Here is a 94,791-nt window from a genome sequence, read left to right on the forward strand (position 1 = left end):
GCATAGAGCGTTGGTCGGGTTTTTCACCACAGTGGTAAGCCTGTGTTCCTGCTGAATCTACGATCAAATCGAACCCTTTCTGGCGAGATTTCGCTTTTAAAACCGCTTCCCCAGTGGGAGAGCGGCAAATGTTCCCTAAACAAACCACGAGTACTTTTGAAATCTTGTTTGCCATCCTCATTCCTTATGGTTTTTACCTGGCGTTTGTTACGTTATGATACCCGCATTCAGATCCAGTAAGAAAGGGAAAACCATGTCAGCAGAAGACAGGAAAGAAGAAAGGCACAAAGCACGTCAGCAACGCGTTAAAGAAAAAGTTGACGAGCGTATTGCTGCTGCACAGGATGTCAAAGGCATTATGCTGGTCATCACAGGAAACGGTAAGGGGAAATCGACCTCTGGGTTTGGCACCATCTGTCGAGCAGTAGGACATGGGCTAACGTGCTCTGTAGCACAGTTTATAAAAGGTACTTGGGATAACGGTGAACGCAACTTGTTGGAAAAGCTTGGCGTTGATTTTCACGTCATGGGTACAGGCTTTACTTGGGAAACGCAGAGCCGTGACAAAGACACTCAAGCCGCCCAGCAAATATGGCAAGAATGCAAGCGGATGCTTCAAGATGAATCCATCGATGTCGTGCTATTCGATGAAATTACCTACATGGTTAACTACGGCTACATTGAGTTAGAAGAAATACTGGACGCGCTGAAAAATCGCCCTTTCATGCAATCAGTGGTGATCACTGGTCGTGGCGCTCACAGAGAGCTCATTGAACTTGCTGATACGGTTTCCGAAGTTCGCAACGTGAAGCATGCGTTTGAGAATGGCGTCAAAGCATTGAAAGGGGTCGACTGGTAAAACAACAGCATTGGATGATCAGAACATCACATTGCCTGCCAATCGTATTGCATGTATCCAGAGAGAAGAGCGACCCAAGGTATAACGGGTCGTTCTTGCTCATTTAGCGTTCTCAAACTTTTTCCCAAATGCAACGGTCTTATCTCGATACATCGTTAACAAAGCGTCGGTATTCACTTTAGCGGCTACTTTATGAATGACCTTACCATGACTGGATTCTCCTTTTAGAAGAGTTGTCATACCTTGCTGTTCGCCCTCTGTTGTCACCTCTATCGCTCCCACTTCAAATTCAAACAATTCAGGCTGAACCACGCAAGCTATCGCCGAAGGATCGTGAACATGGCAGCCATTGAACCCGATAAGCGAGGAATAGAATTTCAAATAAAATCGGCTTACATCCCATATTAATTCACCCACTTGCCCTGCTTCTTCTTTCAATGACCTGAAATAGCAGTCATCGAATACACTGGATTCTGTCACGTCTAGCCCGATGACTGAAATAGGCCATGAGGCAGAAAAAACCTTTTGTGCCGCATGGGGGTCATCGTGAATATTGGCTTCGGCATGAGGTGTGATATTGCCTCTCCTGTTGTTTAACCCAAACGCGCCCCCCATAACAACCACTTCTTTGACCAAAGATGTAATGCTTTCATCCTCTTCCAACGCAAGCGCAAGGTTGGTTAGAGGTCCAACCGCCACAAGGGTGATTTCATCAGGATTTTCTCTAAGTGTATCTATAATGTATCGGTAAGCGGGTTTGTCACTGAGTCCAGTCATATCCACGCAAGAGACATCGACATCGCCAAAACCACCTTCACCATGCACATGCGAGGAAGGCCCGACAGGCTCTCTTTCTAAAGGTGCTTCCGCTCCTTTTGCAATGTCACAAGTGAATTGAAATTTGTCTTTTAAGAATTGGGCATTACGAGTGCTATTTTCTACGGTGGCATTCCCAAACACAGTCGTTATACCAATTAACTCAATGTCGGGATGCGCTTCTGCAAATAACAGAGCCATGGCATCATCGATACCAGGATCGGTATCTAGAATGATTTTTTCAACCATACAATTCATCCCTTTATCGCATTCTTAGAGCCATCATAAACCGAATCTTTCACGTCAACTGAATCTTTCACATCACTCGTGATGAAATTCACGCTCCACAGAATAGAGCCTTGTTGCAATAAAAAAGCGCACTGCCCTACGAGTCAGTGCGCCTTTTATAAAGCCAATTACTGGTTAATTAAATATTACTGGTTAATTGAATAAACCTTTAAGAAGCTTATCTGCAATATCTTTCGATTGATCAGGCTTTACCTTATCTCCCAATAGCTTATTGAGACCACGCTCCGCTTCTTTCTTCGCTTTTTGCTTCAAGATATCATCGAAAACCAATTTGAACTTAGGATCAGCCCATGCACCTGAGATCTGAACAGGAATCGTCACATCTTTCAAATCGTCGATGGTTTCCCCTCCCTGACCTTTTAGAGAACCAACAACCGATGTGCGAATCAGCATGTCCACATTTTGCTGGATATAGTTGGCGTTTCCTTTACCTGTAATACGCAGCAGCGGGGATTGCATGTTGAGATTGTCTGTCGACACAACGCCTTTATTCAGTTTCAACGTTGCTGTCATTGCAGAAAAATCGGTTTTCTCTACGTTGTCGGCAGCAGAGACATCTTGACCTTTAAACTTCGCATAATTCGTGCGAATCAGGTGAGGTAAGTTAACACCGTACACCGCGCCGTCGGCAAAGTTGATATTTACTGTCCCTTTTAGATTCTCTTGCAGAGCCGTCGGTTTTAGGCTCTGCCCCGTTAACGCCATATCAATATTGCCCGTGCCCTCTAATAAATTGTTATCAATAACATCGATCATTAGAGGCTGCACTTTCACACCTTTCACAGCGCCATTAATGCTGTATGAAGGCGTGGGTTTTCGTGCATCCAATTTTGCTTTTGTTGAGATGCTTCCTTCGTATAAATTGGCACTAAAGCGCGAGAGGTCGAGAACACCATTTTTTAACGTAAATTGAGTCGTGACTTTTTGCAATTTCGCATTGTTCGCCTTGAACTTGTCAATCACCAACTTTCCTTCAGCATTAACAAGCTTTAAAGCACTCAAATCCGGTTCAACCTCCGGTGCTTTAGGCGCTTCTTTACTCGCAGGCGCATCCTTACCTTCACCCGAGCTTGACTCTTTTGATTGTGTATTCAAACCAAGAAACGCATCCAAATCGATGTTCGGGCTGTACAAATTGAAATTGACCTGTGGGATCGCAGACAACGTCACACTGGCATCCCCATCGAGCTTGATGTCATTTGCTGTCAGCTTACTTAACACCAATGCAAGGTGGCTTTTCTTAACGTCAAATGTAACACCTGCATCTAAGTCCACTTTCATGGGTGATTGAGGAAGCGCACTGCCTTCTAAGGTATTTGATAACTTAATGTTTTGGACTTTAATCTTTGAAATCGCTTTATCGACAACTAGGCTTAATGCGCCCTGTGAATCCACTTTCATTCCTGCTAAATGACCAGCAAGTTTGTAAGACAGATCATTGGATTGATCAAAAGCGAAAGCAGGGAGAGAAAGTGTGACTTTCGCATTTAGCCCTGAAGATTTGTCTTCTACACTCGCATCCAGATCGACATTGCGTAATTCGTACTGCTTCAGGTCTTGAGAGAGTTTGAACTCCCCTTGACCTTCAGCAGAGAAATGCTGTTGATTCTGTGATCCCGTTACATCAAAGGTCAGTTGACTCCACTGACCAAATTCAAACTCTGATAACGAAGCATTCGCATCGCTGAGCGTTAGCAAACTGCCGGCCTGCTTGTCGGATACCGTTACTTTGGCATTAGAAATAGTGATACCAGCAACCGTGACTTGCCATTGTTCTAGTGCAGAAGACTCTGCGTTTGCCTCGGTGCCTTCTGGGGCTTGCGCGGTATCCGCTTGTGGCTGACTTTCTTCTTGAGAGGCATCAGATTGACCCGATTGAGTGAGCGAGTCTAGATTGGAGCGCCCATCTTCTAAGGTTTCTAACGATACTTCGGCACCATCTAGCAGAATGTTGCCAATAATGAGTTGGTTACTCAAGAGGGGCGTCACTTCAATAGCCAGCCCAACTTGTTCAACTTTGAGCAAATTAGGTAATGAAAATCCTTCTGGGTTTCTTAATTCGGTTTGTCCAATACTGAAACCTAAACTTGGAAAAAATTGCCAACCAATGTCTCCTTCAATGACCAGTGTCATACCAGTGTTCTTTTGAACCTGTTCAACAATCATGGGTTTGAATTGGTTTGGGTTAACGAAAATAATGAGGGCAAGTAGAGCAACAACAATCAAAGTGATTGGTACTGCAATGAAAAGAAGTAGCTTCTTCATCCTGGATTCCTTGAATCTGCGATCAGAGAGATATACTCAAATTACCTCAAACATACAAAAGTGGCGCATGATGCGCCACTTTTTGTTATGCATTTTTGCCGATTTATCAGAACTTTGACAATTCTGAGCGATCGCACTGCTTAACTTTTTAGCAATTTCGCGATATGCGCTTTCAAAACGTCAATCGCAATTCGATTCTTACCACCACGAGGAACAATAATGTCGGCATATTGCTTAGAAGGTTCAATAAATTGCATGAACATAGGACGCACGGTGTCTTGGTACTGCTTAAGCACGGATTCCATAGAACGTCCTCGATCTTCTACATCACGTTTGACGCGGCGAAGTAAACAGATATCCAATGGTGTATCCATGAAAACAGTCGCGTGCATTAAATCACGTAAACGTGGATCAGTAAGAAGAAGAATGCCTTCTAAAATGATCACTTTCTTCGGTGTTAATGTCGTTGTGGTGTCGGTGCGTGTATGCTTTGGGTAACTGTACTCGGGCACTTCCACTGCATTCCCTTGAATCAATTGCTCTAGGTGCTTACAAAGCAAATCGTGATCAAGTGCATTTGGGTGGTCATAATTGGTTTTTTCGCGCTCTTCCATGCTCAGATGGCTTTGATCTTTGTAGTAGCAATCTTCCGTAATCACACCAATATGGTCGTCACCGACTTTCGCAAGAAGCTCGTTGTAAATGGTACTTGCGATTAAGCTCTTTCCTGAGGCAGAAGCGCCAGCAATTCCCACGATGACGCATTGATTGTTATTAGACATGTATAGCACCTGATACTAATTTGGTAGCTGGGGTTGGGTTAAACCGCCCGATTATAGGGAGATACAATACTTAATACCAGTATGGAGTGTGGAATTTATCATTAATATCGATTTGCAATAAGCATAAACACGCATTGCTGTTTGCTTTTTAAGCAGAGTATTCTAAGGCGGGGAGCTCTTTCAGTAAAAAGGATGGTATTGATAACGCATTAGCCGAAGCAGTTTAAACTCTTCGGCTAACGTTTCATTTTGAGACAAGGTTCGAAAAGTTGTTACGAATTCGCTGTAGTGAAGACGTCGCGGTTTCCCCCATCAACGCGGTAATCCGGAAATACAGAATATCGAATATCATCATTTGAGAAAGTTGAGGTGTAATCATCCCCAATTCATGATGACGCTCCTCATAAGCAAAGGACAGTACCAGATCCGCCAGCTTTGACGTTGGGGTTTTACCATACCGTGTGATAGCAGAAATCTGACTGCCGCCCGCCTGAGCGATCTCCAATGACTGAATCACCTCTTTCGTTTGCCCCCGCGTTGTAAACGCTAACGCAAGATCGTGCTCAGTCAACATGCTTGCGTAGGCACGCTGCACATGTGTATCGGAATTAAACAGAACATTTTTATTAATTCGGATAAGCTTTTGGTATGCGTCAGACGCCACTACACCCGATGATCCCACACCAAACAATGCGATTTTTTCAGCTTTCATCATAACGCTAGCTAAGCGTTCAAGAGCCTCTGGATCAACCACTTTGATTGAGTTCTCAACGTTCTTGCGAAAAAGATACCCCGCTTTCTGGATAATCTCTGAAGGAGAGTCGTCAGAGCGAACATCATTGTAGAGCACCTCGCCGACACTGCGTTTTTGAGTGGCTAAATACTCAAGTTTGAACTCGGAATACCCTTTGTATCCTAAACTCTGAGCGAATCGGATAACTGAAGCATTACTGACATCACATTGATTGCCTAGCGCGACAGCACTCAGAGTTGATATGTTGTTTTTTTTGTCGCTGAGCAAGTATCCAGAAATTTTCTTTTCTGCATCACTGCCATGTACGAAAAGCATTTCTAATCTTGGAATAAGATCTGACATAAAGACGCCTAAGATAATACCTGAGCCTAAAACATATTGGTTAACATCATAATCAATATACTCACACATATCACGCTTAGCGTGACCAAATACACCGTGGTTTCAGAGAATTGTTTAAGTAACGTGGTGGCAATCGGAACACCAATCAGAGAGCCTAAAACAAGCATCAAAGCCGTTGGGATATCACTTTGCCCGCCTTGAGCGTAAATAAATGAAGTACTAGCGGACAACACCAAAGCGATCACGATCGAGGAGCCGACAGATTTTTTAATGCCAATACCTAGGTGGCTATTTAAGATTGGAAGCAATAAAACACCGCCCCCAATACCTGTCGTTCCTATTATCAACCCGCAAAACCCTCCTGATAAAACCGCTTGATGTAACGTCTGGTGTTTCACTTTTGTAGGGGCAACCGTGTGAACCGGCTTCTTACTCAGCACATACTTTTTTGCCAATAAATAGAGCGCAAAAAACATCACGGCTATGATCAACACTTGAACACTATTTGAAATCCATTGGTTGTACTCTGATTGGCGACTGAGATAGACCACCCCAAAAGCGCTGGCAATGCCAACGGGGACTGCGCCAAGCAACACGCCTTTTACACTGCGCCAATCAACGTTAGCGGCCTTAATATGAAAAATACTGGCATTGACCTTAACTAACGAAGCAATCAAGCTCGCCGTTCCGACGGCTAATACGGGCTCCATACCAAAGACAAACTGAAGGAGGGGAATGATAAGAATGCCTCCTCCAACCCCTGTTAGCCCCATCGCAATACCAAGCAGCAAACCGATAGCAAGCTTGAGAAAAGCCGAATAAAACGTAGCATCTCCAGCCAAAAATAGGAAAAATTCCATTCATGAAAGCCCTGAAGGTAAGTATCGTTACTGAATTTATGCAAAAGAACTTTGCACGTCCGAATGAGCGACTTTCAATTAAGCTGTAGACTCTGTATCTACAGCTCTTAGTTGAATCATTGGATCCTAGAAAAAGTAGGCGCTATATGCCTCCATCTTCATCTGTTATTTGTCTTTCTTTCTCGAGTTCATCTGCCAGCCGCGTCAGACCGTTGTGACCACAAGTCAGCGCTGTTTGAGCAAATTCCGTTAACCCCATGCCCTCTCGCTCCAATAACATCTCGACACAAAGCTGAAGATTGGTTCCCGAGATAACTTCAATATTGCCTCTTTCAAGCGCAATCTGTGACGCTACTCGGAAGGGGCTCCCCCCCAACAGATCCGTCAAAAACACCACACCGTCATTTGTTTCCAATCTGTCTAACTCATTCAGCATTAATGACTCCAGTTCAGGCACTGAAATGCCTTCTACAAAATCGATGAACGAGAAATTTTCCGGTAATCCAATGATTTGATTCACTGCTTGCCCCAAACCCGATCCAAAACAACCATGACCTACCAGTATGACCGCTATCATTTTTTACCCTTTTGAAATTCAAATCGACAATGCGGGATTCCCCGCATTGGTTTCAACAAAGTTCGCTATAGAACGCCAATGTAATGACCGCCGATACCGAACAAAATCATTAGGAAAATGATCTTTGTCGGTGAAAGCCCTTTCATTAACAATCGATAGGTCAGAAGTACAAATAATACTGGAAGAATGTTTGGAACAATTTTGTCCAATAGATCCGTCTGGATACTGAAAGTTGTATCGGCGTAACCTATTGTTGCCGTAGTTTTAAGCTTTACGAATTGTGCAGACATGGCACCAATAACCATAATCCCAACGATGGTTGCAGAACGCGCCATCGCAACGGTATGATCTTTCAGCTTATCCAGTGCTTTTAACCCAGATTTGTATCCATAATTGAACAGAGGAATTTGAATACTCAGCCGCGTAACATTTAATAACAATAAGAAAAAGATTGGAGCCAGATAAACATTGTCCAGCGCCAACGACGCCGCAATAGCCGCACTAATCGGTTTCAATGTAAGGTTGAATAAGGCATCACCCACACCAGCAATCGGCCCCATCGCCGCCACTTTAAAGGCACGGATGGTTTCCACTTTTTGCTTGCTTTGCTCCATCGCCAACACCAAACCCAAAATGAAAGTCACTAGATAGGTATGGGAGTTGAAAAAATCCATATGAGCACGCATGGATTCACCTAAACGATCTTTTTGCTTGTGAATGTGCTTTAACCCTGGGGATATCGCCCAAAGAAATCCACACGCTTGCATACGTTCGTAGTTAAAAGAGGCTTGAATAAAGAGCTGACGCCACAGAATTTTTCTTACAACCTTTTTTGGTAAATCACTTACGATGTCTTCATTTGATAATGGTGAGTCTGGAGAAATCTGATTCGTCATTTTATATACCTCCGCCTTGATTTTGGTTTTGCACCACAGCAGGTTTGCTCTCTTCGATTCTTTGACGCGTCATGTAATCAATAACCGCAATACAAGTTGCGAAAATAGCGATAGCTAACACAGGAAGGTTCAGATAAGTCATTGCGGCAAAACCAGCAATGAAGTATGGAATAAACGCTTTCTTAAACATGATCTTCAGCAGCATCGCAAATCCGAGTGCAGGCATCAGACCACCCGCGATTTTAAGACCCTCAATGATCCCTTCTGGGACATACGCGATGATCGCATTCGCCACTTCTTCACCGAAGTAAACCGGAAGCACGGCAGTGATAAAATAGAGGGTTCCCAAAGACAGCATGCCCAAATGATTTATGCGAGCTATCCCTTTATCATCACCTTGTGAGGCCAAGTTATCCGCTTTATGCATCAAACCTGAAAACACCGTAAACTGAAGGACAATCAACTGCTGCATCAAGATGGCGAAAGGCAGAGCTATCCCCACAACAACCTCGGGTGCAAAGCTTCCTTTTATCGCAAAAGCGGTTCCAACTATGGCACCAATTGTCACGTTAGGTGGCTGGGCACCTGCAATCGGTACAAGCCCTAGCCATGCAAGCTCTAAGGCTGCGCCAACGGCAAGTCCAGTTTGGTAATCCCCAAGAATAAGACCCACCACAGGTCCCGTTACAATTGGGCGACCAAAATAGAATTGTCCACTGTAAAAGTCGACACCAGCAAAGGCTGCCCATAATCCTATTAATATGATTTCAAACATATCTATCCCTTATATGCTTCGTAAAGATCAAATATGTCCAACTTGTCCTCGTGAGGCATTCGTTGGACGGCAAAACGTACACCTAGCTCTTGCAGCCGTTTAAAAGCCGCCATATCATCGTCATCCACTGAAACAGTGACATGAATTTGTTTTTTACCTTCGGCATAATGCATGTTGCCGATATTGATATCGTTCAGAGGTACCCCGCCCTCTGCCAAGCGGACAACATCTTGTGGTGTTCTCACGACAAGAATGATGTGTTGCTCTGGAGAGGCTTTGTGAATCACATCGATTGTTTTTTGTATTGAAAAAAAGCGCACACCCATGTTTCCTGCAGACATGGTCATTAGGTCCTGTTGTACGCTATCTGCTGAAACATCATCGTTTGCAATTACAATCAGGTTGGCGTTAGCGTGATGACTCCAAGCAACTGCCACTTGACCATGCAGTAACCGGTTGTCGATTCGTGTTAAATTGATACCCATTAGATGTTCTCTCTTCCTTAATTATGTCTTTTAATTATTGGTATGGCTTTGTTTGGCAATCAGCAACTGCTCTTCTAAGGTCTGAAATTCATTCTCTATACATGCGAGTGCTTGCTGGTAAGTCATATCTCCTAAGCACATCAATACAGCAGCACGAGGGTGATACTCCGCTTTTTCTAAGAATGCTTTTGCTTTCGCTAGAGATACGTGACAAATAGACGATACGATATTCTCTGCTCGATAAATCAACTTTTCGTTGCTCGCAATTAAATCGATCATTTGGTTGTTATACACTTTACCAAGACGGATCATTACGGTCGTACTGATCATCCCCAACAACATTTTTTGCGCAGTACCACTCTTCATACGAGATGATCCGTTCAATACTTCCGGACCCACATCCGGAGCAATCGCAATGCGCGCTTCTTTCTCCATAGGGCTAGGTCCACGCGTGCAAATAGCAATCGTTAGACACCCAAGCTGATTAGCATATTCCAATGCTGATAACGTAAAAGGCGTCCGACCACTCGCTGAAATACCAATCACGACATCTTTCGATTCAAGGTTTCGCTCTTTTAGCGCAGCGATAGATAACACTTTGTTATCTTCCACTTCTTCCACTGCTGCCAACATCGCGTCTAACCCTCCAGCGATGATCGACTGAACCAGCTCTGGATTAATACCAAAAGTAGGGGGACATTCAGCACTATCCAGAACGGCCAGACGACCACTCGTACCGGCACCAACATAAAATATTCGACCACCATTAAGTAGCTGCGTACAAATCGCATCGACGGCTTTTTCTACAGAAGAAAGGTGTTGCTCTATGGAGTCAGCAACCGTTTTGTCATAAGCGTTAATCGTTTTGAGAACTTCCATTGTGCTTTTCTTGGAGAGATCAACCGTGAGTGAGTTCGCTTCTCTTTCTATTAGTGCGTCGATATTGGTATCTCGCATAGAGACTTTTCCTTACTGATAAAATAAACCCTTAATGTAATAAAAGTATATTTACAGATATTAATTATGTAACGAAAGGACATTATATGTTTTATTGATATAAATGTGATTGGCGTCATAAAAGTACATCTTGGATTGGTTTTTGTGTAATTCGAGTACATAAGAAGAAAATGACTGCCTTTCTCCATTACACGATGAGCAGTCACAAAACAGACTCGAACTCATCTTATCGTTGCGATGTATTCGATGGATCAGGTGAGACATTACTCAAGTACTTTGGGCTACAGAAAACGACTCAAATTGAAGGGAAAGTGAGATAATTGACAACCACTTAAACAGAGATAAACCGGAACTGGTGGCAACAAATAGGCGACGTTCCACAGTAGAGAGGGCGCTTTTAAACCGCCGAAGCTAATCACCTCAAGCGACGAAATCCCCCCTAATCATTCTCTGATTGGGGGGGCTTTCCATCAAAGCTTGTGTTGACTGAGATTGGAAGACGTAATACGTGACGTTACCCTGTGCAATTACACCGCGACAAAGCGACAACACAAAAAGCTACACCGCCACAAAGCTTATTGCGTCTGGCTTGGCTTTACCTTGCCAATACAAACGGCTTACGACGGTTTCGGCTAACGCTCGGTAAAGGTCGGAGTGAGGTGAATTAGGGCGAGAAACGACCGTCGGAGCACCATTGTCAAGATCTTCTCTCACTGAGATATGCAGTGGAATTTGTGTCAACAGCGCCAATCCAAACTCTTGAGCCATTTGACTTGCTCCACCAGCACCGAAGATGTGCTCTTTCTCGCCGCAATGACTGCAAATGTGGTAACTCATATTTTCGACCATGCCTAAAACAGGTACATTGACCTTTTCAAACATCGCGGCACCTTTACGGGCATCGGCTAAAGCCAGATCTTGAGGAGTCGTGACGATCAAAGAACCCGTTACTGGAATCTGTTGCGATAACGTAAGCTGAATATCACCGGTTCCTGGCGGCATATCGATGACAAGATAATCCAAATCCGGCCATTCGGTTTCATTAAGCAACTGCGCCAACGCTTTAGACGCCATAGGACCTCGCCAAATAGCGGCATCGGCGTCATCAACAAGATAGCCAATTGAATTAGTGTAAATGCCATGCGCTTTGATCGGCTGCATCCATTTGTGATCCCGAACGTCTGGCTTTTGCCCTTGAGTGCCCAGCATAATGGGAATGGAAGGACCATAAATATCGGCATCCAACATTCCAACCTTAGCACCCGAAACACTGAGCGCCATCGCCAAGTTCACCGCTGTCGTTGACTTACCCACACCTCCTTTTGCAGACGTCACCGCGATAACATTCTTAACGCCTTTGACTTCGGCTAACACGGTGGTTTGCATGGCTTTCACCTTACCCACAATATGATATTCAAAGGAAGGAATGGTCTTGGAAGCCATCTGGTCTTCAATCCAATTTTTCAGGCTCTGCTGCAAGTTATGGTTGATAAACGGAATCTCAATCTTAATCACACCACTCGCTAAGACGGATACGATACCAGGAGTCTGGCTCCATCCATCGATCAGCATTGGATGTTGGTATTGCCCTAGCCACTGGCACAGCGCATCTTTTGATTGAAATTGTTCCATATTGCCTCCCATTATTTCTGTCCATCCTATCACTACATTCTTTCGCAAAGAACCCTGAAAAAACTAGGTGATACGCCGAGTCTTCGGGTTGGAGTACGCTGCCGCTTAAGGTACTATTAGCGGCTATCACATTAATACCTATCTAAAGCGAATAACAAGTATGGCAACCGATCCAAACAACCTTTCTACAAGGAAAATACTGGTAACTTGTGCCCTACCGTATGCAAACGGTTCTATCCACCTTGGTCATATGCTTGAGCATATCCAAGCGGATATCTGGGTTCGTTATCAGCGCCTTCGTGGCAACACTGTTAATTTCATCTGTGCAGACGATGCTCACGGCACGCCAATTATGCTTAAAGCACAACAGATGGGTATTACACCAGAAGAGATGATTGCTGCTGTAAGTGAAGAGCATCAGAAAGATTTCGCTGGTTTTGATATCAGCTTTGACAACTACCACAGCACGCATTCTGAAGAAAACCGCGAGCTGGCTTCTCACATTTACCTGCAGCTCAAGAAAAATGGTTTTATTTCCAGTCGCACAATTTCTCAGCTCTTCGACCCTGAGAAAGAAATGTTCCTACCAGACCGTTTCGTAAAAGGCACCTGCCCGAAATGTAAATCCGATGACCAATACGGCGACAACTGTGATAACTGTGGTGAAACCTACAGCCCAACAGAACTTATCAATCCGAAATCTGCGGTATCGGGTTCAACCCCAGTTATGAAAGACTCTGAGCACTTTTTCTTCGACCTGCCTCAATTTGAGAGCATGTTGAAAGAGTGGACTCGCTCTGGCTCGCTGCAGTCGGAAACCGCCAATAAGATGCAAGAGTGGTTTGAGTCTGGATTGCAACAATGGGATATTTCCCGCGATGCACCGTATTTTGGCTTCGAAATTCCAGGCGAAAAAAACAAATTCTTCTACGTTTGGCTAGATGCTCCGATTGGCTACATGGGTTCATTTAAAAATCTATGTGACAAGCGTGATGACTTAGATTTCGACGAATACTGGAAAAAAGACAGCAACGCAGAGCTTTACCACTTTATCGGTAAAGACATCGTGTATTTCCACAGCCTGTTCTGGCCTGCCATGTTAGAAGGCTCCGGGTTCAGAAAGCCAAACAACGTATTCGTGCATGGCTACGTTACAGTGAACGGCGCGAAAATGTCTAAGTCAAAAGGAACGTTTGTCAAGGCGAGCACTTACCTCGACCATTTAGATCCTGAATGCCTGCGCTACTACTATGCCGCGAAACTAAATAGCCGCATCGACGACTTAGATCTCAACCTTGAAGACTTCACGCAACGTGTAAATGCAGACGTTGTTAATAAGATCGTAAACCTTGCGTCTCGTAACGCTGGCTTCATTACCAAACGTTTTGAAGGTAAGCTTTCAGAGACTTTCGCAGAACCAGAACTTTACAATGAGTTCGCCTCAGCAGCAGAACGCATCGCGGAGCTGTATGAATCCCGCGAATTTAGCCGCGCGATTCGTGAAGTCACAGCACTCGCCGACAAAGCTAACCAATACGTCGACGAGAAAGCACCTTGGGTCGTGGCCAAGCAAGAAGGCAAAGACAAAGAACTTCAAGATATCTGCTCCGTGGGTATTAACTTGTTCCGTGTTCTCATGACTTACTTGAAACCCGTGATGCCGGCGCTAGCAGCACGCACAGAAGGTTTCTTGAATGAAGAGCTCACTTGGGAAGGTATTGCTCGTCCGTTAACGGGTCATGAGATCACAACGTTCAAAGCCCTATTCAATCGCATCGACCCAAAGAAGGTGGAAGCGATGGTTGAAGCGTCGAAAGAAGAAGCCGCAGCAGAGAAAGCCGTTGCCGAAAAAGCGCAGAAAGCACAAACGGAAACAGAGCTGAGTAAAGACCCCATTGCCGATGAAATCGAGTTCGATGATTTCGCCAAAGTGGATCTGCGTATCGCGAAAATCGTTGAGTGTGAAGAAGTGCCAAAAGCGAATAAGCTGCTTAAGCTAACGCTTGATATCGGTGGTGAAACACGCCAGGTCTTTGCTGGTATCAAATCCGCCTACAAGCCAGAGGAGCTCGTGGGTAAGCACACCGTTATGGTCGCCAACTTAAAACCTCGTAAGATGAAGTTTGGTATGTCTGAAGGAATGGTGCTTGCAGCCGGTCCTGGAGGCAGCGACTTGTGGATACTTGAACCGCACGAAGGCGCTAAACCAGGCATGCGTGTGATGTAAATGGCATTTTGTAAGTAACTGAATACTAAAATAAGTCACTGCATACAAAAACTAAAACCGCCGACGTTACAGGCGGTTTTTCTCTCTCTCATCCCCGCAACGTTCTCAAAATCGAATGTCGATAAAGGTCGCCTTCCCCTAATTAGGGCTGCTCCCCTCTTCCAGCACCTCTCTTAAAAAGCAAAATACTGAGTACGGCAAGTTAATCTTATCCTGAGCCAAGGCTCTCACAGATAAGTTACCGAGCAATACCACTAACTTTAGGATGACGCTATCGTTACTTGATTGTGAAACACATCGCGACGACATGACAGAGCAGTACCATCATGGCTGGCAATGATCTTCGAGGTAATGGAATGTTTAACGCCACTGAGAGTAGGATTCAAAGCTACAGCATCAGCGTTGGAAAACCCACCCAAGGCGGGTTATAAGAAACCTTAGGTCTTACATGAAAGAAATTAGCTATCGTCTTCAGTAAAGTTTGTCGGTAACGTTACCTTCATCTTGTTCCAGATGTGCGCACTTTCCAACCCGTAATGGCGAATAACATTAGGCAACTGTTCACGAGAACCGGATTCACACACTTCACCCAATTGTTTGTAAAACTGTAACGCAAGGTCTCGTGCTTCAGGATTGGAAAAGTAATAGCTGCCAACACGATCATACAGCTTCTTCAGCCCATTGAAGATAAGCCCGTAGATCTGGTTTCCAGAATGGAAAGCGAGGCGTTGGAATAACATGTAATCGTAAAAATTAAACGTTTTGGCCATCAAAATAGCTTGACGTTTTCCCTCATCTTTCTCGTTATCATCTTTAACGTTTGCACGGATTTTTTCAGCGTAAGGCGACGCTTCAACAAACGCATCCCAATTGTCCGATTCTAATAGCTGTTCACAAGAATCAATCACCCCTTGAATGGTCTTCAGCGATGTTTCTTTATTGGTTTTAAAAGCATAACGCATAAAGATTGGGCTGATGTTGGTGCGTGCCGCAAGAAGATCTTCAACAATGCTGGTTGCGTTATCCGCATCCAAAGTCATTAGCGTATCAAGGATATGCAGACCGGAGGTTTCCATAAATTGATTCACTTTGGTCGGTTTACCATGCTGAATGGTTAGCCATCCATCACGAGCAAGCCGCTGCAACACTTCCCTTAACGTCGTTCTTGTTACACCAATCAATTCAGAAAGCTCTCGCTCCGCTGGTAGGATAGAGCCAGGAGGGAAGCGACCCTTCCAAATACTTTCAATAATGTACTTCTCAGCAAAACCTGCTGGGCTTTTTGCCTTTATAACCATGAATTCGGGTTTCCGGTGCATTTATAACGTAAAATTGTACTCATCATACCACTACTTGCACAATTCAGAAAATACGCATGTGTATTACTGCGTTGTTTGTGAGATTACGCGTTAGATTTTTTTATTCTCAGAGAGATTAGCGCACTCATTGTGAGTCAAATCTCACTTTTCAATAATTTTAACAAACGAGTAACGGGGAAAATTACTTATCAAAAGCACAACTCTGACTTAATTTCACATTGAAAATTAGCCTAATTTCGGCAAAAAAACCTGCATTTTATAGCTAACGTGCTATATTTTGATGAATAATCTAGGCAAGAATAAAAGTGTAAGCAAAAGTTAAATCTCGTAGTATTCTATGAATCGATGTCTCGAGTTCTTGATAAAAAAGCCTGTCAATTTGGCGATTTTAAACATTTTTAGGTTGACTAAATATTACGTAAGAGTAGAGTTGCGGTCGAAAGTATAGGAGTGCTTGTCTTTCTCAAGGAGTGACTTGGCAAGGCTACAAAGACTTCCATCGAAGTTGTCTTCCTAAGTCACTGTTTAAGATATGATTTTTTATGAAATTCTGTATTTCATAGTCAGGGATCAAGACACACTCTCAGTGTCGAATTTACAATAAAAGAGTCTTATCATGCCGATGTCACTCGGAAACGCGTTCATTAAGAACTTTCTTGGCAAAGCACCAGATTGGTACAAACTTGCCATTATTGCCTTTCTTATTATCAACCCAATCGTATTTTATTTTGTCGACCCATTCATTGCTGGTTGGATGCTCATCGTTGAGTTTATCTTTACGTTGGCTATGGCTCTAAAATGCTACCCACTCCAACCCGGCGGCCTTTTAGCTATTCAAGCGGTAGCAATAGGTATGACAAGTCCAAATCAAGTTTATCATGAGTTAGAAACTAACCTTCCAGTTCTTCTATTACTGGTATTCATGGTGGCTGGTATCTACTTCATGAAAGAGCTGCTGCTTTTCATCTTTACGAAGATATTGCTTGGTGTACGCTCGAAGATGATGCTATCCGTTGCTTTTTGCTTCGTTTCTGCATTCCTCTCGGCATTTCTGGATGCGCTCACAGTTATCGCAGTGGTTATTTCTGTTGCGGTTGGCTTCTATTCTATTTATCACAAGGTCGCATCAGGAAAAGGATCTCAAGCTAACCACGATCACACCAGTGATGATGGCTTGTGTGAAGTAACTCGCGATGACTTAGAAAACTACCGTTCTTTCTTACGCTCGCTGCTTATGCATGCGGGTGTGGGTACTGCGCTGGGCGGGGTAATGACCATGGTAGGCGAACCTCAAAACCTGATCATTGCAGACCAAGCAAGTTGGCAGTTTGGTGAGTTCATGATCCGCATGTTACCAGTGACGCTACCAGTGTTCATCTGCGGTCTGATTACTTGTGCTTTAGTTGAAAAATTTAAAATCTGTGGTTACGGTACCGACTTGCCTGCTAGTGTTAGAAAGATCCTTGTCGATTTTGACACCGAGCAACGTAAACGTAGAAATAAACAGGATATTGCGAAACTGGTTATCCAAGGCTTGATCGCAGTATGGCTTATCATTGGTTTGATGTTCCATCTAGCAGAAGTCGGGTTAATTGGCTTAAGTGTCATCATCCTTGCAACGGCTTTTACTGGTGTTATTGAAGAACATTCATTAGGCAAAGCATTTGAAGAAGCACTACCGTTTACCGCCCTTCTTGCTGTCTTCTTTGCCGTTGTTGCCGTTATCATCGATCAAGAGCTGTTCAAACCGGTTATCGATGCGGTACTCGCACTGGAAGGTGGTCAACAAATGATCATGTTCTATATTGCGAATGGTCTACTTTCTATGGTGTCCGATAATGTCTTCGTTGGTACGGTTTACATCAACGAAGTCAAATCAGCTCTCGTTGAAGGCGTGATTACTCGTGATCAATTCGATTTGCTTGCCGTCGCCATCAACACAGGCACCAATCTCCCTTCAGTCGCTACACCAAACGGTCAAGCCGCGTTCTTATTCTTACTGACTTCAGCATTGGCTCCGCTTATTCGTTTGTCATACGGTCGCATGGTCATCATGGCTCTGCCTTACACATGTGTGCTTGCCATCGTAGGTCTGCTTGGTATCGCATTCTTGCTTGAACCACTAACAGCGAGTTTCTATGAGATGGGATTGATCTCTCATCACGTAAGCGAAACCGTAGGTGCGTCGCAAGGGCATTAATTTTTTTGTTGAATAGAGAACTTATTCAAGATAAAAAGCTCTGAGTTGTCAGGGCTTTTTTATAAGGATACATTACTTTGAACGCTTTATATGCAATCAAACAATTTTCAGAGAGCCGCCTTTCATGGCTGATTCTGCTTATTTCTATCGTTGCACTGGAAGCCACGGCTTTGTACTTTCAGCATGTGATGATGTTGGCTCCATGTGTAATGTGTATTTACGAACGTATTGCGATGATGGGTGTCGGCTTCGCTGCTATTTTAGGCATGTTAAACCCTAAAAACGTGATCATTCGTTGGCTCGGATTCTTCGGGTGGGGCGCAAGTGCCTATAAGGGCTTAATGCTTTCGCTACAGCATGTCGATTATCAGTTTAACCCTTCCCCTTTTGCAACATGCGATATTTTCGTCTCTTTCCCAGACTGGGCACCTCTTAATAAATGGATGCCATCGGTATTTGAAGCGTATGGAGATTGCAGCAAGGTGGTATGGCAATTCTTAACCCTATCCATGCCTCAGTGGTTAGTCGTCATCTTCGCAGGTATGTTGGTTGCGTTAGCGATTGTGATTATTTCTCAGTTTTCTAGAAAGCCGAAAACCTTTTTTTAAAGGTAATGTCCTTAAGATATTGTTATAAGAAATAAAGCTCCTATAAGGAGCTTTATTTCTTGATACGGGAAATACGATGGAAGTTTTGAAACTAGCAACCACAACATTGCTTAAATTTCTTACCACTTTCACATGGGCATAAATCATTGCGACCAATGGTTTTATATGGGTTCACACTTTGTGATTTGGCACCTGTCATAAGTTCATCGGCTGCCATCGCCACTTCGGAAATCATGATATCCAACTGTGGCAATAGCGATTCTAAGCGTGGCGGATTCTCTATACCTGCCTGTTTCATTTGCGCGTGGGTTTGCTCCTCGTCAATACCCAACATAAATGTAGTGAGTAGTGCTTGTAACATCCTTGCTGTACCGTCCGACACTTTTGACTCAAGCCACTGCTCCTCAACAATCGGCCAAACCGACATAAAACCTTCTGAGAAATCCGCAAAGGCTTCTTTTTCATGCGTCCATTCAGAAGGTCTATATGTGCTCGACTTAATGGCAGCGTACTGGTTGTTTATTTGATCAACGACCTGTTTCTCTATCTCTTCAGCTTGTATTTTAGGTAGCCATTTTTTAGGCTCCAGCGGTTGGGTCACAAAGTTAGCAGCCAACACGGCGCCTTCGTAAAAATGAATGGTTTCGCCATCAAAGCCATTCGGTAGAGAAATCAGTTGGTACATTGTGTTTATCTTATTTCGGTATGTTGGCGCGAATTATACCCAAGTCCATTAAAGAAACCAGATATCGCTATTTGGCTTTTGGGTTCGCCCTCCGTTTTGCATTCAATAGGCTTCTCGCATACAATCGCGCAGCCCTAAAACAAGGTAAAAACTATGCGCGTAATACTTGGACCAATGGAAGGCGTATTAGATCATCTAATGCGTGAAATTCTGACCAACATAAACGATTACGATCTGTGCGTAACAGAATTCGTGCGAGTGATTGATCAGCTATTACCAGAGCATGTTTTTACCCGTATCTGCCCAGAATTACACACTGGTAGCAAAACAAAGTCGGGCACCCCTGTACGCACACAGCTACTCGGTCAAGAACCCAATTGGATGGCGGAAAATGCGGTGAGAGCCGTTAACCTAGGTTCCGATGGTATTGACCTGAACTTTGGCTGCCCAGCTAAAATGGTCAACAAGAGCAAAGGTGGTGCCGCGTTATTGCAGCATCCTGAACTGATTTATCAAGTGGTCAAGGCATGCCGTGAAGCCATAGATCCCTCCGTCCCTGTAACGGCTAAAATTCGACTAGGTTGGGAAGACCCGAACGATTGTTTTGAAATCGTCGATGCGATTACGCAAGCTGGTGCCAGTGAAATTACGGTACATGCTCGAACGAAGTCAGGTGGATACAAAGCCAGCGAAATTAAATGGGAATACTTAGCGAAGCTAAAGCAAAGAACCCGTATTCCTTTGATCGCCAATGGCGAGATATGGAATTACGCAGATGGACAACGCTGTATGGAGATGTCAGGAATAGACTCACTCATGGTCTGTCGAGGTGCATTCAATGTCCCCAATCTCGGTAATATGGTTAAGTACAATCACCACCCCATGCCTTGGCATGACGTAGTCGACTTGCTGCTTCAGTATTCCGAATATGAAATCCAAGGTGATAAAGGATTGTACTACCCTAATCGAGTAAAACAGTGGTTTTCGTATCTGAGACAAGAATACCCAGAAGCGGCAGCCTTATTTCGTGATATTCGCACATTTAATAAAGCGGCACCAATTGTAGAGCATATACAGCGATACCGTGACCAATTGATCACCGAATCGATTGGCTAACTGACTCCAATACAAACTCTCATGGTCAAAAAGAAAAAACCCTCTTCATACTAAAGAGGGTTTAAGTTTCTTACGTTGAGCGCCTTATCTTTTAAGAAAAGCATTAGTTCAGCAATAAACTGTCATCGGTCAGCTCTTCTCCGCGTACTTTAGAGAACATTTCGAGGAGATCAGGAACCGACATATTTGCCCGTTCATCTCCGGCAACATCCAAAACGACTTCACCTTGGTGAAGCATGACCGTTCTGTCTCCACACGCTAGCGCGTCTTTCATAGAATGCGTAACCATCATAACCGTAAGGTTAAACTCATTTACAATGCGCTTCGTCAAGTCAATAATGAACGCCGCCATACGAGGATCCAGCGCTGCGGTATGTTCATCCAAAAGCAAAAGTTTACTCTCAGATAATGTCGCCATGACAAGACTGACTGCTTGACGCTGTCCACCCGATAGCAGACCTATATTATCCCCTAACCGATCTTCTAATCCTAAACCTAAAATGCTGATGCGCTCTTGAAAGAGTTTTCTCCGTTTTGAAGACAGTGAAAAGCTCCACCCGCGACGCTTCCCTCGCATATAGGCTAATGCCATATTTTCTTCAATGGTAAGAGCACCGCACGTCCCTGCAAGGGGATCTTGAAACACCCGCGCACACTGGCTTGCTCGTTGATCAACGGTTTGGCGAGTCACATCAGCATGATCAATAATGACGCTCCCCCCCGCCATAGGCGTTTCACCAGTAACAGCCCCCAGTAAAGTTGACTTACCTGCCCCATTGGAACCAATAACCGTCAGGAATTCATGTTCTGGAACAGTAAGAGAAACGCCTCTTAAGGCTCTGTTTTCTAGAATAGTCCCTGCGTTAAAGGTAACTTGAATATTGTCGAGCTGGATCATGCTACCCCCTTAGATTCCGGTTTTGCAGGCTTACCGCCCTTTTTTACCTTAAAGTTTCCTTTCAGTTTCGGTGCAATAAGCGCCAAAGCAACCAGCACAGCCGTCACAAGGTTCAAGTCTGAGGCTTGGAGTCCAAACATGCCTGTGCTTAACGCAAATGCAACCGCCAATCTGTAGAGCACCGAACCAACGATAACCGCTAAAACCGCCACCCATATTTTCCGACCCGGGATTAACGTCTGTCCAAGAATGACGGCCGCTAATCCGACAACGATGGTACCGACTCCCGATGTCACATCCGCGAAACTGTTTGTTTGCGCAAACAAAGCGCCCGCAAACCCAACAAAGCCATTCGACAACGCCAACCCAAAGTAGGTGTAAAACGCCGTGCTTGCACCTTGCGACGCTACCATTCTGGCATTGACACCTGTAGCTCGGAGACCGAGACCGAAATCACTATTTAAAAGGCGCACGACAAAGTTTGCCGACAGTAATACCAATACTCCGACCACAATCGGGCGCACATACATAGAATCACCCAAGGCTTCAAATGGCGTTAGGATGGTATTCTCACCTATCAATGCCATATTGGGTCGCCCCATAATGCGAATATTGATAGAAAAAGCCGCGATCATGGTTAAAATCGAGGCTAGGAGATGCAATATTCCGCACTTCACCGCCAAAAATGCGGTAACCCAACCGGTTGCGGCACCCGCAATAATCGCCATGCCAGTTGCGATCCATGGGTCGATACCCGCCACAATAGCGGTAGCAGCGACGGCCGCCCCCATTGGGAAGCTGCCGTCCACACTCAAATCTGGAAAATCCAGAACCCTAAACGTTAAATAGACACCCAGTGCAACCAATCCATAAACGAGCCCAATTTCAAGAGCGCCAAAAAATGCAAAAGCAGACATAACAACTCCCTTTCTGCTTGATATAAAAAGCCCGAACAGCGAACGCTATTCGGGCTTAGTCGTGTTATTTTATGCTAGTTGCACGATCCAGAACGGATTTTGGAATGGTGACACCAATTTTTTCTGCCGCCGTTTTATTCACAACAAGGTCGGAACCTTTTGCCACGTTCACATCTAAGCTACCAGGTTCTGCGCCTTCTAAAATAGCCGCTACGTAATCGGCTGTTTGAACACCTACTTGGTAATAATCAAACCCTAGGCTTGCCACAGCACCTTTCTCAACATAGGAAGTCGCACCGCCAAGGACGGGGATTTTCGCTTGATTCGCCGCAACGATCATACCTTCAATCGCACTCGCCACCGTATTATCCGTTGGCGCGTAAATCACGTCAGACTTAGCAGAAATGGCTTGAGTTGCCGACTGAACATCTGCGCTCTTTAGCGCCGTCGCTTCAATCACTTTCAAACCTTTTGCCTCAGCCGCCTCTTTCAAAAGATCAACCAAAGTCACCGCATTCGCTTCACCTGGGTTATAAACCACACCGATAGATTTGACGTTTGGTAGGATTTCTTGAATCAAGTCAACGTGTTGAGCAACAGGTGACAAATCCGACAAACCAGTCACATTTTTTCCTGGCTGTTTCATGCTGCCCACCAGTTTCGCCCCAACAGGATCGGTCACCGCCGTGAAAACCACTGGAATAGAACGAGTTGAGGAAACCAACGCTTGCGCGGTAGGCGTCGCAATGCCAACCAATACATCTGGGTTTTCGCCAACAAATTGACGCGCTATCTGTACGGCAATAGCAGGATTGCCTTGCGCAGTACGATATTCAAATTCTAGATTTTTCCCTTCTATGTAGCCCTTTTCTTTTAGACCATCAAGCAAGCCCTGACGTGTCGCGTCCAGAGCGGGATGCTCTACGATTTGTGATACGGCAACTTTGGCCGTTTTAGCAATAACACCGGTTGAGGAAAGTAACGCTGCACCGGCAATACACGCGGTAACAATGATTTGACTTGCTTTCATCTTGACTCCTTGATTCAGCAGTAAAGTTGTTGTGATGTTGTGGCTGCCAAGCTCCTGGCGGCTTACTTGTTTTATTTCTTTGATTCCAAACACTCATAATAAAGCGCCTAGTCTTAAGTCTAGGAAATCTGAAACAAACAGCTACTAAAAATAGTTTCTTTATTTTGTACGCGCTGATTTACGCATATGTACACATTTTTACCAGCAAGGCTCAGTAAAGGGAAGAAAGGATTAACAACAAAGTAACAAAACGTGAAATTTGCGTTAAACAGCACACAAAACCACTGTGTTTGACAGTTAGTAAACTAATATTCTTGTCATTTAAGCAAAAAATAGATGATGTTTTTTCGAGCAAAATGGAAAGTCAATTATTGTCAGAACATTTGACTTTCATCGATAATAATGGATTGGAGGTCGTTGATTCACATGCCGAATTGGGAACAAAAAGGAGGCTAGGATCGAATGACCCTAGCCTCCTTTTTTGAGAAGTTAACTTGTAATAAATAGCTCAGTCTGAAATTGGGTTCACTTTAAAACCAACGCTCCAACGCAGACTTATCGAGCTGTCTAAACGCTCGATTGAGTGTGACCGCCAATTCTTTGTATCGTGGCTTGCTTTTGATCGGCTCAAGCGCACCGCCCGCGTCGATAATTTTTTGATGAATTTCTCGGTACCAACTTGCAAGTGCTGGCGGAAGTTGGGTGTTAGAACGGTTACCTAACCACCACATCCCCTGTAGCGGAAGGCTAATCGCAAATAAAGCCATCACTATAGCTTGCGGCATGGCTTGCTGGTTGTCGAACACCATTTGCATAAGCACACTAATCGCAGCAACAGCTGGCATCACTTTGACTCCAAATTTTGTCGCCTTGATGATGCGTTGTTCTGGAAAAAGAGGGGTCAGCTCCTTTCGCACAGGCCAAGTATCCATGTATTTTTGACCGTCTTTCAAACTGTGGATGAGCCCGACTTTATTGTTCATACCAACCTCTCACTAAAATAAATTGACAACCTTTAAAAAAAAGCTGCAAAAAAATTGATTCTAGTTAAAATGCATTCAAATTTTTTTGTTATCTTGGGTCATTATCGCTATCCTTAGCAAACCCTCAATCTCATTGTTGCCGTTATTTACAATTTAGGCAACCGTGAGTGTTATTTGCAAGGAAGCGTATTCGCATTGAGTAAAGTATCAATGCGTCCAACGATACGGAATTTCAAGTATTTTTTGACCAAGCGTAATTTGTCTTTTCAAAAAGGCATTTACGCTTGCGATTGATTTTCATCCTTAACTGATTCTTTTATCAGACGAATAACAGGTAGTCACTCATGTCTAAGCTAGTTTTAGTTTTAAACTGCGGTAGTTCTTCACTTAAGTTTGCCATTGTTGATGCAGCAAACGGCGACGAGCACCTTACAGGTCTTGCTGAATGTCTTCATCTTCCAGAAGCTCGCATCAAGTGGAAACTTGACGGAAAGCACGAAGCACAGCTAGGTAATGGTGCTGCACACGATGAAGCGCTGTCTTTCATTGTTGAAACTATTCTTGCTTCAAAACCTGAGCTAGCAGATCAATTACAAGCAATTGGTCATCGTGTCGTGCACGGCGGTGAACAATTTACGCAATCAGCATTGATTGATGAAACTGTACTTAAAGGGATTGAAGATTGCGCAGCACTTGCGCCTCTTCACAACCCAGCAGCAATCATCGGTATTAAGGCAGCACAAAAAGCCTTCCCAAGCCTACCAATGACGGCCGTATTCGATACCGCATTCCACCAAACCATGCCAGAAGAAGCTTACCTATACGCACTGCCGTACAACTTGTACAAAGAGCACGGTATCCGCCGTTACGGCATGCACGGTACATCTCATCTATTTATCGCTCGTGAAACAGCAGAGCGCCTAGGTAAACCAGCGGATGAATTGAACATCATTAACTGCCACTTAGGTAACGGTGCATCAGTTTGTGCAATCAAGAATGGGCAATCTGTTGATACTTCAATGGGGCTGACTCCGCTTGAAGGTTTGGTCATGGGGACTCGTTGTGGTGATATCGACCCAGCCATCATCTTCCATCTTCACGATGCACTTGGTTACTCAGTAGAGCAAATCAACACCATGCTAACGAAAGAGTCTGGTCTTGCCGGTCTTACAGAAGTGACTTCAGACTGTCGTTTTGTTGAAGACAACTACGGCGAAAAAGAAGAAGCAACGCGTGCTATGGACGTGTTCTGTCATCGCTTAGCGAAATACGTTGCAGGTTATACTGCAACGCTTGACGGTCGTCTAGATGCCATCGTATTTACGGGCGGTATTGGTGAAAACTCGGGTCCAATCCGTGAAATGGTTCTAAACCGTCTTGGTATCTTCGGCATCGAAGTTGACGAAGCAGCAAACTTAACAGCGCGTTTCGGCAACGAAGGGACGATCACTACGGCGGAAAGCCGCATCCCTGCAATGGTTATCTCGACAAATGAAGAGCTTGTTATTGCTGAAGACACTGCACGTTTAGCGGGTCTATAATACACTGACTTTGACTGGCTAACGTGCCAATAGGTGCGTTTAGCCAGTTCTTATTTTCAGCTTTGGGAACATTGCAGCTTCGCAAAGCATTTACCTGATAGTGATAGGAATCCCCTATGTCACGTACTATTATGCTTATCCCCACTAGCGCAGGTGTTGGTCTTACCAGTGTTAGCATGGGCGTTTTGCGCGCTATGGAACGTAAAGGCGTTAAAGTTTCATTCTATAAGCCAATCGCACAACCTCGCAGTGGTGGCGACCAGCCCGATCTGACATCAACCATCGTGAGCTTCAACAGCGACATGAAAATTGGCGACCCAACGCCAATGTCTCAAGCAGAGGCACTTATCGGTGCTGAAAAAATGGACGAACTGCTTGAAACGGTGGTTGAGCGTTACAACCAAATCAATAAGGATTCCGACGTTACACTGATCGAAGGTTTGGTGCCCACTCGTAAACACCCGTTTGCTAACCAAGTGAATGCAGAGATTGCGAAAACGCTGGGAGCTGAAATCGTATTTGTCGCGACACCAGGCACAGACAATCCAACCCAGTTGAAAGAGCGCATCGAAGTCGCTTGTTCTAACTTTGGTGGAACAAAAAATAAGAGCATCTCAGGTGTTATCATTAACAAACTGAATGCGCCTGTCGATGACGCTGGCCGTACTCGCCCTGATCTATCTGAAATCTTCGACGATGCAGACAGCGCACATCAAGCGAACCTAGAAGTGATGCACATCTTCAATTCTAGCCCTATTCGCGTACTAGGTTGTGTGCCTTGGAGCATCGACCTGATTGCCACTCGTGCTATCGATATGGCAAAACACCTGAAAGCAGAAATCATCAATGAAGGTGATATCGCGAGCCGACGTATCAAGAGCATCACATTCTGTGCACGTTCACTTCCAAACATGATCGAGCACTTCCGTCCTGGCTCTCTGCTGGTTACGTCGGCTGATCGCCCAGACGTTATCGTAGCTGCTGCTTTGGCTTCTATGAATGGTGTTGAAATCGGTGCGATTTTGTTGACAGGTGGCTACGATATCCCAACTGAAATCGTTGACCTATGTAAGCCTGCCTTTGACACAGGATTGCCGATCTTCAAGGCACAAGGCAACACTTGGCAGACGTCTTTGAACCTACAAAGCTTTAGCCTAGAAGTGCCAGCAGACGACCGTGAACGTATTGAGTTCGTTAACGATCACGTTGCCAGCCATATCGACGGCCCTTGGATAGACACCTTAACGGAAGGCTCGGCTACCGTTCGTCGTCTGAGCCCTCCAGCGTTCCGTTACCAACTCACCGAATTTGCTCGTCGCGCAGCAAAACGCATTGTTCTTCCTGAAGGCGATGAGCCTCGCACCGTAAAAGCGGCGGCTATCTGTGCCGAACGCGGTATCGCAGAATGTGTGCTTTTGGGTAATCCAGAAGAAATCAAGCGTATCGCTGAGCAACAAGGCGTGGTTTTAGGCAATGGCGTAGAAATCATTGACCCAACAGTGGTACGTGAAAAATACGTCGCTCGCTTGGTTGAACTGCGCAAGAATAAAGGCATGACGGAAGTGGTTGCTCGTGAGCAACTTGAAGATACCGTTGTTCTCGGCACCATGATGCTAGAGCGCGAAGAAGTCGACGGCTTGGTTTCTGGTGCGGTTCACACTACGGCTAACACCATTCGTCCACCACTTCAGCTTATCAAGACTGCGCCGAGTGCTTCTCTTGTTTCGTCTGTGTTCTTTATGCTTTTGCCTGATCAAGTACTGGTTTACGGCGACTGTGCGATCAACCCAGATCCAAACGCAGAGCAATTGGCAGAAATTGCCATTCAGTCAGCGGATTCAGCAGCGGCATTTGGTATTGACCCACGCGTTGCAATGATCTCATACTCGACGGGGACATCCGGTCAAGGTGCAGACGTTGAAAAAGTCCGTGAAGCCACCAAAATTGCTCAAGAAAAGCGTCCTGATTTGGTGATTGATGGTCCACTTCAATACGATGCCGCCATCATGGAAAACGTGGCGGCTTCTAAAGCGCCTAATTCTCCAGTAGCAGGCAAAGCAACCGTATTTGTATTCCCCGACCTCAACACAGGCAACACAACCTACAAAGCGGTTCAGCGTAGTGCCGATCTTGTTTCAATCGGTCCAATGCTTCAGGGCATGCGTAAGCCAGTTAACGATTTGTCTCGTGGTGCTTTGGTGGACGACATTGTTTACACCGTCGCGCTCACCGCCATTCAGGCAAAACAAGCGGAAGAAGCCGACGCTTAATTCTGTTCTGTTTAAAAAAAACCGCCAATTGGCGGTTTTTTTATACTAAGTGGTTCTTCTAGTTGTTTAACCCATAAGCTAATTAACAAGCCCAGCTTGGTATTAATTTAACGTTGCGGAATAAAACCTATCGAGCGCCTGAATAGCTTGATTTACATATTGCTCTTGGTCATAAAGATCAAAATGCGTTGCTCCTTGGATTTTCACCAACTCCGCATTCCCACCTTTTTCTTTACTCCTTTTAACAGCAACCTCACTAAAGTAGGCGGACAAAGCTTCTGTACCAATTATCGCCATATAAGGAGTATTTGACAGTAATTCCATATGCTCCGAAGGATTAAAAGCATACCTAGTATCAAGCGACATGGCAGCACGCATTGGTGTGTAGTTTACTGCTCCTCCACCCCTTTCAGGGTTGCGATAGTAATCTGCCGCTCTCACCCAAAATTCATTCATACCCTTAGCACTTTCCTGACTTGGAATACCATCCACTAAGACAACCTCTCCGGTGTCAAAATATTTTTGGCGAGCTTCACTGGCAATATTTATTTGTTGTCGATATTGCTCAACGGGTGTTCCTTTTATTACATCCATATATTGAGTAGCCCCTCCCATTGCATAATCGGTAAAGTCTACAAACCCGCTCACGGTCGCAACGGAATCAATACGCGTATCTTGCATCGCTGTTTGGAGACTGTAGCCTGCACCAGAACATAATCCCAATTCACCTACTCTGTTACTATCAACACCAGGGAAACGACGAATAAAGCTTATGGCACTTTTTATATCTTCAACTTTCATTGGCGCATTTTCCATTCCTCGGGGATACCCACCACTTTCACCGTAGGTACGATGATCGAATGCCATTGTGATGTATCCTTTGAGAGCCAACTTCTCAGCGTATATTCCAGCAGTTTGTTCTTTCACACCACTCGCAGGAGTAATAACAACAATGGCTGGATAGCTCTTTGATGGCGTGTAATCAGGCGGCAGAAATACGTGCCCTGCGATGTGAGTATTTTCACTTAGGAATGATACTTTGTTCTTCCCGCTTTTCAGGTCTGCCCCTAAAAAATCATCATTAGCCATTACTAATGACGAGCCAAGAATTGCAGATGTTAATAACGATAAACTAAGCAGCTTGACGCTTTTCATAAAGAACTCCTTCTGTGTTAACTGCCCACCTATCTTACGAAGTCGTTATTTCATGATATATACACTTAGAGGCACATCACTGTTCACTCATATTCACTAATCACAACAAACGATCTTTATTCCATGTACTGTTGGAAATTAGAAACCACAAACTCGGAAAATGTCCTAAGCCTTATGGGTTGATGCTTATCTCGCGCATACAGAACATAGAATGGAATAGAATCGATATACCAATCCTCAAATAAAGCGACGAGCAGCCCCTCCTCCAACTCTTGTCGGCAATAACATTCGGGTACTCGAATAATACCGTTTCCGGCACATGCTGATCTCACCATGACTCTGCCATTTTTACAGGCAAGGTGACCTTTTATCTGAACCTCTTTTTTTTCCTTAGTGACTTTATGCCTGAATACCCAATGATTAACGGTTCCTGATACACACCGATGCGTGGCAAGATCACTTGGTAAAGTGGGTTTACCATACTTGATTAAATATTCTGGGCTAACGTAAGTTCCAATTGTAATGTTAGTCAGTTTCCTTGCTATCAAAGAAGAGTCTTCCAAGCTACCCATACGGAAAATAAAGTCATACTTCCCAGAAATAATATTGACACGATCACTCGAAAAATCTAATTCGATATAAATATCAGGGTATAAGGTCATAAAGTCGTTAATCAAAAGAGCAACAATGTCTTCGGCAAGGTGTCCACCTACACAATTGATTTTTATAGCCCCTGTTAAAGAATCCGAACTCTCTAAAACATTTTCAATTGCATGGGATATAGCACGAAGAGAGTCCTTGCAACGATGGAAAAATGCTTCACCTTGTTGGGTAAGACATTGTGTTCGAGTTGTTCTTAAAAGTAACGTAACACCTAGCGCGGTTTCCAACTGCACCAATTGTTTAGATACATTTGAACGAGAACACATCAGTCTCTCACTCGCTTTTGTAAAGCTTCCCTCTTCAACAAGCACCACAAATGTTCTGATATCGGAAAGACTTGGATGATTTTTCATAGCAAACAGCGCGTCTTAAGGTCGGCTGACCTGAGTAAATAAGAATTGTCATGTAAGAGCGCTAACTAATACTGAAATCATTGGTTAAATGTCAATCACCTAGATTGAATATCAACCTATTGAAAGAAGGTAATCGTTCAAGCTGAGACACGTTTGCCAAATTTGAGAGAGTGGAATGAAAGAAAAACCCCTTCCTCAGTAAGGAAGGGGTTAGCTGTAAAGACCAAATTGAGCTTAAGCTTGAATACCCACGATCAACCACGGTGCATTAGGTTGTGTTAGGTCACGCTCTAAATGCCATACATCGGTGATGTCTTCTTCTACGCCTTCCGCTGTGTCACGGTAGCGACCACTGAATTGAAGGCTTAACTGTGCAGACGTTGCGTTGTGGTCCGCGCGAACAATTTCAGCGTCAACATACATGACATCCGTATGCTGTTCGCCTTCCAGTTTTGCACGTTCTGCCGATAAATCATCGAACAAACCCGGAGAAACGTACTCACGAATGGTTTCTAATTCGTTGTAGTTCCATGCACCTTGCAGTTTACGATAGTGATCACGAGAGCCATTCACAAATGCAGCGTGGTCAAAACCCAGCGGGTAATTATGAGGGACATCACTGTCACTGGCTGCACCGAACCCACCAGACAACGGCTGAGTTTGCTCGAAGTTATGAACGTTCGGTTGCTGTTGTGGTTCAAACGTATTGCGGTTTGCGCCAGAATAAGCGGGTTGCTGTTGATTCATACTTCCCTGTTTAGACGCAAGCAAACCTTTCATTAGTTTGAAAATAACAAAGGCAATCAATCCCATGATAAGGATATCCATAAACTGGATACCTTCAAACGCACCGCCAAAGAATGCCGCTAATAAGCCGCCCGCAAGGAGACCTCCTAGCAAACCACCCATTAGGCCTTTTTTACCGCTGGTTTGTTTACCCTGATCGTTACCGATGGTGTTTGTGTTCTGTTGTTGCTGTTTTGGAGCCGGTGCCGTTTTGTAGCTTTTACCAAATGATTTACCACCACCGAATTTCTTTGCTTCAGCAATCGGTGCAGCGGTGACAGAAATCATCAATAAAGCGACAAACGCAAATAATCGTTTCATCGTTATTTTCTCTTAATTCTGGTTTTAACAGGTATGTACATATGGGCACTCAAGTGAAAATCAAGGTGGCACAGGTACTTTAAGAATCATAGCCGCAAGTTACTAACAATAAAATACGTGCAACACAAATGTGTGTGTCAGGATATTGCTAACATCAGGATACGTATCTCATTGGGAAACGGCATGACTGCACATGCATACTCTTCGACACCGCCCAGATTACAGTAATTTGAGCTAACAGGTGTTTATCGTCTTGACCCCTATATAAGCGACACTTAAAATAATGAACATTGTTCATTTTAACACACTCAATCATGGCCAGACGTAACGATCATACACGTGAAGAATTGATAGCACTTACCCTCGATAACGTGAAATCTTTCCTTGAAGAAAAACCCCACCATGAACTCAGCCTCCGAAAGATTGCCAATATGATTGGTTATGTCCCTAGCACTCTCGTGAATGTATTTGGTAATTACAATTTGGTACTTTTACAAGCCGTTGCACAAACTTTGGATGAGCTATCGCAGCAAGCAGAAAAAGCCGTCGAAGATGCTCAACATCCCATTGATGCCCTACATAAGCTGGCATATTGTTATCACGATTTTGCTTTGGCGCATCCATATCGTTGGCAACTGATCTTTCAACACACGATGAACGGAGAAGAATTACCCACTTGGCAGTCCGAACGAATCGATAAAATGACGGGCATGCTTGAAAGCTTGATTCAAATGATCACCCCTGAAGGGTCTGAGCAGAACGTGGTTGAAGCCAGTCGAGTTCTTTGGGCTGGGGTACACGGAATTACCTTGCTTAGCGTCGATGATAAGTTCTTTTCCGCGTCTCCAGTCGATGGCAAAATTTTGATCGATAACTTACTGTCCAACTATTTAGCTAACTGGCAAGCATAAGGATTTTGAATGCCTAAACAGCACCCGTCTTTAATGACACAAAAGCGCTTCCTCCCGTATTTTATCACTCAATTTTTTGGCGCATTTAACGACAACATCTTTAAAAATGTTCTGTTGTTATTTGTTGCTTTCGCCGGAGCCGAAGCCCTTCCTGTATCAAGTAACTTGTTCATTAATCTTGCGGCTGGTTTGTTCATTCTGCCTTTCTTTTTGTTTTCCGCTTCCGCAGGGGTCTTAGCCGATAAATACGAAAAAAGCGCCTATATACGGAAAGTGAAGTTAGCCGAAATTACCATCATGATACTGGGCGCTATTGCCTTTGTGGCAGAAAGCTACTTGATATTACTGATTTTACTCTTCTTGATGGGCACACAATCTGCTTTTTTCGGCCCTGTTAAATACGCATTGCTCCCTCAGCACCTCAAACGTAATGAGCTCGTTCCAGGTAATGCCTTGGTAGAGACAGGGACTTTTCTCGCCATTCTACTGGGTACCTTAGGAGCAGGCATAATTGCGTCGGTTGATCATGCCACCACAGTAGCCGCCCTATGTGTTGTCGGGTTTGCGTGTTGTGGTTACGTCGCGAGCCGTTCCATTCCGGAAGCCGCCCCCAACGCACCGGATGTCGAGTTTAAGTGGCGTCCAGTATCACAAACCAAAAACACATTAGCGATAGCAAAGCGTGATCGCGTCGTTTTCCAAGCCATTATGGCTATTAGCTGGTTCTGGTTCCTTGGCGCAAGTTACCTCACCCAGTTTCCCAATTACACTAAGCTGCATTTAAATGGCAACGAAAGTGCAGTATCGCTCTTGCTTGCGCTGTTTTCAGTGGGTATCGCCATTGGTTCAATGGCCTGCGACCGAATATCCAAGCATAAATTGGAACCTGGTATCGTACCTGTTGGTAGCTTTGGTATCAGCGTTTTTGGGGTTATGCTAGCGTCATTTACACCGGAATCTTTGCCGATATTCACCGATTTTATGAGCTTCCTTACCTACCCTGAACTTTGGCCGGTGTTCTTTAGCTTACTGATGCTGGGTGCGTCAGGGGGCTTATTTATTGTTCCGCTGTATACATTGATGCAAACACAAGCTCGCGAAAGTGAACGAGCCCAAATCATTGCCGCAAACAACATTTATAATTCCATTTACATGGTCGGAAGCGCAGTGTTGGGTATTGTGTGTCTTAGCGTGCTCGAACTTTCTATTCCAACATTATTTCTGCTTTTAGCCATATTGAATGTATTTGTCGCCACATACGTATACTGGCAAGTGCCGATGTTCTTGTCGCGATTGGTGTTATGGATGTTTACCCACACCATGTACCGGGTTAAGCACAAGAACCTGACAAACATCCCCAAAGAAGGGGGAGCATTAATTGTCTGCAACCACGTAAGCTATATGGATGCCCTGCTGATGATTGGCGCGTGCAAACGCCAAATACGGTTTGTTATGGAAGAGGAATACGCGCATTTCCCTCCCATCAAAACACTATTAGAAAATGGCGGCGTCATTGCGATAGATGGCACCAACAGCCGCTCTGTTCGCCAAGCGTTTAATGAAGTTAAAGAAGCATTAAATAATGGCGACGTCGTTTGCATTTTCCCAGAAGGTCGATTGACCAATGATGGCAACATGAACCCATTTATGCGGGGGATGGACTTGATCCTAAGACGCTCGCCAGTGCCTGTTATTCCAATGGCTCTTAAAGGGCTATGGGGCAGCTACTTTAGCCGTTCTAAAGATGGCCGAGCCTGCCATGGCTTCCCACGGCGCTTTTGGTCTAAGGTTGAGATTGAAGCGGGGCAACCAGTTCAACCAAAAGATGCCACCACTGACTACATGTTTGAAAAAGTGTCGGAACTTCGCGGTGACTGGCGCTGATCGACATTACGCTTACAATCAAGACGCTTACAATCAACTCTTCTGGTATTAACATTCAAAAGAGCGGCTTGACCGCTCTTTTTAGCTTCGATTATCAAGCCACCTTGCCAACCATCGCCTAGAGACTTTGACCCCATTAGCTTTAGCACCGCTTGGCATCAAATAATATTCAATCGGCCACTTGAATTTCTCCAACTTACTTGCCAGTGTGTGTTCATAGTATTCATTAGGCTGTAGAACATCCGTATCCAATACAGCGACTGGTCTGAAACCGTATATTTCATCTTTTACTGGGATGACGGCGGCGGCTCGGACATCAAAACAAGCGGTAAGAACCACTTCAATTTCTTCGCAATGGATATTCTCACCTCCCGAGATAAAGCGGTTATCTTTGCGCCCAACGACGATCAGTTCATCTTCTTCGACGTAGCCTAAGTCTCCAGTTGGATACCATCCATTCTCGTTTTGTAGGTTCACAATCTTCCCGTGTCGATAATATCCCATGGACATCGTATCCCCTCTCAACCAGATCTCTCCGTCGACACATTGTAGTTCTCGGTGCGGCAAAACCCTACCTGATGAAGACCATTGATTGGTGCGTTTTGCGGTCACTGTTGAGGCGGCTTCGGTCAGACCATACCCTATCCAAGTGTCGATGCCCTGCCTCTGTGCTTCGTCAATTAATGCCTTGGGTATATGGCTTCCCCCTAGAAGCACCCTTTTCAGTACACCCATATCTTCGCTTTCGAGAAGCCGGTTTAACTGAGTAGACACCAGCGATGCGTGAGTGACCAACCGCAAATCATGAAGCCAGCCTTTTGTGGTGGGAACGACCAACGTGGCACCGGCGATCAACCAACGCCAAACAATAGCGAGCCCTGATACGTGATAGAGCGGTAAGCTGAGTAACCATGAGTCACCGGATTTAAATTCAAACTGACTCAACAGCCCTGTGGCGGATAAAATGTGATTGGATTCAGTATGGGCGACCGCTTTTGGATCGCCCGTGGTTCCAGAGGTGAAAATCAAACTCGACAAAGCAGGTATTGCCTTTGTGGGAACAAAATTATCCGATTTTAAGCGCTCCCATTCTCCAGAGGGGTTTTGCTCAAACACCAATGCGGGAGCAACGGATGCCAATTTTTTCTTGATGATCTCTTCGGGAGAGGGCGCGATAGGAACAAAGGTAGCCCCCACTTCTTGGCAGCTCAGCGCAGTTTCGACAAGAAAGCCATCATTTTTCCCAATACACGCTATCACATCCCCAGCAGTGGCCCCCTGCTCAATCAAAGATTCGCTACGAACAATCACCTTATTCAGTAGTGCTGCCCACGTTATATTTTCATCGTCATTTACCAGTGCGATGTCATTAGAGCGCGTTTTCGCCCATTGACGCAGTAAAGACCCGTGTTTCAGTAGCGCGTTCTGTGGCAATGATATGTCCTGTTAAAATAAAGTGTCTTGTAACGATATAACGTCTTTTGGCAATATAACGTCTTTTGACAGTAAAAAGCCTTTGGCAATAAAGAGCCTTCTAGCACTGAAATACGAGTTCTTGGGAGTCAAGCGATGTAATGGGTAAAGACGACCCAGGCCAAGGCACTTCGAGTTGTGACGCAAATAAGCTCAGTGTGTCCAACCCCGGTACACTTCTCGGTGTTAGCCAGTGCGCCAAACGAGCGAGTTGATTGAGCCCTAAACTGGATTCCAACGATGAACTAATGACACTGGATATGCCCAGTTTTTCTGCTTGTTTCACCAACGCGGCACAACGCTCAATCGAACCAATCAAACTGGGCTTAATCACCACACTTTTCACCCCTGTCAGCTCAGATAATTTGAAGCCTTTCTCTTTCACCGCATGTTGAAGTGTTTCATCCCACGCAATAGCAATGCCTGTATCCATAGCGAATGCGAGACTGTCCCCCGGTTTCTTACAGGGCTCTTCTAAAAAGGCGATGCGCTGCCTGTATGAAGGGTTTACATGACTCGCGAACTTACGCGCTTCTTCTGGCGACCACGATCGATTGGCATCCAGACGAAGCGATAAATCGGGGATGGACTCTAGAAACAGGTTCACCAACATGCCATCGCGAATGGGCTCATAAAGCCCGACTTTGATTTTGGCCACTTTTTCACCCTGTATTTGGCTAAGAATAAGCAGCAACTCGTCAGGGTCCCCCGTACAAAGCGGTGCCACACTGTAATTGCCGTTTTCGGGCAACCCACCAGCCAACTCCATTTGAGCAATAGATAATCCAAAAGCAACCGATGGGAACAGGTCATCTAATTTCAATGCCCTCTCTTTTGCCCAAAGTTCGAGTGCTTGTTGTAATTGCTCTCCTGCTTCATCAACACTTTCTTGGCTCACACCCGGAAGAGGCGCGACTTCGCCGTATCCAGTTTTCCCATCTTCGGAGAGCTCGATAATCCAGCCGTCTCGTTGCGGAAGCTTTAGATTGCGTAATATCACTCCGCTATCCATAGCCAGTTGATACCTATAAAGCTTTACATTTCGCATTGCGCTGTCCCTTTCCTACCTAACTGCGTGGCAAATTACTTTCAAATAACTTGATTTTATTGGGCATAATTTGCCATTGACGTTGTTATACCTATTATGGATTGCGAGGAAACTTATCAAAATCTGGGCGGCGTTTCTCATTGAACGCATTTCTCCCTTCTTGCCCTTCATCCGTCATGTAAAACATCATAGTTGCGTTGCCCGCGAGCTCTTGAAGACCAGCTTGCCCATCGCAATCCGCATTTAGTGCAGCTTTCAAACAGCGCAGTGCCATGGGGCTATGTTGCAATGTTTCTCGACACCAACGCACCGTTTCCTTTTCTAGGTTTTCAATGGGGACTACGGTATTCACTAACCCCATATCCAGTGCTTCTTGAGCATCGTAGAATCGGCACAAAAACCATATCTCACGAGCCTTTTTCTGCCCCACAATTCGCGCCATGTAAGATGCGCCCCAACCGCCATCAAACGACCCCACTTTGGGTCCAGTTTGGCCAAACTGCGCATTCTCGGCGGCAATGGTCAAGTCGCACATCATATGGAGTACATGCCCCCCTCCTACCGCGTAACCTGCTACCGAAGCAATCACGGGTTTGGGGCATGTTCTTATCTGGCGCTGGAAGTCGAGTACATTCAAATGATGCGTACCGTCATCATCTTGATAGCCCCCATAGTCACCCCGAATTTTCTGATCGCCACCACTGCAAAAAGCGTCGTCACCCAGCCCAGTTAGGATGATTGCGCCTACTTTACTGTCGTACCGAGCATCCGCCAGAGCGTGAATCATTTCGGTCACCGTTTGCGGTCTAAACGCATTTCGTACTTGGGGGCGAGCGATGGTAATTTTGGCGATGCCGTCCGATGACTTATCGTAATAAATATCTTCATAACCATTGTTCGAGTTCACCCACTCGACAGGAGCGTATAGCTCCTCTTCTGTAATACCGACCGTTCTTGCCATGGTTTTCTCCGGAAGTGATGATTGAAGTTTGTACTCCATCACACATTGATTAATGATTCGGGCGAAGGCAGCAGGTTGCTCCTGATGCACGTTATGCCCAGCATTTTTCACTAGACTGAATGTCAATCCACTCGATTCCGCTAGCGCCTTGAACTTTTCGTCTTTGTCACCGCAAACGTATTGGACACAATCGAGACGTAACATTTCATTCAACAAATAAGGTTGCTTCGCGAGCGACGTCGCACGCAACATTTGCGACACACCGACGGTATTATTATTCCGCCTTTGGCTGATAACACGTTGTCTTTGCTCATCATTTAGAGAGCTAAACACAGGTTGTTGATACCAATCCTGTAATACAGGATCGATATTTTCATTGGCAAAGCGTTTTGACCATTTAACGTCGCTCTTCCATCTGGCGCGTTTTTCCATTTCACTTTGCAAACCAAAATGCCCACCTTCTAATATGACTTTGACAATATTGGCTCGCTTCCAATGACCGTTCACTAAACCTGACATCACAATCCGAGCCCCCATAGAGTACCCAACCAAAATAACGGGGGGAGCTTGCGGTAGTCTCATTTTCAGGGTGTCTTTTACTTGTTCGCACACCTCAAAAAAGTTGGCGGCTGTCATACCGGCGCTTTTGCCATGCCCGGCTAAATCAATACCCAAACAGTTGTTTTTATTTAAATACTTAGACGTGGTTTGCCAATCACTGGCACTGCCTAGAAAACCATGAAGAAACACCACGACAGGCTGCTGCCTATGATCTTCTCGGTAAGACAACCATTGACTACCTAAGTACATATTGGCTACCTAAGCTCATTGCAGACCTTTTCCGTAATGGGTTTTAATTCGAAGGAGGTTTGCTCTGGGGGAGTAATGAGTTCTACCAACAACGTGCCTTTCCCCGAGGCTAGGTGGCTCACAACCTCTTGTATGCAGCTCGTGGTATCGTCTGGTGCTGCGTAATTCAAACCAAATTGCCTAGCCGCATGTTTGAATTGATATCCATGCGGCATTTGATAGAGGGTTCTTTTTTTCTCTTGGGGTACGGGCAATAAATCAAAAATAGCACCACCATCGTTATTGGACACTAGAATCACCGAAGCATATTCATTGGCATGAGTCCAAAGGGAAAGGGAGTTAAGATCGTGCAAGAGAGACGTATCTCCAATCAGAACTAGGGATGTGTTTTTGCTGGCTAAATGAACCCCTGCCGCTGTTGCAACCAAACCATCAATGCCTGATGCACCACGATTTGAGTAAACGTCCAATTCGGGCATTTTCGCCAACATATCCACCAATCGAACCAATAAGCTGTTACCGAGAAATACCGTCGGTTCTTCCAAAACGTGATCGAACAGTCGCGTCACTAAATCCGTTTCAGAACAACCTACGTATTCATGTGAACGAATAACCTGATGAGTGATGTCCGACACTTTTTTTAGGTCATCACCCCAACTATGGAAGTGGACTTCAGATGAGCTTATTCGACTCAAGGCGTTTTCACACCAATAACCAACATTCGCAATAATTCTATGTTGTACTTTATGGCTTGGATTCAGCCGTTGCGGATAAGGCTGAACGATGTGATATTCACAATGGTCACCACGCGTTTCTATCCAATTTAATAGGCGTTTTGAAACGAGCCTCGCCCCAAACTGAAGAATAAAATTGCACTCATCCAACACCTTTACAGCCTTAGCACTCCTTAACCAAAGGTCAAAATGCGCAAACTCGCTGCTCACCCCGCTCTGCGGATCGCAAAACACCGGCCATCCTAAGTGGTTCGCAAGTTCAAGTGCCTTTTGAGATTCTGGTAAATTCAATGAACCCAGTATCACTACCCCTTTCTTGCTTTCTATTGCGCTAACTGAGTTTATTGAACTGAAAGAATCCGATGAAAGCGGCGATTGAGACTGACAAGAAAACACTCTGGTGAAAGGGGAAGCAGACTCATACCAAGGTTTTACCTTAAGCAGGTAGGGGTCATCGAAATGGGCTTCTTCTCCACCATAAAGTGGCTCTGGGTACGGGCAATTAAAATGAACCACACCGCCATGTTCTACTTGAAAGTGCATTGCCTCATCGACAGTGGATAGCAGCCAATTCGGTGGTATTCGCGTATTTGGGCTAGGAAGGTTTACGGCTTTGCCTACATGTGAGGAAAAAATACCTACTTGGTCAATGGCTTGATTCGCACCACAATCGATCAGCTCCACAGGGCGATCCGCAGTGAGTACAACAAGCTTTTCCCCCGTCAGGTTGGCTTCACATATTGCGGGCAGCAAATTGGCCACCGCAGTACCCGACGTCACCACAATCGCGACAGGTTTACGGGATGCTTTTGCCACACCTAGGGCGTAAAACGCCAAACCACGTTCATCATAGTGGCAATGAAGGTTAAGCCCTACATTGGCATCCGCTTCAAGGGTTAACGGTGTTGAACGCGAACCCGGTGCGATACAAATATCTTCAACCCCAAATCGGGTCAATTCTTCCAAAATCAACATCGCCCAAACGCGGTTCAAACTCGCTTGCCCAATCATGATGCGGCCTCCACTTCTGGCAGCGTGCTAAATAGGCTCAGCAACGTCGACATTTTTTTGTCTAATTCTTGCCACTCTTTATCCGATTCCGAGCCGAGTACGATTCCCGCTCCGGCATAAAAGTGAATATGCTCAGGCGTAATTTTCGCACTACGGATAGCCACACAAAACTCCGCTTCTTCTCGGTTAAAAAAACCGACATTGCCGCTATACCATTCTCGAACAATGGGTTCATTCTCTCGGATAAAGTCAAGCGCCTCTTCTCTTGGTAACCCCGCAATAGCGGCGGTTGGTTGGAGTGCCGAAAGAATGATTTCCCCCTCCGTTCTTTTCGTTATTTCCGCTTTGATCACCCGACGCAGATGCTGAATTTTGGACAACTTCTTGATGCTAGGAGAGTGCTGAATTTGAATTTGAGTACATAGGGGATCTAAACGCCCAACAATGTCATCCACAACGAGCTGGTTCTCTCGCTGATTTTTTGGATCGTTCAGCAGCCAAGAAGAAAGCGCTAAATCGCGTTCAGAGCTGCTTCCTCTCTCTACCGTTCCCGCCAACGCTTCCGTTTCTATATTTAACCCAACACGTTTGTATAAGCGTTCTGGGGTCGAGCCTACAAATGCGCTCTCTTTATCGTAAGCAAAAGCAAAATGATAACTAGCGTCGTTCCTTTTCTGGCTGGATTGAATAAAGGCAAAAGGAGAGATTGAATGAGCAGGTTGAAATGTGGTTTGACGAGCCAACACCACCTTCTTTAGGGCGCTGTTTTGAAATTGTGTTAACGCGTGCTCGATCAATCCATCCCATATCGGCTTCGTAGGTTGATGCTGGACAAAAGTAAGTGCAGGTAATGAATCCGAATGGGAACAGCTTGAGCAATTCGTCACCAACGACGCCAATGCATGGAGATCTTCACGTTTGTCCCCCTTGAGATTTACGCTAAGCGTCCACACATTGCCATTTCGAATCAATTCAATTTGGGGAAGAAAACAATAGGGTTTGGGGTTGTTGTTATGTTGCTTAGGGCTGGGGCTAAGCGGTTCATGCTCACCGAAACAAGAGACAACCCATATATTTTGTTTCGATTTAAGCCCGGCTTGCGCATCAGCCGTCGTTCTGAAATGGGAGACCAGCCCTAGTGTGACGGCTTCAACATTCTCGCATCTCGATTTCCAATACAGTTTAGGAAAATGAGGCTGACATTCTAACCAGTCAAGCAAAGAAAAACTCGATTCAAGTTCAATAGACAAACTGATTCGATGCTGTCTATCCCTTCCCTGGTTTACACGTTCCATCAGATCGTTAATTTTTGCTTGTAGAGGCAACAAGGCAATCTCACTCTTCTTAAACCTGAGATCATCTTATCTTAAGTGGGCTATTCTATTTGTTGATATCAAACAAACCTAGGCGAGTTTAGGGAAAAATTCGGGCTACACAGAAAGCCCGTATTCTCGAAACCCAAACTACTGAAATCATGCACCTTCAGGTAATTTGGGCACAGATGTCAGAACAAAATAGAAATCCGAACTTTAAAATAGATTTTTATTCTATTAAGAATGTAAATGGTGTACTTTTAGAAATTAAAATAAAACAAATATGGACTTACTCAATGCAAAATATCGGGATGTCATCAAAACTCGACAATGTCTGCTACGACATTCGAGGGCCTGTACTCAAACATGCTAAACGCATGGAAGAAGAAGGGCATAAAATACTAAAATTGAATATAGGCAACCCTGCCCCATTTGGTTTTGACGCCCCCGACGAAATTCTGGTTGATGTAATCCGTAACTTACCCACTTCACAAGGGTATTGTGATTCAAAAGGCATTTACTCTGCGAGAAAAGCAGTGGTTCAGCATTACCAACGTAAGGGGCTTTTGAATCTTGATGTTGAAGATGTCTACATTGGCAATGGCGTATCTGAGTTGATCGTCATGGCCATGCAAGCATTACTCAATAACGGCGACGAAATGCTGGTTCCAGCCCCCGATTACCCATTGTGGACCGCTGCCATTTCTTTATCCGGCGGTAAAGCGGTGCATTACCTGTGTGACGAAGAGTCTGACTGGTATCCTGATCTGGAAGATATGAAGGCGAAAATCACGCCCAAAACACGTGGTTTGGTGCTGATTAACCCCAATAATCCAACAGGTGCTGTGTATAGCCGAGATTTTCTACTGAAAGTGATTGAGATTGCTAGGCAACACAAGTTGATCATTTTTGCGGACGAAATCTACGACAAAGTCTTATATGACGGAGCCACCCATACTTCTATTTCGACTTTGGCAGACGATGTTTTGATGGTCACATTCAATGGTTTGTCTAAAGCCTACCGTGTGTGTGGTTTTCGCGGCGGCTGGATGTTTTTGACGGGCCCTAAAGGCATCGCTAGCGGCTACGTTGATGGCTTGGATATGCTTTCATCCATGCGTTTGTGTGCCAACGTCCCCATGCAACATGCCATTCAAACGGCGCTGGGGGGCTACCAAAGCATCAACGAATTACTTTTGCCTGGTGGGCGCTTACTAGAACAGCGTGACCGTGCTTATGAATTGATTACTCAAATTCCTGGGATTACCTGCATCAAACCTAAAGGAGCCATGTATTTATTTCCCAAAATTGATGTGAAAAAATTCAACATTACGAATGATCAAAAATTTGTTCAGGATTTCTTGATTCAAGAAAAGGTGCTTTTGGTACAAGGTTCTGGTTTCAATTGGCCAAAGCCTGATCATTTCAGAATCGTCACCCTACCGCATATAGAAGACTTGGAAACCGCTATTGGCAGGCTAGATCGTTTCCTAAGCACTTACAAACAATAAGTGTTTCTTTAAGGCGTGCAGCCATAGAAACGCCTCAATATTCGTTGAGGCGTTTTTTCTTCGACAAGTGATGCCTTTCAGATCAATCTCTTACCCTTTATACTCAAACAAGCACTTTGACGTTGTTTGAGTGTACATTTCCATACGAAAAGAAGGATCCATTCATGGCACGCAGTCATTTTTTTGCTCATTTGGCCCGAATGAAGCTTATCCAGCGTTGGCCTCTCATGCGCTCCGTTTCAACAGAAAATATCTCTGAGCACAGCCTACAAGTCGCGTTTGTTGCCCATGCGCTAGCCATCATCAAGAATAAGAAATTTGGCGGCAATGTTAACCCTGAGCGAATCGCCTTGTTGGGCATGTACCATGATACCAGCGAAGTCCTTACTGGCGATTTACCTACCCCTGTAAAGTACTATAATCCTGATATCGCTAAGGAATACAAAAAAATAGAAGCCGCTGCTGAAGAGAAGCTGGTCTCTATGCTACCGGAAGAATTTCGCGAGGATTTTGCTCCTTTTCTGATCTCGAAAAATGCGCATAAGGATGATCAAAATATCGTAAAGCAAGCTGACAGCTTGTGTGCATATTTGAAGTGTTTAGAGGAGCTATCGGCAGGCAATCACGAATACGCACAAGCCAAAAAAAGGCTTGATAAAACATTAAAAGACCGAGAATCGCCAGAGATGACCTATTTTTTAGACACGTTTGCAAAGAGCTTTGAACTGTCTCTTGATGAAATAAGCTAACAGTAGGGCAATGTGGTTTACGTTGATGGTATTACTTAAGTTTATGATATGAATTACGTTTGTGGTATAAGCTAGGTTTGTGATGTGAATCAGGCTTGTAGAGTGTCATGAAAGACACCAGTGAGGAATCAATGACCCAAAATGCTCATAACGCATGGCAAACCCGCATGAATGCGGAACAAAAGATGCGAAGAGACGATCATCGAGATCCATATCAAAGAGATCGTGCCCGCATCCTCCACTCTGCTGCATTTCGTCGACTGCAAGCCAAAACTCAAGTGCATTGTACTGGCGTCAATGATTTTCACCGAACTCGATTAACCCACTCTTTAGAAGCGGCTCAGCTTGGCTCTGGAATTCGTGCTCAAGTGAAACGCAAACAACCTGAACTGGCAGACTTATTACCCACCTCGAGCCTAATGGAAGCCTTGTGTTTGGCTCATGATATTGGTCACCCGCCTTTTGGGCACGGTGGTGAGATCGCCTTAAACTACATGATGCGAGAATATGGGGGCTTCGAAGGTAACGCCCAAACGTTTAGGATTGTCACTCAGCTCGAACCCTATACTGAAAGCCATGGTATGAATCTGACTCGTAGAACACTTTTAGGTCTAATTAAATACCCCGCTCTCATTAGCCAACTGCGTTCCTCAGCCATTCCAGAATCCGTATCTAATCAGCGCAAACTCAAAGCCAGTGATTGGCATCCAGCAAAAGGCATATATGACGATGATCAGTCTTTGTTTGACTGGGTGTTAGAGCCTTTGAGCGACAATGATAAAACGCTTTTTTCTACGCTGAGGACTCGTGAGCACACACCATTTGAGCATAAAAAAACGCAGTACAAATCTTTGGACTGCTCGATCATGGAACTGGCTGACGATATTGCTTATGGCATTCACGATCTAGAAGATGCGATCGTATTAGGTCTCGTTCATCGCTCTCAGTGGCAAGAAGTCGCTGCGAGCCAATTAGCAGAATGTGGCGACAAATGGTTTGAAGAAAATATTCAACTAATCAGTGAGAAATTATTTTCTGGGGTCCATTACCAAAGAAAAGACGCCATTGGTGGCATTGTCAACGCTCTGCTGACCAGTATCAGCGTGAAAGAGTTCGCGTCATCTAGGTTTGATGAACCTTTGTTAAGCTGGAATGCAACGTTAGAAAAACCAGCAGAACAAGCACTGGATATCTTTAAGCAGTTTGTAAGCCAACACGTTATTCAAATCCCTGAAGTTCAGGTTGTTGAATACAAAGGTCAGCAAATCATTATTGATATTTTTGAAGCGCTTAGTGGTGACCCTAATAGGCTCTTGCCAGAAAACATTCGCCAAGATTGGCTGAAAGCAACTGAATCTGACCGCGGTGGAATGCGCGTGATAACCGACTATATTTCATCGTTAACCGATGGTTCCGCGCAAAGATTGCATCAGCAGCTATTTTGCTCTTAATTAACTGGCTCAATCAACCCTAGCGTTTCACACTAGTAATTTTGGGTACGGATATGTGAGGGTATGTGTTTAAACTGCCTATCCACCATCTGATTAAAGCTCTCTATCAATGGGGTAAAGTCCTGTGATGGCTCTAAAATGTTCAATAAATGAAAGCCAGCTTCTACCGTAGATAAACTATTACTTGATGGTGCCTTTCTAATTCTATAATTCCCTTTGAGGCTGTCTGGTAAAGCCACGCTCAATAAACAATGCAGGTTTTCACTAAGACGCCATATTTTATACGCTTTCTTCCACGTTCCATCTATTAATAGAACTCGGATCTTTTTCATTTCACTTCTGCTACCTAGGGTATTACCTAGGTGAGCGCTACTTAGCTGAGTGACTGGGACACTCTTTTCGTTTGGGAAAAGCACCCAGTGAATATAGCTATCGTCTTGAAGCAGGGTATTTAGTTCAGCATTTTCTGTGAAATTTTCTCCCACCAGAATACGGCATGAATCTAGAGATAAGTTCAAAATCCTTGCTGTCCCCATCGCACGATGCACTTCATCAGGATGTTGAAGAATAATGAGTTCTACCTCAGAATGGAGGTTTTGTATGGTATGGCATATACACATTTTTTTGGCTTTGCCACAATGTTGGCAATACCGGTATGTGGAAGCAGATTGATGATCAGACATAAAGCAGAACTCGTTCCCGTTGTAACCCTATTCCTAATCGCCATGGTTGTTGCAGAATACCCTGCATTCCAACCTTGGCTACCTTGGAATACTGACCTGATACTGGATGGTCAGTGGTGGCGAATCGTAACAGGAAACTTCACACACACCAATCTCAATCATCTCATGCTTAATGCTGCAAGCTTTGCCGTAATAGTCTTTTTCTTCCGAAATACCGCTTCTTGGCTTTCTCTGCTTATTATTGTTCCCCTCATATCCACACTGATAGGCATTGGATTGTTAGCCAGTAACATGTATCAATATGCTGGCTTTTCTGGCGTCCTGCATGGCATTTTCGCGTTCTACGCGATCACCGAAACCATTCAAGGAAGAAAGTACAGCAGTTTACTGATTTTAGGTATCTTGATAAAAATTGGATGGGAAACTTGGGTGGGCCCTTCAGCAGACACTGAAGCGCTCATTGAAGCAAAAATTGCAACGGAAGCTCATATCGCTGGGACTATCATTGGGTTAATACTCGGCAGCCTACAACCAAAAGGATGGGTAAAATAGAATTTGTAAATGCGAGTTAAGATATAACGACTCAACTCGCAAGAAAGCATCACTTAGAGAAGGATACGGTCTTTATTTTTTTCAATGGTAGACTTACCTATTCCTTTGATTTTCATCAAATCTTCAGCCTTTTCAAACAAGCCGTTTTCTTGACGAAATTGAATGATATCTTTGGCTTTCTTCTCACCTATACCAATCAATAACGTTTCAAGCTCTTCAGCGGTCGCTGTATTAATGTTTACGGTAATTTCTATGCCATCATGCTTATCCGCTTTCTTTGAGCTTGTAGGTGGTGTAGTGGTACCTTCAGATAAGACGGGCAGTGACATACCGAAAGACAGTGTCGCGATTAGAGCTAGTTTGATGAACTTCATTTTACGTTCCTTACTTAAAAAAACGTATTTTGAATTGGTGGAGAAGGTTAGAAAACAGTCAATACTAAAAATAGAACAGGTCGCATAAAGCGACCTGTTTGACAAACAAATTAGTTACACACTTTTACGGCTGAGTACTCTCTATTGCATAGAACTCTACATCCGCACTTTCACGCAGTGCTTTGCTCAATGCAATAGCACCTTGTTCACCGTTAGAACGCACTAACTGCATACCAATTTGAGCAGAGAAAGCAGGTTGCTCTTCAGCAGCGACACCTGTGAGCTCAACAACAACGATATTACCCAAAGAGTCTTTAGACTGTCCGTAAACTTTCTTACCCTCTTCTGGCTTAGTTAGAGCATATACTGTGTTCGCAAGTGGGTTACCACGGTTAATAGTTTCTTGCTCATCAAACGCTAAACCTTCTTGCTCTAGAACACTTGTGTCATCGTTAGACAGGGTTTCGATAAGCTGGTCTGCAAGTTCAACAGCTTTTTGTTCGCCTTTTATGGCAGACAACTGCTGCACAACTTGATCTTTCACGTCTTCAAACGGCAGAACCGTTTCTTCGCGCACTTCATCAACACGAACTACCACTACGTGCTCGGGAGCAATCTCAACAGGCGTAGAGTTTTCGCCATTTTCTTTCACTTCCACGCTGTAGATAGCTTCTTGAACTTCTGGGCTGCTCAGAATCTCTGGCGCATTAAAGCGCGAGACAAAATCCGTTGTTTGTACTGTACTTCCAATCAGCTCAGCTAATGGCTCTAGTGAATTAGGTGCTTCAAACGCAACACGCTCTAGGTCTTTGTAAAGATCATGGAAGCGGTCAGCGGCTTTTTGATTCACGATGTCTTGCTTGATTTCTTCTTTAACGTCACTTAATGGTTTGGTTTCAGAGGCTTTCAAGTCATCCAATTTGATAATATGGTACCCAAAATCAGATTTGACCAATCCCGTTGTATCGCCAATGGCAGTCAAAGCAAACGCGGCTTCTTCAAATGCGGGCTCCATTACATCGCGTTCAATCCAACCTACAGAACCGCCCATTTCAGCACTACCGATGTCTTCGGAACGCGTTTTTGCTAACTCAGAGAAATCCGCACCCGCATTGAGTTCATCTAAAATCGCTTGCGCTTTTGTTTCTTCATCACCTTGAACCAGAATATGGCTCACACTGCGCTGTTCAGCCGTAGAATACTGATCTAAGCTTTCTTGATAGTAAGCTTCAATCTCCTCGTCAGTAACGTCAACACTCGCCTTAAGCGCATCACCAGAAAGCTCTAGGTAAGAAATTTTTACCTGCTCTGGACGCGTAAATTTAACGGCATTCGATGAATAATACTCTTGTAGTTCTTCATCTGACGGATTTGCAGATTTTGCGAACTCTTCAACGTTAAGCTCAAGAATTCGGATATCACGAGTCTGTGTAATCAATTTGGACTGATCGGCAACTTCACCTGGAAGGCTAAATTCACTTCCACTTAATGCTTGAAGAAGCTGATTACGTACTTCACTTCGGCGAATGACTTCACCAAAGGATTCTGGTGTGTAACCAGCACGGCGAAGAGATGACTCATAGATGTCTTGATTAAACTTGCCTTCCAATTGGAACTCTGGCATTTGCAGTATCATACCAAGCACTTGCTCATCGCTAATTCGCAGACCAAGTGATTTAGCGTGATTCTCAAGCAGTACTTCATTCACCATCTTATCTAAAACTGACAGGCGCAGCCTTTGGACAAAATCAGGATCAGAAAGGAGGTTAGCGTATTGCTCACCATATTGCGCTTGAAGCATGTTGCGTTCATTTTGATACGCTTGCTCAAAAGCTCCGCGGCTAATCTCAACGCCATCGACTTTAGCAGCAACGTTGCTACCACTGCCGATATAGCCACTGACACCAGTGAAGACAAAGGACAGAATAATAAGTCCCAGAATAATTTTAACTGCGATGCTGTTTACGCCTTCGCGCAATCGTTCCATCATAATGTAACAACTCTCCAAAATTGAGCCCGAGCTCTGACTAAGCGTTTAAATCTACACAGTAGCGAATCCACTTATCCAGCTCACTGATAAATATGTGTGATTTAGATCTGTAGCCCACAAAAAAGTTCATTAAAGAAATGAGTACATTTCCAATTTTCCAGACCACAACTTACTCAGAAGGGAGCAGGCATTTCGCTCTATAGCGCTGAATGGTAAAGATGATATCAGAAAAAGAAATGCGCACCAGTTTGATGCGCATATTTCAGGACTTTTTGGCGTTTTTGAGCGCCATTCCCAGTAATTAACCTTTAGTAGGTCAATTCAAATTTAGTTACACGCGTCTTTAAGCGCTTTACCCGCTTTAAATGCTGGTACTTTAGCTTCAGCGATTTGGATCTCTTCACCCGTCTTAGGGTTACGACCTGTACGAGCCGCACGAGTACGTACACTGAACGTACCAAAGCCTACTAATGCAACTTGCTCGTCAGACTGTAGAGTTTCACTCACTGCTTCAATGAATGCGTCTAGGGCACGACCCGCTGATGCTTTAGAAATGTCAGCGTTCTCTGCGATTTTTTCTACTAATTGTGTTTTATTCACGTGATGTTCCCCTTTAGTACTACCGATTCCAAAATGGCAGTATTCGTTCCGTTAAAAAATTTAGTTATTTTTAAACCACACCTTATGGATAAAGGCGTTGTCCTTGGTGGATAAACTTAGCGTTCAAAAAAAACGCTGACAAGCCTTTTCAAGCAAGTCAGCGTGTTTTGTTTAGTTATTTTTGCTGCACGTCACTATTTTACAGACTCCAGAGTGACTCCTAATGGCTCTTTCTCTAATGCAATCGTTAACACATCGTCAATCCATCGAACTGGTTTAACCACCAGATCTGCAATAACATTGTCTGGAATCTCTTCCAAATCACGTTCATTGTCTTTTGGAATGACCACCGTTTTAATGCCACCACGGTGAGCAGCCAACAGCTTTTCTTTGAGTCCACCGATCGGAAGCACTTCCCCGCGCAATGTAATTTCACCGGTCATTGCCACATCGGCTTTTACAGGGTTACCTGTTAGACTTGATACCAGTGCTGTGCACATTGCGATACCCGCACTTGGACCATCTTTTGGCGTCGCCCCCTCTGGTACGTGTACGTGAATATCACGTTTTTCGTAAAAATCAGAATTGATGCCTAATCTTTCCGCACGAGAACGAACAACCGTCATTGCAGCTTGAATAGACTCTTGCATCACATCACCAAGGGAGCCCGTTTGTGACAGCTTGCCTTTACCTGGCATGGATTCTGTTTCAATCGTTAACAGATCCCCACCCACTTCAGTCCAAGCCAATCCGACAACTTGTCCAATGCGGTTACTGTCGTCAGCTTTACCAAAATCATGACGCTGCACACCAAGGAAATCTTTCAGATTTTCAATACTTACGCTGACTTTCTTAAGTTCAGAATCCAGCAGAATATTTTTCACGGCTTTACGACAGATCTTTGAAATCTCACGTTCTAAGTTACGTACACCCGCTTCACGCGTGTAATAACGAATAATGCCGATAATGGCAGAATCTTCGATTTCAATTTCGTGTTCTTTCAATCCATTACGTTTGATTTGCTTACTAACCAAATGGCGTTTAGCAATGTTCAGTTTTTCATCTTCTGTATAACCAGACAGACGAATCACTTCCATGCGGTCAAGCAATGGACCAGGAATATTCATCGAGTTAGACGTCGCAACAAACATAACGTCAGACAAGTCGTAGTCTACTTCGAGGTAGTGGTCATTGAATGAGTTGTTTTGTTCTGGATCGAGCACTTCAAGTAACGCTGATGCAGGATCACCGCGCATGTCAGAAGACATTTTGTCGATTTCATCCAACAAGAACAGTGGGTTTTTCACTTCCACTTTCGACATTTTCTGGATCAGCTTACCTGGCATGGAACCGATGTAAGTACGGCGGTGACCACGGATTTCCGCTTCATCTCGAACACCACCCAAAGCCATACGAACATACTTACGACCTGTTGCAGCCGCAATCGAACGACCAAGAGAGGTTTTACCTACACCCGGAGGACCAACTAAGCAAAGAATGGGACCTTTCAGCTTATTGATACGGTTTTGTACCGCTAAGTACTCTAGAATGCGTTCTTTCACGCGCTCTAGACCATAATGGTCTTCGTTGAGCACTTCTTCTGCTTTAGACAGATTCTTCTTCACTTTAGAGCGCTTAGCCCAAGGAACACCAACCATCCAGTCTATGTAGCTACGCACAACCGTTGCCTCAGCAGACATTGGCGACATCATCTTAAGCTTTTGTAGCTCTTGCTCTGTCTTATCACGTGCTTCTTTAGGCATTTTCGACTCTTCGATCTTCATCTTCAGAGTTTCAAATTCATCTGGTGCATCATCCATCTCACCAAGCTCTTTCTGAATGGCTTTCATTTGCTCATTCAGATAGTACTCGCGCTGAGATTTTTCCATTTGCTTCTTAACACGACCACGAATGCGTTTTTCAACTTGAAGCAAATCGATTTCCGATTCCATTTGCCCCATCAAGAATTCTAGACGCTCATTGACGTCAATAATTTCAAGAACTTGCTGCTTATCATTAAGCTTTAGAGGCATGTGAGCTGCGATGGTATCGGCAAGGCGTGCGGCTTCATCAATTCCGTTCAAAGAAGTTAACACTTCCGGTGGAATTTTTTTGTTTAGCTTGATGAAACCTTCAAATTGATTGATGGCACTACGAACCACAACTTCTTGCTCGCGCTCATCCAACTCTGGAGTCGGTAGGTATTCAGCGTCTGCAAGGAAAAAATCATTTTCTTTAAACTGATGAATTTGAGCGCGCTGTTGACCTTCAACCAACACCTTTACAGTACCATCGGGCAATTTCAGCAACTGTAGGATTGTGGCTACGGTACCAATGGAAAACAGGTCATCGATAGACGGCTCATCTGTGTCTGCTTGCTTTTGCGCAACAAGTAGAACTTGCTTACTGGCATCCATCGCAGATTCCAGGCAACGGATTGATTTCTCTCGGCCAACAAACAAAGGGATAACCATGTGTGGGTATACCACCACATCTCTCAAGGGTAATACGGGGATCTCGATACGCTCGGAACGTTCCAAGTTCATACTATTCTCTCTTCCGTTTCTGCTTATGTGCAGTATATGGGGGCAAATGGCTTAGATTCAACGAGATAATAAAAAAAAGGAGGCAAAAGCCTCCTTTCGTATTTAAAAGTGTTTTATTCCGCGCCAGCGACCTGATTGTCATTGCCTTCATAAATCAACAATGGTTCAGATTCGCCTTGAATAACTGCTTCATCTATAACGACTTTACTCACATCTTCTGATGATGGCAATTCGTACATTGTCTCAAGCAGAACGGCTTCCAGAATAGAGCGTAAACCACGAGCACCTGTCTTGCGATCCATTGCTTTCTTAGCAATAGCTCTTAGTGCATCTTCACGGAATTCAAGCTCTACATCTTCAATGGCGAATAACGCAGCGTACTGCTTGGTCAGCGCATTCTTAGGTTCACAAAGAATTTGAATGAGCGCCTCTTCATCGAGCTCTGTCAGAGTCGTTGTCACTGGTAGACGACCAATAAATTCTGGAATCAATCCGTACTTCACCAGATCTTCTGGCTCAACTTGAGTGAACAATTCACCCACTGTACGAGTTTCATCTTTAGAACGAATCTCTGCGCCAAAACCAATACCCGTGCCAGTGGCTGTACGCTGTTCGATGACTTTATCCAAGCCAGCAAACGCACCGCCGCAGATAAACAGGATCTTAGAAGTATCTACTTGCAGAAACTCTTGCTGAGGGTGCTTTCTGCCACCTTGAGGCGGAACAGAAGCAACGGTACCTTCAACCAATTTCAATAGCGCTTGCTGAACACCTTCACCCGACACGTCACGAGTAATTGAAGGGTTCTCAGCCTTACGAGAAATTTTGTCGATTTCATCAATGTAGACAATACCACGCTCTGCTTTAGCAACATCGTAATCGCATTTCTGCAGAAGCTTCTGAATGATGTTCTCGACGTCCTCACCCACATAGCCTGCTTCCGTCAATGTGGTCGCATCAGCCATTGTGAAAGGAACATCAAGGAAACGAGCCAAGGTTTCGGCCAGCAGTGTTTTACCGCTCCCTGTTGGACCAATCAGCAAAATGTTACTCTTGCCCAGTTCAACGCCTTCACTCGTTGTATCACCATTACGCAAACGCTTGTAGTGGTTGTATACTGCAACCGCTAGCACTTTCTTTGCGTAATCTTGGCCAATCACATAGTCATCGAGGTGTTCGCGAATTTCGCGAGGAGTAGGAAGCGCACTCGACTCTTTCTTAGGGAGTACGTCTTTTATTTCCTCGCGAATAATATCGTTACATAAGTCGACACATTCGTCACAAATGTACACTGATGGGCCTGCGATTAGCTTGCGAACTTCGTGCTGGCTTTTGCCGCAGAAAGAGCAATAAAGTAACTTACCGCTACCGCCCTCTTTGCTTTTATCTGTCATTCGCTAACCTCTTAGCCTTAAATGTCTTGTTTTGAGTTTATATCAATTTTCACCAAATTTCGCCTGCATCTTTCGGCGAAGCGTCACTACGCTTTATTGTGCGTCAAAACTGAATCAACCAAACCGTATTCTACTGCTTGATCTGCTGACATAAAGTTGTCGCGATCCGTATCCGCCTCAATCACTTCAAGAGGCTGACCAGTATGCTCTGAAAGCAACGTGTTTAACTTAGATTTGATCGTCAAGATTTCTTGAGCGTGAATTTGAATATCAGATGCCTGTCCTTGGAACCCCCCAAGAGGTTGGTGGATCATAACGCGCGAGTTTGGCAATACATGACGCTTACCTTTCGCACCACCCGCCAACAAGAATGCACCCATGGAACATGCTTGCCCCATACATACCGTGCTCACATTCGGTTTGATGTACTGCATCGTATCATAAATCGACATACCTGCGGTGACGCTGCCACCAGGAGAGTTGATATAGAGGAAGATGTCTTTGTCTGGGTTTTCTGATTCAAGAAAAAGCAATTGCGCAACCACAAGGTTCGCCATTTGGTCTTCAACTTGACCAGTAAGAAAAATGATACGCTCTTTGAGAAGACGAGAATAGATATCGTAAGAACGTTCACCACGGGAAGTTTGTTCTACCACCATGGGTACGAGTGCATCAATGATTGGAGACATTGCATTTTTTTCTTGGTAGCTCATATTCTTATATCCCTAAATAAAATGGCCCGGATGATAGACTCATACGGACCATTGTTAGCAGAAGAGTTAAAACAAAGTCAACTTTCTACGCACTGAGACCTGATTCTATGCAGGTTATTATTGCGCGTTCATAAGCTCGTTGAAGCTTACTTCTTTGTCTGAAACTTGTGCTTTAGCGATGATAGCGTCGATCGCTTGCTCTTCTAACGCAACATTGCGCATGTTATTCATCATTTGTTCGTTTTGCTCGTAGTAAGCAATAACTTCCGCTGGATCTTCGTAAGCAGTAGCCATCTCTTCAATAATAGCCTTAACTCTCTCATCGTCAGCTTTTAATTCTTCAGATTTGATCACTTCGCCCAGCAGTAGACCGACAACAACACGACGTTTCGCTTGCTCTTCAAACAACTCACGTGGAAGTTGCTCAGCCGCTTCAGGGTTTCCACCGAAACGTTGTGCAGCTTGCTGACGTAGCGCACCGATTTCTTGATCGATAAGTGCAGCAGGAACATCGATGTTGTTTTCGTTAACAAGACCGTCAAGCGCTTGCTCTTTAATGCGGTTCTTAACCGCTTGCTTAAGCTCGCGTTCCATGTTCTTACGTACTTCGGTTTTAAGACCGTCAATACCACCTTCAGCGCCGAACTTAGCAACGAATTCGTCGTTCAGTTCAGGAAGCTCACGCTCTTCAACTTTGCTCACTTTAATAGCGAACTTCGCTGCTTTACCTTTTAGGTTTTCAGCGTGGTAATCTTCTGGGAAGTTTACATCGATTTCGAATTCCATGCCCGCAGACTTACCTACGATACCGTCTTCAAAACCAGGAATCATGCGACCAGCGCCCATTTCTAGCGGGAAGTTCTCAGCTTTACCACCTTCGAACTCTTCGCCGTCGATAGAGCCAACGAAGTCGATGGTTGCACGAGAGTTTTCTGACGCTGCGCCTTCAACTTCTGTCCAAGTTGCTTGCTGCTTGCGAAGCGTTTCGATCATCTCTGCAACGTCTTCTTCTTTCACTTCAACTGCTGGTTTTTCAACAGTAATGTTTTCTAGACCTTTCAGTTCAACTTCTGGGTAAACTTCAAAAGTTGCGTTAAATACTAAGTCTTTACCAGCTTCAGTTTCAACTGGAGCGAAAGTAGGTGCACCTGCTGGGTTGATTTTTTCTTTCACGATCGCTTCGATGAAGTGACGCTGCATAACCTCACCCATCACATCTTGACGTACTGCTTTGCCGTACATTTGCGCAACCATTTTCAAAGGTACTTTACCTTTACGGAAACCATCGAAACGACGATTCTTAGCGATGTTGCGTAGTTCAGCTGTTACTGCGTCTTCGATGTTTGCAGCAGGAACGGTAATAGTAAGACGGCGCTCTAGGCCTTCTAGAGTTTCAACAGTAGCTTGCATTATAAATAAACCTCAAAACTGGCTCAGTATTACCTGAGCTTGGGAGCCAGCGCCTTAGCGGTGACTTCATCCTTAAGTTGCATTCTGTCTGAATGCATAAAATGAAATTCTAAGACCCACAAACCATTCAATTCGTAGTTCATGAACTATTCAGTGACCTCTTCCATATCAACTTCGCAGAAAGAACGTCTCCAATTAGCCTCAGGACAGAAATTTTAGACGCGACATTCTAGCGATATGCGTGGCGACTGTCGAGCCAAGTCCTGATTTCTCGAATATTTGGCGAAAGTTTTCTGAGAAATGGGGACAATACATCGCTTTTCAAGGGAAATAATCTGTTTTTTTCATGAAAAGATAAAAAAGAGATCCGAGTCTTGTTTTAACACACCAAAGATTTCTCTTTTTTGTTACTTTTACGTTACCAGTTATTGACGAAGTTTACCGCTATGATTCTGCGGCGTATTCCTATTATATTGATGTTTTCCTACGCAGTCTCTAGCTTGATCTTAGGCTTGTGGGGCTGGCGATTGGGTTATCAAAATCAATTGGAACAGGCAAATTTACACGCCGATCAACTTAGCAATCATCTATCGACGCAACTCGAAAAATACGCCTATATCCCTCAGCTAATGTCGAAGGATAATGAGCTTGTCGATGCGCTTCTTTCCCCCACGAACAGTGCACAACTTGACATCACAAATCGCTACTTAGAAGAAGTTAACAATGTAGTCGGTGCTGCAGACACGTATTTGCTCAACCGTATCGGTACAACGATAGCGGCGAGCAATTGGAAGAATACCAAAACATTTGTTGGAAAAAACTTCGCGTTTCGCCCCTACTTTCAACAGGCCATCAACGGAGAGCGAGGCGAATATTTTGCGCTAGGCAGCACTTCTGGCAGACGCGGCTACTTTTATTCTTACCCTGTTAAACATGCAGGCAGTAACATCGGTGTCTTGGTGGTCAAAAAAGATTTGTCGACCATTGAAGATGACTGGACAAACCAAAATAACTTTTTCGTAGTAACCGATGCAGACGACATTGTCTTTATGTCCAATCGTGTCAACTGGTGGTATCACAGCCTTTATCCTTTAGAACAAGACAAAATTACGGAAATCAGACAAAGCCGCCGCTATTCAGAACGAGACATTCTTGCGCTGTCATTTACCGGAGATTTCGAGGCAACGGAAACGGAGCTCAAATTGCAAAGAGGCAATGCTTTCTTTAACCAATACTTCAGTGTTAACCAATATCTCAGCGTGGTGCGTCCACTTAAAGGAAGCTCGCTTACCGTTCGTGTACTTAGCCCAAAATTGAACCTAGTTTGGAAAGTATCAGCATTGATTGCCCTAAATACCTTAGTTTTCGTTTTATTGTATTTGGCGAGTATTATCATCCGCCAACAAAAGTCCAAGCAGCGCCAAATTGAACGGATTCAAGCAGAATCCAAACAAAAGCTGGAATTCCAAGTGATGGTGCGTACCGCCGAGCTTCAGGAAGAGATCAAAGTCCGAGCGGAGACTGAATCAGCACTTAGGCAAACTCAGGAAGAATTGATTCAAGCAGCAAAACTGGCGGTGCTTGGGCAAATATCCACCAGTATCAGCCATGAACTCAACAATCCATTAGCCGCTATTCGCAGCTACGCCGATAACGCATTGCTATTTATGGAAAAATCCAGACACGATAAAGTCGACCAAAATCTTAATAGAATCTCGGCGTTAACGGAACGCATGGCTAAGATAAGCCGGCAACTCAAAGCGTTTGCAAAAAAAAGTGATGCCAGTGACAGAGTGGTCACTCAAGTCGCCCCAGTCATTATTGCCGCTCGGGAACTGCTCAAACCGCAATTAAAAGACACCCACACCCAATTAGATTGCTCTGGGTTGGAACAGGCGCTCAACGCGAAAATTAACCCCATTCAGCTAGAGCAAGTGCTAGTGAATTTATTGACTAATGCCATTCAAGCGATGGACATGCAGCCACAAAAGTACATTCAACTTACGCTGCATACAACGTCGGACCACGTCGTCATTGATATTGAAGATACGGGTCCTGGTATTGCACAAGACGCGCTCAATCAACTGTTTGAGCCTTTTTATACCACGAAGCAAAACGGCTTGGGATTAGGTTTGTCTATATCTCAGCAAATCATGCAAAGCATGGATGGCGAACTGCAAGCGAGTAACCATGAACACTCGGGTGCCTGTTTCCGGCTTCTGCTGCCCAAAATGTAGGAACAAATATGCCTCATATACACTTTGTCGACGATGAAGAAGATCTTCGAATCGCCATGGAACAAACATTCGAACTCGCGGAAATTCAAGCCACTGGGTTTCCTGATGCCGAGTCGGCATTGCTCGCGTTCGATGCAGACAATCCGCCATATGTTGTCGTGACCGACATTCGCTTACCCGGTATTAATGGGCAACAATTACTGAATTCCATCAAAGCGAAAGACGAAGACTTGCCTGTGATTTTAATTACGGGTCATGGTGACATTTCCATGGCAGTGCAATCAATGCATGACGGGGCATACGATTTTATTGAAAAACCATTTTCGAACGACAGGCTCATCGACACGGTTAAGCGTGCTATTGAACGAAGAAAGCTCACACTGGAAAACCAAAAGCTAAAGCGAGCCTTAAAAGCGAATCAAGCGCTTGGTCCAAGGATTATTGGGAACACTGCCAGCATTCAAGATCTTCGTGACACCATCACTCATATCGCGGATACGAACGCCGATATTTTATTGTTTGGAGAAACCGGTACAGGGAAAGAGCTGGTTGCCCGTTCACTGCATGAGCAAAGCAGCCGTCGAGAGCAGAACTTTGTCGCCGTGAACTGCGGAGCGGTACCCGAAAACTTAATTGAAAGTGAGCTTTATGGTCACGAGAAAGGCGCCTATACAGGGGCAGATAGCCTTCGAGTCGGTAAGTTCGAATACGCCCAAGGCGGCACACTCTTTTTGGATGAAATTGAATCCATGCCCATGCAAGCCCAAATTCGACTTTTGCGGGTGCTGCAAGAAAGGCAGATCGAACGAATCGGATCCAACCAGAGTATTGCCTTAGATATCCGCGTTATTGCGGCAACAAAAACCGATTTGAAAGCAATGGCAACAGAAGGTGCCTTTCGGCAAGATCTCTACTATCGCTTAAACGTTGTGACTCTGGATTTGCCGCCTCTTCGAGAGAGAAAAGAAGACATCCCAGCCTTATTCCATCATTTTTTGCTTGTTGCTGCTGCTCGTTATGGCAAAGCGGCTACATCTCTGCCATCGACAGATTTACAGGCATTACTTGCGCATGATTGGCCTGGTAACGTCCGAGAATTAAGAAATGCCGCAGAACGGTTTGTCTTGCTTGGCAAGTTAACCCAACTTGGGGAGGTCACAAAGCCCAAATCACAATTGGGGTTGGCTGAACAAGTGGCCGATTTTGAAAAAGCCCTGATAGAACAAGCGTTGTCTTGTCATGATGGTAGCATCAAAGACACGATGTCTGCCCTAAATCTCCCCAGAAAAACCTTGTACGACAAAATGCAAAAATTTGGCATAAACAAAGATAGCTTCAAGAATTAGGGTCGATTGCTCTTTCCATTACAGCCGACCTTCATATCCATATCCATACCCCACTCAATCAATCGGTGAGTGGGATATGAAATAAAGTTTTTATCCATTTTGTGGTTTCACCGCCAATCGTCACACTTTTGATATTACCTCACACCGACTTGGTTGTTTTTTAATCACGCAAACGATAACGTAAATCCATATATAAAATTTTATTTTATATATGGATTTAAACCGAATGTATAACTGAGATTCGATCTTGTTCCTTCTGTACCCAGAGACACCGCTCACACGGAAACAGTGATGTATCGGGGCAAGCCAGTACCGCCAAATGCTCAGGTTGTATTTTATGTAAGAGCTATTCAGTAGCATGCGGATACTGTCGCTACGCAATTTCAGTTTTATTAAATAATCAGGAGTAACACATGGAACGTTTTCTCACATCTATAATGGCATTGATGATACTGGTCTCTACGTCCGTATTCTCTGCCGAATATGAACTTAAATTGGCTCACGTCACCTCTAACCAAGAACCCTTGCATCAAGCTTTAACATTTTACGCCGCGAACGTAGAAAAGCGCTCAGGCGGCAAAATAAGAATCACCATTCACCCAAATGGCGAACTAGGCACAAACCTAGAAGTGTATGAGCAGGTTAAGTTAGGTCTTCCTGTCATCCAAACCGCCGACCCGGGTTATCTATCCGACTACGCGCCAGATTTTGGTGTGCTGAATGGTCCGTATTTATTGGAAGATCCGAAAGATTTTAAAAAGCTATTAAATTCGTCGCTGTACCAATCTATGAAGAGTACGGTTAAGAAGAACGGTAATTTTGAAGTGCTTGCCATGAATTGGTTGTTTGGTGAAAGACACATCATCTCAGATAAGCCCATTCTTTCCCCTGCCGATTTAAAAGGGGTCTCTATGCGAGTTCCACCCAATGTAATGTGGATCGAAACCGTCAAAGCTATGGGCGCTCGTGCGACGCAATTGGCTTGGTCTGAAGTGTATACAGGGCTCTCTTCAGGGGTTGTGGATGCCGCCGAAGCGCCATTGGGTTCGTTGTACGCCGCTAAGTTATACGAAAGCAAAAAACACGTTTCGCTAACGAGCCACTTTAAGGCCTTTGTTGGGCTCGTTATTAATGCAGACTACTTCGCTAACTTACCGAAAGACATTCAAACCATTCTTGCCGAAGAAGCCGTAATAGCAGGCGATTACATGACGGAACTTTCCATCAGTACGACTGAAACGCTCCTCGATAAACTGCGCGCTGAAGGTGTAACCGTACACAAGAACGTGGACATCAAGGCATTCCAAAAAGCCACGATGCCAGTCTACAGTAAGTTTCCCAAATGGTCGGATGGGCTTTACGCCAAAGTCCGTGAAATTTTGGATAACTAACTTATATCCCCGATAGACCAAGCAACCCATAACGCTAGGTAAGGCGAATATTGGTTAGCTTTTACGATATGAAGATACAGGTATTGGATTGCAAGGAGACGGTTCATGGCAGCAAAAAGAGTATCAAAGGTACTGGGTCACATTGAAACCACACTCGCTTTGGTTGCCATGAGCTTAGTGCTAGGTTCGGTCGTATGGGGCGTGGTCACTCGATACATTACAGAGCAACCCGCGACATGGACGACCGAACTGTCAGGCATTGCCTTTACTTGGTTAGTTTTTATGGGGGCATCCGTTTGCTACCGAAAAAGTTTGCACATTGGTGTCCCTGTTTTTGTAGACGCGTTACCACAAAATGTTCGAAGAAAATTAGCGTTTGTCACAACCACTTTGATCATGGTTTTTCTTGCGTACAGTTTTTATCTCGCCTTGCTGCTTGCGGTGCAATCATGGAATCGCCCATCCCCAGTTTTACGGCTCCCGTTTTCGTTTGTTTATCTCGCCACCTGCTTGTCTTTCCTTTTCATGTTTATCCACGCCATCTGTCATATTCTCATCAAACCCGATGTGACCGATTCTGATCATAAAGTGGAGGCAAAATAATGGATTTACTCCCCGTTTTTATCCTGTTTCTGCTGTTTGCAGTCAATGTGCCTGTTGCCTTCGCTTTGGCCATTGCTGGACTTTCATTTTTCATGATGACCAATGGCATTCAGCACCAGATTTTCATTCAACGCTTTGTCGCCGTCACTCACTCTTTTCCTCTTTTGGCTATCCCTTTTTTCATCATGACTGGTGTCATCATGAACCATTCGGGCATCACTGATAGGTTGATGAAATTGGCGGATAGCCTCACTGGGCATCGAATTGGAGGCTTAGCTCAGGTCAACATTTTGCTCAGCACACTGATGGGCGGCATGTCCGGTAGCGCCAATGCCGATACCGCCATGCAGAGCAAAATTATGGTTCCGCAAATGAATCAGCGGGGTTATCACACCGCATTCTCGGCGGCAGTCACGGCTTGTTCTTCCATTATCAGTGTAATTATTCCCCCTGGTATCGGGCTGATTCTTTACGGATACATGGGAGACGTGTCGATTGGCAAGCTGTTTTTGGCCGGCATTATCCCCGGTATTGTGCTCTGTATTGCTTTAATGATCGTTGCGCATCGTATATCAATCATTCGCCAATACGCCCCTTCTCAGCCCCAAAAATCGTCGCTGACCGATCGCTTTATCGCCCTTAAAAATGCCTCGTGGTCGCTCATGGTTCCTATCGGTATAATCGGCGGAATTCGGTTTGGCATCTTCACGCCCACTGAAGCAGGTGCAATGGCGGTGATCTATGCGATTATCGTCGGCTATATTCACCGTCAGTTTTCAGTGAAAGCATTGCCTGAGATTATGAAAGAAACGGTGATTGCAACGTCCACCGTAATGTTCATCATCTGCGCAGCCTCTACCTTTAGTTTTTATCTCTCTTGGGAACGGCTCCCTGTTCAAGTGGCCAATGCCATGCTGGCCATAACGGATAACCCTTATTTGCTCCTCCTTCTCATCAACCTTTTATTGGTGCTGGTTGGCATGTTCATAGAAGGTGGTGCGGCTCTGATTATTCTAACGCCTATCTTGGTTCCTATTATCACCAAAGTTGGTATTGACCCCGTTCATTTTGGTATCGTGATGGTCCTTAACCTCACGATAGCTGGTGTCACTCCCCCTCTAGGCACGTTAATGTTCACCGCTTGCAGCATCAGTAAGGTTTCCGTAAAAGAGTTTGTGAAAGAAGTCTTACCGTTTCTTGCCATGCTGATTACCGTACTATTGCTCCTGACTTTTGTTCCACAAATTTCATTGTGGCTCCCGAGTACAATGGACTAGAAAAACGCGAAAAAAAGCCCTGCTGGGGAAAGCAGGGCAAATGGGGTTCGTGTGCTTAGGGTCTGTTGACCTAGCATTGAGCGATAGCGTTTGAGTATTAGGTATCTCAGCGTTTCGCTTCTATTTCGTTATTATTTCGGGTCCCATAAGGGTCGTCGGTAACCAAGTCGATACCCATGGAACATAGGTAACAATAACCAAGAAGAGGAACATCACGCCCACCCATGGTAGAGCCGCTTTGACCACATTCATCATCGACATTTTCGCCACCCCTGCCGTCACAAACAAATTGAGCCCGACGGGCGGGGTTATCATCCCGATTTCCATGTTCACGACCATCATAATCCCAAGGTGAATTGGGTCGATGCCCAACGCGATAGCAATCGGAAAAACCAATGGAGCAACGATGATCAATAAGCCCGATGGTTCCATAAACTGGCCACCAATAAGCAACAGAACATTCACAACAATCAAGAAAGTGATGGGCCCCAACCCCGCCGACAGCATCGACTCGGTGATCATTTGAGGGATACGCTCCTCCGTTAGAACATGCTTTAAAATTAATGCATTAGCGATAATAAACAGCAGCATAATGGTTAATTTGCCAGCATCGAATAACGTGTTCTTCGTGTCTTTGTGAACAAACGTTTGGCACACTTTCACCAGCCATGGTTTGGTGTTTTCTTTATCCGCAAATGGCCCCATATCTTTGTAGATGAAATTTGCGATAAAGAAAGAATAGACAGCCGCGACCGCTGCCGCTTCTGTGGGGGTAAATACCCCTCCGTAGATACCACCAAGAATGATGACAATAAGCAACAACCCCCAGCTTGCATCTTTAGCAGCAGCAAAGGCTTCCCCCCACCCTACAAAAGGCTGCGCAGGAAGGTTTTTTACTCTTGCCGCAATGTAAATCGCAATCATCAACATCACACCAGCGAGCAAACCAGGAATTACACCACCTAAGAACATGCGGCCAACAGACACATCCGTTGCCGCCGCGTACACCACCATCACGATGGAGGGAGGGATGAGAATCCCCAACGTACCTGCATTACAAATCACACCTGCCGCAAACTCTTTGGAATATCCATTCTTCACCATACCGACAATGACAATGCTACCGATCGCCACAACCGTTGCAGGAGATGAGCCAGATAACGCAGCAAACATCATACATGCCACTACCGACGCCATCGCCAAACCGCCTCGGAACCAGCCCACCATCGCAATCGCGAAACGAATGATCCTACGGGCCACGCCACCTGTAGACATAAAGCTAGAAGCGAGGATAAAGAATGGTATTGCCAATAGGGTGTAATGACCCGCAAAAGCGTTGAACAAAGTTTGCGCAACAGACGCCAACGAAGCATCGGAATTCATCAATAAAAATAGAATACTGGCAAGGCCAAGGGATACGGCAATCGGCACACCAATCAACATAAAGCCGATGACCATCATAAACAGCAATAAAATGTCCATGGCTTAGCTCTCCTTACTTTCCGATTTCAGTGCTTCAAGATCTTCTTCCGCTTCGTGGCTGGAAATCAGGCGATCGATTTTTCCTGTTGCGATTTGCCATGCACATTGAGCAAAACGAAAGGTCAGTAACGCCATACCAATGGGAAGCGCTGCATAAGGAATAAAGCGAGGCATTTTCTCGTAACGCTCACCTTCATTCATCCAATCGGATAAGAATTGCAGTATTTCTGGCATCGGAATATCGTCGGTTTCGTACCACGCACGCTCCGTCGCAAATGGATACCAATAGTTCCAAGAGCCGATAAACAACAAAATAGAAAAAAGTAAGCACAGCGCAACGGCGACGAATGCGTACCCCTTTCGGCCGCTCTCAGGAGCGAGGTTAATGATGACATCCACACCAATGTGAAAATGTTTTTTCACGCCATAAGAAGCACCGACAAGTACCATCCAAGCAAAGAGAAAAACGGTCAGTTCCAGTGCCCACAGGATGTTGTCGTTAAACACATAGCGAAACACCACATTGGCAAACGTAAGTAGGGTCATACCGCCAAGAAACAAGGCAATCAGTGTTTCCTCAATTTGATCCGTTACCTTACCGACTCGAGAAAATAAGGGCTGTACCATACAGATACTCCACTGTATTGGGAATAATTGAAAAGGAAAGGCGCAGCGTCACCCTGCGCCATTATTTTTATTATTGATTGGAAGCTAAGGCCGCTTCGATCAGATCGGCACCGATGTCTTTTTCGAATTTCTTCCAAACGGGTTGAAGTGCGGTCACCCATTCTTGGCGTTGATCGGGTGTGAGCGTTCTCACTACGCCACCTGCTGCAATAATGTTTTGCTTGTTGATTTCGTTTACTTCACTGGACGCAGCATTACGTGCAGTGGTGACGTCAACAAGAATGGCATTAAACTGTTCACGCACATCCTGAGGCAGTTCCTTCCACCAAGTATTCGACGTCACCACTAGGTAGTCCAAAATGCCATGATTGGTTTCTGTGATGCCATCTTGCACCTCAAAAAACTTCTTGCCATAAATGTTCGACCACGTGTTTTCCTGACCATCGATCACTTTCGTTTGAAGACCTCCATAGACTTCTTTGAACGACATCTTTTGTGGGTTAGCACCCAACTGCTCAAACTGCGCAACCAATACGTCTGAAGCTTGCACACGGAACTTTAACCCTTTTGCATCACTAGGTGACATCAGCGGTTTGTTCGCAGACATTTGCTTCATGCCGTTGTGCCAAAATGCCAACCCTTTCACCCCACGACGTTTCATTGCGTTTTTCAGCTTGTCACCCGCCTCGGAGTTTTGGAAGCGATCGACGGCATCCACATCTTCAAACAGAAATGGCAAATCGAAAATGCGGAATTTTTTCGTGAACTTTTCAAACTTAGACAGCGAGGGCGCGGCTAATTGCACGTCACCATTGAGCAGTGCTTCCAATACTTTGTCATCATCGTACAGTGTTGAATTGGGGAACACCTGCATACAGGCTTTACCGTTCATCTCTTCGTTCACACGCTTCTCCAGCAACGTTGCAGCGATGCCTTTAGGGTGTTTGTCTGTATTGGTTACGTGGCTAAATTTAATCACAATCTCGCCAGGGTCACAGTTAGCAGCCGCTTGGAAACTGGTCAGCGCCAAGATAGAGGCAGAAAGTAGGGTAAGTGGCTTTAACATTTTTTATTCTCCTTGTTTAACACTTGGTCGTCATCACTGATGACCATGTGCCCGACTTAAAGCAAAACCCAGACCAATTTAATACATTTCATTAACAACCCTTTAACCACAAAGGTTGGAGAAAGTCGCCTCGATAAGCATCAGAAAAATTGGAATGTATTTAGGCGGAATTCCACCCATTGAAAACCCTTAGATGGGTGGAAAATGAAACATGGATTAACGAGTAGGAGATTTATTCCACACCTCTCATTTTGATACGGAACCGGATTCATGTATCGATATCACTGTCGTTGTTTTTACGAGCCACTGATATCTAAATGATCATTCAGAAAACAATAACAGGAAAAACATCATGAGTGTTCTATGTAAGCCCTCCGTCTATTTTCCCGAGTATGTGGTGACTCAAAACGACATTATTGAATGCCTACGCTCGCTGCATAGCGATCAACCTCACGCCGAAAACGCGTTTGATATGATCCGAAACTCTAACATTGATAAACGTCACCTCATTACCCCATTAGACAACGTTGTTTCACTGGAGAATTTTGATGAACGAAGCGCCATTTACGATAAGCAGGCTCGGTTTATGTCAGAGATCACCGCTCTTCAAGCCATCAAGAATGCAGACCTACACATTCAAGACATCACAATGGTCATCGTAACCTCGTGCACAGGTTTTATGATGCCGTCACTTACCGCTCATTTGATCAATGTACTCAAGCTCAATAATTCAACCATTCAGCTCCCCATAGCCCAAATGGGTTGCGTAGCAGGAGCAAGCGCCGTGAATCGAGCCTTCGATCACTGCCAACTGTCGCCAAACAATAACGTCCTCATTGTGAGCTTGGAAACCTCATCCTTATGTTTTGATAAATACGCAAATCGTATTCAAGACTTTGTAACGAATTCATTGTTTGGTGATGCGTGTGCAGCGGTCGTCCTGCGGGGTGACGATCAAACCAACGGAATGAAACTCACGCACTCTGCCAGTCACTTTTTGCAAGACAGCGAAGCGTTTATTCGCTACGACATGACTCCAAGAGGCTTCAAATTCTCATTAGACAAAGAGGTGATGTACTCCATTGAACGCGTCGCTCCGGTTATTGAGCTGTTTGTTCAGTCACGACAGGATAAACGCCCCAAAGATCTGGATTTCTATTTATTCCATACAGGGGGTCGACGCATTCAGGATGAAGTCGAACGCACGTTGGAGTTAACATCGGATGCACTAGACCATTCCCGAGCGTGCTTGCGTGAAACAGGCAATACCTCAAGCGTGGCGGTTATTGATGTACTCAGAAGAAGTTTTGAGCATCGAAAAGCTGGAGAGCAAGGCGTTTTGGCGGCTTTCGGCCCCGGCTTTACCACTGAGATGGCTTTGGGGACTTGGCAGTAAAAATAAAGCGGGCGTCTGAATTCAAGTTCAGACGCCCGTAGTTAGTCTTTATATGTAGTTAGTCTTTATATAATGAACACATGTGTTCAGTTCTAGTCCAACGCGAGCTTGGTCACTTTAAAATCTAGGGTTTGTCCCAGAAGAATTCTCTAATCTTTCCATCAGAATCCGTCAAGATGTAAAAATAGTTACCCAGCACTAAATCGGAAAAGTACTGCCTAAAATCCTGTTCCTTTGCTGTCTCGGAATAGTACATGACATAAAATCTCTGCCCGTCTTCTATATCCGTATCCTCAACTGGCGTGATTTGTATATCTTGGTTCTCTTTTAAGAGCACACTCTGGTTAAGGTAACCATCACTACTAATCGTAATCTGTTTCCACAGCTCCAGACTTCTAGCTACATTCGCAACTCTGGCTTTTTCAGTTGTCACTTGTTTAGTAAGCTGATTGATCGTTAAGAGAGACCAGAAAAAGTATGCAAGAATAATGATGCCAGATAGATATAATAGTCCGTGCTTTCTATTTGCGATCATCATTTATAATCAACCTCTATCGGAACACTTTTCTGTCCCTTCTTCTGTGCCTTCTGGAGAAGACCTTTTAACTGTCTAATATCTTTGGCATTTTTCAGGCCAATGCAACCCGCAGTACCTCTCGAACCGCCGTCATGATGTAAAAAGAACCCAAACCTTCCTCCAAAAAAATTACCCAGTTTACCAATGAAACTTTCTGTCAATATCCAGCCACCTTCTCCCCAGCCAGCCCCATCACCAGCAGAGTTAGACTTGTCATATGGCATATTAGAACGTAGAGGAAGCAAATAGGTATCCTCTTGAATAGGACCAGCATCTTTGATGTTTTGATATTTTGACTGAGTGTAGTCTGTATCTAAATTAAGCTCTTCACGCCCCTGTTTGATTAGTTGGGCTAAATAGGGAGCATTTGGTGGCAGTCCAGATATTGCGGGGTAAGAAGCCACAAGTCTATTTTTTTCTATTGAATACACATTGAACTTTTTCCCGTTAAATGTCATTTTTGAAATCCGAGGATCTTGAGTTTTTAGACCTTTTACAACTATGGCCATTCCTGGGTAAATTTTATTGGGGTGCCCCCTGAGAGATGGGTTTAACTCAATTATTTTGCTTATATCCACTCCATGCTTTTTTGCTATAGAGGTTAAGGTATCCCCTTTTGCTACAATATAAACACCATCCGTCATTGATTATTCCTTTACTTTAATTACTAGATTCACATTGTGTAAATAGGCAGAATTGCGAAGGAAAGTTCAAGAGTCGGAAAAGCATCTATCTATATGTTCAAACTCTTTTGAAATTTGAAAATCAGAAGAACTATTTTACGGAATTAATTCCTCCCCTTCGTAAGCACATATATTCATTCATATGAAAATGATTGCAACCACCCGATACGTGATTTCCATCGAGAAACAAAAAAAGCGCCCTCTATGGAGCGCAAAGATAACAAAGGGAGCGCAAAGACAACAAAGGGGGCACAAAAACAACAAAAGGTCCCTTGACCTTTTGTATGTCACCAATGAAACAAAGCCTAAAGGCTAGGCTTCAAACCCTTGTAGAGTTTAGTGCTCAATACGAATTTCCGTTTTCGCATCAAAAAATACCGCTTTAGAAAGGTCGAAATACAAATCTGTGATCTCCCCAACTTTGACATCAAATTCAGGAGAGAGTCGGCAAGCCAGTTCCTGATCGTTCACCTTCACCATGGCAATCGTGTCTGGTCCCGTTGGTTCTAATACTTCTATTTTAAGAGGCAGTCGACTAGCGACATGGCCCGTTTCTACTTGTTCTGTGATGTTTTCAGGGCGTAAACCAATCACCACTTCTTGCCCATCACGATCTCGTAACGACTCCGGCAGGCGGATATCATGAACGGTTCCTTCACCATCAGTGACCTTTAATACAGGGTAATCCCCTTCATTCACGTCCACTTTCCCGCGGATAAAATTCATCGAAGGCGATCCCATAAAGCCCGCCACAAACATATTGTTGGGAGCGTTGTAGATCTCTTTTGGCGTGCCAAGCTGCTGAAGCTCCCCGTCTTTCATGACGGCGATTCGGTCTGCCAATGTCATGGCTTCAATCTGATCGTGGGTCACATACACTATCGTGGTGTTTAGCTGCTGATGCAGCCGCTTAATTTGAGTACGCATTTCAACGCGTAACTTCGCATCGAGGTTCGATAATGGCTCATCAAACAAATACAGCTTAGGCTTACGAGCCAATGCACGCCCCATGGCAACACGTTGGCGCTGACCACCAGACAACTGCGACGGCTTGCGATCAAGCAGATGATCAATTTGCAGCATCTCGGCAACTCGATTGACTTCCGCTTCGATTTCATCGGTTGGCATTTTTCGGATTTTTAATCCAAAAGCGATATTGCCTCTCACGGTCATGTTTGGGTACAACGCATAGGATTGAAACACCATCGCGATATCACGATCTTTCGGCGCCACATGCGCGACATCGATACCATCGATCACAATTTCACCAGAGGTAATGTCTTCAAGCCCAGCAATGGTGTTCATGAGCGTGGATTTGCCACAACCAGACGGGCCAACCAAAATCAGAAACTCGCCAGAGTCGATGCTGATGTTGATGCCTTTCAGCGTTTCTTGATCCGCATTGCGATAGGTCTTGCGGATCTTGTTGAGTTGTAATGTTGCCATAAGATTATCCTTTTACTGATCCGGCGGTAAGACCACGTACAAAATATTTCCCTGCCAAGACATACACAATGAGAGTCGGCAGCGCAGCGATAATGGCGGCGGCCATATCGACGTTGTATTCCTTAACCCCTGTACTGGTATTCACCAAGTTATTTAGGGCAACGGTAATGGGCTGAGTCTCCGAACCGGAGTACACAACGCCAAATAAGAAATCGTTCCAAATTGCGGTGAACTGCCAGATCACGGTGACCATGATGATGGGGAGCGATAAAGGCAGCAGAATTTTAAAGAAGATAGTGAAAAACCCAGCGCCATCCAGCTTCGCCGCTTTCACCAGTTCATCCGGTACACCGATATAAAAGTTTCGGAAGAATAGCGTGGTGAACGCCAAACCATAAATCACGTGAACGATCACAAGACCCGTTGTTGTGTTGGCTAAGCCGAGCTTGCCTAACGTCGCAGCCATTGGAAGTAAGATGACCTGAAACGGGATAAAGCAACCAAATAGCATGAGGCTGAAGAACAAGTCTGACCCCCTGAATTTCCATTTGCTCACAACATACCCGTTAAAAGCACCAAGCAACGTAGAAATCGCGACCGCTGGAATCACCATTTGGAATGAGTTCCAGAAATACCCTTTCACCCCTTCACAGGCCACCCCTGTACACGCGGAAGACCACGCCTTTCCCCAAGCATCGAACACCCACTCTTGTGGCAAAGACATGAGGTTACCCGCCTTGATATCCGGTAAGGTTTTGAACGAGGTGATCACCATGACAAACAGGGGCATGAGGTACACCAAACAGAAAAACAGCAAAGCCGTGTATAAGAATGCTCGGCCTAAGTTGAATGGCTTACTCATGACTTTTTCTCCCTTAGCTCAGAGTACAGGTAAGGCACTAGAATGGCCAAAATACCCGCTAGCATCATCATGGCACTGGCGGCACCCAAACCGATTTGACCACGGGTAAATGAATGCGCGTACATAAACAGAGCGGGTAAATCCGACGAGTAACCCGGCCCGCCTGCGGTTAATGCCGTGACCAAATCGAAACTCTTGATCGCAATGTGGGAGGTAATGATCACGGCACTGAAAAATACGGGTCGCAAGCACGGCAAGATGATCTTTAGGTAGATGCTCGGTAAGCTCGCGCCATCGATTTGTGCGGCTTTGATGATTGAGGAATCAATACCACGAAGACCAGCTAAAAACATGGCCATCACAAACCCAGACGATTGCCATACGGCAGCAATCACCAAGGTATAAACCGACATATCGGAATTCACTAACCAATCAAACTCAAAGTCGGTGAAGCCCCAGTCTCGCACCATTTTTTCGATGCCTAAGCCGGGGTTGAGAATCCATTTCCATGCCGTGCCCGTTACGATGAACGACAACGCCATGGGGTAAAGATAAATGGTACGTATTGCGCCTTCTTGGCGAATGTTTTGGTCCAGCAAAATGGCCAACCCGACACCCAGAACAATGGCGATAAACATAAAGAGCAAACCAAAGATGCCAAGGTTGGTGATCGAGGTAACCCAGCGGTCGTTCTCCATTAATTTTTCATATTGAGCAAAACCAACAAAATTGAAGCTAGGCAAAAAGCGGGAATTGGTTAGAGATAAGGCGGCAGTCCAAAAAATGTAGCCGTATATGCACAACACAGTGACGAGCATAGTCGGAGCCAGAACCATTTTTGGCAGCCAGTTTTGCAATGTATCGGCAAAGCTTCGCTTCGGCGCCGATTTCGTTTTAGGCACGGTCAAAACATGCTCCATGACTTATCCTTGTTAACGGACCCCTCAGAACCACTGGAACAGCGGCACATAAGGAAAGAGCGAACTGATATAGAGTGCGACTCTCAGGGGGCTTTCGGGTATACCCCGATGGCAAAGCCAACAGCCCAACCACGAAATTTGTGGGGAAAACTGCTGGCTTTGAGTGGGGCTTAAATGGCGGCTTTGACGGCTTTGGCCAACTTTTTAACCGCGTCATCGGCTTTCGCTGATGGGTCGTTAAAGAAGTTCGTCACTACGTCGTAAATTGCGCCTTGTACGTAACTGGTGGTAGACAAGCCATGCGCCATACTTGGTACTAAATCGCCGCTGTCTGCACTGGTTTTAAACGTCGCCATAGAATCCAGAGCACACGAGTCGAATTTGGCCATGTCCATATCCAATCGAACAGGGATGGACCCTTTGTTGAGGTTAAACACTTCTTGGAAGTCTTTGGTAAGAATGGTTTTCGCCAGTGCTTTTTGCGCTTTTTCATTTTCGGCATTGTTCAGCTTAAAGAAGGCAAAACTGTCGATGTTGAACGTAAATTGACCCTCTGTGCCTGGTGCGGGTGCACAAATGTAATCTTTGCCAGGCACTTTACCCGCCGCCGCAAACTCGCCTTTCGCCCAGTCACCCATAATTTGCATTGCCGCGTCACCATTAATGACCATGGATGTTGCCACGTTCCAATCACGACCGGGGGAGTTGCTGTCGATGTAGTTGCGAATTTTCTGGAATTTCTCGAAGACTTCCACCATTTTAGATCCTTGCAACACGTCCATGTCCAGATCGACAAAGGCTTTGTTGTAGTCTGCACTGCCAAGTACATCGAGGGCTACGGCTTCAAATACCGTCGCGTCCTGCCAAGGTTGACCACCGTGAGCAAGCGGGATGTAGCCTGCTGCTTTGATTTTTTCGGCTGAAGCGAAGAACTCATCCAAGGTTTTCGGCACAGACACACCCACAGCGTTCAGTACTTCAGGGTTTGCCCACAACCAGTTTACTCGGTGAACGTTCACCGGAACGGCAACAAATCGACCTTCATGCTTCATGACTTTTGTCACCACTTCCGGCAGGTTACTTTCCCAGTTTTCCGCTTTAGCTACGTCATCTAGGCTGGTTAAAAACCCAAGATCACCCCACTCTTGAATGTCGTTCCCTTTTATCTGAGCCGCAGAAGGTGGGTTACCGGATACCGCACGAGTTTTTAAGACGGTCATGGCACTTTCACCGCCACCCCCCGCAACCGCAAAATCTTTCCAAGTGTGACCTTGCGCTTCGACCATGCTCTTCAGCACCGCCGCCGATTTCGCTTCACCACCAGAAGTCCACCAATGAAGCACTTCCACTTCACCAGCTTGTGTATAGGGCGTCGCAGCTAGTAATGATAGGGTTATCAGAGTCTTATTCATTTTCATTGTTATCGTCCATGTTATGTTGGCCTTGCAGCCTTGGATTAAGCAAAAACAGGGAAAAAGGTGCTACTGAGCATTCCCTCATTTGCCCTAAGTCTAAACATGGAAATAGCAGAAGATTGAAACAAAGGGTAACCCCAATGTAACGAGATTGTTACATTAGAGCTCAGGGTCATGTGGAATCAGGACTTTTGCTTCCAAACCACCCTGAATAGAATTGTAAATAATGAGATCTCCACCCTGTCCATGGAGAATACTCCGGCTAATTCCTAGCCCTAAGCCATGCCCATCTTTGTCATTGGCAAGGCGATAATAGGGCTCAAAAACCCTATCAAGTTCGCTTTCGGGAATGCCCTTCCCTTCATCGAGAATGATAAGCTCTAGCCGATCTTCATGATCATAGACAGACACATGTACGCGATGACCATATTTCACTCCGTTGTCGATGAGATTGGTGAGGGCTCGCTTTATCGCAAGAGGTTTGCCCCAAACTGGCAAGATGGGGGTATCGGGTAAGAAAACGTTGGTGCTTTCCTGATTATGGCTTTCAGCAATCGACGCCAGCATGTCTTCAAGATCCACTCGCGCATTATTCTCATGCAAATCGGTCTCTCTTACACACTGAAGTGCGCCTTTCACCATCATCTCCAGTTCATCGAGATCACGGTTAAACTTAAATCGTTTTTGATCGTTTTCCAGTAACTCTGCGCGGATTCTTAGCCGCGTGATGGGGGTTTTTAAATCATGTGAGATAGCAGAAAATAGATGCTCTCTGTCCGCTATATAACGATTGATCCGAGATTGCATACGATTGAATGCTCGGGTTGCCGTTACTAATTCACTGGCACCTTCTTCCACCAGCGGAGGCTGCTCTACGTCAACACTCATGTCATTCGCTGCTTTGGCCAGCCTTTTCAACGGGCGAACCTGACGCCGAACCAATAGATAAGTCAGCAACAACAATAACGTGGTCGAGAAAACCAGAAACAGCAACTGATCACGCCCAATAATGGTGTCGTCCAAGCTGATGTATGGGGCGGGCAGTAATGCGGCGATATACAGCCACTGATTGATATCCAACTCTATTTGCACCACCAAAATCGGTGGATTCAATGGCTCAAGCGTTAAGGTATGATGCGCCCATGAACGAGGTAAATCACTAAGACGAATATCGTTTTTTAAAATTCGCAACGTATCTGGACGTGAAAACTCCACGTTAATTTGGTGGACCTTTCGAAGCTTGTTATCAAGCACTTGTTCGACGGCTTCAACCGAAATGCGCTTTAAACGCGAGTCTGCCACGGGATCAATCAAAAGCAGTTCTTCATTAAAGGAAACGAAAAATCGCGTGCCGCCCATATTCCGAATCTGATCGAGCACGATGTGGCGATACTCAGTAGGAAGCGATTGAAAAAATGTCACCGTAGATGCAAACATATTCGCCATGCTTTCAGATGCCGAGCGAATACCTTCATATTCACGTTGCTTCGACTGTGAATACCAAATAGACGTTGCGATACCTTGCGCAACCACAACCGCCAACAACGTTAATAACAACGTTCGAGCCACAAGAGAATTCGGCCAGTGCAATGTCATACAACGGGATTCCTGTTTTTATCGAACACCCCGTTGGTTTCTATTTTGTCTATTACAGAATGAGTCTCTATTACAACGTTAGTCTCTATTACAACGTTAGTCTCTATTACAACGTTAGTATCTATTACAACGTTAGTATCTAATACAGCGTTAGTATGTATCACGGTTATCGCTCATAAGTGACAAGAGCCGTAAACATATAGCCATTTCCACGCATGGTTTTGATGTATTTGTTCCCCTTATCGCCAAGGCGATGGCGCAACCGACTGAGTTGCACATCAATACCGCGTTCCATGGGCAGCGCTTCTCTTCCGCGTGTTGCAATAGAAATCGTATCGCGATCTAAAATCTCATTCGGATGAGACAAAAATAGCATGAGCAAAGCAAAATCACTGCCTGAAAACTCAATGACCTCCCCCGTTTCTGAATGCGTGGCACGATGAGAGAGTGTGTCTAACCGCCAATCACCAAACACGACATGTCGAGATAATGACGGTAAAGCATTGGCCTCGCCTTCTTGAACGTGCATTCGTCTTAATAACGCTTTGATACGAGCCATTAATTGGCGAGGGTTGAACGGTTTCGCAATATAATCATCTGCGCCAATTTCCAACCCGATGATCTGATCCGTTTCATCAGACACCGCAGTTAACATAATAATGGGCACATTGGATTGCTTTCGCACCTTCTGACAAAGCGTAAATCCATCCTCACCCGGTAGCATGACGTCCAATAGAATCAAATCGGGATACCCCTGATGCTGTAAAAATTCGGCTAGAGCGTCTCCGTCTTCCACACTCGATACCTGAAATCCAGCTTTAAACAAATACTCTTCCAGCAATTCTCGGATTTCACTGTCGTCATCCACCACCAGAATGTGAGTTTTTGTCTGCATATTGTTGCCTTTTAATACATTAGAGCCGTATTGAAAAAAGTGCTTAATTCAACACTTTCAAAGATAAAATGATTTTAGCTTGGATAATTTAGGCTTTGGTATTTTTATCAGCAAAGTTTGAGCTCGTTATCAGCCTGTATAAACTTAATATGAACTTGCACACTCAATAAATGAGAACCTTAAAAAAACAAAATTAATAAGATTCAACCATCTACCCTTACATTTCTAAAGACCTAATATCTAACATTCGCTTTGCTTAATTAAGATAATGAGAACAACTCATTTATTTTCAGGCTCACCCCGCCGCCATACTGAATAAATCAACCTATCTGTTCAATAATATTTCCTGTTGGTTAGATTTTAATCATGATATATAGGCAATTAACATGACTCTATTTAAGTCAAGTCACCGTAATTTATCCTTCCCAAACCAATAGGATAATTTATATGACACAGTTCTCATGTGCATTGCTAAGGTTCAATGGATTATGCGATTAGGCGCTCAATATATTGAGTTTTTTATAAATTATTTGCTAGAATCTGAGCATATTCGCGTTTTCGACGTATCACAGCCCAGAAGTTGGAATCCCATTCAGTAATGCTGATTTATAGTGGGCATTACATGAATTGGTTAATTTCAGGAAAGTCAATCTGTTGAATAATATGCTGAAAAAACTAAACCAAATCATGAGTTGGGTACCTGGCGAAAGCGAAGATGTATTCAACCGCGTTCACCACGTATTTCTTTTACTTACCTCAATATTCCTCGTGATTGTTGGCGTATTTAATACGCTTGCCAACATCACTCCCACGCATTTTTCAACCATCCTGTACTTTGCTGCGGGATTAATAGCAATGATGTGGTATTACTCTCGATTCAAAGGTCATTATCGAATCGTAGCGATTTTATTTTCCGCTTGCTTAATAGGTTTTATCATACCAATAGCTTGGTTTTCTAACTCAGGTTCGTACGGTCCTACTGCTTTATATTGCTTAGTCACCGCGCTGTATATTCAAAGTGTGTTGCGCGAAATGTCTTTATTGCGGTGGCCATTCATTATTTTTGCGATGTGTCTCCCTTCAATCTTGTTCAGTATCGAAACGTATTTCCCTGAATTCGTTACTCATTATTCCAATGAACGCGCTCGTTTTCTTGATCAACAATTCTCCTATTTCTCGGTGATGATTTTGCTGATGGTAATGATGTCTGGTCATGTCTATCGTTACCGCATGGAAGCAAAGCGAGCCCAACGCTACGCCGAAAAACTGAGACACTTAGCAGAGCGTGACAGCCTGACAAACCTATATAACCATCGAGTGATTTTAGAAAAATCAAAACAAGTGCATGAGACCTCTGAGCACGCTAGCTTAGTGTTATGCGATGTCGACCACTTCAAGAAGCTGAATGACTCATACGGACACCTTATGGGGGACGCCGTTCTTTCTGAATTGGCGAAAATACTTGAAGCCGATTTTTTGCCTAAAGGATCATACGTGGGTCGCTATGGCGGAGAAGAGTTTTTGCTGGTCCTTCCCGTTGCATTAGATGATGCCGAGATCATCGCTGAAAAGATTCGTCTGGCACTTCTTCATAACAGAAACCACGCCCTAGAAATTACAATCAGCCTTGGTGTGTCACAATTTCAGCCAGAAGACTCGGTAGCAGACACGTTGAAGCGGGCAGATGAAGCTTTATATCGCGCAAAACTTTTGGGGCGAAATCAAGTCGTCACCGCACCTATAAACAACCATAAAAACGCCACCACCACTCCATCAGAAATTGCAAAATAGATCCATTGGTTAGCGCTTGTTTCTTCGTGTCCCACAGCCAGTTTGGAACTAGATTAAAAATCCATATCAGATTTTTCTATCTATTAAAATTCTTGAACTACACTTATTGCAATTATGTTAATTTAGAGGGAATCTATATGAAAACAAGAGCAATAATGGCTTACGTTTTCGGTGCCATATCTATTATTTCGATAGTCACCTTTTTATTAGGCTTCAATATCTTGAGCTCTGCTGGAAAACTAAAACAAACTTCAGAAGTCAGATACGCCTCTTATCAAGTTGCCGATGAGCTCAGACAAAGTTCAGATGATTTAACAAGACTGGCACGAACCTATGCGCTAACAGGCAATGCCGATTATGAAAAAATGTATATGGACATACTCGCCATTCGTAACGGTGACAAACCTCTTCCTGAGAAATATCACCAGATATACTGGGATTTGGTCATCAATTATGGCGACAAACCCAAGCCTGACGGTCAAACCATCTCCATTCAACAGCGCATGAAAGATCTTGGGTTTTCCGATAAGGAGTTCTCGTTATTAAAAGAAGCTCAGAACAATTCTGATGCTTTAGTGAACTTGGAAGTGAAAGCCATGAATGCGGTTAAAGGCATCTTCCTTGATCCAAGCTCTGGTCAGTACACCGTCAAGGGTGACCCCGACAAAGCAATGGCTGCCGAGTTGCTTCATAGCAAGAAATACCATACAGAGAAAGCGAAGATCATGAAGCCGATTGATGGTTTCTTCTCTGAATTAGAAGCACGTACATATCAATATGTTCAAAACGACTTTGGAGCGCTTCAAAGTGCCGTTTCGATCACACTGGCTTTGATGGCTGTGATGCTTGTGGTATCCGTTATTGGCTTCATGATGGTTAACCGTGCAGTAACCAAGCCCGTGACCACATTGAGCAATCAGCTTAGCGCCATTGCGTCTAGCGGTAATCTAGACCAACGAATTGACCATGTTGGAACAGGTGAGATAGGCGGCATAGCTAAGCAGATAAACGACCTGCTTGAATCGTTGCATAAAACAAAAGAAACGTCTGCCCGAATTTCCTCTCATGTGCAAAACCTTGCGGCGGAAACACATGGAGTGGTATCGGAAAGCCGTATGAACTCCGACACCCTCATTCAAGAAACCAACTCAGTGCTTGTTGCGGTTGAAGAAATGGCGACCGCGTTAACACGTGTCACCGATGTCACCGTTACCGCAGAAAACGAAGCGTCTCAAAACGACAAGAACGTCAGTGAAGGTCAATCGTCTATGCAGCTCGCGGTGGACTCGATGACCACACTTCAAAGCGAGTTTGGTCACACTCAACAAGCCATGGAAGGTTTGATTTCAGAAAGTGCCCAAGTGTCTGGTGTGCTCGACGTTATCAAATCGATCGCTGAACAAACCAACTTGTTGGCACTGAACGCCGCTATCGAAGCCGCCCGTGCTGGCGAGCAAGGCCGAGGGTTTGCGGTTGTAGCAGACGAAGTTCGCTCATTAGCCCAACGAACTCAAGACTCTACAAATGAAATCGAAGAAATCATCGCAAGCTTACAAGAGAAAACAAACTCGATGGGAGGCACCATCAACCAAGCCGCGAGTTTAATGGGGACTGCTCAAGAGAGTATTGATAAAATTGGCGAGGTCTTCGTTAAAATCAAAAACACCACAGGCACGATTTTTAGTTTGAACTCAGAGATTGCACAGTCGACAGATGAACAATCCAAAGTGTCCAATATGATTAATGAAAGCCTGACACAAATTAACGACCTCACCAACAAGGTGGCTCATTCCATTGAGCGGATCGAACAATCAGCTTCAACCCTCGATCAACGAGCGAAAGAGCTGGTCAACATGTAAGCTCAACACTCTTACATGGGTATCGAAAAAGGATGCTTTTTTAAAGCATCTTTTTTTGTCTCTTGACGGTCACATTTCAATCAATTACTTCGTTATTTTCCTTTTAAAAAGACGCAATTCTTTCTAGGGTAATAGGATAATTTCATTTCTGTATATACCCATGATCATAAAGGTACTTTCGAATTCAATTAAGGGGCAGATCGCATTTTCAATTGCGACTATTTTTGCCCTATTTATAGTGTGGGTATTAGCTAACGGATACTTTAATACGCAGCAAGACGTTTTAAATACCATTCGTTACGATATCACCAAAGCACATACTTCTCTGCTTCAATTACGCCGCCATGAAAAAGATTTCCTCGCGAGAAAGTCTGACAAATACACGGAACAATTTGAATCCGAGATTGCGAAATTAACGGAAACACTCAATGGCATTTATCTCCTAAGCGCCCAAGCAGACATCAATGCTCGAAACGACATTCAAAGAACCCTGACGTCAGTTGAACGATATAAAGACAGATTTAACGCACTGTCTGTGACTTATATGAACATTTACAAACCAACATCTGGGCTGGTTGATAAGTTGCTGATCAATATTGCTCAACTCAGATTGGAATTAACAAAATCGCCCCAAAACATCAAACCAATCACAGAAGCGGAGTATCTTGCGCTTGAAATGGACGCAAACCAAATCTTCCTTTTGCAACTCGAAAACATGCTTCTTAAAGGGCTCTTTAAAAAAGACATATCAGAGAAAAAAACCGTTATTGACCGCTTAACTGTACTAAAGGAGGAGTTATCGCCCGATAAAGCAAATGTCTATGCCATCGCTTTACTTGAACAAACATCTGAGCAAATGCACGACTTGCTATTTAGCCTTCGTGTTTTAGGGCTAGACGAAACACTAGGTCAACACGGTGATCTCCGTAAAAATGCGCATACCATTGAAGCCAACTTTCTTGAATTAAGTGAGCACGTAGGTGAAGCCATCAGCTCGTCAGAAAGCAGTATCGCGACCTACCGTTTCTTCCTCTTCATTGCCATACTTTCCGTGACCATCATTTTGCTTCTTATTCTTGTTTTAAACGCTTCAAAAATAGAGGGCATGCTTAAATTTTCAGTGAAAGAAGCAAAGAAAGCCAACCGAGCCAAGAGTTCTTTCTTAGCCAATATGTCTCATGAAATTCGAACCCCCTTGAATGGCATCATCGGTATGGCTGAAATACTAAAAGGCACACACCTTTCCGCCATTCAAAAAGATTATCTCAAAACCATTGACTCGTCGTCGCAAACCCTCCTCATGCTCATCAACGACGTGTTAGATCTGTCTAAAATTGAATCTGGAAAACTTCAGATTTCACCACACACTTCAAATGTAAGAGAAGTCATTTACGATACGGCAGCCCTCATCGCGCCCAAATCTCATCAATCAGGCATTCGATTGAACGTCGATGTTTCGACGTCTATTCCTGAGCTCGTCAAATTAGACGAATACAAGCTGCGTCAGGTGATGATGAATCTCGCTTCAAATGCAATCAAGTTCACCAAAGAAGGCTCCGTATCTCTCATTTTGTCTAGCCGCTCTATGGAACCTGGAAGTATTACGCTGTTGTTCCAAGTGATTGATACTGGTATCGGAATTGATGTGTCCCAACAGAAAAAGATTTTTCAAGCTTTCGAACAAGAAACGTCAGACACGTCAAAAGAATTTGGCGGCACGGGGCTTGGGTTAGCCATCAGCGACAAAATTGTCGAACTGATGGGAGGCAAACTGACGCTAATATCCCAAAAAGGGAAAGGTTGTGAGTTCAAATTTGAAATCACCTGTCCTATTGAATCGGCTCATCAAGTGCCTATCAGCATCCTACCTACTGTTTTCCTCATTAATATAGAGGAAGACGCCACGATTTGCGGTGAACTCAAGCATTTTGGTGTCTCATATTCACCATACGACATGGAAAACAGTGAGCAAGATATGCCTGAAAATAGCGTGATACTCTGTCATCAAATCGATGAAGAAACCACTCGTGCTTTACTGACACAGATTCACTCAACACACCCAGAATTACCCATTGTTTTAGTCAGGGATAACCACCAAAAACATTACAATTTTGAACATTTAGTGGACGGATACCTAACCGCCCCACTCTTCGGTTTACGTCTCCTGACGGTGTTAAAAGAAAGTATCAATCAGCATGTTCCCGATACTATTCATGATTATTCACTAGAATCCCATACCAATGAGCCCCCTCAAATACTGTTGGTAGAAGATAACTTGGTCAATCAAAAAGTGGCGCAGATCAATTTAGAAAGAATAGGATTGGGCGTTTTTATCGCAAACAACGGGCAAGAGGCCGTCGATGCTTACCAAAGTGGCCCCCATCAATTTGCGGCGGTTTTGATGGACTGCATGATGCCAATAAAAAATGGGTTTGATGCCACAAAAGAAATTCGCCAGCACGAAAGTCAACACAACCTAAGCCCTATCCCAATCATTGCTCTAACAGCCAGCGTGTTAGAAGACGATATTCAAAAATGCTTTGATGTCGGCATGGATGATTACTTACCCAAACCGTTCACTAAAGCCGTTTTCGTTGCCAAGATGGGAAAATACGTTGAAGGAGTAAAAGAGCACACAAGTGACTAGAGCGTGTGATGAAGCCGCACTCAACTGACAAGCCCCTCTCAAGAGGTCAACGTTTTTAGTGATGACGGCACAATGATCTTATGCACAGGCGTAACAAACAGCATGTAGACGCGCCCAAGGTTGTTGTAAACGTGGACAACCGTCGTCGCGTGAACCTGAATGTTGTCCCTTTGCGCTTCCAGATAGAAAGAGACTTTGACGTTAAGGTGCTTGTCGTCATCCTCTAGAATCACTTCTTGCTGATTAATGGAGTGCAATGTAAAAATACCCACTCGATCACCCACACGGTAGTCAGCCGCCTCTTTATTACTCTGAAGGTCACGCATCCTCCCCAAGTTTTTCAACCCAAAGACACTCACAATTCGGTTACGGAGATCCATCAGTGTATTCACCCACTGCGGGGATTGACTCATCAGATCTAGGCACACATCCATGGCGGATTGGTTACGATTTTGAATATAGGTTGTGAATGTATCGTGGAAATACGCACCGGAGGTGAATTTGAGCGTTTGATTGAAATGTCATAAATACACGTTCCTAAATAACATGAGCTCAGGATAAATAAACAACATTAGGTAAAGAGTAGCATTGAAGGTATTAACGGATTGTAATTATACCCTTACCACTACTCACTCAAGTAAAGCTCAGCCATACCATCAAGCTGTACTTTCACTTCTTTCCAATTAGGCATAATGCTTGTAAGCAAACGCCAGAATCTCTCACTATGGTTATGCTCGGCGATATGGCAAAGTTCATGCAAAATGACGTAATCGATACAATTTCGTGGCGCTTTAATAAGGTGAGGGTTTAGCATGAGGTTCCCCTTGGCAGAGCAACTGCCCCACTGCTTTTGCATCAACATGACACGAAAACTAGGCATACCCTCAACCCATGTCGCTTTTGGTAAAAGCACAGCCAGCCTCTGGTGAAACACTTTTTCGGCGCGGACTCTATACCAATTTCGAACTAAAGCTTTCACCATAGCTGTTTTGTTATCATTGAACCGTGGCAATGTAACTTGCAGTTTTCCAGTCATCATCTTAGCGCTGGCAATGGAATCGCCGTCTTCAATAACCTTGAGAACGTAACGCTTTCCAAGATAAAAAAGCATCTCGCCGCTAATGTACTGCTTTTTCTGCACATACTCCTGATGGGTTCGAAACGCTTTCAGGTTTTGATATATCCACGACGCTCTCTTCATTACCGCATCGTGGATATCGCCTCTCAAGGCATCCTCTGGAGCAAAAACAATCACTTCACAACTGGGTTCTATGCTAATGGTCACTTTGCGCTTTGGCTGAGATTGAACCGCTCTGCGAACCACTTCATAGCCGATCGCTTCATCACCATAAACAAAGCTGTACACTTCGCTGTCTGTTTCCTTTGAAGAAATTGCCGTCACGATGAAGCCCTGCTTGCCCCATAACCGTTACCCCCTAAACGAGTGATCTTGATGACTTCTTCGATCACCGCTTTTGCCTTGTCCATTCCAATCGCTTTGAATAAGGTGGGCAGAAGCGCCCTGCGAATCTGATTTTCTATCTCACTGGGGTTAATTGAAAACTCTGCCACCGCTTTGGTGACTACCGCATCAATCTGTATTGCATACGCCAATTGCTCTTGTTCCGATAACGTATTTTCCCCTTCTAATTCACCGATAAATAAACCGTAATACGCCTTGGCATATCGTTTGGTTTTGGGGGGTAAATCTGAAAAAAGGGCGTCTGGTATCGTCTCAATATTTCGCTCTTTTATTTGCTGCTCTAAATCTGCAAATAGGAGGTACTGCTTTATGGGCGCGTCAAACATCTCTTTTGTCTGCTCGATTGCCTGCTTGAGTAACTTGGAGAAATATTCCTTGGCGTAAGGATCATCTTCAAGGTCTTGATCAATGGTTTTTCGGATACGCCCCGTGATGACATCCTTTTGGTTTCGCGCTTCTTGGGTAGACATCTTTTTAGGGTCTTTTCGCTCCCCCATATTTCCTACCAAATACGCCCCTTTCGCTTCTTGGATCTCTACCCCACCAATGTGTTTATCGAGCATAGTGCGAATGCTTTCAGAGTACTCATCATAATCCACGGTTTCTTCCGCTTCCTGACGCACGATTTTTCTCAAATCTGACATCCGCTTAAGAGTCTGCTTGTAAAGATCGCGCTTGCTCAGCTTAGTCTCTGGGTCAATAGCATCGAAACGTTTGTCTTCAAAATACGTGGCAGACTGAAGCGCCACCTTCATGCAATTGGCAAACTCCGTCAGTGCGATGTAAAAATCGGCACGCTTCTTCAAGTTCAAATCGGTTAACTGTCCGTCAATCAGTTCGATACGCGGCGTGAAAACGCTGAGCAATGCTGGAAAATCGCCCGTATTTTCTACCTCACTAAAAAATGACCAAAGCTGTTTATATAGGCTAGGAAGCTTTTTGTACTCCGTATCCATGCTGTGATACAAGCCTTTGATGTCTTCGATGTCGTAGCCACCTTGAGTTCTTTCCGCTAATTGCTGGTAGCTCTCGATGGTGGTATCCAGCTCCGTTAATACACCATAGTAATCAATCAAATAACCAAACTGTTTCTTTTCATGAAGGCGATTGACCCGCGCTATGGCTTGAATCAAATTGTGTTTTTTTAATGAGCGATCAATGTACAACACCGTGTTTTTGGGTTCATCAAAGCCCGTCAACAGCTTACTCACTACGATCATCAAATCTGGACCGTCATCCTGAGCAAACGCGTTTATCTGGCGATCGGTGTACTTTTTCTCGTCTTCACTGCCCACATTCTCTTTCCACCAGCGTTGAACAATCGGCGTATCTTCATCCTCAACAGAGTTATGGGCTTCCCTTGTGTCTGGCGGCGACATCACCACCGTAGACGTTACCTTTCCAATGTCATCTAGAAATTGTTTGTACTTGATCGCTGTGGTCTTGTTACGGCAGGCGAGCTGCCCTTTTAAACCTTGTTGTTTGAAGTTCTGAAAATGGTCGGAAATATCATGAGCAATGAGTTCCAGGCGACCTTCGGTTTGGTATATCTGACCTTTCTGAGAGAACTTTCTTTTAAGATCGGTTTTCTGCGATTCCGTCAGCTTTTCCGTCATGCGATCAAACCAGGCATCAATCGCTTTGTCATTGGTGCTTAAATCCGGCTTTCTCTCTTCATACAACAGAGGAGAAACCGTTTTGTCTTCCACCGCTTGCTGCATGGTATAAGAATGAATGATTTGACCAAATTTACCTTCGGTTTTGTCTCCTTTCAGCAAAGGTGTACCGGTAAAGGCAATGTAAGCGGCTTTCGGAAGCATTTGCTGCATGCGGATGTTGTTCTCACCGTTCTGGCTACGGTGCCCTTCATCCACCAAAACAATAATATCAGCACTTTCGTTGTAACAATCGGGCTGTGTTATCGCGGTACGGAATTTATCCACAATCGAAAAGATAATGCGCTCATTTCCTTTGCCGATTTGTTTGGCAAGATGGCTCCCAGTGGTGGCTATGGCAGACTTTTTGTCGACTTCTGATAGCGCGCCGCCAGAGGTAAAGGTACGCGATAATTGCGATTCTAAATCCACGCGGTCGGTCACCACCACCACTCGACATTTGGCGAGTTCTTTAAACCAGATAAGTGCTTTAGACAAAAACACCATGGTGAAGGATTTACCAGAACCCGTCGTATGCCAGATAACGCCGCCATTTCGAGCGCCTTTTCGCTTACCGGGTAAGGTGTCATCGAACGACGTCACGCGTTCTATAAGTGCTTTAATACCAAAAACCTGCTGATAGCGCGCCACCACCTTGCCGACTTTCTTGTCAAAGAGCGTGTATAGACGCGTCATTTCTAATAACCGATCATGGCGCAGTAATGACACCAACAACCTATCTTGATCGGTGACTTGCAGCGCCCCGCCACGGATTAAACGTAAGTATTCGTCCTTCACTTCTTCAGATCGGTGATCAAAGAGACGATCGAGCTGCGATTCGGTCAGCGCAGTGTTCTTTAGTTGATGAAATTCGGCTTCGGCTATCGCTTCTTCTTTCCACTTAGCCCAAAACTTGGATGGCGTACCACAGGTGCCATAACGCCCCTCCAAACCGTTCACAGATAACAAAAGCTGGCTGTAAGCAAAAAGATGGGGAATTTCATCACTCTTTTGGTTGCGAAGGTTCTGAGAAATCCCTTCCGCGACCGTTGGTTTACCTGAGTGGGAAGAATCGGGACGCTTGGCTTCAATCACCACCCACGGAAGCCCGTTAACAAAGCAAACAATATCGGGGGTGCGTTTGCCTGTACCATGCGAGTTGGTTACATCAAATTCCTCGGTAAAGTGGTAATGGTTATTGCTCGGGTTTGTCCAGTCGATGATCTGGATGGTTGGGCTGGCTTTCTTGCCGCCAACAAACTCCGTTACCCCGATACCATAAGTCAGCGTATCGTAGAGCTTTTCATTTGCCTCCTTTAACCCTAGGTTCATGGCAGGTGTCAGTTCATGGATTATCTTATCGATAGAGGCTGGCTGAAGTTTGCGCTTTTCACCCATAAACAGGTAGGTTTTCTCTTGCAGAGCTCGGCGCAAAATATCGGGAAGGATGACGGTAGAACGATTCCCTCTTATCGCATTGCATTGAGAGGGTGGAATAAAGGTGTAGTTTAATTGGGTAAGAAGAGCGAGCGCCGGAATTTTAGCGCTCTGCTCTTCACGGAAATTGGGCAACATCAGCCTTTATCCTTATTATTTGAGACTTGTGCCAATAGATGTTGGCGCTCTTTTTCGAGTTGCTGGCGCAGTTCTTCTTCGGTTGGAAGTTCCAGCATATATTTGGAAGCAAAGAGATGTTCGCTGTCGTTAAGCACGGAATATTTCGCCACGGTATGGTTATTTTCAGTGCATAAAATCAAACCAATGGTTGGGTTATCGTCTTTCTGGCGTTTCTTTTCTTCGTACATGCGCACATACATGTCCATTTGCCCAACATCTTGATGAGTCAGCTTGTGCATTTTTAGGTCGATAAGCAAAAAGCACTTTAGGTGAAAGTTGTAAAACACCAAATCGATGTAGTAGTCGCCATCGTCGGTTGAGATCCTTTGCTGCCTTTCAACAAAAGCAAACCCTTTGCCCAGCTCCAACAAGAACTTTTGCAAATTGTCGATGAGTGCTTGCTCCAGTTCACTTTCTTGCAGTGTGCCACTTGGTAGCCCAAGGAAATCAAAGATGTAAGGATCTCTTAAATAGTCTTTGGCGGTAACCGCAAGCTCAGATGTTTTCTGTTCCGCTTCATCAAGGACAGGCTGAATATCCTGCTGTTTGGCTTGGGTTGCCAGTAAGCGTTCGTAATAGAGTGCGCCTATTTGCCTGTCTAGTGCTCTTGCCGACCACCCTTGATCAATGGCTTCGTTCATGTACCAATGGCGAGCTTGCTCATTTTCAATTCGTGTGAGCGTGCGATAATGTGTCCACGATAAATTGTGACGCAGTGCGTCACGATTCGGAAAAGCGAGATAAAACAAACGCATATTTCGTAGGTTAGACGCATCAAACCCCTTACCAAACTCTTGAGTGAGTGAGACGGAGAGGTGCTTAAGTACCTGTTTTCCGTACTCTGCGCGTGCCTGCCCTTGCTGCTCATCCTCCACTATCAGCCGACCAATTTCCCAATAGGTTTGCACCATGGCGGTATTGACGGCAACGGCAACCTGCTTTCGCCCCTGAGCGAGCAATTGTCGGATATTGGCAAGCAAAGCCGTTTGTTCACCTTGAGGCGTTTTATCGCTCATTACGCTATTTCCTATTCAAATTCGTCGCCCACTTAACACGCTTCGCCAGAGGATAAAACGCCTGTCTCCAGCGTGCGCCCCTGATGGTCGTGCAACGTCACGCCTTGCTCGGTTTTCCAGTCTACCCATCCGTTTGAGGTGCCTAGCAACAAACACATAGACGCGCCGCTTGGCGTGCGAAACAAGTAGTCGCGCTGAAACACAAAACGGTTGCCTTCGGTCGATACAATCCCTTTATCTAGCAATGCGTCGCGTTTATCGTAAAACCGTTGGTCGGTTTTTCTTTTTGTTGTCATGGGTGCGGATGAACCTTTTAGCACCACCATGCCTTCGTTGGTGTAAATTCCTTTGGCGTTTACGCCTGCTCGGTTACACACAAAGGTTTGCTCGGCTTTGGTTTTTGTTTGTTCCGTAAGGGGTTCAAATATGGGGTAGCCCAATGTCGCTAACAGCAAACTGCCCACATCATGAATTTCATCGCAGTCCGCTTTCAATGGAATAGTCGTGTGAGTATTCTGACCACCATTGCGGTTAAGCAGGTCATAGCGCTGACACGTTCTGGCTTTTTCAATGGACAGTGATTCCAGATACGACACATGGGATTGCATGAGGTTGTTGGTGAGTGAAACCAGCACCAGTGCTCGCTCCCAGTCTTTATTTTCGTCTCGGTGATGTTGCATTAACCTGGCACCCACTTCACTCGACTGCCCGATATAGCACTCCTCTTTGTTGTCACCAGAAACAAGAAAATACAACCCCACTTGTTTGGCTTCCGGCATATTAACAAAGTCGGCAATGTTGCTGCGAGGCACTTCAATAACGCGAATAATCGATGTGGTTTGTTCTGCAATACGAATACCCGAAGGGTCACCACTGGGCAAAAATATCTGAATAGTACGAGGGCGTTTGGTATTCATGACACCTCCTCCAATTCATCCACTTTCACTCGGCGCTTGCCCGTTAATAGCTGCTGCATCAGTGCCTTCTTTTCTTGTTTAAAGTGCGCGAGTTTGGTTTCCAGAGTTTCGATTTCTTTATCGGCAGCGGTGAGGACAGAGGCGATTTTTTGCTGTTCATTAGTGTTTGGAAGATTTACGCTTATTTTTAATAGCTGAATCTTCGATAAGTTGTAGCGCGTAGCCCCTTGAGCTAATACAGATATAGATCTTCTAACTTGGTTAGCTCTAAGCAAGAACTGCATAAACTCAGGTACAGTTTTATCTAAATTATTAGGTCTGAAACCGAAGCAGAATGAATTAAGGTAAATAGATTCGCTAGGTACTACCAGTATTACAGAAGACATACCGACTTCTTCAGGCGTTTCTGAAGAAGTTGTGAAAAAAACATCACCGTACTTAACTACATTTTGCTTTTCATCACGATTGATCTTCACCTTATCAAGTTGATCAATTCTTACAGATGAATTGTTAAAAATATTGATATAGGGGATATATTTTGCCCCATCTCCAAAGTCTTCCTTAGTTTTTCCTGTTAATCCATTAAATGTGTGACCAAGTTCTCTTAACTTAACCTCTTCCCACTCCCCCTCAAAAGCCTTCCCAGTCTCAGGATTCACCAGACGCTTTTTGCCCGTTAACAACTGTTGCATCAGCGCTTTTTTCTGCTGTTTGCTGGTTTCAATCAGCTTTTCGGTTTTGGCAATGGCTTTATCCCAAGTGGATAGGATTTTGGCGATTTTTCGTTGTTCTGGGAGTGGGGGGATAAGAACCGGAAATTCCTTTAACTGAGTGGAATTTATACTAGCTAAATTAGTACTACGTTTTGCACAACTCAAAAAGTATGTCTTGCCATAATGGCTACCTGATAAAGCTGCCAAAAAAGAAGGAATTAGGACGCTTTGATCTACGCGAACAGCAAAAACATGATTCTGATTTAAGCAAGGTTCTATCTGCCCTTTCCATACGTCCCCACGCCCGAGTTTATCGAAATCCCCTCCTTCGGTCATCAAGACATCTCCAGCTTGCAAAGAATATCTTTCTAAATGATGACGTTCGATTTGTATTGTTTTCACTTCAGATAGATCGATGTAACCGTCTTGAACATTAGCGACTCTTAGGTACGGGACTTCAATGGGATCTTTTAACCCCTTTTTTCCTTTGGCTGCACCTGTTCTAACATCAGCAACTTTTATTAAAGGTTTACGTTCCCACCCACTAGGCACCATAACCCAACTCCCTTAGGTAACCCGCCATCTCTTTTTCTAGCTCGGCGAGCTCGCCTTGCAGCGCCAGGCGTTCTGTACGAACGGCGACAAGATCGATTTCTTCCTCTTCTTCAAAGGTATCGACATAGCGTGGAATGTTCAGGTTAAAGTCGTTTTCAGCTATCTCTTCAGGCGTGGCGAGGTACGCGTATTTATCCACGGTTTTTCTGGCGTTGTAGGTATCGACAATTTTCTGGATATTGTCGTCTGTTAACAGGTTTTGGTTTTTACCCGATTTAAACTCACGCGAGGCATCTATAAACAGCACGTTGTTGTCTTGCTTGTGTCGCTTAAAGATCAGAATTGCCGCGGGAATACCCGTACCAAAAAACAGTTTTTCCGGTAAGCCGATCACCGCATCCAGCAGGTTTTCTTCAATCAGCTTTTGGCGAATTTTGCCTTCTGCCGACGCACGGAATAGCACACCATGTGGCACCACCACACCCATGCGCGCCCCTTTGCTTGAAGTAGAGGCGGGGTTCATGGTTTCAATCATGTGCAAAATAAACGCGTAGTCGCCTTTGGTTTTAGGTGGGGTTCCTCTTTCAAAACGGTGGTAAATATCATCATTGGCGTTTTCATGCCCCCACTTATCCAAAGAAAACGGCGGGTTGGCGGTCACCACATCAAACTCTAACAGTTCTTCTTTCCCACTCACTTTTAACTTGGGGTTGCGGATGGTGTCGCCCCATTCAATACGGTGGTTGTCTTCCCCATGCAGGAACATGTTCATTTTCGCCAGCGCCCAAGTGGAGTTGATGGACTCCTGTCCATATAACGCGTAGTTCTTTGAACCTTCAAAGCGCCTTCTAATATGGTTACCGCATTTCAATAGCAAAGAGGCAGACCCGCAGGCTGGGTCACAGATGGTATCGCCCGGCTGAGGGTCGAGCAAAATGGATAGCAAGTCAGAGACTTCCGGCGGTGTATAGAATTCGCCCGCGGTTTTTCCGCTGCCAGCCGCAAAGTGTTTGATTAGGTATTCGTAGGCATTACCAATAATATCGAGGTTACCGACTCGGCTGGGTTTCAGGTTGAGGATTTCTTTGCCAAAATCTTCCAGCAAATGGCGCAGTAATTCGTTTTTTTGTTTTTCATCGCCCAGTTTGTCGGTGTTATAAGTGATGTCCTGGAAGACATTTTTTAGCTTGGAACCATTGTCTTCTTCAATGGCGTGCAATACTTGATCGATACGAGTGCCGTTGCCTGCCAGATGCCTGCGCTCATACAGGCTGTAAAAGTTGGCTCTGAAGGTTTCGATGACGTTGTCTTCATCGTCGGTGATGTCTACCATCGGCAATTGAAAACGTTCACTGTTCATCATTTCTTCAATCAGCTCTGGCTCATCGCCGTATTCAGCCTTGTAGTTGTCGTAATGATCCTGCCAAACATCCGAAATGTATTTCAGGAAGAGCATGGTAAGAATGAAGTCTTTGTAGGTATCGGCACTAATGGTGCCACGGAAGGTGTCGCAAGCCGCCCATACTGCGTTGTTCACTTGTTCTTGTAGGTTGGAAACTTGGCTGGTGTTCTCTGACATGGTTGGTAATCTCTGATATTTCTATAATTCGTGCAGTTGCATTCGCGTTATTTTAATTGATACGAATAAAAACAAAAGGTAATTAAGGTACTCTCGCTATTGCGAAGGTACCTTTTTAAGAAATCAAAGATTGAAACGTACAGTATGGCTACAGCTGCCCCATATCCACTTTATGGGCGATATCTTTCATTACATCAATCAAGCCATGGTCAAACAGCAGGGCATCGGTAAAGGTGTAGGACTTTGACCACGTACTGTTTTTTTCTTTTCTGTCTAAGGTAACAAACGCATAACCGCCACCATTATTGCCATCGGCATTAAAGGCGCGCCTCAGTTTCAATCGCTCCCCGTCAACCGTACCAATGTCATTAAAGATGCCTTTGGGTAACCCGCCTTCCGCTTCGGTTTTAAAAAATTTGCCTTCCATCGTGTCTAAGAACCAACGCATGCCCTGTTTAGGGAATTCGATTTGGTAATGCAGCCACTTACTCTTACCTGTGCGCTTGTTCGTGAAATATTTGGTGTCAGCAATGATGAGGTAGCCGTCTTGAATCAAAAAGTAAAATGTATTGCCAATATCCGTTTCATCAGAGAGCGTCGCAACAAGGTTGGGGTGCTGTGCGACCGTGAGCGGGTCAATCTCTGGAAATAGTGTCATGATTTATCCTTATTGTTGCTTAAATGAAGGCGCAAAATCGCCCCCTCTTGCTCTAACTTGCCCAACGTTTGTGGGTTTTTATCCCAAGTGAAGGTCTCACAAGGACCGTAGTCGATGTCATCATCCATCTCCCCGAACGGCGTGTTCGCATAATCCACGCTGATGTCTTTGGTGACACCATTACCCAGAAAATGTTCATTGGCTCCCAAACCTTGCGCCATTTGGTGACGCGTTCGGAGGGTATCGGCTTGGCTGTCGGTAAAACCCAACTCCTGGCAGTAATCCAAAAACTCTTTCTGTTTGTTAAGTTGAGTCCCATCTTCCTTCGCCGACTCAATGACCTGTTCGTAATACTGGCTGAATTCCGGAGTCAGGCACGGGGCAACGTATTCTTGGCTCTCTTCAAATTCTGTTGCCAACTCTGTTTTTGTGAATTCACTCATCTTGTCGTATGTTGGAATAAAGCTGTGCATATCACCCAGCTCATCGGCTTTTTGATGGTCAATCAACACCATGGTGTATTTGGCGTTTGGATCGTAGTCAATACCCACAGCTTGACATAATGCTTCGGGGTCCGTGTCGCCATGCTCGGCTTGAGTAAAGGTGGTCGTCCAGTAACGCGTAGTGCTGGCTCCTTTTGGCACGTACCCCAAGTGACCCTCATCCCCCGCGTATTGTGTTTCAATGGTTCTGACCAGTAAAGGTTCATCTAACCCTTTCGCCACGATGTCGCGCTTATCAGCCGTAGAATACGCAGAACCGGGCAAGGTTGCCTCACCTTCTCTTGCGGCTTCAACGTATTTCTTGGCTTCTTTCAACCGTGCTTTGGCTTGCTCAAAGGTTTTTGGTGGTGGTTGCTTAGGGGCACGATAACGGTCGCCAATCAAGACCGTTGGATTACCTACGACTATCTTGCCGCCGTGGCCGGTACCATCCCCCATGCGTGCGGCAGGTTTGCCATTAATAAACACCGAGCCAGAGCCTTGTTTGATAGTGTCCGGTGGTCCAATGCAGACTAAAGTGTCACCTTTTCGAGCGGCAGGTAAGCCACCAATCAGCACATTGCCTGAGCCACTGACCACAGGCCCTCCAACATGAGGAATTTTTCCCGTAACTTTAGGACAGACGTGTGCAGAAGTGACCGTTGCGGCAGGTTTTCCCATATAAATACACACCATAAAATGAACAATGGTGCATATAATGATCGGAGAGAACTTTTAACTCAAGATCGTTATTTCGCCACTTTCTGCTCGATATGAATATTTAGTGATAAATCAAGATTTGAATGTAAATTCCAAATCGGTAAATTGCTTAAAACTTAGACTTACCGACTCGTTCTTCATGAAGTTACCTGATTTTCAAAGGTAAACCTAAGAAATGCATACAACAGGCTAAACTTGCTGGGATACCATGTTGCACTGGCACATATTCAGGTTTCGAAGAACAAACTGGCAAGAAGTCAGTGCAAACCAACTGGCAATAAAAACGCGGCGTAAAGGTAGATTAGACGTAACAACTTTGAGTCATCAGCTGAGTGATAAGCCCGATGCCCAGAAACGAAAAAGGCGTTAGCAAGTCAATACTTGCTAACGCCTAAAATAATGGCACGCCCTGAAGGATTCGAACCTTCGACCACATCCTTAGAAGGGACGTGCTCTATCCAGCTGAGCTAAGGGCGCGCTACAGGAAGAGGATTATACGAGATGATTGAACAAGGTCAACGAATTTATCTAACATTCTGATTCGAATGACCAAAAAAAAGCCGGAATGGAGAAAAACACAGCGAGAGCCCCACTAGCAATCGTTTGCTTAATGGATATTGTCATTTTTTTTTGCGACAATACGCCAAAAATTCAGCCCCATAACCTCAAGGAATACCATGTCTGCTCAAAATATTGATGGCAAACTCATTTCTCAAACTGTTCGTTCAGAAGTTGCAGCACGTGTGAAAGCACGTACTGATGCAGGGCTACGCGCACCAGGCCTTGCTGTGGTTTTGGTTGGAGAAGATCCAGCCTCTCAGGTTTACGTAGGCAGCAAGCGTAAAGCCTGTGAAGAAGTCGGTTTTGTTTCTAAGTCTTTTGACCTTCCTTCCACTACTTCAGAAGAAGAATTACTCGCTTTGGTCGATGAATTGAACCAAGACGGTGAAATCGACGGTATTCTTGTTCAACTTCCTCTTCCGGCAGGCATCGACAGCACTAAGGTTTTAGAACACATTACACCGCATAAAGATGTAGATGGTTTCCACCCGTACAATGTGGGTCGCTTGTGCCAGCGCATCCCTAAGTTACGCTCTTGTACGCCAAAAGGCATCATTACTTTATTGGATCGCTATAACATCGAGACGCATGGTAAGCATGCCGTTATTGTTGGGGCATCGAACATTGTAGGTCGACCGATGACTCTTGAGCTGCTGCTTGCAGGCTGCACGACAACGACGTGCCATCGATTCACTAAGGATCTAGAACACCATGTAAGGCAAGCGGATATCGTTGTTGTTGCGGTAGGAAAACCAAACTTTATTCCGGGCGCTTGGATTAAAAAAGGCGCGGTCGTCGTTGATGTCGGTATCAACCGTCTAGACTCAGGTAAATTGATTGGCGATGTGGAATACGATGTGGCAAAAGAAAACGCGAGTTTTATTACACCAGTCCCGGGTGGCGTCGGTCCGATGACTGTTGCAAGTTTGATTGAAAACACGATGTTGGCGTGCGAGCAGTACAACAGCTAGCCCCTGCTGCCGTCACTAAATTGAATCAGGCAAGATTGATTCCTACAAAAAAGCGAAGCACTGATGCTTAATGCCGATCGTTTAAGACTCTTGAACGATCCTTAATAGTCTTCATAATCGGTCCCAGATATGTATCTGGGACCGATTTTTTATGTCTGAATTTTCTTTAGAACTTCAAGCTACTGCTGAATTTCAACTCTCCGAGTCTATTGACTCATTTAGGAAGAATATTCCTGTTGAATGGATTTC

76 protein-coding genes, 1 tRNA gene and 2 pseudogenes (1 of these 79 running past the window's edge) are annotated in these 94,791 nt (G+C 44.7%); 23 read left to right on the top strand and 56 right to left on the bottom strand.

Features of this window, described 5'->3' with window-relative positions:
- Positions 1-163, bottom strand: partial view of a low molecular weight phosphotyrosine protein phosphatase gene (locus HC752_RS13565; protein WP_190335781.1) — the 5' end (the start) only. It extends 293 nt beyond the left edge of the window; the window shows 163 of its 456 coding nt (coding positions 1-163); its start codon is at positions 161-163; the stop codon falls past the left edge of the window.
- A 90-nt stretch (positions 164-253) separates the two neighbouring features.
- Between HC752_RS13565 and cobO the strand changes: the two genes are divergently transcribed.
- Positions 254-859, top strand: a complete 606-nt coding sequence (gene cobO, locus HC752_RS13570) for a cob(I)yrinic acid a,c-diamide adenosyltransferase (protein ID WP_190335703.1) — start codon at positions 254-256, stop codon at positions 857-859.
- 99 nt (positions 860-958) lie between these two features.
- Here the strand turns inward: cobO and HC752_RS13575 are convergent, their stop codons facing one another.
- From HC752_RS13575 to apbC, 11 genes are all read right to left on the bottom strand, one after another.
- Positions 959-1,924 (bottom strand): nucleoside hydrolase, encoded by a 966-nt coding sequence (locus HC752_RS13575; RefSeq protein WP_190335704.1) that lies wholly within the window; start codon positions 1,922-1,924, stop codon positions 959-961.
- A gap of 192 nt (positions 1,925-2,116) precedes the next feature.
- Positions 2,117-4,249 carry an AsmA family protein gene (locus HC752_RS13580; RefSeq protein WP_190335705.1) on the bottom strand — a complete coding sequence of 711 codons (2,133 nt, stop codon included), beginning with the start codon at positions 4,247-4,249 and terminating at the stop codon, positions 2,117-2,119.
- A 140-nt stretch (positions 4,250-4,389) separates the two neighbouring features.
- Positions 4,390-5,031, bottom strand: coding sequence for a uridine kinase (gene udk, locus HC752_RS13585; RefSeq protein ID WP_190335706.1), 642 nt, complete (start codon positions 5,029-5,031; stop codon positions 4,390-4,392).
- Between the two features lie 244 nt (positions 5,032-5,275).
- Positions 5,276-6,127: a MurR/RpiR family transcriptional regulator gene (locus HC752_RS13590; RefSeq protein ID WP_190335707.1), complete on the bottom strand. Its 852-nt coding sequence runs from the start codon at positions 6,125-6,127 to the stop codon at positions 5,276-5,278.
- 26 nt (positions 6,128-6,153) lie between these two features.
- Positions 6,154-6,987 carry a sulfite exporter TauE/SafE family protein gene (locus HC752_RS13595; protein ID WP_190335708.1) on the bottom strand — a complete coding sequence of 278 codons (834 nt, stop codon included), beginning with the start codon at positions 6,985-6,987 and terminating at the stop codon, positions 6,154-6,156.
- A gap of 142 nt (positions 6,988-7,129) precedes the next feature.
- Positions 7,130-7,564, bottom strand: a complete 435-nt coding sequence (gene agaF, locus HC752_RS13600) for a PTS galactosamine/N-acetylgalactosamine transporter subunit IIA (RefSeq protein WP_190335709.1) — start codon at positions 7,562-7,564, stop codon at positions 7,130-7,132.
- A gap of 65 nt (positions 7,565-7,629) precedes the next feature.
- Entirely contained in the window at positions 7,630-8,460 is an 831-nt protein-coding gene (locus tag HC752_RS13605) for a PTS system mannose/fructose/sorbose family transporter subunit IID (RefSeq protein ID WP_190335710.1), read from the bottom strand.
- A gap of 1 nt (position 8,461) precedes the next feature.
- A complete protein-coding gene (agaW, locus tag HC752_RS13610) occupies positions 8,462-9,235 on the bottom strand; it encodes a PTS N-acetylgalactosamine transporter subunit IIC (RefSeq protein ID WP_190335711.1) in 774 nt (257 codons plus the stop codon).
- A gap of 2 nt (positions 9,236-9,237) precedes the next feature.
- Positions 9,238-9,720 (bottom strand): PTS N-acetylgalactosamine transporter subunit IIB, encoded by a 483-nt coding sequence (gene agaV / locus HC752_RS13615; RefSeq protein ID WP_190335712.1) that lies wholly within the window; start codon positions 9,718-9,720, stop codon positions 9,238-9,240.
- Between the two features lie 30 nt (positions 9,721-9,750).
- On the bottom strand, positions 9,751-10,677 hold the full coding sequence (gene murQ, locus HC752_RS13620; RefSeq protein WP_190335713.1) for an N-acetylmuramic acid 6-phosphate etherase: 927 nt from the start codon (positions 10,675-10,677) through the stop codon (positions 9,751-9,753).
- A 558-nt stretch (positions 10,678-11,235) separates the two neighbouring features.
- Positions 11,236-12,309 (bottom strand): iron-sulfur cluster carrier protein ApbC, encoded by a 1,074-nt coding sequence (apbC, locus tag HC752_RS13625; protein WP_190335714.1) that lies wholly within the window; start codon positions 12,307-12,309, stop codon positions 11,236-11,238.
- A 160-nt stretch (positions 12,310-12,469) separates the two neighbouring features.
- Here apbC and metG point away from each other — a divergent pair, with 160 nt between their 5' ends.
- The gene (metG, locus tag HC752_RS13630; protein ID WP_190335715.1) at positions 12,470-14,536 is read left to right on the top strand and encodes a methionine--tRNA ligase; all 2,067 of its coding nucleotides are present in this window, start codon (positions 12,470-12,472) and stop codon (positions 14,534-14,536) included.
- Positions 14,537-14,994: 458 nt separating this feature from the next.
- Here the strand turns inward: metG and fadR are convergent, their stop codons facing one another.
- Positions 14,995-15,834, bottom strand: coding sequence for a fatty acid metabolism transcriptional regulator FadR (gene fadR / locus HC752_RS13635; RefSeq protein WP_190335716.1), 840 nt, complete (start codon positions 15,832-15,834; stop codon positions 14,995-14,997).
- 637 nt (positions 15,835-16,471) lie between these two features.
- On the opposite strand from fadR, the gene nhaB reads away from it, so the two are divergent.
- Positions 16,472-18,055, top strand: coding sequence for a Na(+)/H(+) antiporter NhaB (gene nhaB, locus HC752_RS13640; RefSeq protein ID WP_190335717.1), 1,584 nt, complete (start codon positions 16,472-16,474; stop codon positions 18,053-18,055).
- Between the two features lie 77 nt (positions 18,056-18,132).
- Entirely contained in the window at positions 18,133-18,663 is a 531-nt protein-coding gene (dsbB, locus tag HC752_RS13645) for a disulfide bond formation protein DsbB (RefSeq protein ID WP_190335718.1), read from the top strand.
- A 91-nt stretch (positions 18,664-18,754) separates the two neighbouring features.
- Here the strand turns inward: dsbB and HC752_RS13650 are convergent, their stop codons facing one another.
- Positions 18,755-19,348 carry an SEC-C metal-binding domain-containing protein gene (locus HC752_RS13650; protein WP_190335719.1) on the bottom strand — a complete coding sequence of 198 codons (594 nt, stop codon included), beginning with the start codon at positions 19,346-19,348 and terminating at the stop codon, positions 18,755-18,757.
- A 153-nt stretch (positions 19,349-19,501) separates the two neighbouring features.
- Between HC752_RS13650 and dusC the strand changes: the two genes are divergently transcribed.
- Positions 19,502-20,464, top strand: coding sequence for a tRNA dihydrouridine(16) synthase DusC (gene dusC, locus HC752_RS13655; protein ID WP_190335720.1), 963 nt, complete (start codon positions 19,502-19,504; stop codon positions 20,462-20,464).
- Positions 20,465-20,567: 103 nt separating this feature from the next.
- Here dusC and HC752_RS13660 read toward each other — a convergent pair whose 3' ends face one another.
- The 4 genes from HC752_RS13660 to yfbV all read right to left on the bottom strand — a co-directional run bounded on the left by HC752_RS13660 (position 20,568) and on the right by yfbV (position 24,292).
- On the bottom strand, positions 20,568-21,362 hold the full coding sequence (locus HC752_RS13660; protein WP_190335721.1) for an ABC transporter ATP-binding protein: 795 nt from the start codon (positions 21,360-21,362) through the stop codon (positions 20,568-20,570).
- On the bottom strand, positions 21,359-22,279 hold the full coding sequence (locus HC752_RS13665) for an ABC transporter permease (RefSeq protein WP_190335722.1): 921 nt from the start codon (positions 22,277-22,279) through the stop codon (positions 21,359-21,361). The genes HC752_RS13660 and HC752_RS13665 overlap by 4 nt, the downstream gene beginning before the upstream one ends.
- A gap of 64 nt (positions 22,280-22,343) precedes the next feature.
- The gene (locus HC752_RS13670; protein WP_190335723.1) at positions 22,344-23,309 is read right to left on the bottom strand and encodes an ABC transporter substrate-binding protein; all 966 of its coding nucleotides are present in this window, start codon (positions 23,307-23,309) and stop codon (positions 22,344-22,346) included.
- 530 nt (positions 23,310-23,839) lie between these two features.
- Positions 23,840-24,292: a terminus macrodomain insulation protein YfbV gene (yfbV, locus tag HC752_RS13675; protein ID WP_190335724.1), complete on the bottom strand. Its 453-nt coding sequence runs from the start codon at positions 24,290-24,292 to the stop codon at positions 23,840-23,842.
- Positions 24,293-24,636: 344 nt separating this feature from the next.
- On the opposite strand from yfbV, the gene HC752_RS13680 reads away from it, so the two are divergent.
- Both HC752_RS13680 and pta read left to right on the top strand, forming a co-directional pair.
- Positions 24,637-25,833, top strand: coding sequence for an acetate kinase (locus HC752_RS13680; protein ID WP_190335725.1), 1,197 nt, complete (start codon positions 24,637-24,639; stop codon positions 25,831-25,833).
- 116 nt (positions 25,834-25,949) lie between these two features.
- Positions 25,950-28,103: a phosphate acetyltransferase gene (gene pta, locus HC752_RS13685; protein WP_190335726.1), complete on the top strand. Its 2,154-nt coding sequence runs from the start codon at positions 25,950-25,952 to the stop codon at positions 28,101-28,103.
- A gap of 102 nt (positions 28,104-28,205) precedes the next feature.
- Here pta and HC752_RS13690 read toward each other — a convergent pair whose 3' ends face one another.
- The 3 genes from HC752_RS13690 to HC752_RS13700 all read right to left on the bottom strand — a co-directional run bounded on the left by HC752_RS13690 (position 28,206) and on the right by HC752_RS13700 (position 31,381).
- A complete protein-coding gene (locus HC752_RS13690; protein WP_190335727.1) occupies positions 28,206-29,258 on the bottom strand; it encodes an alpha/beta hydrolase in 1,053 nt (350 codons plus the stop codon).
- Positions 29,259-29,374: 116 nt separating this feature from the next.
- Positions 29,375-30,274 carry a LysR family transcriptional regulator gene (locus tag HC752_RS13695; protein WP_190335728.1) on the bottom strand — a complete coding sequence of 300 codons (900 nt, stop codon included), beginning with the start codon at positions 30,272-30,274 and terminating at the stop codon, positions 29,375-29,377.
- 234 nt (positions 30,275-30,508) lie between these two features.
- Complete coding sequence (locus tag HC752_RS13700) at positions 30,509-31,381, bottom strand: Tim44 domain-containing protein (protein ID WP_190335729.1); 873 nt, start codon at positions 31,379-31,381, stop codon at positions 30,509-30,511.
- 314 nt (positions 31,382-31,695) lie between these two features.
- On the opposite strand from HC752_RS13700, the gene HC752_RS13705 reads away from it, so the two are divergent.
- Both HC752_RS13705 and HC752_RS13710 read left to right on the top strand, forming a co-directional pair.
- Positions 31,696-32,292, top strand: coding sequence for a TetR/AcrR family transcriptional regulator (locus tag HC752_RS13705; RefSeq protein ID WP_190335730.1), 597 nt, complete (start codon positions 31,696-31,698; stop codon positions 32,290-32,292).
- A gap of 9 nt (positions 32,293-32,301) precedes the next feature.
- The gene (locus HC752_RS13710; protein ID WP_190335731.1) at positions 32,302-34,176 is read left to right on the top strand and encodes an MFS transporter; all 1,875 of its coding nucleotides are present in this window, start codon (positions 32,302-32,304) and stop codon (positions 34,174-34,176) included.
- 81 nt (positions 34,177-34,257) lie between these two features.
- Here the strand turns inward: HC752_RS13710 and menE are convergent, their stop codons facing one another.
- From menE to HC752_RS13735, 6 genes and pseudogenes are all read right to left on the bottom strand, one after another.
- Positions 34,258-35,610, bottom strand: coding sequence for an o-succinylbenzoate--CoA ligase (gene menE / locus HC752_RS13715; protein WP_238930521.1), 1,353 nt, complete (start codon positions 35,608-35,610; stop codon positions 34,258-34,260).
- 100 nt (positions 35,611-35,710) lie between these two features.
- The gene (menC, locus tag HC752_RS13720) at positions 35,711-36,697 is read right to left on the bottom strand and encodes an o-succinylbenzoate synthase (protein ID WP_190335732.1); all 987 of its coding nucleotides are present in this window, start codon (positions 36,695-36,697) and stop codon (positions 35,711-35,713) included.
- A 94-nt stretch (positions 36,698-36,791) separates the two neighbouring features.
- Positions 36,792-37,658, bottom strand: coding sequence for a 1,4-dihydroxy-2-naphthoyl-CoA synthase (gene menB / locus HC752_RS24680; protein ID WP_202987899.1), 867 nt, complete (start codon positions 37,656-37,658; stop codon positions 36,792-36,794).
- Positions 37,659-37,706: 48 nt separating this feature from the next.
- A pseudogene (gene menH / locus HC752_RS24685) lies at positions 37,707-38,468 on the bottom strand (2-succinyl-6-hydroxy-2,4-cyclohexadiene-1-carboxylate synthase); the annotation flags it as partial.
- A 5-nt stretch (positions 38,469-38,473) separates the two neighbouring features.
- A complete protein-coding gene (gene menD / locus HC752_RS13730; RefSeq protein WP_194717366.1) occupies positions 38,474-40,213 on the bottom strand; it encodes a 2-succinyl-5-enolpyruvyl-6-hydroxy-3-cyclohexene-1-carboxylic-acid synthase in 1,740 nt (579 codons plus the stop codon).
- Entirely contained in the window at positions 40,210-41,508 is a 1,299-nt protein-coding gene (locus HC752_RS13735) for an isochorismate synthase (protein ID WP_190335734.1), read from the bottom strand. Before HC752_RS13735 ends, menD begins: the two co-directional genes overlap by 4 nt.
- A 314-nt stretch (positions 41,509-41,822) precedes the next feature.
- Here HC752_RS13735 and HC752_RS13740 point away from each other — a divergent pair, with 314 nt between their 5' ends.
- The 3 genes from HC752_RS13740 (at position 41,823) to HC752_RS13750 (ending at position 45,237) form a co-directional block, all read left to right on the top strand.
- Positions 41,823-43,037, top strand: coding sequence for a pyridoxal phosphate-dependent aminotransferase (locus HC752_RS13740; RefSeq protein ID WP_190335735.1), 1,215 nt, complete (start codon positions 41,823-41,825; stop codon positions 43,035-43,037).
- A 164-nt stretch (positions 43,038-43,201) separates the two neighbouring features.
- A complete protein-coding gene (gene yfbR / locus HC752_RS13745) occupies positions 43,202-43,786 on the top strand; it encodes a 5'-deoxynucleotidase (RefSeq protein WP_190335736.1) in 585 nt (194 codons plus the stop codon).
- Between the two features lie 131 nt (positions 43,787-43,917).
- Positions 43,918-45,237: an anti-phage deoxyguanosine triphosphatase gene (locus tag HC752_RS13750; protein ID WP_190335737.1), complete on the top strand. Its 1,320-nt coding sequence runs from the start codon at positions 43,918-43,920 to the stop codon at positions 45,235-45,237.
- A gap of 32 nt (positions 45,238-45,269) precedes the next feature.
- Here HC752_RS13750 and HC752_RS13755 read toward each other — a convergent pair whose 3' ends face one another.
- Positions 45,270-45,920 carry a tRNA-uridine aminocarboxypropyltransferase gene (locus HC752_RS13755; RefSeq protein WP_190335738.1) on the bottom strand — a complete coding sequence of 217 codons (651 nt, stop codon included), beginning with the start codon at positions 45,918-45,920 and terminating at the stop codon, positions 45,270-45,272.
- Here HC752_RS13755 and rrtA point away from each other — a divergent pair.
- Positions 45,909-46,472 carry a rhombosortase gene (gene rrtA, locus HC752_RS13760; RefSeq protein WP_190335739.1) on the top strand — a complete coding sequence of 188 codons (564 nt, stop codon included), beginning with the start codon at positions 45,909-45,911 and terminating at the stop codon, positions 46,470-46,472. The two genes, HC752_RS13755 and rrtA, sit on opposite strands and share 12 nt — an antisense overlap.
- Before the next feature lie 53 nt (positions 46,473-46,525).
- Here rrtA and HC752_RS13765 read toward each other — a convergent pair whose 3' ends face one another.
- The 7 genes from HC752_RS13765 to tig form a co-directional block, all read right to left on the bottom strand.
- Positions 46,526-46,846 carry a ComEA family DNA-binding protein gene (locus HC752_RS13765; RefSeq protein WP_190335740.1) on the bottom strand — a complete coding sequence of 107 codons (321 nt, stop codon included), beginning with the start codon at positions 46,844-46,846 and terminating at the stop codon, positions 46,526-46,528.
- Positions 46,847-46,970: 124 nt separating this feature from the next.
- Positions 46,971-48,836, bottom strand: a complete 1,866-nt coding sequence (ppiD, locus tag HC752_RS13770) for a peptidylprolyl isomerase (protein ID WP_190335741.1) — start codon at positions 48,834-48,836, stop codon at positions 46,971-46,973.
- A gap of 327 nt (positions 48,837-49,163) precedes the next feature.
- Positions 49,164-49,436, bottom strand: a complete 273-nt coding sequence (locus HC752_RS13775; RefSeq protein WP_190335742.1) for an HU family DNA-binding protein — start codon at positions 49,434-49,436, stop codon at positions 49,164-49,166.
- 194 nt (positions 49,437-49,630) lie between these two features.
- A complete protein-coding gene (gene lon / locus HC752_RS13780; protein ID WP_190335743.1) occupies positions 49,631-51,982 on the bottom strand; it encodes an endopeptidase La in 2,352 nt (783 codons plus the stop codon).
- Between the two features lie 113 nt (positions 51,983-52,095).
- The gene (gene clpX, locus HC752_RS13785) at positions 52,096-53,376 is read right to left on the bottom strand and encodes an ATP-dependent protease ATP-binding subunit ClpX (RefSeq protein ID WP_190335744.1); all 1,281 of its coding nucleotides are present in this window, start codon (positions 53,374-53,376) and stop codon (positions 52,096-52,098) included.
- A gap of 86 nt (positions 53,377-53,462) precedes the next feature.
- The gene (clpP, locus tag HC752_RS13790; RefSeq protein ID WP_190335745.1) at positions 53,463-54,089 is read right to left on the bottom strand and encodes an ATP-dependent Clp endopeptidase proteolytic subunit ClpP; all 627 of its coding nucleotides are present in this window, start codon (positions 54,087-54,089) and stop codon (positions 53,463-53,465) included.
- A 117-nt stretch (positions 54,090-54,206) separates the two neighbouring features.
- Positions 54,207-55,499: a trigger factor gene (tig, locus tag HC752_RS13795; RefSeq protein WP_190335746.1), complete on the bottom strand. Its 1,293-nt coding sequence runs from the start codon at positions 55,497-55,499 to the stop codon at positions 54,207-54,209.
- 446 nt (positions 55,500-55,945) lie between these two features.
- Here tig and HC752_RS13800 point away from each other — a divergent pair, with 446 nt between their 5' ends.
- The 5 genes from HC752_RS13800 to HC752_RS13820 all read left to right on the top strand — a co-directional run bounded on the left by HC752_RS13800 (position 55,946) and on the right by HC752_RS13820 (position 62,353).
- Complete coding sequence (locus tag HC752_RS13800; protein ID WP_194717367.1) at positions 55,946-57,736, top strand: sensor histidine kinase; 1,791 nt, start codon at positions 55,946-55,948, stop codon at positions 57,734-57,736.
- 8 nt (positions 57,737-57,744) lie between these two features.
- Positions 57,745-59,082, top strand: a complete 1,338-nt coding sequence (locus HC752_RS13805; RefSeq protein WP_190335747.1) for a sigma-54-dependent transcriptional regulator — start codon at positions 57,745-57,747, stop codon at positions 59,080-59,082.
- Between the two features lie 413 nt (positions 59,083-59,495).
- Positions 59,496-60,473 carry a C4-dicarboxylate TRAP transporter substrate-binding protein gene (locus HC752_RS13810; RefSeq protein ID WP_190335748.1) on the top strand — a complete coding sequence of 326 codons (978 nt, stop codon included), beginning with the start codon at positions 59,496-59,498 and terminating at the stop codon, positions 60,471-60,473.
- Between the two features lie 105 nt (positions 60,474-60,578).
- On the top strand, positions 60,579-61,076 hold the full coding sequence (locus tag HC752_RS13815; RefSeq protein WP_190335749.1) for a TRAP transporter small permease: 498 nt from the start codon (positions 60,579-60,581) through the stop codon (positions 61,074-61,076).
- Complete coding sequence (locus HC752_RS13820) at positions 61,073-62,353, top strand: TRAP transporter large permease (protein ID WP_342029479.1); 1,281 nt, start codon at positions 61,073-61,075, stop codon at positions 62,351-62,353. The genes HC752_RS13815 and HC752_RS13820 overlap by 4 nt, the downstream gene beginning before the upstream one ends.
- Before the next feature lie 120 nt (positions 62,354-62,473).
- Here the strand turns inward: HC752_RS13820 and HC752_RS13825 are convergent, their stop codons facing one another.
- The 3 genes from HC752_RS13825 to HC752_RS13835 form a co-directional block, all read right to left on the bottom strand.
- A complete protein-coding gene (locus tag HC752_RS13825) occupies positions 62,474-63,835 on the bottom strand; it encodes a TRAP transporter large permease (protein WP_190335751.1) in 1,362 nt (453 codons plus the stop codon).
- Between the two features lie 3 nt (positions 63,836-63,838).
- Positions 63,839-64,462 (bottom strand): TRAP transporter small permease, encoded by a 624-nt coding sequence (locus HC752_RS13830; protein ID WP_190335752.1) that lies wholly within the window; start codon positions 64,460-64,462, stop codon positions 63,839-63,841.
- Between the two features lie 70 nt (positions 64,463-64,532).
- A complete protein-coding gene (locus HC752_RS13835) occupies positions 64,533-65,528 on the bottom strand; it encodes a TRAP transporter substrate-binding protein (protein WP_190335753.1) in 996 nt (331 codons plus the stop codon).
- Between the two features lie 352 nt (positions 65,529-65,880).
- Between HC752_RS13835 and HC752_RS13840 the strand changes: the two genes are divergently transcribed.
- Entirely contained in the window at positions 65,881-66,924 is a 1,044-nt protein-coding gene (locus HC752_RS13840; protein WP_190335754.1) for a type III polyketide synthase, read from the top strand.
- Positions 66,925-67,048: 124 nt separating this feature from the next.
- Here the strand turns inward: HC752_RS13840 and HC752_RS13845 are convergent, their stop codons facing one another.
- The 8 genes from HC752_RS13845 to HC752_RS13885 all read right to left on the bottom strand — a co-directional run bounded on the left by HC752_RS13845 (position 67,049) and on the right by HC752_RS13885 (position 75,318).
- Positions 67,049-67,462: a hypothetical protein gene (locus HC752_RS13845; RefSeq protein ID WP_190335755.1), complete on the bottom strand. Its 414-nt coding sequence runs from the start codon at positions 67,460-67,462 to the stop codon at positions 67,049-67,051.
- Positions 67,459-68,145 carry a LysM peptidoglycan-binding domain-containing protein gene (locus tag HC752_RS13850; protein WP_190335756.1) on the bottom strand — a complete coding sequence of 229 codons (687 nt, stop codon included), beginning with the start codon at positions 68,143-68,145 and terminating at the stop codon, positions 67,459-67,461. Before HC752_RS13850 ends, HC752_RS13845 begins: the two co-directional genes overlap by 4 nt.
- A gap of 375 nt (positions 68,146-68,520) precedes the next feature.
- Positions 68,521-69,630: an ABC transporter ATP-binding protein gene (locus HC752_RS13855; RefSeq protein WP_190335757.1), complete on the bottom strand. Its 1,110-nt coding sequence runs from the start codon at positions 69,628-69,630 to the stop codon at positions 68,521-68,523.
- 4 nt (positions 69,631-69,634) lie between these two features.
- Entirely contained in the window at positions 69,635-70,492 is an 858-nt protein-coding gene (locus HC752_RS13860) for a carbohydrate ABC transporter permease (RefSeq protein ID WP_190335758.1), read from the bottom strand.
- On the bottom strand, positions 70,489-71,412 hold the full coding sequence (locus HC752_RS13865; RefSeq protein WP_190335759.1) for a carbohydrate ABC transporter permease: 924 nt from the start codon (positions 71,410-71,412) through the stop codon (positions 70,489-70,491). Before HC752_RS13865 ends, HC752_RS13860 begins: the two co-directional genes overlap by 4 nt.
- Positions 71,413-71,582: 170 nt before the next feature.
- On the bottom strand, positions 71,583-72,830 hold the full coding sequence (locus tag HC752_RS13870; RefSeq protein ID WP_190335760.1) for an ABC transporter substrate-binding protein: 1,248 nt from the start codon (positions 72,828-72,830) through the stop codon (positions 71,583-71,585).
- Between the two features lie 156 nt (positions 72,831-72,986).
- Complete coding sequence (locus HC752_RS13875) at positions 72,987-74,423, bottom strand: ATP-binding protein (protein WP_190335761.1); 1,437 nt, start codon at positions 74,421-74,423, stop codon at positions 72,987-72,989.
- A gap of 166 nt (positions 74,424-74,589) precedes the next feature.
- Positions 74,590-75,318, bottom strand: a complete 729-nt coding sequence (locus HC752_RS13885; protein ID WP_190335763.1) for a response regulator — start codon at positions 75,316-75,318, stop codon at positions 74,590-74,592.
- A gap of 663 nt (positions 75,319-75,981) precedes the next feature.
- Here HC752_RS13885 and HC752_RS13890 point away from each other — a divergent pair.
- From HC752_RS13890 to HC752_RS13900, 3 genes are all read left to right on the top strand, one after another.
- Positions 75,982-77,109: a GGDEF domain-containing protein gene (locus HC752_RS13890; RefSeq protein WP_190335764.1), complete on the top strand. Its 1,128-nt coding sequence runs from the start codon at positions 75,982-75,984 to the stop codon at positions 77,107-77,109.
- 137 nt (positions 77,110-77,246) lie between these two features.
- Positions 77,247-78,968, top strand: a complete 1,722-nt coding sequence (locus HC752_RS13895; protein ID WP_190335765.1) for a methyl-accepting chemotaxis protein — start codon at positions 77,247-77,249, stop codon at positions 78,966-78,968.
- A 160-nt stretch (positions 78,969-79,128) separates the two neighbouring features.
- Positions 79,129-81,615, top strand: coding sequence for an ATP-binding protein (locus HC752_RS13900; RefSeq protein WP_190335766.1), 2,487 nt, complete (start codon positions 79,129-79,131; stop codon positions 81,613-81,615).
- 38 nt (positions 81,616-81,653) lie between these two features.
- Here HC752_RS13900 and HC752_RS13905 read toward each other — a convergent pair whose 3' ends face one another.
- The 10 genes and pseudogenes from HC752_RS13905 to HC752_RS13950 form a co-directional block, all read right to left on the bottom strand.
- On the bottom strand, positions 81,654-82,049 hold the full coding sequence (locus HC752_RS13905; protein WP_342029478.1) for a DUF2867 domain-containing protein: 396 nt from the start codon (positions 82,047-82,049) through the stop codon (positions 81,654-81,656).
- Between the two features lie 191 nt (positions 82,050-82,240).
- A complete protein-coding gene (locus HC752_RS13910) occupies positions 82,241-83,017 on the bottom strand; it encodes a YgjP-like metallopeptidase domain-containing protein (protein WP_190335767.1) in 777 nt (258 codons plus the stop codon).
- Positions 83,014-86,328 (bottom strand): type I restriction endonuclease subunit R, encoded by a 3,315-nt coding sequence (locus HC752_RS13915; protein ID WP_190335768.1) that lies wholly within the window; start codon positions 86,326-86,328, stop codon positions 83,014-83,016. The genes HC752_RS13910 and HC752_RS13915 overlap by 4 nt, the downstream gene beginning before the upstream one ends.
- Entirely contained in the window at positions 86,328-87,386 is a 1,059-nt protein-coding gene (locus tag HC752_RS13920) for a PDDEXK nuclease domain-containing protein (RefSeq protein WP_190335769.1), read from the bottom strand. The genes HC752_RS13915 and HC752_RS13920 overlap by 1 nt, the downstream gene beginning before the upstream one ends.
- Positions 87,387-87,418: 32 nt before the next feature.
- The gene (locus tag HC752_RS13925; RefSeq protein WP_190335770.1) at positions 87,419-88,303 is read right to left on the bottom strand and encodes a GIY-YIG nuclease family protein; all 885 of its coding nucleotides are present in this window, start codon (positions 88,301-88,303) and stop codon (positions 87,419-87,421) included.
- Positions 88,300-89,571 carry a restriction endonuclease subunit S gene (locus tag HC752_RS13930; RefSeq protein WP_190335771.1) on the bottom strand — a complete coding sequence of 424 codons (1,272 nt, stop codon included), beginning with the start codon at positions 89,569-89,571 and terminating at the stop codon, positions 88,300-88,302. Before HC752_RS13930 ends, HC752_RS13925 begins: the two co-directional genes overlap by 4 nt.
- Positions 89,561-91,150, bottom strand: a complete 1,590-nt coding sequence (locus tag HC752_RS13935; RefSeq protein ID WP_190335772.1) for a type I restriction-modification system subunit M — start codon at positions 91,148-91,150, stop codon at positions 89,561-89,563. The genes HC752_RS13930 and HC752_RS13935 overlap by 11 nt, the downstream gene beginning before the upstream one ends.
- A 148-nt stretch (positions 91,151-91,298) precedes the next feature.
- A complete protein-coding gene (locus tag HC752_RS13940) occupies positions 91,299-91,808 on the bottom strand; it encodes a hypothetical protein (protein ID WP_190335773.1) in 510 nt (169 codons plus the stop codon).
- A gap of 878 nt (positions 91,809-92,686) precedes the next feature.
- A pseudogene (locus tag HC752_RS25290) lies at positions 92,687-92,971 on the bottom strand (PAAR domain-containing protein); the annotation flags it as partial.
- A 439-nt stretch (positions 92,972-93,410) separates the two neighbouring features.
- Positions 93,411-93,487: transfer RNA gene (locus tag HC752_RS13950), tRNA-Arg, on the bottom strand.
- A gap of 200 nt (positions 93,488-93,687) precedes the next feature.
- Here HC752_RS13950 and folD point away from each other — a divergent pair.
- The gene (folD, locus tag HC752_RS13955) at positions 93,688-94,542 is read left to right on the top strand and encodes a bifunctional methylenetetrahydrofolate dehydrogenase/methenyltetrahydrofolate cyclohydrolase FolD (RefSeq protein ID WP_190335775.1); all 855 of its coding nucleotides are present in this window, start codon (positions 93,688-93,690) and stop codon (positions 94,540-94,542) included.
- The last annotated feature ends 249 nt before the right edge of the window (positions 94,543-94,791 follow it).

Origin of the sequence: Vibrio sp. S9_S30, assembly GCF_014694455.1 — a bacterium.
GTDB lineage: Bacteria > Pseudomonadota > Gammaproteobacteria > Enterobacterales > Vibrionaceae > Vibrio.

Bases quoted from the DNA above. Each gene is read 5' to 3' on its own strand.
- cobO (WP_190335703.1), top strand. From the start codon at position 254: ATGTCAGCAGAAGACAGGAAAGAAGAAAGGCACAAAGCACGTCAGCAA.
- HC752_RS13575 (WP_190335704.1), bottom strand. From the start codon at position 1,924: ATGGTTGAAAAAATCATTCTAGATACCGATCCTGGTATCGATGATGCC.
- HC752_RS13580 (WP_190335705.1), bottom strand. From the start codon at position 4,249: ATGAAGAAGCTACTTCTTTTCATTGCAGTACCAATCACTTTGATTGTT.
- udk (WP_190335706.1), bottom strand. From the start codon at position 5,031: ATGTCTAATAACAATCAATGCGTCATCGTGGGAATTGCTGGCGCTTCT.
- HC752_RS13590 (WP_190335707.1), bottom strand. From the start codon at position 6,127: ATGTCAGATCTTATTCCAAGATTAGAAATGCTTTTCGTACATGGCAGT.
- HC752_RS13595 (WP_190335708.1), bottom strand. From the start codon at position 6,987: ATGGAATTTTTCCTATTTTTGGCTGGAGATGCTACGTTTTATTCGGCT.
- agaF (WP_190335709.1), bottom strand. From the start codon at position 7,564: ATGATAGCGGTCATACTGGTAGGTCATGGTTGTTTTGGATCGGGTTTG.
- HC752_RS13605 (WP_190335710.1), bottom strand. From the start codon at position 8,460: ATGACGAATCAGATTTCTCCAGACTCACCATTATCAAATGAAGACATC.
- agaW (WP_190335711.1), bottom strand. From the start codon at position 9,235: ATGTTTGAAATCATATTAATAGGATTATGGGCAGCCTTTGCTGGTGTC.
- agaV (WP_190335712.1), bottom strand. From the start codon at position 9,720: ATGGGTATCAATTTAACACGAATCGACAACCGGTTACTGCATGGTCAA.
- murQ (WP_190335713.1), bottom strand. From the start codon at position 10,677: ATGCGAGATACCAATATCGACGCACTAATAGAAAGAGAAGCGAACTCA.
- apbC (WP_190335714.1), bottom strand. From the start codon at position 12,309: ATGGAACAATTTCAATCAAAAGATGCGCTGTGCCAGTGGCTAGGGCAA.
- metG (WP_190335715.1), top strand. From the start codon at position 12,470: ATGGCAACCGATCCAAACAACCTTTCTACAAGGAAAATACTGGTAACT.
- fadR (WP_190335716.1), bottom strand. From the start codon at position 15,834: ATGGTTATAAAGGCAAAAAGCCCAGCAGGTTTTGCTGAGAAGTACATT.
- nhaB (WP_190335717.1), top strand. From the start codon at position 16,472: ATGCCGATGTCACTCGGAAACGCGTTCATTAAGAACTTTCTTGGCAAA.
- HC752_RS13650 (WP_190335719.1), bottom strand. From the start codon at position 19,348: ATGTACCAACTGATTTCTCTACCGAATGGCTTTGATGGCGAAACCATT.
- dusC (WP_190335720.1), top strand. From the start codon at position 19,502: ATGCGCGTAATACTTGGACCAATGGAAGGCGTATTAGATCATCTAATG.
- HC752_RS13660 (WP_190335721.1), bottom strand. From the start codon at position 21,362: ATGATCCAGCTCGACAATATTCAAGTTACCTTTAACGCAGGGACTATT.
- HC752_RS13665 (WP_190335722.1), bottom strand. From the start codon at position 22,279: ATGTCTGCTTTTGCATTTTTTGGCGCTCTTGAAATTGGGCTCGTTTAT.
- HC752_RS13670 (WP_190335723.1), bottom strand. From the start codon at position 23,309: ATGAAAGCAAGTCAAATCATTGTTACCGCGTGTATTGCCGGTGCAGCG.
- yfbV (WP_190335724.1), bottom strand. From the start codon at position 24,292: ATGAACAATAAAGTCGGGCTCATCCACAGTTTGAAAGACGGTCAAAAA.
- HC752_RS13680 (WP_190335725.1), top strand. From the start codon at position 24,637: ATGTCTAAGCTAGTTTTAGTTTTAAACTGCGGTAGTTCTTCACTTAAG.
- pta (WP_190335726.1), top strand. From the start codon at position 25,950: ATGTCACGTACTATTATGCTTATCCCCACTAGCGCAGGTGTTGGTCTT.
- HC752_RS13690 (WP_190335727.1), bottom strand. From the start codon at position 29,258: ATGAAAAGCGTCAAGCTGCTTAGTTTATCGTTATTAACATCTGCAATT.
- HC752_RS13695 (WP_190335728.1), bottom strand. From the start codon at position 30,274: ATGAAAAATCATCCAAGTCTTTCCGATATCAGAACATTTGTGGTGCTT.
- HC752_RS13700 (WP_190335729.1), bottom strand. From the start codon at position 31,381: ATGAAACGATTATTTGCGTTTGTCGCTTTATTGATGATTTCTGTCACC.
- HC752_RS13705 (WP_190335730.1), top strand. From the start codon at position 31,696: ATGGCCAGACGTAACGATCATACACGTGAAGAATTGATAGCACTTACC.
- HC752_RS13710 (WP_190335731.1), top strand. From the start codon at position 32,302: ATGCCTAAACAGCACCCGTCTTTAATGACACAAAAGCGCTTCCTCCCG.
- menC (WP_190335732.1), bottom strand. From the start codon at position 36,697: ATGCGAAATGTAAAGCTTTATAGGTATCAACTGGCTATGGATAGCGGA.
- menB (WP_202987899.1), bottom strand. From the start codon at position 37,658: ATGGCAAGAACGGTCGGTATTACAGAAGAGGAGCTATACGCTCCTGTC.
- menD (WP_194717366.1), bottom strand. From the start codon at position 40,213: ATGATTGGGCAAGCGAGTTTGAACCGCGTTTGGGCGATGTTGATTTTG.
- HC752_RS13735 (WP_190335734.1), bottom strand. From the start codon at position 41,508: ATGGAACGTGTAAACCAGGGAAGGGATAGACAGCATCGAATCAGTTTG.
- HC752_RS13740 (WP_190335735.1), top strand. From the start codon at position 41,823: ATGCAAAATATCGGGATGTCATCAAAACTCGACAATGTCTGCTACGAC.
- yfbR (WP_190335736.1), top strand. From the start codon at position 43,202: ATGGCACGCAGTCATTTTTTTGCTCATTTGGCCCGAATGAAGCTTATC.
- HC752_RS13750 (WP_190335737.1), top strand. From the start codon at position 43,918: ATGACCCAAAATGCTCATAACGCATGGCAAACCCGCATGAATGCGGAA.
- rrtA (WP_190335739.1), top strand. From the start codon at position 45,909: ATGATCAGACATAAAGCAGAACTCGTTCCCGTTGTAACCCTATTCCTA.
- HC752_RS13755 (WP_190335738.1), bottom strand. From the start codon at position 45,920: ATGTCTGATCATCAATCTGCTTCCACATACCGGTATTGCCAACATTGT.
- HC752_RS13765 (WP_190335740.1), bottom strand. From the start codon at position 46,846: ATGAAGTTCATCAAACTAGCTCTAATCGCGACACTGTCTTTCGGTATG.
- ppiD (WP_190335741.1), bottom strand. From the start codon at position 48,836: ATGATGGAACGATTGCGCGAAGGCGTAAACAGCATCGCAGTTAAAATT.
- lon (WP_190335743.1), bottom strand. From the start codon at position 51,982: ATGAACTTGGAACGTTCCGAGCGTATCGAGATCCCCGTATTACCCTTG.
- clpX (WP_190335744.1), bottom strand. From the start codon at position 53,376: ATGACAGATAAAAGCAAAGAGGGCGGTAGCGGTAAGTTACTTTATTGC.
- clpP (WP_190335745.1), bottom strand. From the start codon at position 54,089: ATGAGCTACCAAGAAAAAAATGCAATGTCTCCAATCATTGATGCACTC.
- tig (WP_190335746.1), bottom strand. From the start codon at position 55,499: ATGCAAGCTACTGTTGAAACTCTAGAAGGCCTAGAGCGCCGTCTTACT.
- HC752_RS13800 (WP_194717367.1), top strand. From the start codon at position 55,946: ATGATTCTGCGGCGTATTCCTATTATATTGATGTTTTCCTACGCAGTC.
- HC752_RS13805 (WP_190335747.1), top strand. From the start codon at position 57,745: ATGCCTCATATACACTTTGTCGACGATGAAGAAGATCTTCGAATCGCC.
- HC752_RS13810 (WP_190335748.1), top strand. From the start codon at position 59,496: ATGGAACGTTTTCTCACATCTATAATGGCATTGATGATACTGGTCTCT.
- HC752_RS13815 (WP_190335749.1), top strand. From the start codon at position 60,579: ATGGCAGCAAAAAGAGTATCAAAGGTACTGGGTCACATTGAAACCACA.
- HC752_RS13825 (WP_190335751.1), bottom strand. From the start codon at position 63,835: ATGGACATTTTATTGCTGTTTATGATGGTCATCGGCTTTATGTTGATT.
- HC752_RS13830 (WP_190335752.1), bottom strand. From the start codon at position 64,462: ATGGTACAGCCCTTATTTTCTCGAGTCGGTAAGGTAACGGATCAAATT.
- HC752_RS13835 (WP_190335753.1), bottom strand. From the start codon at position 65,528: ATGTTAAAGCCACTTACCCTACTTTCTGCCTCTATCTTGGCGCTGACC.
- HC752_RS13840 (WP_190335754.1), top strand. From the start codon at position 65,881: ATGAGTGTTCTATGTAAGCCCTCCGTCTATTTTCCCGAGTATGTGGTG.
- HC752_RS13845 (WP_190335755.1), bottom strand. From the start codon at position 67,462: ATGATGATCGCAAATAGAAAGCACGGACTATTATATCTATCTGGCATC.
- HC752_RS13850 (WP_190335756.1), bottom strand. From the start codon at position 68,145: ATGACGGATGGTGTTTATATTGTAGCAAAAGGGGATACCTTAACCTCT.
- HC752_RS13855 (WP_190335757.1), bottom strand. From the start codon at position 69,630: ATGGCAACATTACAACTCAACAAGATCCGCAAGACCTATCGCAATGCG.
- HC752_RS13860 (WP_190335758.1), bottom strand. From the start codon at position 70,492: ATGAGTAAGCCATTCAACTTAGGCCGAGCATTCTTATACACGGCTTTG.
- HC752_RS13865 (WP_190335759.1), bottom strand. From the start codon at position 71,412: ATGGAGCATGTTTTGACCGTGCCTAAAACGAAATCGGCGCCGAAGCGA.
- HC752_RS13870 (WP_190335760.1), bottom strand. From the start codon at position 72,830: ATGAAAATGAATAAGACTCTGATAACCCTATCATTACTAGCTGCGACG.
- HC752_RS13875 (WP_190335761.1), bottom strand. From the start codon at position 74,423: ATGACATTGCACTGGCCGAATTCTCTTGTGGCTCGAACGTTGTTATTA.
- HC752_RS13885 (WP_190335763.1), bottom strand. From the start codon at position 75,318: ATGCAGACAAAAACTCACATTCTGGTGGTGGATGACGACAGTGAAATC.
- HC752_RS13890 (WP_190335764.1), top strand. From the start codon at position 75,982: ATGCTGAAAAAACTAAACCAAATCATGAGTTGGGTACCTGGCGAAAGC.
- HC752_RS13895 (WP_190335765.1), top strand. From the start codon at position 77,247: ATGAAAACAAGAGCAATAATGGCTTACGTTTTCGGTGCCATATCTATT.
- HC752_RS13900 (WP_190335766.1), top strand. From the start codon at position 79,129: ATGATCATAAAGGTACTTTCGAATTCAATTAAGGGGCAGATCGCATTT.
- HC752_RS13905 (WP_342029478.1), bottom strand. From the start codon at position 82,049: ATGGATGTGTGCCTAGATCTGATGAGTCAATCCCCGCAGTGGGTGAAT.
- HC752_RS13915 (WP_190335768.1), bottom strand. From the start codon at position 86,328: ATGTTGCCCAATTTCCGTGAAGAGCAGAGCGCTAAAATTCCGGCGCTC.
- HC752_RS13920 (WP_190335769.1), bottom strand. From the start codon at position 87,386: ATGAGCGATAAAACGCCTCAAGGTGAACAAACGGCTTTGCTTGCCAAT.
- HC752_RS13925 (WP_190335770.1), bottom strand. From the start codon at position 88,303: ATGAATACCAAACGCCCTCGTACTATTCAGATATTTTTGCCCAGTGGT.
- HC752_RS13930 (WP_190335771.1), bottom strand. From the start codon at position 89,571: ATGGTGCCTAGTGGGTGGGAACGTAAACCTTTAATAAAAGTTGCTGAT.
- HC752_RS13935 (WP_190335772.1), bottom strand. From the start codon at position 91,150: ATGTCAGAGAACACCAGCCAAGTTTCCAACCTACAAGAACAAGTGAAC.
- HC752_RS13940 (WP_190335773.1), bottom strand. From the start codon at position 91,808: ATGACACTATTTCCAGAGATTGACCCGCTCACGGTCGCACAGCACCCC.
- folD (WP_190335775.1), top strand. From the start codon at position 93,688: ATGTCTGCTCAAAATATTGATGGCAAACTCATTTCTCAAACTGTTCGT.